At 70.2% G+C, this 114,305-nt stretch carries 106 protein-coding genes, 1 tRNA gene and 1 pseudogene (1 of these 108 running past the window's edge); 62 read left to right on the plus strand and 46 right to left on the minus strand.

Annotation, left to right across the window (positions count from 1 at the left end):
• Positions 1-126: 126 nt before the first annotated feature.
• Complete coding sequence (locus B9S64_RS30225) at positions 127-792, minus strand: nitroreductase (RefSeq protein WP_103492213.1); 666 nt, start codon at positions 790-792, stop codon at positions 127-129.
• Positions 793-1,050: 258 nt separating this feature from the next.
• On the opposite strand from B9S64_RS30225, the gene B9S64_RS30230 reads away from it, so the two are divergent.
• Positions 1,051-1,320 (plus strand): hypothetical protein, encoded by a 270-nt coding sequence (locus B9S64_RS30230; protein WP_103492212.1) that lies wholly within the window; start codon positions 1,051-1,053, stop codon positions 1,318-1,320.
• Between the two features lie 27 nt (positions 1,321-1,347).
• Here the strand turns inward: B9S64_RS30230 and arsM are convergent, their stop codons facing one another.
• On the minus strand, positions 1,348-2,166 hold the full coding sequence (arsM, locus tag B9S64_RS30235) for an arsenite methyltransferase (RefSeq protein ID WP_103492211.1): 819 nt from the start codon (positions 2,164-2,166) through the stop codon (positions 1,348-1,350).
• Between the two features lie 97 nt (positions 2,167-2,263).
• On the opposite strand from arsM, the gene B9S64_RS30240 reads away from it, so the two are divergent.
• From B9S64_RS30240 to B9S64_RS34660, 4 genes and pseudogenes are all read left to right on the plus strand, one after another.
• A complete protein-coding gene (locus B9S64_RS30240; RefSeq protein ID WP_103492210.1) occupies positions 2,264-2,650 on the plus strand; it encodes a helix-turn-helix transcriptional regulator in 387 nt (128 codons plus the stop codon).
• Positions 2,647-3,756, plus strand: a complete 1,110-nt coding sequence (gene arsB / locus B9S64_RS30245) for an ACR3 family arsenite efflux transporter (protein WP_103492209.1) — start codon at positions 2,647-2,649, stop codon at positions 3,754-3,756. Before B9S64_RS30240 ends, arsB begins: the two co-directional genes overlap by 4 nt.
• A 54-nt stretch (positions 3,757-3,810) precedes the next feature.
• Positions 3,811-4,115 (plus strand): annotated as a pseudogene (locus tag B9S64_RS30250) (phosphotyrosine protein phosphatase); the annotation flags it as partial.
• An 825-nt stretch (positions 4,116-4,940) separates the two neighbouring features.
• The gene (locus B9S64_RS34660; RefSeq protein WP_374936087.1) at positions 4,941-5,477 is read left to right on the plus strand and encodes a putative immunity protein; all 537 of its coding nucleotides are present in this window, start codon (positions 4,941-4,943) and stop codon (positions 5,475-5,477) included.
• Between the two features lie 174 nt (positions 5,478-5,651).
• On the opposite strand, the gene B9S64_RS30260 is transcribed toward B9S64_RS34660, so the two are convergent.
• The 3 genes from B9S64_RS30260 to B9S64_RS30270 form a co-directional block, all read right to left on the minus strand.
• Complete coding sequence (locus tag B9S64_RS30260) at positions 5,652-6,233, minus strand: NADPH-dependent FMN reductase (RefSeq protein WP_103492208.1); 582 nt, start codon at positions 6,231-6,233, stop codon at positions 5,652-5,654.
• Positions 6,234-6,355: 122 nt separating this feature from the next.
• The gene (locus tag B9S64_RS30265) at positions 6,356-7,495 is read right to left on the minus strand and encodes an NAD(P)/FAD-dependent oxidoreductase (protein ID WP_103492207.1); all 1,140 of its coding nucleotides are present in this window, start codon (positions 7,493-7,495) and stop codon (positions 6,356-6,358) included.
• Positions 7,496-8,063: 568 nt separating this feature from the next.
• Positions 8,064-8,759, minus strand: a complete 696-nt coding sequence (locus B9S64_RS30270; protein ID WP_103492206.1) for a TetR/AcrR family transcriptional regulator — start codon at positions 8,757-8,759, stop codon at positions 8,064-8,066.
• Positions 8,760-9,081: 322 nt separating this feature from the next.
• Here B9S64_RS30270 and B9S64_RS34665 point away from each other — a divergent pair, with 322 nt between their 5' ends.
• From B9S64_RS34665 to B9S64_RS30290, 3 genes are all read left to right on the plus strand, one after another.
• Positions 9,082-9,228 (plus strand): hypothetical protein, encoded by a 147-nt coding sequence (locus tag B9S64_RS34665; RefSeq protein WP_164345290.1) that lies wholly within the window; start codon positions 9,082-9,084, stop codon positions 9,226-9,228.
• A gap of 263 nt (positions 9,229-9,491) precedes the next feature.
• Complete coding sequence (locus tag B9S64_RS30280; RefSeq protein ID WP_146060141.1) at positions 9,492-10,028, plus strand: hypothetical protein; 537 nt, start codon at positions 9,492-9,494, stop codon at positions 10,026-10,028.
• Positions 10,029-11,277: 1,249 nt separating this feature from the next.
• Complete coding sequence (locus tag B9S64_RS30290; protein ID WP_103492203.1) at positions 11,278-12,615, plus strand: chloride channel protein; 1,338 nt, start codon at positions 11,278-11,280, stop codon at positions 12,613-12,615.
• A gap of 15 nt (positions 12,616-12,630) precedes the next feature.
• On the opposite strand, the gene B9S64_RS34670 is transcribed toward B9S64_RS30290, so the two are convergent.
• Together B9S64_RS34670 and B9S64_RS34675 are read right to left on the minus strand one after the other, a co-directional pair.
• Entirely contained in the window at positions 12,631-12,975 is a 345-nt protein-coding gene (locus tag B9S64_RS34670; RefSeq protein WP_164345296.1) for a hypothetical protein, read from the minus strand.
• A 399-nt stretch (positions 12,976-13,374) separates the two neighbouring features.
• Positions 13,375-14,667, minus strand: coding sequence for a hypothetical protein (locus B9S64_RS34675; RefSeq protein ID WP_146060140.1), 1,293 nt, complete (start codon positions 14,665-14,667; stop codon positions 13,375-13,377).
• Positions 14,668-15,345: 678 nt separating this feature from the next.
• Between B9S64_RS34675 and B9S64_RS30310 the strand changes: the two genes are divergently transcribed.
• From B9S64_RS30310 to alaS, 5 genes are all read left to right on the plus strand, one after another.
• Complete coding sequence (locus tag B9S64_RS30310; protein ID WP_103492201.1) at positions 15,346-16,491, plus strand: glutathione-independent formaldehyde dehydrogenase; 1,146 nt, start codon at positions 15,346-15,348, stop codon at positions 16,489-16,491.
• Between the two features lie 473 nt (positions 16,492-16,964).
• Positions 16,965-19,775: a LuxR family transcriptional regulator gene (locus B9S64_RS30315; RefSeq protein ID WP_103492222.1), complete on the plus strand. Its 2,811-nt coding sequence runs from the start codon at positions 16,965-16,967 to the stop codon at positions 19,773-19,775.
• 163 nt (positions 19,776-19,938) lie between these two features.
• Complete coding sequence (locus B9S64_RS30320; RefSeq protein WP_103492200.1) at positions 19,939-20,580, plus strand: nucleotidyltransferase domain-containing protein; 642 nt, start codon at positions 19,939-19,941, stop codon at positions 20,578-20,580.
• Between the two features lie 1,437 nt (positions 20,581-22,017).
• A complete protein-coding gene (locus tag B9S64_RS30325; protein ID WP_103492199.1) occupies positions 22,018-23,217 on the plus strand; it encodes a S1 family peptidase in 1,200 nt (399 codons plus the stop codon).
• 328 nt (positions 23,218-23,545) lie between these two features.
• Positions 23,546-26,191 carry an alanine--tRNA ligase gene (gene alaS, locus B9S64_RS30330; protein WP_103492198.1) on the plus strand — a complete coding sequence of 882 codons (2,646 nt, stop codon included), beginning with the start codon at positions 23,546-23,548 and terminating at the stop codon, positions 26,189-26,191.
• Positions 26,192-26,295: 104 nt separating this feature from the next.
• On the opposite strand, the gene B9S64_RS30335 is transcribed toward alaS, so the two are convergent.
• The 5 genes from B9S64_RS30335 to B9S64_RS30355 form a co-directional block, all read right to left on the minus strand.
• Positions 26,296-26,979, minus strand: a complete 684-nt coding sequence (locus B9S64_RS30335; RefSeq protein ID WP_258037929.1) for a hypothetical protein — start codon at positions 26,977-26,979, stop codon at positions 26,296-26,298.
• The gene (locus B9S64_RS30340; protein ID WP_258037928.1) at positions 26,976-27,656 is read right to left on the minus strand and encodes a hypothetical protein; all 681 of its coding nucleotides are present in this window, start codon (positions 27,654-27,656) and stop codon (positions 26,976-26,978) included. The genes B9S64_RS30335 and B9S64_RS30340 overlap by 4 nt, the downstream gene beginning before the upstream one ends.
• Positions 27,656-28,435 carry an ABC transporter ATP-binding protein gene (locus tag B9S64_RS30345; RefSeq protein WP_103492197.1) on the minus strand — a complete coding sequence of 260 codons (780 nt, stop codon included), beginning with the start codon at positions 28,433-28,435 and terminating at the stop codon, positions 27,656-27,658. The genes B9S64_RS30340 and B9S64_RS30345 overlap by 1 nt, the downstream gene beginning before the upstream one ends.
• The gene (locus B9S64_RS30350; RefSeq protein WP_103492196.1) at positions 28,432-29,421 is read right to left on the minus strand and encodes an iron ABC transporter permease; all 990 of its coding nucleotides are present in this window, start codon (positions 29,419-29,421) and stop codon (positions 28,432-28,434) included. Before B9S64_RS30350 ends, B9S64_RS30345 begins: the two co-directional genes overlap by 4 nt.
• A 238-nt stretch (positions 29,422-29,659) precedes the next feature.
• Entirely contained in the window at positions 29,660-30,823 is a 1,164-nt protein-coding gene (locus B9S64_RS30355; protein WP_103492195.1) for an ABC transporter substrate-binding protein, read from the minus strand.
• A gap of 150 nt (positions 30,824-30,973) precedes the next feature.
• On the opposite strand from B9S64_RS30355, the gene B9S64_RS30360 reads away from it, so the two are divergent.
• Positions 30,974-31,645 carry a DUF5701 family protein gene (locus tag B9S64_RS30360; protein ID WP_103492194.1) on the plus strand — a complete coding sequence of 224 codons (672 nt, stop codon included), beginning with the start codon at positions 30,974-30,976 and terminating at the stop codon, positions 31,643-31,645.
• Between the two features lie 71 nt (positions 31,646-31,716).
• Here B9S64_RS30360 and B9S64_RS30365 read toward each other — a convergent pair whose 3' ends face one another.
• Together B9S64_RS30365 and B9S64_RS30370 are read right to left on the minus strand one after the other, a co-directional pair.
• Positions 31,717-33,246 carry a polysaccharide lyase family 1 protein gene (locus tag B9S64_RS30365; protein WP_103492193.1) on the minus strand — a complete coding sequence of 510 codons (1,530 nt, stop codon included), beginning with the start codon at positions 33,244-33,246 and terminating at the stop codon, positions 31,717-31,719.
• A 632-nt stretch (positions 33,247-33,878) separates the two neighbouring features.
• Entirely contained in the window at positions 33,879-34,283 is a 405-nt protein-coding gene (locus tag B9S64_RS30370) for a MerR family transcriptional regulator (RefSeq protein ID WP_103492192.1), read from the minus strand.
• 468 nt (positions 34,284-34,751) lie between these two features.
• Between B9S64_RS30370 and B9S64_RS30375 the strand changes: the two genes are divergently transcribed.
• Positions 34,752-36,257 (plus strand): SulP family inorganic anion transporter, encoded by a 1,506-nt coding sequence (locus tag B9S64_RS30375; protein ID WP_103492181.1) that lies wholly within the window; start codon positions 34,752-34,754, stop codon positions 36,255-36,257.
• Between the two features lie 134 nt (positions 36,258-36,391).
• On the opposite strand, the gene B9S64_RS30380 is transcribed toward B9S64_RS30375, so the two are convergent.
• Positions 36,392-37,606, minus strand: coding sequence for a glycosyltransferase (locus B9S64_RS30380; protein ID WP_103492107.1), 1,215 nt, complete (start codon positions 37,604-37,606; stop codon positions 36,392-36,394).
• A complete protein-coding gene (locus B9S64_RS30385) occupies positions 37,603-38,400 on the minus strand; it encodes a MerR family transcriptional regulator (protein WP_103492108.1) in 798 nt (265 codons plus the stop codon). Before B9S64_RS30385 ends, B9S64_RS30380 begins: the two co-directional genes overlap by 4 nt.
• A gap of 215 nt (positions 38,401-38,615) precedes the next feature.
• Between B9S64_RS30385 and B9S64_RS30390 the strand changes: the two genes are divergently transcribed.
• Entirely contained in the window at positions 38,616-40,061 is a 1,446-nt protein-coding gene (locus B9S64_RS30390; RefSeq protein WP_103492109.1) for a glyceraldehyde-3-phosphate dehydrogenase, read from the plus strand.
• A 172-nt stretch (positions 40,062-40,233) separates the two neighbouring features.
• On the opposite strand, the gene B9S64_RS30395 is transcribed toward B9S64_RS30390, so the two are convergent.
• The 3 genes from B9S64_RS30395 to B9S64_RS30405 form a co-directional block, all read right to left on the minus strand.
• Complete coding sequence (locus B9S64_RS30395; protein WP_103492110.1) at positions 40,234-41,136, minus strand: DUF2510 domain-containing protein; 903 nt, start codon at positions 41,134-41,136, stop codon at positions 40,234-40,236.
• A gap of 145 nt (positions 41,137-41,281) precedes the next feature.
• Positions 41,282-41,959, minus strand: coding sequence for a response regulator transcription factor (locus B9S64_RS30400; protein WP_030624511.1), 678 nt, complete (start codon positions 41,957-41,959; stop codon positions 41,282-41,284).
• Between the two features lie 2 nt (positions 41,960-41,961).
• A complete protein-coding gene (locus B9S64_RS30405) occupies positions 41,962-42,963 on the minus strand; it encodes a HAMP domain-containing sensor histidine kinase (protein WP_103492111.1) in 1,002 nt (333 codons plus the stop codon).
• Positions 42,964-43,192: 229 nt separating this feature from the next.
• On the opposite strand from B9S64_RS30405, the gene B9S64_RS30410 reads away from it, so the two are divergent.
• The 5 genes from B9S64_RS30410 (at position 43,193) to B9S64_RS30430 (ending at position 47,753) form a co-directional block, all read left to right on the plus strand.
• A complete protein-coding gene (locus tag B9S64_RS30410) occupies positions 43,193-43,498 on the plus strand; it encodes a hypothetical protein (protein WP_103492112.1) in 306 nt (101 codons plus the stop codon).
• 295 nt (positions 43,499-43,793) lie between these two features.
• The gene (locus tag B9S64_RS30415) at positions 43,794-44,573 is read left to right on the plus strand and encodes a FadR/GntR family transcriptional regulator (RefSeq protein ID WP_103492113.1); all 780 of its coding nucleotides are present in this window, start codon (positions 43,794-43,796) and stop codon (positions 44,571-44,573) included.
• 173 nt (positions 44,574-44,746) lie between these two features.
• A complete protein-coding gene (locus B9S64_RS30420) occupies positions 44,747-45,514 on the plus strand; it encodes a (Fe-S)-binding protein (RefSeq protein ID WP_103492114.1) in 768 nt (255 codons plus the stop codon).
• On the plus strand, positions 45,511-47,121 hold the full coding sequence (locus B9S64_RS30425; RefSeq protein WP_103492115.1) for a lactate utilization protein B: 1,611 nt from the start codon (positions 45,511-45,513) through the stop codon (positions 47,119-47,121). Before B9S64_RS30420 ends, B9S64_RS30425 begins: the two co-directional genes overlap by 4 nt.
• Positions 47,118-47,753, plus strand: coding sequence for an LUD domain-containing protein (locus B9S64_RS30430; protein WP_103492116.1), 636 nt, complete (start codon positions 47,118-47,120; stop codon positions 47,751-47,753). Before B9S64_RS30425 ends, B9S64_RS30430 begins: the two co-directional genes overlap by 4 nt.
• Before the next feature lie 109 nt (positions 47,754-47,862).
• Here B9S64_RS30430 and B9S64_RS30435 read toward each other — a convergent pair whose 3' ends face one another.
• Entirely contained in the window at positions 47,863-48,891 is a 1,029-nt protein-coding gene (locus B9S64_RS30435) for a hydroxyacid dehydrogenase (protein ID WP_103492117.1), read from the minus strand.
• Between the two features lie 214 nt (positions 48,892-49,105).
• On the opposite strand from B9S64_RS30435, the gene B9S64_RS30440 reads away from it, so the two are divergent.
• Positions 49,106-49,963, plus strand: coding sequence for a sulfite exporter TauE/SafE family protein (locus B9S64_RS30440; RefSeq protein WP_103492118.1), 858 nt, complete (start codon positions 49,106-49,108; stop codon positions 49,961-49,963).
• A gap of 25 nt (positions 49,964-49,988) precedes the next feature.
• Here the strand turns inward: B9S64_RS30440 and B9S64_RS30445 are convergent, their stop codons facing one another.
• Together B9S64_RS30445 and B9S64_RS30450 are read right to left on the minus strand one after the other, a co-directional pair.
• Positions 49,989-50,480: a hypothetical protein gene (locus tag B9S64_RS30445; RefSeq protein WP_374936086.1), complete on the minus strand. Its 492-nt coding sequence runs from the start codon at positions 50,478-50,480 to the stop codon at positions 49,989-49,991.
• 242 nt (positions 50,481-50,722) lie between these two features.
• Positions 50,723-51,250, minus strand: coding sequence for a DUF309 domain-containing protein (locus B9S64_RS30450; protein ID WP_103492119.1), 528 nt, complete (start codon positions 51,248-51,250; stop codon positions 50,723-50,725).
• 107 nt (positions 51,251-51,357) lie between these two features.
• Between B9S64_RS30450 and B9S64_RS30455 the strand changes: the two genes are divergently transcribed.
• The 4 genes from B9S64_RS30455 to B9S64_RS30470 all read left to right on the plus strand — a co-directional run bounded on the left by B9S64_RS30455 (position 51,358) and on the right by B9S64_RS30470 (position 57,551).
• Positions 51,358-54,021, plus strand: a complete 2,664-nt coding sequence (locus B9S64_RS30455) for an AAA family ATPase (RefSeq protein WP_103492120.1) — start codon at positions 51,358-51,360, stop codon at positions 54,019-54,021.
• A 50-nt stretch (positions 54,022-54,071) separates the two neighbouring features.
• Positions 54,072-54,145 (plus strand) — tRNA-Pro (locus tag B9S64_RS30460).
• A gap of 145 nt (positions 54,146-54,290) precedes the next feature.
• Entirely contained in the window at positions 54,291-55,322 is a 1,032-nt protein-coding gene (locus B9S64_RS30465) for a zinc-dependent alcohol dehydrogenase family protein (RefSeq protein ID WP_103492121.1), read from the plus strand.
• A gap of 576 nt (positions 55,323-55,898) precedes the next feature.
• Positions 55,899-57,551: a hypothetical protein gene (locus tag B9S64_RS30470; protein ID WP_146060133.1), complete on the plus strand. Its 1,653-nt coding sequence runs from the start codon at positions 55,899-55,901 to the stop codon at positions 57,549-57,551.
• Positions 57,552-57,980: 429 nt separating this feature from the next.
• On the opposite strand, the gene B9S64_RS30475 is transcribed toward B9S64_RS30470, so the two are convergent.
• A complete protein-coding gene (locus B9S64_RS30475; protein WP_103492123.1) occupies positions 57,981-58,475 on the minus strand; it encodes an HIT family protein in 495 nt (164 codons plus the stop codon).
• 206 nt (positions 58,476-58,681) lie between these two features.
• Positions 58,682-58,906 (minus strand): hypothetical protein, encoded by a 225-nt coding sequence (locus B9S64_RS30480; protein WP_103492124.1) that lies wholly within the window; start codon positions 58,904-58,906, stop codon positions 58,682-58,684.
• Between the two features lie 300 nt (positions 58,907-59,206).
• Here B9S64_RS30480 and B9S64_RS30490 point away from each other — a divergent pair, with 300 nt between their 5' ends.
• From B9S64_RS30490 to B9S64_RS30535, 10 genes are all read left to right on the plus strand, one after another.
• Positions 59,207-60,679 carry a tyrosine-type recombinase/integrase gene (locus tag B9S64_RS30490; protein WP_103492126.1) on the plus strand — a complete coding sequence of 491 codons (1,473 nt, stop codon included), beginning with the start codon at positions 59,207-59,209 and terminating at the stop codon, positions 60,677-60,679.
• On the plus strand, positions 60,676-62,496 hold the full coding sequence (locus B9S64_RS30495; protein ID WP_146060134.1) for a hypothetical protein: 1,821 nt from the start codon (positions 60,676-60,678) through the stop codon (positions 62,494-62,496). The genes B9S64_RS30490 and B9S64_RS30495 overlap by 4 nt, the downstream gene beginning before the upstream one ends.
• Complete coding sequence (locus B9S64_RS30500) at positions 62,493-64,637, plus strand: hypothetical protein (RefSeq protein ID WP_103492128.1); 2,145 nt, start codon at positions 62,493-62,495, stop codon at positions 64,635-64,637. The genes B9S64_RS30495 and B9S64_RS30500 overlap by 4 nt, the downstream gene beginning before the upstream one ends.
• Positions 64,637-65,125 (plus strand): hypothetical protein, encoded by a 489-nt coding sequence (locus tag B9S64_RS30505; protein ID WP_103492129.1) that lies wholly within the window; start codon positions 64,637-64,639, stop codon positions 65,123-65,125. The genes B9S64_RS30500 and B9S64_RS30505 overlap by 1 nt, the downstream gene beginning before the upstream one ends.
• 660 nt (positions 65,126-65,785) lie before the next feature.
• A complete protein-coding gene (locus B9S64_RS30510) occupies positions 65,786-66,127 on the plus strand; it encodes a metalloregulator ArsR/SmtB family transcription factor (protein ID WP_103492130.1) in 342 nt (113 codons plus the stop codon).
• Positions 66,128-66,132: 5 nt separating this feature from the next.
• Positions 66,133-67,851: a SulP family inorganic anion transporter gene (locus B9S64_RS30515; protein ID WP_374936085.1), complete on the plus strand. Its 1,719-nt coding sequence runs from the start codon at positions 66,133-66,135 to the stop codon at positions 67,849-67,851.
• A gap of 23 nt (positions 67,852-67,874) precedes the next feature.
• Positions 67,875-68,264, plus strand: a complete 390-nt coding sequence (locus B9S64_RS30520; RefSeq protein ID WP_103492132.1) for a pyridoxamine 5'-phosphate oxidase family protein — start codon at positions 67,875-67,877, stop codon at positions 68,262-68,264.
• Entirely contained in the window at positions 68,261-68,713 is a 453-nt protein-coding gene (locus B9S64_RS30525) for an ATP-binding protein (protein WP_103492133.1), read from the plus strand. Before B9S64_RS30520 ends, B9S64_RS30525 begins: the two co-directional genes overlap by 4 nt.
• Positions 68,710-68,919 carry a hypothetical protein gene (locus B9S64_RS35450; protein ID WP_308460762.1) on the plus strand — a complete coding sequence of 70 codons (210 nt, stop codon included), beginning with the start codon at positions 68,710-68,712 and terminating at the stop codon, positions 68,917-68,919. Before B9S64_RS30525 ends, B9S64_RS35450 begins: the two co-directional genes overlap by 4 nt.
• Before the next feature lie 229 nt (positions 68,920-69,148).
• Entirely contained in the window at positions 69,149-69,370 is a 222-nt protein-coding gene (locus B9S64_RS30535) for an alkylphosphonate utilization protein (RefSeq protein WP_103492134.1), read from the plus strand.
• Between the two features lie 73 nt (positions 69,371-69,443).
• Here B9S64_RS30535 and B9S64_RS30540 read toward each other — a convergent pair whose 3' ends face one another.
• The 5 genes from B9S64_RS30540 to B9S64_RS30560 form a co-directional block, all read right to left on the minus strand.
• Positions 69,444-69,803, minus strand: coding sequence for an STAS domain-containing protein (locus B9S64_RS30540; RefSeq protein ID WP_181012344.1), 360 nt, complete (start codon positions 69,801-69,803; stop codon positions 69,444-69,446).
• Positions 69,804-70,221: 418 nt separating this feature from the next.
• Positions 70,222-71,436, minus strand: coding sequence for a pyridoxal phosphate-dependent aminotransferase (locus B9S64_RS30545; protein WP_103492136.1), 1,215 nt, complete (start codon positions 71,434-71,436; stop codon positions 70,222-70,224).
• 254 nt (positions 71,437-71,690) lie between these two features.
• On the minus strand, positions 71,691-72,926 hold the full coding sequence (locus B9S64_RS30550) for a malic enzyme-like protein (RefSeq protein ID WP_146060135.1): 1,236 nt from the start codon (positions 72,924-72,926) through the stop codon (positions 71,691-71,693).
• Between the two features lie 49 nt (positions 72,927-72,975).
• Positions 72,976-73,428, minus strand: coding sequence for a pyridoxamine 5'-phosphate oxidase family protein (locus B9S64_RS30555; RefSeq protein ID WP_146060136.1), 453 nt, complete (start codon positions 73,426-73,428; stop codon positions 72,976-72,978).
• Positions 73,425-73,613, minus strand: a complete 189-nt coding sequence (locus tag B9S64_RS30560) for a hypothetical protein (protein ID WP_103492139.1) — start codon at positions 73,611-73,613, stop codon at positions 73,425-73,427. Before B9S64_RS30560 ends, B9S64_RS30555 begins: the two co-directional genes overlap by 4 nt.
• Positions 73,614-74,005: 392 nt before the next feature.
• On the opposite strand from B9S64_RS30560, the gene B9S64_RS30570 reads away from it, so the two are divergent.
• The 11 genes from B9S64_RS30570 (at position 74,006) to B9S64_RS30620 (ending at position 83,773) form a co-directional block, all read left to right on the plus strand.
• Positions 74,006-74,383 (plus strand): STAS domain-containing protein, encoded by a 378-nt coding sequence (locus B9S64_RS30570; RefSeq protein ID WP_258037918.1) that lies wholly within the window; start codon positions 74,006-74,008, stop codon positions 74,381-74,383.
• Positions 74,384-74,529: 146 nt separating this feature from the next.
• A complete protein-coding gene (locus B9S64_RS30575; protein ID WP_103492142.1) occupies positions 74,530-74,895 on the plus strand; it encodes a metalloregulator ArsR/SmtB family transcription factor in 366 nt (121 codons plus the stop codon).
• 67 nt (positions 74,896-74,962) lie between these two features.
• Positions 74,963-75,340, plus strand: coding sequence for a CBS domain-containing protein (locus tag B9S64_RS30580; protein ID WP_103492143.1), 378 nt, complete (start codon positions 74,963-74,965; stop codon positions 75,338-75,340).
• Positions 75,341-75,685: 345 nt separating this feature from the next.
• Positions 75,686-76,045, plus strand: coding sequence for a metalloregulator ArsR/SmtB family transcription factor (locus B9S64_RS30585; protein ID WP_103492144.1), 360 nt, complete (start codon positions 75,686-75,688; stop codon positions 76,043-76,045).
• Between the two features lie 58 nt (positions 76,046-76,103).
• The gene (locus tag B9S64_RS30590) at positions 76,104-76,592 is read left to right on the plus strand and encodes an NADH-quinone oxidoreductase subunit B family protein (RefSeq protein WP_258037919.1); all 489 of its coding nucleotides are present in this window, start codon (positions 76,104-76,106) and stop codon (positions 76,590-76,592) included.
• A gap of 50 nt (positions 76,593-76,642) precedes the next feature.
• On the plus strand, positions 76,643-78,613 hold the full coding sequence (locus B9S64_RS30595; protein WP_258037920.1) for a proton-conducting transporter membrane subunit: 1,971 nt from the start codon (positions 76,643-76,645) through the stop codon (positions 78,611-78,613).
• Entirely contained in the window at positions 78,610-79,563 is a 954-nt protein-coding gene (locus tag B9S64_RS30600) for a respiratory chain complex I subunit 1 family protein (RefSeq protein ID WP_181012346.1), read from the plus strand. Before B9S64_RS30595 ends, B9S64_RS30600 begins: the two co-directional genes overlap by 4 nt.
• 8 nt (positions 79,564-79,571) lie before the next feature.
• Positions 79,572-80,231, plus strand: a complete 660-nt coding sequence (locus B9S64_RS30605; RefSeq protein WP_103492146.1) for a hypothetical protein — start codon at positions 79,572-79,574, stop codon at positions 80,229-80,231.
• A complete protein-coding gene (locus B9S64_RS30610) occupies positions 80,231-81,727 on the plus strand; it encodes a proton-conducting transporter membrane subunit (protein WP_103492147.1) in 1,497 nt (498 codons plus the stop codon). The genes B9S64_RS30605 and B9S64_RS30610 overlap by 1 nt, the downstream gene beginning before the upstream one ends.
• A gap of 4 nt (positions 81,728-81,731) precedes the next feature.
• On the plus strand, positions 81,732-83,249 hold the full coding sequence (locus tag B9S64_RS30615) for an NADH-quinone oxidoreductase subunit C (RefSeq protein ID WP_103492148.1): 1,518 nt from the start codon (positions 81,732-81,734) through the stop codon (positions 83,247-83,249).
• A 122-nt stretch (positions 83,250-83,371) separates the two neighbouring features.
• On the plus strand, positions 83,372-83,773 hold the full coding sequence (locus B9S64_RS30620) for a universal stress protein (RefSeq protein ID WP_258037921.1): 402 nt from the start codon (positions 83,372-83,374) through the stop codon (positions 83,771-83,773).
• A 339-nt stretch (positions 83,774-84,112) separates the two neighbouring features.
• On the opposite strand, the gene B9S64_RS30625 is transcribed toward B9S64_RS30620, so the two are convergent.
• The 5 genes from B9S64_RS30625 to B9S64_RS30645 form a co-directional block, all read right to left on the minus strand.
• On the minus strand, positions 84,113-84,748 hold the full coding sequence (locus B9S64_RS30625) for a carbonic anhydrase (protein ID WP_103492185.1): 636 nt from the start codon (positions 84,746-84,748) through the stop codon (positions 84,113-84,115).
• A gap of 371 nt (positions 84,749-85,119) precedes the next feature.
• Positions 85,120-85,290, minus strand: coding sequence for a DUF6126 family protein (locus B9S64_RS34680; RefSeq protein WP_181012347.1), 171 nt, complete (start codon positions 85,288-85,290; stop codon positions 85,120-85,122).
• 233 nt (positions 85,291-85,523) lie between these two features.
• Positions 85,524-85,982, minus strand: coding sequence for an ATP-binding protein (locus B9S64_RS30630; protein WP_308460763.1), 459 nt, complete (start codon positions 85,980-85,982; stop codon positions 85,524-85,526).
• The gene (locus B9S64_RS30635) at positions 85,979-86,335 is read right to left on the minus strand and encodes a metalloregulator ArsR/SmtB family transcription factor (protein WP_308460764.1); all 357 of its coding nucleotides are present in this window, start codon (positions 86,333-86,335) and stop codon (positions 85,979-85,981) included. Before B9S64_RS30635 ends, B9S64_RS30630 begins: the two co-directional genes overlap by 4 nt.
• A 471-nt stretch (positions 86,336-86,806) precedes the next feature.
• The gene (locus B9S64_RS30645; protein ID WP_103492151.1) at positions 86,807-88,024 is read right to left on the minus strand and encodes an NADP-dependent isocitrate dehydrogenase; all 1,218 of its coding nucleotides are present in this window, start codon (positions 88,022-88,024) and stop codon (positions 86,807-86,809) included.
• A gap of 909 nt (positions 88,025-88,933) precedes the next feature.
• Between B9S64_RS30645 and B9S64_RS30655 the strand changes: the two genes are divergently transcribed.
• Positions 88,934-89,497: a DinB family protein gene (locus tag B9S64_RS30655; RefSeq protein WP_103492153.1), complete on the plus strand. Its 564-nt coding sequence runs from the start codon at positions 88,934-88,936 to the stop codon at positions 89,495-89,497.
• Positions 89,498-89,508: 11 nt separating this feature from the next.
• On the opposite strand, the gene B9S64_RS30660 is transcribed toward B9S64_RS30655, so the two are convergent.
• The 3 genes from B9S64_RS30660 to B9S64_RS30670 all read right to left on the minus strand — a co-directional run bounded on the left by B9S64_RS30660 (position 89,509) and on the right by B9S64_RS30670 (position 91,859).
• Complete coding sequence (locus B9S64_RS30660; RefSeq protein ID WP_258037922.1) at positions 89,509-90,090, minus strand: transposase family protein; 582 nt, start codon at positions 90,088-90,090, stop codon at positions 89,509-89,511.
• A 297-nt stretch (positions 90,091-90,387) separates the two neighbouring features.
• Positions 90,388-90,837 carry a hypothetical protein gene (locus tag B9S64_RS34685; RefSeq protein WP_181012348.1) on the minus strand — a complete coding sequence of 150 codons (450 nt, stop codon included), beginning with the start codon at positions 90,835-90,837 and terminating at the stop codon, positions 90,388-90,390.
• The gene (locus tag B9S64_RS30670; protein WP_258037926.1) at positions 90,834-91,859 is read right to left on the minus strand and encodes an NUDIX hydrolase; all 1,026 of its coding nucleotides are present in this window, start codon (positions 91,857-91,859) and stop codon (positions 90,834-90,836) included. Before B9S64_RS30670 ends, B9S64_RS34685 begins: the two co-directional genes overlap by 4 nt.
• Before the next feature lie 84 nt (positions 91,860-91,943).
• Between B9S64_RS30670 and B9S64_RS34250 the strand changes: the two genes are divergently transcribed.
• The gene (locus tag B9S64_RS34250; protein WP_146060138.1) at positions 91,944-92,387 is read left to right on the plus strand and encodes a hypothetical protein; all 444 of its coding nucleotides are present in this window, start codon (positions 91,944-91,946) and stop codon (positions 92,385-92,387) included.
• 48 nt (positions 92,388-92,435) lie between these two features.
• Here B9S64_RS34250 and B9S64_RS30680 read toward each other — a convergent pair whose 3' ends face one another.
• Together B9S64_RS30680 and B9S64_RS30685 are read right to left on the minus strand one after the other, a co-directional pair.
• Positions 92,436-93,167 (minus strand): restriction endonuclease, encoded by a 732-nt coding sequence (locus B9S64_RS30680; protein ID WP_181012349.1) that lies wholly within the window; start codon positions 93,165-93,167, stop codon positions 92,436-92,438.
• A gap of 17 nt (positions 93,168-93,184) precedes the next feature.
• Positions 93,185-93,394, minus strand: coding sequence for a hypothetical protein (locus tag B9S64_RS30685; protein WP_037881202.1), 210 nt, complete (start codon positions 93,392-93,394; stop codon positions 93,185-93,187).
• A 342-nt stretch (positions 93,395-93,736) separates the two neighbouring features.
• On the opposite strand from B9S64_RS30685, the gene B9S64_RS30690 reads away from it, so the two are divergent.
• The gene (locus B9S64_RS30690) at positions 93,737-94,450 is read left to right on the plus strand and encodes a transposase family protein (protein ID WP_103492156.1); all 714 of its coding nucleotides are present in this window, start codon (positions 93,737-93,739) and stop codon (positions 94,448-94,450) included.
• Between the two features lie 13 nt (positions 94,451-94,463).
• On the opposite strand, the gene B9S64_RS30695 is transcribed toward B9S64_RS30690, so the two are convergent.
• Together B9S64_RS30695 and B9S64_RS30700 are read right to left on the minus strand one after the other, a co-directional pair.
• On the minus strand, positions 94,464-95,015 hold the full coding sequence (locus B9S64_RS30695) for a hypothetical protein (RefSeq protein WP_258037923.1): 552 nt from the start codon (positions 95,013-95,015) through the stop codon (positions 94,464-94,466).
• Positions 95,016-95,775: 760 nt separating this feature from the next.
• Positions 95,776-96,612, minus strand: a complete 837-nt coding sequence (locus tag B9S64_RS30700) for a LysR family transcriptional regulator (protein WP_103492157.1) — start codon at positions 96,610-96,612, stop codon at positions 95,776-95,778.
• A gap of 71 nt (positions 96,613-96,683) precedes the next feature.
• Here B9S64_RS30700 and B9S64_RS30705 point away from each other — a divergent pair, with 71 nt between their 5' ends.
• Entirely contained in the window at positions 96,684-97,001 is a 318-nt protein-coding gene (locus B9S64_RS30705; protein WP_103492158.1) for a hypothetical protein, read from the plus strand.
• Positions 96,998-97,750: an SDR family NAD(P)-dependent oxidoreductase gene (locus B9S64_RS30710; protein WP_103492159.1), complete on the plus strand. Its 753-nt coding sequence runs from the start codon at positions 96,998-97,000 to the stop codon at positions 97,748-97,750. Before B9S64_RS30705 ends, B9S64_RS30710 begins: the two co-directional genes overlap by 4 nt.
• Positions 97,751-98,076: 326 nt before the next feature.
• On the opposite strand, the gene B9S64_RS30720 is transcribed toward B9S64_RS30710, so the two are convergent.
• Entirely contained in the window at positions 98,077-100,050 is a 1,974-nt protein-coding gene (locus B9S64_RS30720; protein ID WP_308460765.1) for a TetM/TetW/TetO/TetS family tetracycline resistance ribosomal protection protein, read from the minus strand.
• Between the two features lie 621 nt (positions 100,051-100,671).
• Entirely contained in the window at positions 100,672-101,181 is a 510-nt protein-coding gene (locus B9S64_RS30725) for a flavodoxin family protein (RefSeq protein ID WP_103492162.1), read from the minus strand.
• A gap of 123 nt (positions 101,182-101,304) precedes the next feature.
• Between B9S64_RS30725 and B9S64_RS30730 the strand changes: the two genes are divergently transcribed.
• Complete coding sequence (locus B9S64_RS30730) at positions 101,305-101,961, plus strand: TetR/AcrR family transcriptional regulator (protein WP_103492163.1); 657 nt, start codon at positions 101,305-101,307, stop codon at positions 101,959-101,961.
• Between the two features lie 241 nt (positions 101,962-102,202).
• Entirely contained in the window at positions 102,203-103,099 is an 897-nt protein-coding gene (locus B9S64_RS30735; protein WP_103492164.1) for an IclR family transcriptional regulator, read from the plus strand.
• Between the two features lie 213 nt (positions 103,100-103,312).
• Here B9S64_RS30735 and B9S64_RS30740 read toward each other — a convergent pair whose 3' ends face one another.
• Positions 103,313-103,882 (minus strand): flavin reductase family protein, encoded by a 570-nt coding sequence (locus B9S64_RS30740; protein ID WP_103492165.1) that lies wholly within the window; start codon positions 103,880-103,882, stop codon positions 103,313-103,315.
• Positions 103,883-104,190: 308 nt separating this feature from the next.
• Here B9S64_RS30740 and B9S64_RS30745 point away from each other — a divergent pair, with 308 nt between their 5' ends.
• From B9S64_RS30745 to B9S64_RS30775, 7 genes are all read left to right on the plus strand, one after another.
• Positions 104,191-105,057, plus strand: coding sequence for an alpha/beta fold hydrolase (locus tag B9S64_RS30745; RefSeq protein ID WP_258037924.1), 867 nt, complete (start codon positions 104,191-104,193; stop codon positions 105,055-105,057).
• Positions 105,054-106,730 carry an FAD-binding protein gene (locus B9S64_RS30750; RefSeq protein WP_103492167.1) on the plus strand — a complete coding sequence of 559 codons (1,677 nt, stop codon included), beginning with the start codon at positions 105,054-105,056 and terminating at the stop codon, positions 106,728-106,730. Before B9S64_RS30745 ends, B9S64_RS30750 begins: the two co-directional genes overlap by 4 nt.
• Entirely contained in the window at positions 106,727-107,767 is a 1,041-nt protein-coding gene (locus B9S64_RS30755) for a ferredoxin--NADP reductase (RefSeq protein WP_103492168.1), read from the plus strand. Before B9S64_RS30750 ends, B9S64_RS30755 begins: the two co-directional genes overlap by 4 nt.
• Before the next feature lie 192 nt (positions 107,768-107,959).
• Entirely contained in the window at positions 107,960-108,868 is a 909-nt protein-coding gene (locus B9S64_RS30760) for an acetaldehyde dehydrogenase (acetylating) (RefSeq protein WP_103492169.1), read from the plus strand.
• 26 nt (positions 108,869-108,894) lie between these two features.
• Positions 108,895-109,956 (plus strand): 4-hydroxy-2-oxovalerate aldolase, encoded by a 1,062-nt coding sequence (gene dmpG, locus B9S64_RS30765; protein ID WP_103492170.1) that lies wholly within the window; start codon positions 108,895-108,897, stop codon positions 109,954-109,956.
• 8 nt (positions 109,957-109,964) lie between these two features.
• Entirely contained in the window at positions 109,965-111,149 is a 1,185-nt protein-coding gene (locus B9S64_RS30770) for an acyl-CoA dehydrogenase family protein (RefSeq protein WP_103492171.1), read from the plus strand.
• A 79-nt stretch (positions 111,150-111,228) separates the two neighbouring features.
• Positions 111,229-112,158, plus strand: coding sequence for a VOC family protein (locus tag B9S64_RS30775; protein ID WP_103492172.1), 930 nt, complete (start codon positions 111,229-111,231; stop codon positions 112,156-112,158).
• A 155-nt stretch (positions 112,159-112,313) separates the two neighbouring features.
• Here the strand turns inward: B9S64_RS30775 and B9S64_RS30780 are convergent, their stop codons facing one another.
• Both B9S64_RS30780 and B9S64_RS30785 read right to left on the minus strand, forming a co-directional pair.
• Positions 112,314-112,583 carry a ferredoxin gene (locus B9S64_RS30780; RefSeq protein WP_258037925.1) on the minus strand — a complete coding sequence of 90 codons (270 nt, stop codon included), beginning with the start codon at positions 112,581-112,583 and terminating at the stop codon, positions 112,314-112,316.
• Complete coding sequence (locus tag B9S64_RS30785; protein ID WP_103492173.1) at positions 112,583-113,743, minus strand: Rieske 2Fe-2S domain-containing protein; 1,161 nt, start codon at positions 113,741-113,743, stop codon at positions 112,583-112,585. The genes B9S64_RS30780 and B9S64_RS30785 overlap by 1 nt, the downstream gene beginning before the upstream one ends.
• 503 nt (positions 113,744-114,246) lie before the next feature.
• Here B9S64_RS30785 and B9S64_RS30790 point away from each other — a divergent pair.
• Positions 114,247-114,305, plus strand: partial view of a steroid 3-ketoacyl-CoA thiolase gene (locus tag B9S64_RS30790; protein WP_103492174.1) — the beginning only. Its footprint extends 1,102 nt past the window's final position; 59 of the gene's 1,161 nt are visible here — the first part of the coding sequence; its start codon is at positions 114,247-114,249; its stop codon lies off the right edge, out of view.

A 114,305-nucleotide genomic window follows, 5' to 3' on the forward strand; every position in this document is an offset into this window, starting at 1 on the left:
GGCGTCCGGACGGGGGCGGCGGACAGGATGCGCCGGGCGACGAGGGGGCGGATCTGCCCGACGAGGGGAACCTCGCGGGCCCGCCTGCCCTGAGGGCCTGTCCTCTCGATCTCGGCCGACCGGCGGTCACACTCCGATGAATCTCACCGTTTCTGTCATGTCCGCCCGCCCGGTGCGCAGTTGCGGGACGCCTTCCTTCTCGAATCCCACTGAGACGCCGCAGAACAGCACGAGTCCGTCATCGGCTCCGACCGCTCGGCTGACAGTCTCCCGGTACATGGTCCACATCACCTGGGGGCAGCTGTGCAGCCCTTCAGCTCGCAACAACAGCATGACCGTCTGTAGGTACATCCCGGCGTCAGCCCACTGCCCCGGCCCCATCGTCCGGTCGAGGTAGCAGAACAGAACTGCCGGTGCCCCGAACGCCTCCGAGTTCAAGGTGGCGATCTTCCTGGGCCGGTCTGGGTCGTCGCGCTCGATCCCCAGCGCTTCGTACCGCTGGGCGGCGGCGGCAGCAAAACGGTCCAGATACGGTGAGGCCAACCCGTCCGGGTACACCGGGTACTCACGCTCGTCGCCGGGGTCCCCCGCCAGTGCCCTCGCTGTCGCGGTCCGCTTGAGTTCCGCCAAGGGCTCACCGGTCACGACGTACAGGTGCCACGGCTGGAGGTTGCCGCTGGAGGGAGCCCGCGTCGCCGCGGTCAGCACTCGTTCGAGTATCTCCTTGGGCACGGGCTCGTCGTCGAACGCCCGCACGGCCCGGCGACTGTTCACGGCCTCATACACATCCACGTCTTCGCGTCCTCTCGTTCAACCGGGCCCCTCCAGCGTATTCAGCCGTCCGTACCGAGCATCGCCGGTGGGTTGGAAGACGCCCCGACGATCAGTCCAGTCGTTGACAAGGCCCTGCGGGACAAGGGGGACTTGACGGGCACTCAGGGGATCCGCTGGAGCCGCTTCCACCCGTCAGCCTTGGGCGCTGTGGCAGGTGGCGGGATCATCGCCAGGTCGTGAACGGGGGGTGCTGTACCGGATCCGTACGGGCGTGCAGTGGCGCTTCTACGACAGATCCAGGCCGACGCGGACGCGGCTCGGCATCCGACGCCGTCCCACCGCAACGCCTCGCTCATGGACCTCGCCGCCGAACTTCCCGCGTTCGCCTTCAGCCTCCTGCTCGGCTTCAGCGAGCAGACCGCCGCGAACTGGATGGCCGGGAGCGGCGGCGAGGACGCCTCCTACGGCGCCCACCGGGCCCGCACCGCAGGCAGCGCCCGCCCGGCGAGCCAGGGCGATCCGGTCACGGCCCCGCGCGTGCCGTGACCGCATACGCCGGTCTCGGACTACGTTTCAGCCGCAGCAGCCGGAGCTGTCCTGTGCCAGCGGCAGTGCCACACCGGATTCGACGCCGAAGGGCGCGGTGGTGGGCTTGACCGCCCGGACGATGGCGGAGTGCATGCCGTCGGCGACCGCATGGGTCGGGTCGAGTTCGATGTCCGTGAACCCAGCCGCCGCCAGGCCCTCGCGGTATTCGGCGAAGGACAGCGCGCCGGCGATGCAGCCGACGTAGTCCCCGCGCTCCGCGCGCTGGGCCGGGGCGAGTCCGTCGTCGGCGACGACGTCCGAGACGCCGATCCGGCCGCCTGGCGCCAGGACGCGGAACATCTCCGCGAACACGGAGGGCTTGTCGGTGGACAGGTTGATGACGCAGTTGGAGATCACGACGTCGATGGTGTTCGACGGGAGCGGGATCGCCTCGATGGTGCCCTTGAGGAACTCGACGTTGGTGGCGCCGGCCTTCTTCTGGTTCGCCAGCGCCAGTGCGAGCATTTCCTCGGTCATGTCCAAGCCGTACGCCTTGCCGCTCGCGCCGACACGGCGGGCGGAGAGCAGGACGTCGATGCCGCCGCCGGAGCCGAGGTCGAGGACGCGCTCGCCTTCGTGGAGGTCGGCCACCGCGGTGGGGTTGCCGCAGCCGAGGGAGGCCGCGACGGCCTCGGCGGGCAGGGACTCGCGCTCGTCCGCCGCGTAGAGGGTGGAGCCGAAGTTGTCGTCGATCTCGATGGCCTGCGGACCGCAACAGGCCGTGCCGCCCTCGGTGACCTGGACGGCTGCGGCGGCGTACCGGTCACGGACGGTTTCGCGCAGGCCAGTGGTGTGACTACTCATCGCAATGCCCCCAGGGTCGGCGTGGTCCACAACGGCTTGATTCGATGGCTCTCGATGCAAGCTTGCGTGTTGGATCGAAGTTCGTCAACATAGACACATGTCGAAACAAGGACTCATGGTGCTCGGCCAGGACGACGCCGACGAGTGCTGCCCGGGGCTGCTGACCACGCCGTTGGGCGAGGAACAGGCGGTCGAGCTGGCCAAGGTGTTCAAGGCGCTCGGCGACCCGGTCCGCCTGCGGCTACTGTCGATGATCGCCTCGCGTGAGGGCGGCGAGATCTGCGTCTGCGATCTCACCCCCGCCTTCGACCTCTCCCAGCCGACGATCTCCCACCACCTCAAACTGCTGCGGCAGGCCCGGCTCATCGACTGCGAGCGGCGCGGGACCTGGGTCTACTACTGGCTGCTGCCGGAGATGACCGACAAACTCGCCGGCGTTCTCACCCGCCCCGGCCGGCCCGCCACCGCGGAGGCGTCCTTGTGAGCGACCCGACCACCGCGCCGGTCGCCGGGCGACTGTCTTTCGTGGACCGCTACCTCGCCGTGTGGATCCTGGCCGCCCTGGCCGCCGGCCTGGGCCTTGGCCGTCTCGTGCCCGGCCTGGGTGACGCGCTGGCGAAGGTCACCGTCACCGGCGTCTCGCTGCCGATCGCCCTCGGCCTGCTGGTGATGATGTACTCGGTGCTGGTCAAGGTGCGTTACGACCGGCTCGATACCGTCACCCGCGACCGCCGGCTGCTCATCCCGTCGCTGCTGCTGAACTGGGTGCTCGGCCCGGCGCTGATGTTCGCCCTTGCCTGGATCCTCCTGCCGGACCTGCCCGAGTACCGCACGGGCTTGATCATCGTCGGCCTGGCCCGCTGCATCGCCATGGTCGTCATCTGGAACGACCTCGCCTGCGGCGACCGCGAGGCAGCCGCCGTCCTGGTTGCCCTCAACTCCGTTTTCCAGGTCGTGGCGTTCGGTCTGCTCGGCTGGTTCTACCTGTCCGTCCTGCCGGGATGGCTCGGGCTGGAGCAGACTACGCTGGACGTGTCGGTGTGGGAGATCGCCCGCAGCGTCCTGATCTTCCTCGGCATTCCACTGGTCGCCGGGTTCCTGACCCGTCGCCTGGGCGAGAAGGCCAAGGGCCACGCCTGGTACGAGATCGAGCTGATCCCGCGCATCGGACCGTTCGCCCTGTACGGCCTGCTGTTCACCATCGTCGTGCTGTTCGCGCTCCAGGGCGACGCCGTCACCTCCAAGCCGCTCGACGTCGCCCGGATCGCGTTGCCGCTGCTCGTGTACTTCGCGCTGATGTGGGCTGGGGCCATGGCCCTGGGCCGGGCCGTCGGGCTCGACTACCCGAAGGCGACGACGCTTGCGTTCACCGCCGCGGGCAACAACTTCGAGCTGGCCATCGCGGTCGCCATCGCCACCTTCGGTGCCACCAGCGGCCAGGCTCTCGCCGGCGTCGTCGGCCCGCTCATTGAGGTACCGGTCCTGATCGGCCTCGTGTACGTGGCACTCGCCGCCCGCCGCTACTTCCCCAACCCGCCGGCACCGGCGGCCACACCGGCCGCCGAACCGGAGGGCTCCGCCCGTGTCTGACGCGTCAAGCCCTCGGTCCTGTTCGTCTGCGTCCACAACGCCGGACGCTCCCAGATGGCCGTCGGCTTCCTTACCCGCCTCGCCGGTGATCACATCGAGGTCCGCTCAGCGGTTCCCTGCCCGCCGACCAGGTCAACCCGGCCGATGTCGAGGCCATGGTCGAAGTCGGCATCGACCTCACCGCCGCGACACCCAAGGTACTGGCCAACGAAACGGTCCAGGCTTCCGACTACGTCATCACCTTGGGCTGCGGCGACGCCTGCCCGATCTTCCACGGCACGACCTACCTCGACCGCAACCGCGAGGCACACTGGAACGATGTCGTGCGCCCGGTGCGCGGCGCCTTCGACCGCGTCCGCCGGGTGGACCCGGCAGAGGCCGGTCTGGGAGCTCGGCGACCTCGGCCTCGGTCGCTCCGGCCGCGTAAGGTCATCCCCTGGTGCGTCGTCACCCGGTTCGACGCCCACGTCCATCTGATCGGCGTCGGCTACCCCCTACGGCGACATGCCGCCGAGGCCGTGCAGGTCATGCTGCGCACCGCCTACGTCCTGGTGCGTGACACGGGTTGCCGCGCCTGGGAGGCCCGCTGGCTGCGCATGGACTGCCTCGAAGCGCGGGACGGCGAGTGTATCCCGATCGGGGACAACCACACGGTCCGCCGCAACCGGCGCCGCCAGGAACGCAGAGCGACCAACGACGCCCGCGCGGCGGGGCCAGAGAGCCGGCCGGGCGGAGGGTGGAAGAGCAGCTACTCCAGGAGGACAACCGGCTGCCGCGGCAGGAGCCCGAGCATCTCAAGGGCGCCGTGCGCCGCAACCTGTGTCAACAGCTTGATCAGATCGGCGCCGCCGGCCTCCGAGCAACTCACCGAGGTGCAGGCCGACTTGGCCAGTGCACGCCTCAGCCCGCGCCGGATGATCCGCAGTGAGCTCCCGCCGACTTGAAATCGCAGGCCGAAGGGCTGGTGTGACTGGTTCTCGGGGTGCTCACGCTGGTCGAGGGCGACGGTCTGCGGAGTAGATCATCTGGCGGAGCGGTCGGCTGGCCGGTTCCTGCCTGCTGTGGCCGGGTGGCCTTCCACGATCCGGTCTGCTCGGAGCCGGTCGGCATGGGGCCGACCCGGAGCCGGCCCAGCCGCCTGGCTGTCCCGCGTAATGGTCGAGGATGGAGTCATGCCAGGGGAAGTGAGCGAGATCGCTCTGAGTAAGCAAGATCTTCGTGAGGTCACCGCGTTCGCTGCGGCGTGCGCGGAAATGGTGCTGGAGGTATTCGAAGACGATCAGCCGGACGACTTGCGGCCCCGAGAGGCTGTCGGTGCCGCGTGGGAGTTCGCTCAAGGCGGTGAGCGTGGGCAGGTTCTACGCGACAGGGCTTGGGCAGCACTCAAGGCAGCCAAGAGCGCGGACACCATGGCTGCGCGCGAGGCGGCTCGGGCAGCGATGTCCGCGGCGGGCGCTGCCTACCTGCATCCGCTGGCCAAGGGCACCCAGGTCAAGCACATTCTCGGAGCTGGCGCTTACGCGGCCAGAGCGGCCGAACTCGTCGCCGACGACGATCGGAGCGTTGGTGACGAACACCTTGAGCAGGCGGTGCGTCGTGCGACACCGGCCGTCGTTGACGTGCTCAAACGATTCCCCACGGCGCCGAGTGGCGGCGGACGAGTTGCTGAGTTGGTCCGCATGCTGGACGCTGACCTTCGTTCACTCGCCCCCGCCGAGTGACTTCGGACGTTCAGACGGTGCGGCCCCGCGCCTCCGCCAGCGGTTGACTTCGAGGTTCGTCAAGACAGGCGGGGCGCGCAGGAGCTGGGTGGCGCGGGCGGGGCCGGTGCGGAGCTTGGTAAGGGTCCGAGAGCCGCCCCATGGAGCGGCTCCGTAAGCCAGGAGACGGGCAGGTCAGGCAGGAGCGGCGGCCTTCGCGTCGCGGGCCTGGGCGAGCGCTTCGGTCCAGGGGAGCAGCTGGTCGAGCATCGTCGTCAGGGCGGGGCCCTGGTGCTCTCCAGGGGTGAACGTCTTGCCGAAGTCCGCGAAGTCGGTGCGCAGGTTGAGAGCGACGGTGGCGGACACGTCCGCGAGTTGCAGCGCGCCGAGGACCGGGCGCAGGGCCTCCACGGCGCGCACCCCGCCGTCGATGCCGTAGGAGACGAGGCCGACGGCCTTGTTGTTCCACTCGGCGTAGACGCGGTCCAGGGCGTTCTTGAGTACGCCGGGGAAGGAGTGGTTGTACTCGGGGGTCACGATCACAAAGCCGTCAAAGGAGGCGACCGTGGCGGCCCACTGCTGGGTGTAAGGGTGGGTGTAGCGGCCCATGGCGGGCGGGAACGGCTCGTCGATCTGCGGCAGGTTGACCTCGGCGAGGTCGATGAGTTCGTACTCGGCGTCGCCGCGCCGGGTGGCCTGTCGCAGAACCCACTGAGCGACGTTCGCTCCGGCACGGCCGGTGCGGGTACTGCTGAGAATGATCGCGATCTTCGGCAACGTGGCTCCTATGGACGAAAAATGATCAGCCGTGAAAGTGGCGAGAGAGGCCGCCTGCACAGGCCTCCGGGTACGGCTGAGCGGTATGCGGCGGCCCGCAGAGGGTTCTCGCCGACCAGCGGTTATCGGCCTGCCGGGCTGTTGGTGAAGAACGACACCATCTGCTCCAGGCCCTGCGGGCCGAACATGGTGTCCAGGCTCTGGGCGGAGTCGGCGGCGGAGGTCTCGCTGCGCGGGAAGAGAGCTTCCTCGTAGGCGGCCAGGGCGGCCTCGGTGTCGCCGGGGTGGGCGGCGACGGCGGAGGCGAGCTCGGAGCCGTCGAACATGGCCAGGTTGGCGCCCTCGCCGGCGAACGGCGACATCACGTGCGCCGCGTCGCCCAGCAAGGTCACGCCCGGCACCTGCTCCCAGCGGTGCCCCACCGGCAGGGCGTGGATGCGGCGCGGGGTCATCGTGTCCGCGTCGGCGACCAGGCCGCGCAGGCGCTCGTCCCAGCCCTCGAAGTGCGCGAGGACGGCGTCCTTGGCCGCCGGCAGGTCGGTGAAGTCGATGGTGTCCAGCCAGCCCTCGTCCGTCTTGAGGGCGGTGTAGACGTGAAGGCTGCCGTCGGTCTCCCGGTGCGCGAGGAAGCCGCGTTCGTCGCCGAGGCAGATGAAGAAGCCGCCGCCGATGACTTCGGCGCTGCGCGGGTGGCGGGCATCCGCGTCGAGCAGGTCGGTCTCGACGAAGGAGATGCCGGTGTAGGCGGGCTTGGCGTTCGAGACGAGCGGGCGCACCCGGGACCAGGCGCCGTCGGCGCCGATCAGCAGCTCGGTGGTGATGGTGGTGCCGTCGGCGAAGGTGACCTCGTGGCGGCCGCCGTCCAGGACGCGGGCCCCGGTCATCTTCTTGCCCCAGTGGATCGTGCTGTCGGGCAGCGCGTCGGTGAGCAGGTCGCGCAGATCGCCGCGGTCCACCTCGGGACGGCCACCGTCGCCGCTGTCCTCCTCGCAGACGTGGACGGTGCCGTCCTTGCCGAGGAGGCGCATGGCCTCGCCGCCCTCGTGGATGATCTTGCGGAAGCCGTCGTAGAGGTCGGCGGCGCGCAGGGCCTTCTGGCCGTTCTCCTCATGAATGTCGAGCATGCCGCCCTGGGTGCGGGCCTCGGGGGTGGCTTCGAGTTCGAAGATGGCCGACTCGATGCCGTTGACGTGCAGGACGCGGGCGGCGGTGAGGCCGCCGAGGCCGCCGCCGATGATCGCGATGGGGTGGTGCGTGCTCATCCGGGAACTCCAAGCAGGGATAGGGGAGTGTGACGCCGCGGGCGCACCGGGTACCGGCGCTCACGCATCCACGGTAACGAACACGTTCGCCACGAACAAGTTCGTCGCGACCGTGTCGCCCCTTCAAGGCTGGACGGAGCCCTCCCCAGCCGCCACGGGCGCGGCACGGCCTCGACCCGAGCGGCCGACGTGGAGGCCGGGAGCCCAACGAAGCGCGGACCAGGTCTCTCGCTCGTCGTCCGTGACGTCGGCCGCCCCTCCGGAGCGCGGCTGGGCCGTTCCCTCTCCGTTGAGGAGGTTGGGCGGCGGTGATGAAGTCCGCGCCCCGCTCCCGGCTCCATCCGCAGAGGGAAACGCCGTGCCGCCGCACCCCGGCATCCAGCCGGCGGCTGGCCGCTCGACAGGTCGGCGTCCCCTACGGCAGCGCCACGCCGACGTCGGGACAAGCGGCCGGTGTCAGCCGATGTGAACGGTCGGACACCGGTCGAACGGCGGACCGTGTTCGGACGTGACCTGGTCGATGCGCACCAGCACGCCAGGGCGCATGCGGCCGGTTCCGGGCCGGTGATCAGCCCTCGGCGCCCGGTACGTGCGTGTGAATGATGCCGTTGATCACGACATCGAAGCCCCAGGCCAATCTGCTGGCCTCGGTTCCGGCCAGCAGGACCGGAAGGTGGGCCTTGGTCATCGGGTGGGTGGCCTCATCGACCCCGTACGCGGCCCGAGCGAGGGCGTCCCAGTCGTCTTGGCTCGTCGGGTCGCGATCCTGCGTGCCGTGCTCGGCCGCGGTGGCCGTCGCGTACTGCAGCAGGTTGTCGACACCCCAGGCGACCTGTGCCCGGGGAGCCCCGCTGTGGGAGAGCAGGAGCAGAAGTCGCTCGACCAGATTGAGGTAATTCTCACCGCTCGGGCGGGCCACCAGCGCGGACCGGGCCAGCTGCGGGTGCTCGAAGAGCAAGTGTGCGTACGAGGTCAGGACCGCGATGAGCTGGTCGCGCCAGTTACCGCCGGGCTCGTCGGCGGGCATCGCCACCTCGCCCAGAAGGGCGTCCAGGACGGCGGCGTGCAGTTCGGCGGTGTTGGCCAGGTAGACGTAGAGCGAGGCCGGGCCGGTGTCCAGCTCCTGGGCCAGGCGCCGCATGGTGACCTTCTCCAGCCCCTCGGAGCGCATCACCAGCACGGCCACGTCGATGATTCCGTGTCGGGTCAGAGCGGGCTTGGCAGGTCGCTCACGCCGGCTGATCGGTTCTCGCTTCGTAGTCATACTCCGATCGTAACGAACATGTTCGTCTTCGGGTGGGCGCGGGATTGCCGCAAGGCCCCTACCCCTCTTGTGTCCGCGCTACGACCCGGTTGTCTGCCGCCACGCCGGCAGCGAGCCCCGCCGCCCACCACCAGAGCCGAGCCTCCCCGTGAGCCCACGACGACACCACCCACGGGGTGGGGCCGGCTCCCAGCTCAATGATCGGCAGATCCGCGACCACCTGCCCGCGCCCGCTCCACACCCGGGACGCGACAGAGCGCACCGCGATGGAGGCGACAGCGAACGCCCGCGCCTTCGCGTCGGACATGTGCACCCCCGGGTCATGCTTCGCCGGACCCCTGCTGACCTGCTCTCCGATGGAGCCCGACGGCGTCACCGGCGCGCCCCTGTCCAGGCCCTGCGGGCCAGGGACATCGGCATCGCCTGCGTGGTCATCGAGGACGCGGGCGAGGCCGGCGCGTGCTGCTAGCCTCTGGGTGACGCGCATGAACCGGCGGGGGCAATGGGGGTGCTCGGCACGGTGGCTGACGATCGATCTGATGCACACACGCCTGGCCGGGGCGGCAACCGTGCGGACGGTGCGCAACCGCCCGCATCGCCACCCCCACCACCGGACCCGCCAACGCCTGACGGCGGGGATGGCGGTGGGGGGGCGGAGGCTGGTTCAGCAGACACCAGCAGGCAGCTTGGATCGCGGCCGGGGCGACGGTCCTCGCCGCCCTGATCACGGCCGTGGTGCCTGTTCTCGGCTCGCCCGGTGACGACAAGGCCGACGGCACCCCGACCGTGGTGCCTTCATCACCTTCCGTCTCGGCGCCCGAATCCTCACCCGCCTCCAGTGCGCCGTCGAAGCAGACCGACACGCACGAACCCGACGACAGTCCTTCGCCCGCAGGAAGCGAACTCTGGCGAGGCTCATTGCTGCTCGACCACGAGCCCAAGGATCTGGACACCGGACAGCCCGTCGCTGTCGGCTTTGCCGACGAAGGCGATGTGTACACGTTGCCCGGGAACGAGATCGAGGGGTGGAACGGCACCATGATCTCTCTCTGGTCAGGACGTACGACCAGACTGCCGAGCTACGAGGAATGCACGAACATGGTTGATGCGGAAGGAACCCGAAAGCAGCAACTCACCAAGAACGGGGTGCTATGCGTACGCACCAGCGCCGGGAACATTGCCCGGCTCAAGCTCACTGCGCTCGGCTCCGACGGCATCGGTAGCGATAACCGCAACATGTTCGATGCTGTCATATGGGACGCGAGCTGAGCCGGCTGCATGGCGCCGGATCTCTACTACTGGGTCAAGGTCGAAACGTACAAGGGTCGCAGCCAGAACACCGCCGCCCGCACCGGGATGCGGCGGGTCGCCGACGACCGGCCGGTCCAGACCATGGCTGACGCCGGACGTAACTGCACTGGCCCGAGCGGCCCGAGCGGCCCGATGGTGTCGAGAAGATCGCCGGCTACCCGAACTCGGCTGCGCAGAGGCGCGATGGCGTGGCAAGGTGCGCTTCCGCTCCGAGAAGGCCCTGTTCTCCCGAAGTTACGGCGAAGTGACACGTAGCCCTCTGTGATCAGAGCGACGCTCGGTCAGGGAGAGCGATCCGGAGTCCGGGGACTTCGCGACCTTGAGGTCGGCGAAGTCGGTGTGGGCTGGGTGGCGGCTTCGGGGCATGTCTCGCGCTTGGTGGGCTCGGTGAGCGCCCGGTAGATGCTCGGCCTCCGAGGGGCTCTGTTCCGTGCGCTTGCCGGTGGGATGATCAGGTGGGGCTGGATCTGCTCGACGGGCTCGCCGCCCGTGCGGCCACGCAGCATGGTGTGGGGCATGTCGGTGATGACCCAAGGCCGGTCGCCGTGCTTGCCCTTTGCGGGCCGCGGTGTCGAGCCCCTTCAGCGTCGATTCCCGGATTTTCTCCCGCTCGGTCTCCGCCATCGCGGCGAAAAACGTGAACGGCGGCTTCCCCGGCCCGGTCGGGTCGTAGATCCCGGGCAGGGGCCCGGGACCCGGCGAGCCTCTCCAGGGCCAGGCCATGGGCGGTGAGGTGGTCGGCGAGCGCGATGTGTTCGGCGGCGTCGCGGCCGGGCTGCTTCGTCTCGTACACGGTGACGATGAGCCGGCGGTGCGGGGCGTGCGCCTTGGCCTTCCGCGCGGTCCGCAGCGCCTCCTCGCACGTCGGCCGTACGCGGACCGGGGGTGCTGATCTTCTCGCCGAAGATCTTGTCTGTCGGCATACCGTGCTTGCTGAGCGTGTCGAGCTGGGAGTCGAGTTCCTGATCTTGCTCGCGCAGAGGAACGTCTGTGAGAGCGGATGTTCCTTCCGTCGCGTCACGTACGCAGGAACGTGTACGGCGTCGCGTTCCGTTCGAATGGCGTACGGACTCCCTGGCCAGAGTGCTGGCGGCCGGTATGCGTGCCCGGCGCGACACGCGCGCCGGGCACTCCTTCGGCCGGGCGGGACGGGAGACGATGCCCGGTGAGGGTCCAGCAGCGGCTGGCTTCCGGGGAAAGACGGGCGATGGACGGCAAACGGGGCAGCACCCAGGGACAGGACAAGTCCGGCAGCGTGGGCATGGCGGGGCAGCCGAACCTCATCGCGCCGTCGGATGTTCCCGCGCTGTCCGCGCGGTTCTGGGTTCTGGTGGTGGCCACGGGGGTGCTCGCGGGCTTTGCGGGTGCCGCGCTGATGGTGGTGCTGCATACGGCGGCCCACCTCACCTATTCCTACCGGTCGGGGAGTTTCCTGACCGCGGTCGAGCAGGCCGGCGCGGGCCGCCGTGTGGTGGCCCTGGCCGCCGCGGGGGCAGTGGCCGGGATCGGCTGGTGGCTCCTGCGGTGGTGGACGGGCCCTGGCAGCTCGGAGGTGAGTACGGCGCTGTGGCGCCACGAAGGGCATCTGCCGCTGCGGCGGAGTCTGGGCACCGCGGTCCTGTCCGTGGTGATCGTCGGCATGGGCGCTTCACTGGGGCGCGAGGGAGCACCGCGGCTGGCCGGTGCGGCGCTGGCTTCCCGGCTCTCCGACTGGGCCCGTCTGGACACCACACACCGCCGGCTGCTCGCCGCCTGCGGCGCAGGGGCGGGTATGGCGTGCGTGTACAACGTCCCGCTGGGCGGGGCGCTGCTGACACTGGAGGTGATGCTCGGCGTCCTGTCGCTACGCCTGGCCCTGCCGGCTCTGGCCACCTGCTGTATCGCCACCGCGGTCTCCTGGACGATCTTGCCCGACGGGCCCACCTACCAGCTGCCCGAAGCGGGACTGTCCACGTCCCTGACCGTGTTCGCCGTGCTGATCGGGCCCCTCGCGGGACTGATCGCGGTCGGCTGGGTGCGGATGATCCGGATCGCGCACGGACACCGGCCCACGGGGTGGGGGCCGCTGGTCGCACCGCTCCTGGTGTTCACCCTGGTCGGTGTGCTGGCCATTCCCTATCCCGAACTGCTCGGAAACGGCAAGGACATTGTTCAGCTCACACTCACCGCGCAGGTCGCCACGCCCCTCCTGGTGGCTCTGCTCTTCCTCAAACCGATCGCCACCGCCGCCAGCCTGGGCAGCGGCGCCAGCGGCGGTCTGTTCACCCCCACCATCGCCACCGGTGCCCTGCTCGGCTCCCTTGCCGGACAAGGCTGGTCACAAGCATGGTCCGCCCCGGCCGCCGGTTTCGCGGTCATCGGAGCGGCTGCGTTCCTCGCCGCCGCCATGCAGGCTCCGATCGCCGCCGTCGTCCTGATGCTGGAACTCACCCGCACAGTCGATGCCCTGATGGTCCCCCTGCTCTTCGCCGTCACCGGCGCCATGCTCGTCTCCCGTCGGCTCGACACCCCCTCCATCTACTCCGTACGCCTCCCCGCCCAATGACACCCGCCGGTGCGCTCACTCGCCGGTGAAGCCGGTGGCGAACTCGGCCTCCTTGAGAATGCCGATCAGGCCGATGGTGCCGCCCCAGCGACGTTCGGTGCGGGGCGCGAACTGGTGGCAGAACCCGGAGAACGATCTACCCGGGTCCTGCGGCCGGAGGATCGCGTCGTCCGCCGCCAGTGGTTTGGAGTACGACGAGCGCAGCACCGTACGCCCCCGGGCCCGGTAACGCGCCTCGTTCGCCGCTGTCTTCGCCGCCAGCGCCTTCAGCATGGACTCCCCGGCCACCGGATAGATCACCTTGCGGACCGCACCGCCCGGCTCCGCGACAAAAGGGTTGACCCCCACTCCTGGGGTCAAGGTGCCGCAGGTTCGAATCCTGTCGTCCCGACTGGAGACAGTCGCAGGTCAGGGCCGGTTTCGGAGCAATCCGAAACCGGCCCTGACCGTTTTTGGGGACCAGTCGGGGATCAGCGTCCTTGACAGGGGCGGCGGGTTGTGCTGATCGGGCTCGGCGGCCGGCGTGGTGCGCGGAGAGGGCTGTGCCAGCTGCCGTGATCGTGTGGACGTCCGGGTGCGGGTGGCGCTACGTGGTGGTCAGTGAAGCGAGGCCGGCGATCCCCGGTCTGTCAGGACTTGGGCAGGGCGGCTGTCGAGTCCGGCGCCGCTGGTGGCCGTGTGGCCGTTCATGCGGTCGCTTTCCTGTCGGTGGGGAGGGTGGCCGACGTGCGACCACCCTCCGTCGCACCCGTGAGGCGGTCAGGAGTCGGAGACGTCACCGGTGTGAGGGGTGCGGTCGTCCAGGGTGATGGTGACGAGTGGGCCGTCGTCGGGGGAGAGGGTGGCGAGGCTGTTGGCGATGCGCTGGTAGACGGCCTCGGCGAGTTCCCGGTCGCCGTCGCCTTCGGTGGCGGTGTGCCGCAGGTGGGACAGGCTGATGAGGACGGCGATGAGTGACCGGCCCGAGATGTCCGCCGCGATGCGGTTCTCGCCCTGGTCGGCGATCTGCGGAGGCATACGGAAGTGAGGGTGCCCGCCGGCCCAGCCGGACAGGAGCTCCCACAGGTCGCGGTGGCACACCAGCACGGCGGAAGAGATCCCCGCTGCCTGTGTCAGTACCCTGCTGTGCTCCGGATCGGCGACGGGCCGCTCCTGCCCTTCCGTGTCCTCGTCCCGCGGTTCGGCCGGGAGGCGCTCGGCGAGGCCGGCGACCTTCGCGTGCAGGGCGGCGATCTGCCCGCTCAGCTCCGCGGCAGTGGAAGACGCGTCGTCAGCCTCGGGACCGGGGAGCGCGGCAACCAGTGGTGCAAGCGCCTCGGCCACCACCTCCCGTACCACCTCGGCCACCTGATTGCGCGTCAGAAGCGGGTCCGTTCCCTCTGTCGGCGCCTCGCGCACCTGTTCCCGCGTCGGCGGGACCTCCGTCTCCAGCCCGGCTCGCGGTCCGCCCTCGTCGCCAGGTCCGCCTTCGACCGCGGCCCCGGTTTCGACAGCATGTGTACCGGTCGCATCCGCGCCGTCCGCCGGGGCGAGGCCTTCTCCGGCCGATGGGGTGCCGGTGGTGACGCTGTCCGCCCGCTGCTCCGGCACTCCTTCCAGCAGAGACCTTCCTGCGTGCGCGGTCTCGGCCGCCGTGGCGTATCCGTTGACCTCGCCGGCCGTGACCCTCGCCGGAACCGGCACGGACGCCAGGGACGCGATGCCCTGGGCGACACCCTCAAGGGTTGTCCGCATGCCGGTCACGAGCGTGTGCAGTTGGTGCAGTTGATCGGCGGTAGCGCTGTCCTTGTCCGAGCCCTGGGTCGAGTAGGGCAACGGCAGAAGCTTCTGCGTGTCCTGGAGCGCCCTGGTCATGCGGGCGAGCTCCTTGGTCACGGCGGTATGGGCTTCCGTGTTGGCGCTCTTCACATCGGTGAGCCCCCGGTCGAGGGTCTCACTCAGCGTGGTGCTGGTGTGCAGCATCGCCTGATGCAGCATGGTCAGCCCGCTGGAAGCCTCGTCGCGGTCCCCGTTGCCGTCCGCGTCGTCCCCGCCGTTCTTGCCGAAGAACACGTCACCCTCACTTTGAGTATGCGTACAGTTACACGGGCAGTCTTCCGTGCGACTGCCACCCGTACAGCCGATTCCGGCGGGTCTGGGGGCGAATGGCCGGATCCCGCGTAACGGCTGATACACATACGGTTCACCTCCTGCCGGGTCCAAGCGCGACCCGTACGGCCTTCCCGGCCGGTACCGCCTGGAGGATCTCAGGCGGTGGCGAACTGCCCGGCCACGCTGGTCAGGCCACCGGACAGGACGACCGCAGAGATGTGTGGCACGGTTGGACAGAAGGTCTTGGAGGCCCGCCCAACTGGATGACGGGAATTGGTCGTAGGAGCGTGGGGCCACCAGGGCCGCGACAGATGCCGTGGGAGCCCGTGACCCCGTCCTGGCTGGTGGGTGCCGCGCATCGAGCTTTTCCCGGCGCGCCGCCCATTCCCGCCTCCCGGTACGAGGCAACCGCCTCGGCGCAAGGTGACGGACAGCCTCGTCGCAGGAAGGGAGCACCCGCGTCAGGGGGCCAGACGTCTGGCCCACGTCAGCCGAGCTCTCCAGGAACACATCAACACCGCCAGGGAAGCCGCTCACGGCGGCCACCGGGCTGGTAGTGCCCGGCCCTCGGCCGGAACGCGACTGAGCCGAAGGACGGCGTACGTCGCATCAGTGCTGTCTCGGTGGAAGGAGCACAGGGTGAAGGCCGTAGTGTACAAAGAACCGTTCAAGGTCGCCGTCGAACAGGTCGAAGACCCCCGCATCCAGGACCCCACCGATGTCCTGGTCCGCGTCACCTCGACCGCGATCTGCGGTTCCGACCTCCATATGTACGAGGGCCGTACCGCCGCCGAAGCGGGGATCGTTTTCGGACACGAGAACATGGGGATCGTCGAAGAGGTCGGTCAAGGGGTTGCCAGCGTCAAGCCGGGCGACCGGGTCAGCATGCCGTTCAACGTCGCCTGCGGTTTCTGCAGGAACTGTCTGGCGGGCCGCACCGCCTTCTGCCTGACTGTCAACCCCGGCTTCGCGGGGGGCGCCTACGGCTATGTGTCCATGGGCCCGTACGGCGGTGGACAGGCAGAGTACCTGCGAGTGCCGTTCGCCGACTTCAACTGCCTGCAGTTGCCGCCCGGGACGGACCACGAGGACGACTTCGCCATGCTCGCCGACATCTTCCCCACCGGATACCACGCCGCCGAGCTGGCCCAGGTCAGCCCGGGCGAGACGGTAGTGGTGTCCGGCGCCGGACCGGTTGGACTGATGGCTGCCTACTCGTCACTGCTGCGCGGCGCGTCGAAGGTGTTCGTCATCGACAAGGTGCCGAGCCGCCTGGCGCTCGCCGAGCAGATCGGTGCCATTCCCGTCGATTACAGCAAGGTCGACGCGGTCGAGCAGATCATCGAGCAGACACGCGGCGCCGGAGTGGACAAGGGCATCGATGCCGTCGGCTACCAGGCCACCGTGCAGGAAGGCGAGGAACAGCCGGCGATCGTCCTCAACAGCCTCGTGAAGGCCGTCCGGGCCACCGGCATGCTCGGTGTCGTCGGCCTGTACGTGCCCTCCGATCCCGGAGCCCCGAACGAGGACGCCGCACACGGCCGACTGCTGTTCAACCTCGGGGAGTTCTGGGAGAAGGGGCTGCGGATGGCCACCGGCCAGGCCAACGTCAAGGCGTACAACCAGCAACTGCGCGACCTCATCATCGCCGGCCGCGCCAAGCCGAGCTTCGTCGTCTCCAAGCGGCTGCCCCTGGAGGACGCCCCGGACGCGTACCAGCGGTTCGACAAGAGGGAGGACGGATACTCGAAGGTGGTGCTCAAGCCCGGCCGACAGGCTGCTTGACCGATGTGGGCCGGGCCGGTGCGCGACGACGCACCGGCCCGACCACCGGGTGCCTGCGGAACGGCGCCGGAGCTCCGGGCCGCGCCGTGCGTGCACCGCGTTCGACCGAGTACGGTCCGCTCCAGGCGTGGCGTAGGCGCCCGGAGCGTCGGCGTTTCCTGCGTTCCGGGGCGGCCGTTCAGCGGCGGTCGTCCGTTCCGTCCGCACCGTCTTCGGGCCGGTGGCCGTGCGAGGAGTCGCGGTCGAGGCTTCGCTCCCGTCCCTGTCCGGCTGTCTCACCGGCTTGGTACGGTGCCGGAACCGGGGCCGGCACGGACCGGTGAGCCGGACCCGGGCACCGGGTTCGTTCCGAGGACGTGCCGTGAAGAGAGGGTTCCGTGTCCGGCACCCTGGCGGCGCGCTGACGGACCCCCGGTGAGGTGTCGGACGCGGTGTGCCTGGCTGTCCGGAAGAAGGAGAGCGAGGATGACGGCGTGATCGCGACGTGCGGGTCCGCTGGGTCGCCCCTGGCGCACGCCCTTGTCCAGAGACGTGCCGAACCGCTGCTGCTGTTCGTCGAAGGCGCCGCCGGAGGGGGGAAGAGCCACCTGCTCCAGGAAGTGGCCGACCTGGCCGAGGACGCGGAGACGGTCTGTCTGTGGTGGCGGTGCGGAACCGGCGGCGGCCCCTCGCCGGAGGACGAGCACCGCCGCACCCCGGCCCTGTGGCTGGTGGAAGACGTCCACCGGGCGGACGAGGAGGAACTCCGTCGGCTGCGCCACGTGCTGGAGGTGCTGGAGCCGGGCTCGGCGGCCGCGGTGACCTACCGTCCTGAGGAACTCCCCGTGCCCGGACTGCCGTTGGGCGGCCCGCCGATGGCCTACCCGTCCCGGATGACGGTGCTGCGGTACCGGCTGGCCCCCTGGAACGAGGAACGCGTCCGCCAGGCCGCCGTCGAGGCGCTCGGCGAGGACTGGACGCCCGAGGCGGTGCGCAGGCTGTACGAGCGTACCGGCGGAGTCCCCCGGGTGGTCGTCGACCTCCTCGACGCACTGCGGGAGCGGCGGCCGGCGTTCACCGGCACCGCCGCCGAGGTGGAAGCGGCCGGTACTCCGGCCCGGCTGGCGGAGCTGGTGCTGAGCCGTACGTACGCGTTGTCCCCCGCGGACCGGCCGGTGGTCTGGGCGGCCGCCGTCCTCGGCAGACCCGCCGGCCGCGACGAGCTGACCGCCGTGTCAGGGCTCGGAGCCGCGAAAGGGAACACCGCGCTGCTGCGGGCCCTGGAGGGCGCGGCACTCGTGGAGTTGGGCGAAGACCGCTACGGCTTCGCCGTGCCGCTGGAGGTACCGGCCGTGCGCGCTTCCATACCCGGACCGGTCCGACAGGACCTGCACGGGCGGGCGGCGGGCGTGCTGAGCCGCGGACAGCCCGTCGCGTGGGACGCCGTGGCCGGCCACCGCAGGGCGGCCGGCGACAGCCGCAGATGGCTCCAGGCGGTGGAGAAGGCCGCCGAGTCGGCGGCAGCGGCCAGTCGGCACCAGCACGCCGTCACCCTGCTGGAACAGACGCTGGCCACCCCCGGCCTGCCGCCCCAGGCCCGCGCACGGCTGGCACCGCTGCTGGCCCGCAGCGCGGTGACCGGGCTCCGCTCGGACCAGACCGTGGAGGTCCTCACGCAGATCGTGCGGGACTCCTCCCTCCCCTCGTCCGTACGCGGAGAGCTGCGGCTCGACCTGGGACTGATGCTGGGCAACCAGACCGGACAGTACGCCGAGGGGTGGCAGGCTCTGGAGACCGCGGCCGCCGAACTGCGCGAGGTCCGCCCGGACCTGGCCGCACGCGCCATGGCGGCACTGTCCAGCCCCTACTGGCCGGGCGACTGTGTCGACGTCCACCGACGGTGGTTGCGCAACGCCATGGCCGCCGCGGACGCGAGCGGAGACGACGCGACGTGTACGGCGGTGCTGGCCAACCGGGTCACTCTCGCGACGCATTGCGCCGAACCGGACGCGTGGGAGCTGGTGAAGAGGCTGCCGAGGGAGACCACCGACCCCGCGTGCGCCCGGCAGGCGGCACGCGGCCTGTGCAACGCCGCGGACGCCGCCGTCTGGCTCGGCCTGCACGAACGGGCGGAGGACCTGCTCGCGGAAGGACGCGACCTGTCCGCACGGAGCGGCGCGCCCTACATCGAGCACAACGCCCTGGGAGCACAACTGCTCCAGGCCTGGTGGACCGGGCAATGGTCGGGCCTGGCCAAGCGGTGCGAGGACTTCGTCGCCGCCACCGCCGACATGCCGCGCATCGCCTCCGACGCGTACATCGTGCGCGGTCTGCTCGCCCTGGCCCAGGGTGACTGGGAAGAGGCGGCCTCCTGGCTGTCCCAACGTGGGACCAGCGGCACGAACAGCCTTCCCGTGCCGCTGGCGGCGACCGCGGCCGGCGCCTTGATACGCCTCGCCCTGGCCCGCCAGGAGCGGGAAGCCGCGGCGGAACAGGCGCGTGCGGCATGGGCGGTGGTGGCCGGGAAGGGGGTGTGGTCATGGGCCGCCGAACTCGCGCCGTGGGCCGTGGAAGCGCTGACGCGCGCGGGGGACAGCGCCACGGCGCACGCCATGGTCCGTGACTTCGCGCGGGGCCTCGACCGGGGCGACGCGCCGGCCGCCAGGGCCGCACTGCTCTGGAGCCGTGCCGTGCTCGCCGAAACGGGAGCGCCGGCCCGGGAGGAGCGGGACGGACTGCTGCGGGCCGTGGAGCTGTACCAGGAGGCCGCGGCGGCCTACGCCTCACTGCCCCGCCCCTACGCCCAGGCACTGGCGGCGGAGGGAGCCGCGCGCTGTGTGCTCGCGGCGCACAGCGAAGCCGGCCCCGGCCCGGTCGCGGAGGGAGCGGACAGCTCCGCGCCGACGGGCACGGCGTGCTCCCGCACCTCTGTCCTGTCAGCGGTCACGGAGCTGGAGTCCTGCGCGCAGCGCTTCACCGATCTGGGCGCGGTCTGGGACGCGGCTCGGACCAGGGCCCTGCTGCGCACCCGGCAGCCGGCCAGGAAGGGGCGCCCTCCCGGACGGCCCTCGCACGCTGATGAGTTGTCGCCCCGTGAGGCGGAGGTCGCCCAGCTCGCGGCCTCCGGTCTGACCAATCGGGAGATCGCCGTGACGCTGCATCTCTCGCCCCGCACGGTGGAGCAGCACATCGCCCGCGCCATGCGCAAGACCGGCGCGCTCTCCCGCCGTGGCCTCGCCTCCCGTCCGGGAGGCGGTTCTTCGGACGGTGAGGGCCCCCTCGTCCGTCAGGAACAGCCGGGTTGATACCGGTGGGGGGTGGCATCTCGGATGCGGCCCTGGCGAGTTGGCCGAGGGGCCCGACCGGCCGGCTGTTTCGTGTGATCGCCGGCGGCGTACGCCTCAAGGCCTCGTTGGTCCCCTTCATCGACCGTGGTCGGGGCTTCGGGCTCGCTGATAGATTCCTGCGGTGAGCGAGCAACTACCCGGCGGCGGCGTCGAGCTGTCACCCGACGAGATCGAAGCCCTCTCCACCAGGTGGTCATCCTGCTGGACCCCGGGTGAGGTCGCGCAGCGGCTGGCCGGAATCACCACGCCCTGGTACGTGGCTGCGGGCTGGGCACTGGACCTGTTCCGTGGCGGGCAGACGCGCGCTCATGGAGACATCGAGATCGCGATTCCGGCCGCGAGCTTTCCCGAGGTCCGCCACCGCTTCCCCGGATACGTCTTCGACGCGGCAGGCAGTGGCCGGATCTGGGAGGCCGCCACACCGGAGGCGCTGGCCGCCGTACACCAGACATGGCTCCGCGATCCGGTTACCGGAAACTACCTCCTCGACGTGTTCCGCGAGCCGCACGGCGGCGACACCTGGATCTGCCGACGGGATGAGACGATCCGGTTCCCCTACAGCGACATCGTCCATCACACCCCGGAAGGCATCCCCTACCTGGCGCCCGAACTGGTCCTGCTGTTCAAGGCCAAGCACGCCCGCCGGAAGGATCAGACGGACTTCGAGGCGACCGTCCCGCACATGACCTCGGCTCAGCGCGAGAAGCTGGCCGGGCTGCTCGCGCGCGTACACCCGGGACACCCCTGGATCGCCGACCTGTAGCCGACGTTCTGCTGGTGAGCACGTGGGTGCGACTGTCGCCGGCTGCCCCAGGGACCTGGCCCGCTCATGACTTTGGGGGCGGGACACATTCTCGTCACGGACGTCGAAACCTCTCCACGCGGCTGAAACACCGCGGAGTCCATGCACCGGTTGCCCGGCCGCGCGGAATTTCTCATGGGGACGCGGAGCAGGAAAGGGGCCTTGGTCATGGCACCGCGTCCTTGGATTCTCTCTCTTCCTGATCTGCCGACGTCCGGACGGTGGATTCACCGCGCAGTGGTGGAACCCTTTTCGCGGATGCTCGATTTCGGGCCGGTCCGACGTGGTGTCCGCTCGGTCGCCGATTGATTACGCATCAGCGTACGGAATCGCCCGAGCCTCGAATATCCGGGACCGGTCAACACCTATACCTACTTCGCGTCATCCTTGTGTGTACCCGGACTTCTCGGTCTCGCAGCCGCCCTCTGCCGTTCCGCGCAACCTGTTCGGCTCGCCCCCAGGACGGGATCCGGTGCCCTGTCCGGAGCGATGCGGGGTGACGGGGGGACCTGTCTCCGGCCACCGGAATCCGCGGTGCCCGGTGTTTGCCGGGTTTTCTGCGTATCCGTGAATCCGTCCTCCTGATGCGAACGGCGGACGTGGTGCCTCTATGGTTCCGGCCAGAAGTCTTGGCATGGTCCGCTCAGCCTTCTCGCTGGGCGGACCCTCTTCGCTCGGGAGCGCGCATGGGCCGTACAGCCCCCCACACCCCCTTCGGAGCCACAGCGGCTGCCGCCCTGGTCCCTCCGTGTGTAGCAGGGCGCGCTCGCCTTCGTGCGCCGGTGGGCCGGGTCCTCTCCGGTGGCGAAGACATGGTGAACGCCCCTCCGCCACCACGAACGGCCTGACGGCAGGACACCACGACCGCGCTCTGCCCGCCGGCGGATCCGGAGGAACGGGACGGCCGCGAAGGCTGTCAGGCGCGCCGAAAAAGGGTGGTGGTGAATGCGGGCGTTTCTGTCAGGTGTGGAGCGGATTGCCGCTCGTTCTCAGAATGCCGACGGCTGTGTCCGTGGTGCGTTCTGAGGCGCTCGCATCGATACCTGCCCTACCTTTCGGGCCGGGCTGCCCTCCACAGTGAAACGTCGCACCGTCACGATCGGTCCGCTTCGTCGATTTATTCCGTGCCTCCGGGCGGTGCCGCCGGAGGTGCGATCGTATGTCCCGCCACGCACAGGGTGAGTTCCCCTTCTGATGCAACAGAGGCGCCACGAAGTCTCTTGAAAAATTCCCGCTGTACGCGTCTTGAAATCCGTTCGACCGCTAGGCAATAGTTCGGGTCGCGGCGAGTCGCTGACTCACCGTCAGGCAGGAATCACCCTTCGTCGGGGCCCTGTTGGCGTACCCCGGCGGCATACCCCCCATTGGGTTTCTGGCTGTCATTCGGAAGGAGTCAACGTGCGTAACTCTCGTAAGTACCGCCTGGCCGCGGTGGCCATCGGACTCTCGGCCTCCGTGGTCCTGGGGACCCAGACCGTGGCGCAGGCACAGGACACCCGGTCCGCGTCCCGCTACCAGCCCGAGATGGTCCGGGCCCTGGCCGCTTCGCTCGGGGTGAGCGAGAAGGCCGCGATCGAGCGTCTTGACCGGCAGGACGCCCAGCAGGCCAAGCTCGCCGAGTTGAGGAAGGGCGGGATAGCCGACGACGGAGCCTTCTTCGACGCCTCCGGCAAGCTGACCGTGAACGCCGACGACGCCGGTGAGACGGCCAGAATCGAGAAGGCCGGCCTCGTCGCCCGGGTACCCGCCCGCGGTGAGGCCGTGCTCGACGAGGTCAAGGCCGAACTGGACGCCCTCGCCGCGAAGAAGGTTCCCTCCGGAGTGGTCGCCTGGTCCGTCGATCTGGCCTCCGACAAGGTGACCGTCAAGGTCAACAACGACCGGACGGCCGCCGCCAAGGCGTTTCTGGCCCAGGCCGCCAAGCACGGTGCCGCCGTCGACATCGTGCGTGGCCAGGAGGAGCTTGAGCCCAAGGCCGCGATCTACCCCGGCAGCAAGATGACCTTCAACAACACCAGCCAGTGGTGTTCGGTCGGCTACGGTGCCCGTGACAGCTCCGGCCGGCAGTACCTGGTGAGCGCCGGGCACTGCATCGTGAACACCCTCCGCTACGACGGGACGGCCTTCGCCCAGGGCTACAAGACCCGCTACGCGCTCGGCACCCGCAGCGTCGACATGGGCATCGCGACCGTCAACTCCGGCCACTCCATCACCACCAGTGTCGGCACCTGGGGCAACACCAGCCCGATCGCCGTCCAGGGGAGCAGCCGCGCCTCCTCCGGTGCCGCGATCTGCAAGTCCGGCGCCACCACCGGCTGGACCTGCGGCACCGTCAGTTCCTACAACAACACCGTCACCTACACCGACCGCAACGGTGGTCCTGACACGGTCGTATCGGGCCTGGCGGCCTCCAGTGTCTGTGTCGAGGGCGGTGACAGCGGCGGCGCCTACATCTCCGGCACCCAGGCCCAGGGCATGACCTCCGGTGGCCCGACCGACCAGCGGTGCTCGGGCGGAGTCAACTCCCGTGGCTCTTCCTACTTCCAGCCGCTCGACGACGCCCTGCGCTACTACGGGCTGACGCTCAACACCAACTGAGCACACCTGCGGCAGGACGGGCCGGGGGCCGCTCGCGCGACACGGCGAGCGGCCCCCGGCTGCTTTCCGCCCGGTCGGCCGGTCAGCCCCGTTCTGCTCCCTGTGCGGCGGTCGCGGGGTGTGCGTGTTATTGCCTATAGAATGCAATAACAAATTCCATGCGATAGGCGGGACCGTGGGGGTCCGCAGGCCGGATGCCTTCGCGCCCGGACCGGATCCCGGTCGCTCGGCCCGCCCCCGAGGGGACCGGCACCGTCCGTGGTCCTCGGCCCGGCTCCCGGCGCGCACTGCCGTCGTCCGCCCGCTCCGACCGACCGAAGGGCCACTTGTGCGTACCGCCGACATCCGCCAGCGATTCCTGGAGCACTTCGCCGAACGGGGCCACACCGTCGTCCCCAGCGCCCCGCTGCCCACCCCGGACCCGACGCTGCTGTTCGTCAACGCGGGCATGGTCCCCTTCAAGCCGTACCTGACCGGCGAGGTGCCGGCCCCCTGGGAGCGGGCCGCCAGTGTGCAGAAGTGCGTACGGACCCTGGACATCGAGGAGGTCGGCCGTACCACCCGGCACGGTTCGTTCTTCCAGATGAACGGCAACTTCTCCTTCGGGGACTACTTCAAGGAAGAGGCCGTCACCTACGCCTGGGATCTCGCCACCAGGCCGCAGACCGACGGCGGGTACGGGCTGGACCCGGACAGGATCTGGGTGACCGTCCACCACTCCGACACCGAATCGCGCGGAATCTGGCGACGGGTCGCGGGCCTGCCCGACGAGCGGATCGTGGCCCGTGGCGACGAGGACAACTTCTGGTCCATGGGCGTCCCCGGCCCGTGCGGTCCCTGCTCCGAGCTGTACTACGACCGCGGTCCGGCGTTCGGCCCGGAAGGCGGTCCGGCGGTCGACGAGGACCGGTACATGGAGTTCTGGAACCTGGTCTTCATGCAGTACGAGCGCGGTGAGGGCGCGGGCAAGAGCGGCTACCCGATCCTCGGTGAGCTGCCCCGGCGCAACATCGACACCGGCATGGGCCTGGAGCGTATGGCGACGCTCCTCCAGGGCGTGGACAACCTCTACGAGACCGACGAGACCCGCCCCGTCCTCCAGCGCGCCGCCGACCTGGCCCAGGTCCGTTACGGTGCGGACCCGGAGGCCGACGTACGGCTGCGGGTCGTCGCGGACCATGTGCGCACCGCCCTGATGCTTCTCGCCGACGGCACCGCCCCGGGCAACGAGGGCCGCGGTTACGTGCTGCGCCGGATCCTGCGCCGCGCCGTCCGCTCCATGAGGCTGCTGGGATACGAGGACCCGGTGCTGGCCGAACTGCTGCCGGTGGCGCGCGACCGCATGGCGCCGAGCTATCCGGAGGTCGCGGAAGCGTTCACGCGGATCGCCGGTCAGGCCGGAGCCGAGGAGGACGCCTTCCGTTCCACCCTCCGACAGGGCACCACCGTCCTGGACACCGCGGTGGCCCGGATCAGGGCCGACGGGGGCCGGTCGCTGCCCGGCGCGCAGGCGTTCCTGCTGCACGACACCTACGGCTTCCCCATCGACCTCACCCTGGAGATGGCCGCCGAGCACGGCGTCGAGGTGGACCGTGAAGGCTTCACCGCCCTGATGAACGAACAGCGGGAGCGGGCCCGTGCCGATGCCCGCGCCCGTAAGGCCGGCGGCGCGGTGGACACCACCGCCCTGCGCGCCGTCCTCGACGCGCACGGGCCCACCGACTGGCGGGCGTGGGACACCCTGGAGACCACATCCCGCGTCCTCGCGCTGCTCGGCCCGGCCGGACCGGTGCCGGTGGCCGGTACCGGTGATGTCGTCACCGTCGTCCTGGACCGCACGCCGTTCTACGCGGAGTCCGGCGGTCAGGACAGCGACGCGGGGCTCCTGTCCGGCAGCTCGGTCGAGGCCGAGGTGCTCGACGTCCAGCGCCCGCTGCCCGGCCTCGTCGCCCACCAGGTCCGTGTCACCGCGGGCGAACTCGCGCCCGACGACACCGTGCACGCCGCCGTCGACGCCGAGTGGCGGCTCGGTGCACGACAGGCCCACTCCGGCACCCACGTGCTGCACGCCGCTCTGCGCCAGGTCCTCGGCCCCACCGCCCTCCAGGCCGGCTCCTACAACCGGCCCGGCTACCTACGCCTCGACTTCCCCTGGCGCGGCGCCCTGTCCGCGACCGTCCGCAGCGAGATCGAGGAGGCCGCCAACCGTGCCCTGCGCCGCGACCTGCCGGTCGGCGTGCGGTGGATGACCCTGCCCGAGGCGAAGGAACTCGGTGCGCTCGCCCTCTTCGACGAGACGTACGGGGAGAAGGTGCGCGTCGTGGAGATCGGCGGAGCCTGGTCCCGGGAACTGTGCGGCGGCACCCACGTGGAACACTCCGCGCAGGTCGGAACGGTCGCGCTCACCTCCGAGGGCTCGGTCGGCGCGGGCATGCGCCGCCTCGAAGCGGCCGTGGGTATCGAGGGCTTCGGCTACCTGGCCCGCGAACGGGACCTGGTGTCCCGGATCGCCGGGCAACTGGGTGCCCCGCGTGCCGAACTGCCCGACCGTGTCGCCGGTCTCCTGGACCGGCTGAAGGCCGCCGACCGGGAGAACGCACGCCTCAAGCAGCGGGCCACCACCGCACGCGCCGTCGAGCTCGCCGAAAGGGCGGGCGACGCGAACGGAGTCCGGATCGTCACCACCACGGTGGACGGCGGCGTCCCGGAGGCTCGCGCACTGGCCCTCGCCGTCCGCGACCGACTGCCCGGCGGCGTCCCCGGCACGGTCGCGGTGGGCACGGAAGACGGCGCTCTCGTCCTCGCCCTCAACGACGCGGCACGAGAAGCGGGGCTGCACGCTTCCCAGGTGGTGAAGCGGCTCCTCGGCGGCCGCGGCGGCGGCTCGGCGGACGTCGCCCAGGGCGGCGGACTCGGACCCGGCAAAATCGCCGCAGCCCTCGCGGCACTGCCGGCCGTGGTCACCGCCCGCTGACGACCACCACCCCCACACCGTCGTCCGTGCCCCGTCCGGAGCCCCGGTGACCGTGTGAGGACGGAGCGCGACGAACGCCGCCGCGCCGGGACAGGCCGCCGTGCTCACCGCGCCGGTCCGTGCTCCGAGCCTGACGGTGCGGGCCCGCGTCCCGGGACGCGGCCGACCGCCGTACCGGTCCACCGCAGCAGCCCGTACAGCAGTTCGGTGGCGCCGGGCATGAAGCGTGAGCCGTGGTGGTAGACCGGATCCATCGTGGTCACGATCAGCCTGCCCGCGGTCGAGACCCGGTCCTCGTAGAGAAGCACCTGCGCGCGCTCCGGGTCGCCCTCGCGCTCCCTGACCGTGTGGACGAGGGCCGTCGCGCCCTCCGGGGGCTCCAGGAGCCCGTGGTAGTGCCAGCGTACCGACCGGGTGGAGAGGAACTCCCACGCCTCGTGGTCCTCGTGGTTCCGGCGTACACCGCTGTCCTCACCGGTGCGCCACCACCAGAAGTTCGTCTCGGCGGGCAGCGAACCGCGCAGGCCGGGCAGCCAGCCGGTGAGTGTGTTCTCGCCGAGGACCACGACCGTGCCGCCCGCGTGCGCGACGCGCAGCAGCGCGGGGGCCGCCCGCGTGAGCAGGACCGGATGGAGCCGGTCGGACACCACCAGGGTGTCCAGGCCGTCGAAATCGGCCTCCCGCGCCTCGGGGAGGTAGATCTCCCGGGGACGCCAGGCCCGGACCGCCGGGTCGCGGAGGGCGGCGAGCTGATGGAAGGAGCCGCCGTGCAGGAATCCGAGGTTCATGAGGCCGAGCCCTCCAGCCAGTCGAGGAGACGGGGACCGAGACTCCGCGTGGAGCGCTCCGGGTCGCTGAAGCCGAGCAGGTCGTTGCCCGCGTGGGCGAGTACCGCCCCCTCGCCCAGCGGGAAGACGATGTCCAGGGGGAGCAGGTGCGGGCCGATCCCGTTGAGGACGGTGCCCCCTTCGGGGACGTGCGCGTGATAGCCGCGCCCGTAGAAGCCGGCGACACCGACCCGGGCGAGTTCGTCGCCGACGGGCGTGCCGGGGACGCCCGTACGGAAGAGCAGTTCGTGGAAGTCCGCCCCCTCCCAGATGCGATGCGCCGTCACCGGAGTGACACGCAGGTCCTCGGGACCGTGGTGGTCGATGGCACGCCAGGGGGCGAGACCGGGCAGGAAGGGCAGGTGCACATGGCCGTTGACGAGGACCCGGCCCCCGCAGCGTACGAAGTCCTCCAGGGCCGCCCGTCGCCGCTCCAGGTGCACCTGGTCGCAGTTGAGGGAGAACATCAGCCCCCTGACGCCTTCGTCGAGCGCCCGGTCCAGGTCGTACAGATCGACCGTGGGCACCGGGCGCCCCGGGACGGTGTCCACCGTGGGGGAGGGGCCCATGGTCACGTAACGGACCGGGCCCGCGGCCAGGGCGTCGGCCGCACGGCCATCGGCGGGGAAGTCGGACATCAGGCGGCCTCCTCGGCCGGTCGCGGGGCGTCCCGGGTGGGCCCCAGGTCGGGGACGACGACCGTGCGCGGCCCGCGCGGCCCCCGTACGGAGCAGGTGGTGACCGGCAGGCCGTACAGCTCGCCGAGCGCGTCGGCGTCGAGCAGTTCGGCCGCGGGCCCGGTACGGACGTCCTCGGGCCCCAGGACGAGAAGGGCGTCGTCGGCCAGGTGCAGGGCGTGGTCCGGGTGATGGGTCGTCAGCGCGATGCCCATGCCGGACGCGGTCAGCTCCTGGAGCAGGGTCAGCACCCTGGCCTGGTTGCGCAGGTCCAGGGCCGACACCGGCTCGTCGAGCACCATGACCCGGCACTGCGACGCCAGCGCGCGGGCGATGAGCACCATCTGCTGCTCGCCGCCGGAGAGTTCGGCGTACGAGCGCCTGGCCATGTGCGTGATCCCGACCCGGTCGAGGGCCTGGGCGGTCAGTTCGTGGTCGCGGCGGCCGGGGGTGGCGTACGCCTTCAGATGCCGGGAGCGGCCCATGAGGACCATGTCGGCCACCGAGTAACCGAAGGACGCGCTGTGCGACTGCGGGACGTACGCGACCGGCGTGGTCGTGGTGACGGTGCCCTCGGAGGGTGCCAGCAGGCCGGCGAGACACCGCAGCAGGGTCGTCTTGCCGCGCCCGTTGGGGCCGAGCACGGCGAGGACCCTGCCCTCGCGGGCGGTCACGTCCACGTCCCGGAAGACCCAGGTGTCCCGGGTGTAGCGGTGGCCGAGGGAACGGGCCTGGATCACTGGGACCACATCCTGTTACGGGACCTGGCGAGCAGGAAGACGAAGAAGGGCGCGCCGATCACCGCGGTCAGGATGCCCAGGGGCATCTCGGCGGCCGTGACGGTCCGCGAGAGCGTGTCGATGACGGTGAGGTACGCGCCCCCGATGAGGAAGGCGGCGGGCAGTTGCACCCGGTGGTCGCTGCCGGTCCACAGGCGTGCCAGGTGCGGGACCACGAGACCGACCCAGCCGACGAGCCCCGCCACCGCCACCGCGCCCGCGGTCATCAGGGCGACGGCGGTCAGGAGCAGGACCCGGGTGGAACGGGGCGGGACCCCGAGCGCGGTCGCGTCCTCGTCGCCGAGCGAGAGCACGTTGAGCCGCCAGCGCAGGGCGAGGACGACGGTCGCGCCCACCAGGACCGGCACGGCGGCGGTGAGCGCCTTGGCGTAGGTGGCCGTGGCCAGGGAGCCCAGCAGCCAGAAGACGATGGACGGGAGTTGCGACTCGGGGTCGGCGAGGTACTTCACGAAGGAGACGAGGGCGGTGAAGAACGCCCCGGTCACGGTGCCCCCGAGCACGATCATGAGGATCGGGCTGCCACTGTTCAGCCGGCCGATCAGCAGGACGGTGACCAGCGCGGCCAGGCCGAAGGCGAAGGCCCCGCCGACCACCGCGGCGGAGCCGAGGCCCAGCAGCAGCCCCAGCACCCCGCCGAAGGAGGCGCCCGAGGAGACCCCGATGACGTCTGGGCTGACCAGCGGGTTACGGAAGACGCCCTGCAACGCCGCGCCACCGAGCGCGAGTCCGCCGCCGACCAGGAGGGACAGCAGCACTCGCGGGAGACGTACGTCCAGGACGACGCTCTCCTCGGCGGGTGTCCAGGTGCGGTCGAGCGGGAGCACCTGGCCGACGAGCAGCCGCAGCACCTCGTTGGGCGGCACGACGTACCTGCCCAGGGCCAGGGCGGCGAGGGCGGTGACGACGGTGATCAGGAGCAGTACCACGAGCCGGGGGACGCGGTGCGGGGAGGGGGACGCGTCCGGCGGGCCGGGCGGTGTGGATGTCCTGGGGGCGTTCTCCGTACCGGGCGGTGTGTGCGTCCTGGGGGAGCCATGCGTCCTGGGTGGTGTTCCCGTTCCGGGTGCGCTCTCCGTGCTGTGCCGTGCGTCCGTCGCGGGCGCGCCCGCCGGGCCGGATGGCGCGTCCGTCGCGGGTGCGGAGTCCGGTCCCGCCGGGCCCGCCTCAGGCGCGGAAGCCGTCATAGCCCGCGCTCTTCGAGTTGAGGTCGAGACGCAGCACCTCGTCGGTCTGCGCCGCCGAGATGCCGTAGCCGTAGAGCAGGTCGAAGGTGTCCTTGATCTGTGCGCGCAGTCCGTTGCGCGAGGCGATCTCCGGGTGGAGGATCTGGGCCGTCCAGCGCCACATCAGCGGGGACTCGCAGCAGGGCGGGTCCCAGCGGTAGCCGCCGAGCGGCACCTTGTAGACACGGCGGTCGCGTACGGCGCGTACGGGGGAGAGCGCCTTGTCCCCGAAGAGGTCGGCGGGTGCCTTGTCGTCGAAGGCGGACAGCAGGATCACGTCCGGGTCCCAGGAGAGGATCTGCTCGGTGGAGACCTGCGGGGAGTCGGCCGCTATGTCATGGGCGACGTTGACGCCACCGGCGAGTTCGGTCCAGTGGGTCATGTAGTCGGAGCCGGTCGCGGTCGTGTATCCGTCGGAGGCCGCCTTGAGGTACAGGACCTTCGGCGCGGCGGCCTTGCGGTACGGATCGACGAGCGCGCGCACCTTCGTGTCCTCGTCGTGCATCCGGTCCAGCAGTGCGGTGGCGCGCTCACTCTTGCCGAGGAGGGTTCCGAAGATCGTGATCCAGGTCTCCATCATCTCCTGGGTGCCGTAGGTGAGTCCGATGACCTTCAGGCCCGCGCTCTCCAGTGGGGCGATCACCTCGTCCCCCATGTCGCCCCACTGCAGGACCACATCGGGGGCCAGCTTCATGATCGTCTCGACGTTGGGGACGAAGTCCGCGCCCGCGATGGTCGTGGTCGTCTTCGAGGCGGGGAAGAGGGTGCCGAAGACGCCCTGGCGGTTGGCGGTGAGCGTGGACTCGTTGATGCCGACGATGCGGTCGTAGCCGCCGTCGACGGCGGCGAGCATCGAGGGGGACGGGATGATCGCGGTCGCGATGCGTGTGACCGGTCCGTCGAAGGAGATCTTCTTGCCGCGCTGGTCGGTGATGGTGAACCCGGCCTCCGGGGACTTCGCCCCGGTGTCCTGGGCGTCCCGGGACGAGCAGGCGCCCAGCAGGCCGGCCCCGCCGAGGGCGAGGGAGCCGGCACCGAGGCCGCGCAGTACGGTCCGTCGGCTGGGCGGGGACGCCGGGTGCGGGGGAAGGACGGCAGGGGGCATGGCCACCTCCGGGTGAGGGCTGGTTAGGTATGCCTACCCTAAGTCCATCCTGAGGTGGTTTTTACCGGGGGTACCGCTATGGGTGGGGAACCATGCGGCGGGCGGGCTCGTTCACCCGGGGTCCGTCTCCGTAGCTGCCCTGGGAGCGTCGTGACCACAACCCAGCCCGTCACCCCCACCGTTCTTCCGTCGGCCCCGCCCCTGGGCGCGCAGGCCGAGCGTCTGATCGAGCGGGGCGTGCACCGGATCGCGGGGCTCGCCGCCGCTGAACTGCGTGCCTTCGCCGAGGCCGCCGAGAGCGCCGGAGGCGCCGAGGGTGCCCTGCTCGCCGTCCACCCGGACCGAGCCCCGGCCTCCGCCCTCGCACCGCTGCTCCTCCGTGACGGCAGGCCGGGCTTCGTCGTCACCGACATGCACGACGTCGATCTCTTCGCCCCGCTCGACACGCTCGCGATGCCCGACGCGCCCCTCTACCTCCTCACCGGCCTGGAGCGCGGCGACCGGATGGCGAACTGGAGTCCCGACGAGGCGCTGCCCGCCCTCACCGCGCGGGCCCGCACCCCGCTGCTGCTCACCGAGGGCATGCACTGGGTCCTCCAGCAGCCCGCCGTTCTGGATCGCAACCACTGCTTCATGACCATCGGTTCGCGGCTGCGCAAGTCCAACGGCGCCCTGGACGCCCGTACTCCGGCGGTCTGGATCAGCAACGGCACCGGGCGGGACGGCCGCGAGCGCCGCGACGCCCCCAAGGTCGGGTGGTGTTGGGCGGGCAACCGGCACACCTGGCTGGGCTTCGCCTCTGCCGAGGGGCGCCGGGTCTGACGCGGACCGCCCGCCCCGTGAACGGCTTCCACGGGTGCGGTCCCGCCGGGGGTGCCGGCGGGACCGTGTGGTCAGCCGGCGTAGGTCTCGTACTCGGCCACCTTCGGGGTGCCCGTCGAGCTGGTGATCTCGAACGTGATCTTCCGCAGTGAGGTCTTGGGGAAGGTGATGACGCCCGCCCCGCTGCCGGAGGTCAGGACCGCGCCGGTGTCGGCGTTGCTGACCTTCCAGGAGCCGATCGCGCCCACGGAGCCGGCGGCCTCCCTGATGTTGATCTTGGAGACGCTGGTGGCGGCGCTCCACTTGACGGAGATGGAACCGGTCGAGCCGGACGGCGACCAGTACGTGCTCATGTCACCGTCGCGTACGTCCCCGTAGCTCGTCCCGGAGGCCTTGCTGGAACCGTCCGAGCCCGCGCCGATGCTGAGGTTGGTCCCGCCCGGCGGGTTGGGGTCGGTCGGGTCCGGTGTCGGGTCGGTCGGGTCCGGCGTCTGCGGCGAGCAGCTGCCGTCCGACACCTTCAGGCCCTTGCCGGCGCCTGCCGTCGAACGCACCACGGAGGGAACGCAGTTGGCCCCGTCCAGGGTGTACGAGTAGGGCACGCTGACCGAGGTGTTGGACTGCGGGTTCGGCCCGGCCGGCTTGTTGTCGGTGCCCGGACTGGACCAGGTCACGTTGTCGAAGACGTTGCCGCTGACCTGCCAGTAGCCGGCCGCGTCGGTGTAGAAGGTGCCCAGGACGTCCTTGGAGTCCTCGAAGTAGTTGTTGTCCACCTTGGCGCGGGCCCCGGCACGGGAGTTGATCCCCGACTTGCTGAGCCCCACGTAGTGGTTGTTGTAGATGTGGGCGACGCCGCCGCGCAGCAGGGGCGCGCGGGAGTCGATGTTCTCGTACAGGTTGTGGTGGTAGGTGATGAAGGTGTTCGACAGATCGCTCTCGCTGGATCCGACCAGGCCGCCGCGGCCGGAGTTGCGCAGGACGCTGTAGGACAGGGTCACGTACTGGGTGTTGTTCTTCAGGTCGAAGAGGCCGTCGAAGCCCTCCGACTCGCCGCCCGAGGCCTCCAGGGTGGTGTGGTCCACCCAGACGTTGCGGACGTCCTTCTCCATGCCGATGGCGTCACCGCCGTTGGAGGTGGGCGAGCCGGACTTCTTGACGTTCTTGACGGTGACGTTCTGGATGATGATGTTGCTGGACTCGCGGACGTGGATGCCCACTTGGTCGAAGACGGCGCCGCCGCCCACGCCGACGATGGTGACGTTGCTGATCTGCTTCAGCTCGATGACTCCGGCGGCGGTGTTGCAACTGCCGCCCGACACCTTCTCGGTGTTGCCGTGGTTGATCGTCCCCTCCACCTGGATGGTGATCGGGGTGCTGCTGCTGGCTCGTCCGCACAGGGCCTGGTGGATCGCGGTCCCCGTGGTGGCCCGTACGGTCTGCCCGCCGGCGCCTCCGGTGGTTCCGCCGTTCTGGGTCGCGTAGCCGGTGGCGCCGCTCGTGGCCGCCGACGCCTCGGGCATGGCCACCAGTACGCCGGTGGCGGCGGCGAGGGCCATCGTGGCCCCGGCCGCGCTGAGTCGCAGTGCGACTGGTCTCCTCATGTTCGTCTCCTTGTCCGTCGTCGCGCACGGGACCGCCGTACGTGTGGGGGGCGTGCGGGACCGACGTAGTCATGGGCATGACATTGAGAGGCGCGGGCCGCCGACGTGGTGCCGGGCGGCTTCCGGCCTGTGCTGGTGTGTGCTCCTCGGTGCGGTCGGGTCGGGCGTACGGCTACGGCTCGACCCCTGCGGGCTCGCCGGCGCCCGGCCGCGGTTGCCGCCGTGGCCGTGTTCCGTCCGTCCCGTCCGGCCGTCGCCCTGCCGGGCGGTGGCCGCGAGGGACGGCATGACGCCCCGTCACCATGGCGTTCGCGCTCGGCTCCATGGCGTGTCGGCGTCCTGGGTGCTGCCCCGTGCCGGATCGGTGGCGGCTCGTGCGCGAAGTCGCGGGGGGTGGTGTGACTTCGCCTTCACCGGTGCGGGGTGGTGCGTTCAGAAAGCGCTTTCTTAAGCTGAGGATAGGGTGGTCCGTATGGGGCTGGCAAGGCTCTCGACGCGGGTGGAACGGCCGCGGCGCACGGCGTGCCGGTGCTCGAACCGGCCCCGGCTGGGGGTCAGTTGACCACCGGTCCGGACAAAGGGGTGCGGGGTGGAGGTGTCCGGCGGCGGTTCCGGTCGTGTCGCGTGAGTGCTCAGGGGGCGGGGTCGCGCGTGAGGCGTGCGCGGAGCGCGGCGGTGAACTCCTCGGCCCGTGCCAGTTGGACGCGGAGCTTCTCCATCTGGTCGGCGGCGGCCCGTTCGTACGCGTGGACGCGTTCCAGCAGTGCTTCGTGCTCGTCCCCGGACAGTTCCTCGCCGGAGTCGAGGCGGTCGGTGACCTCCAGCAGGTCGCGCATCTCGTCCAGGCTGAAACCCAGCGGCTTCATGCGGCGGATCACCATCAGCCGGGCCACGTCGGACTCGGTGTAGAGCCGGAAGCCTCCCTGGGAGCGCGCGGAGGGGATGACGAGGCCGGTCTCCTCGTAGTGCCGGATGGTGCGCAGCGACAGCTCGGTCCGTGTCGCGACCTCGCCGATCCGCATGTGTTCGCCGCTCACGGGGTGCCTGCCTCTCCGCCGCAGGGCCGTGATCGGCCGCCACCATCCCTACCCTAACGTCAGGGTAGAGTATGGAGTTGTCGTGGCCCGTGCGCGCCCCGCCCCTCACCGGCGTGGTACGGACCCGTCACTGCGACCACCGGCGTGCCGGGGCCGACGACGCCCCCGGCGGGACGGCGGCCGCCGGCAGGACCCGTGCGCCTGGCCAGGACGTCCGCGCCCCGGCCTGCCCGCCCTCGACCCCTGTCCCCTGAGGCGGGCCGCGTCCGGCGCGGACGGCCCCAGGGCCCTGCCCGCGCCTCGTGCGGTACGCGGGTCACCGGGCGCCGTCGTCACGGACGACGCCCGGGACAGGACCGCGCCCGTGCGGCACGCGGGCTCCGCGGACGGCCGTCCCGGCCTTCCGTCGCCTTTCCGTACGCCCCGGGTGATGCCGGGCGCGTGCCCGAACACGACGGGTACTTCTCCTTGTCCACGTCCTCACCGACCCCGGCCGCGCTGCTGCGGGGCCTGCGCCCCGACTGGCTGTCCGACCCCACGGTCTGGCGTACCGAGGTGCTGGCCGGCCTGGTGGTCGCGCTGGCGCTCATCCCTGAGGCGATCTCCTTCTCGGTGATCGCCGGGGTGGATCCCGCGATCGGCCTGTTCGCCTCCGTCACCATGGCGGTGACCCTGTCGGTCGTCGGCGGCCGCCGCGCGATGATCTCCGCCGCGACCGGCGCCGTCGCCCTGGTCATCGGCCCCCTCAACCGCGAACACGGCCTGGGTTACCTGATCTCCGCCGTGATCCTGGCAGGCGTCTTCCAGATCGTCCTGGGCGCGCTGGGCGTCGCGAAACTCATGCGGTTCGTCCCGCGCGGTGTGATGGTCGGCTTCGTCAATGCCCTCGCCGTGCTGATCTTCATGGCTCAGGTCCCCGAGATGCGCGACGTGCCGTGGCCGGTCTACCCGCTGATCGCCGCGGGCCTCGCCCTCATGGTGTTCTTCCCGAAGGTGACGACGGTGGTACCCGCCCCACTCGTGTCCATCGTCGTCCTCACCGTGATCACGGTCGCCGCCGGGATCGCCGTGCCGACCGTGGGCGACAAGGGCGAGCTGCCGTCCTCCCTGCCCGTGCCGGGACTGCCGGACGTGCCCTTCACCGTGGACACACTGAAGATCGTGGCCCCCTACGCGCTCGCCATGGCGCTGGTCGGCCTGATGGAGTCGCTGATGACGGCGAAACTGGTCGACGAGATCACCGACACGCGCTCCTCGAAGACCCGCGAGTCGATCGGGCAGGGCATCGCCAACATCGTCACCGGCTTCTTCGGCGGGATGGGCGGCTGCGCCATGATCGGCCAGACGATGATCAACGTGAAGGTCTCCGGCGCCCGTACCCGGCTGTCCACCTTCCTGGCGGGCGCGTTCCTGATGGTGCTGTGCATCGTCTTCGGGCCGGTCGTCTCCGACATCCCGATGGCCGCGCTGGTCGCCGTGATGGTGATGGTGTCCTTCGCGACCTTCGACTGGCACTCCGTCGCCCCGAAGACCCTCAGGCGGATGCCGGTGGGGGAGACCGCGGTCATGCTCGTCACCGTCGCCTGCGTGGTGGCCACCGACAACCTCGCGATCGGTGTCGTCGTCGGCTCCGTCACGGCCATGGTCGTCTTCGCCAGGCGCGTCGCCCACCTCGCCGACGTCACCGCCGTCATCGATCCGGACGGCGTGCAGGTCGTCTACTCCGTCACGGGTGAGCTGTTCTTCGCGTCGTCCAACGACCTCGTCGGCCGGTTCGCGTACGCCACCGACCCCGACACGGTCGTCATCGACCTGAGCGCCGCCCACCTCTGGGACGCCTCCTCCGTCGCCGCCCTCGACGCGGTCGCGGCCAAGTACGCCCAGCGCGGCAAGTCCGTCGAGATCACCGGGCTGAACGGGCCGAGCGCCCGCATCCACGACCGGCTCAGCGGCGAACTGACCGGAAGCCACTGACCGGAAGCCGCTGACCGGCACCGGACCGGTCGCCACGGACCGCGCCGGCCGGCCAGCCGCCGCCGTACGGATGGCCCGCGTCGCCGGTCGCGTCCTGCGGGGGCCCCGCCTGACCCCTCCGTCCCGGCCCGGCGTCAGGCCCCCGTCAGCCGCCGGACGGCCTCGACGGTCCGGGCCGCTCCGTCCTCCGTCGCCAGGTGCCGCGCCGCTTCGGCCGCCGCCCGCGCGTAGGACGGTTCGGTCACCACCCGCCGGAGCGCGTCCGCGAGATTCCCGGCCGTGAGCGATCCGAACGGAACCGGTGCGGTCGCCGCCCCCACACGAGCCAGGCGGCTCGCCCAGAACGGCTGGTCGGCGGTCACCGGCACGGGGACCGAGGGCACCGAGGCGCGCAGGGTGGCGGCCGTGGTGCCCGCCCCCGCGTGGTGGACCACGGCGGCCACCCGGGGGAACAGCAGCGCGTGCGGTACGTCCCCGACGGTGAGGACGTCGTCCCCGGCGGCAGTGAGCCCGGCGCTCCCGGACTGGAGGATGCCGCGCAGACCGGCCAGCCGCAGCGCCCGTACGGCGAGGTCGCCCAGGCGTTCGCCGTCTCCGGCCGCCATGCTGCCGAAGCCGATGAGGACGGGGCGAGGGCCCGCGCCCAGGAAGTCCTCCAGCCGGGCCGGCAGCGGCAGGGCGGCGTCGTGGTGCGGCCACCACGGGCCCACGACCTCCAGTCCGGGGCGCCAGTCGGAGGGACGCGGGGCGAGGGCGGTGCTGAAGCCGTGCAGGACGGGCCAGCCCGCCCGTTCCCGCCGTGCGCGCATCGCGGAAGCGCGCAGCGGGGGCAGCGAGAGCCGTGCGCGCAGCCGGGTGACCGCGTCCTCGTAGACCCGGTCGGCCATGCGCAGCGCGAGGCGTCCGGCCGTACGGTTGCCGAGCCTGCCCAGTGACCGGGTGCCGGTGACCACCGGCGGGAAGTGGCCGGTCGGCGCCGTGGGCTGGAGGTACACCCCGAGGGAGGGCGTGCCGGTGGCCTCGCAGACGTGCCAGCCGAGCGGGGCGGTGGTGGCGGACAGCAGCAGCAGATCGGTGCCCACCGCCGCCGCGTCGGCGAACCCCTGGCCCAGTTCGGTGGTGAAGGCGCCCGCCGCCCGCAGCATCTCGCGGTTGCTCCGGACGCCGGAGTGGCTCCGGGTGTCCGCGGGGAGCCTTCGGAACTCCAGCCCGGCGCGGCGGACCAGGGGCTCGAACGTGTCCGTCGCGGCCAGGGCCACGTCGTACCCGGCGCCGCGCAGGGCCACTCCGAGCCCGGTGTAGGGCGCGACGTCACCACGCGAACCGGCGGTGGCGATCATGATCCTCATCGTTCGTCCTTCTCGGTGGAGGCGCGGTCCGTGCGGGCCGCGTTGGCATGGACGGCGTCCCGCAGATAGGCGGCGAGCCCGGGGCTCTGCTCGGACGCCGGTACGACGAGGGCGAAGGCACGCGGATCCGCGGCGAAGTCGTCGGCGACGCGCCGGTGCACCTCGGGCGGGCACGGGGTGAACCAGCGGGCGAGATGGGCGCGGTGGGCCTCGGCGAGGTCCATGGCGCGTTCACCGTCGGCGGGCTCCCCGGCGCCGAAGGCCGCGAGCAGGTCCGCGCGCCAGTCGGCGGCCTCGGCCATGAGGCGGCGCCAGTCCTCCTTCGTGTGGCGGGACGCGCGGGCCATGGCCTCGCCGTGCGTCGCGGAGTGCCCCCACTTCAGCTGGGCCTCGGTGGCGTAACTGAGGTCGAAGGTGATCTCCCCGAAGACCTCGGAGCGTTCCTCGGCCGTCATGGGCACACCGGTCCGCTGGAGCGCGAGGGCCCGTTCCGCCACGTCGGCCAGGTGCCGGAGCCTGGCGATCTCCTCGTGCAGCGCGCGCTGCCGTGCCCGCAGACGCTCCAGGGCCTCCCGCCGCGGACCGTCGAGCACCGCCGCGATCTCGTCGAGGGGGAAGCCCAGTTCGCGGTAGAAGAGGATCTGCTGGAGCCGGGCCAGGTCCGCGTCGCCGTAGAGGCGGTAGCCGCTGTCACTGCGGCCGCCGGGGGAGAGCAGCCCCGCCTTGTCGTAGTGGTGCAGCGTGCGCACGCTCACCCCGGCGAAAGCCGCCACCTGACCCACCGAGTAGTCCATGTCCCGCCCGCCCCTCCGTTTCCTTGCCGTGGAGTCAGGGTCGCGCCTGACGTGGGGTGAGGGTCAAACCGCCTCCGGAGTACGGGCGCCCGCGCCGGTCCTGGTGCGCCCGGATCGCCGTGGCGGGCGGCTTGTGGCCCCCATGGCGCCCCTCTGAACGATCAAATTTTCGGCGGGTTAGCATATGAGCGCTGCCTAGCTCGAAAGAGATTCCTGTGACTGTCAATGACGACTCGTTCACCGACTGGAAGAACCGCGAAGAGATCGCGGAGTCGATGATTCCCCTCATCGGGAACCTCCACCGCGAGCGGGATGTGACGATCCTGCTGCACAGCCGCTCCCTGGTGAACAAGTCGGTGGTGAGCATCCTCAAGACCCACCGGTTCGCCCGGCAGATAGCCGGGGAAGAGCTCTCGGTGACCGAGACGCTGCCGTTCCTGAAGGCGCTGACCGCCCTGGATCTCGGCCCCTCCCAGATCGACATCGGCATGCTCGCCGCGACCTACCGCTGCGACGGACACGGCCTGACGGTCGAGGAGTTCACCGCCGAAGCCGTCGCGGGCGCCACCGGGGACAACAAGATCGAGCGCCGTGAGGCCCGCGACGTGGTGCTGTACGGTTTCGGCCGCATCGGCCGCCTCCTGGCGCGCCTGCTCATCGAGAAGGCCGGCTCCGGGAACGGGCTGCGGCTCCGCGCCATCGTCGTCCGCAAGGGCGGGGCCCAGGACATCGTCAAGCGCGCCTCGCTGCTGCGCCGCGACTCCATCCACGGCCAGTTCCAGGGCACGATCACCGTCGACGACGAGCGCGGCATGATCGTCGCCAACGGCAACGAGATCAAGATGATCTACGCCGACGACCCCTCGGACATCGACTACACGGCGTACGGCATCAAGGACGCCATCCTCATCGACAACACGGGCCGCTGGCGCGACCGCGCCGGGCTCTCCCAGCACCTGCGCCCCGGTATCGACAAGGTCGTCCTGACCGCGCCCGGCAAGGGGGACGTCCTCAACGTCGTCCACGGGGTCAACCACGAGACGATCAAGCCGGACGAGCAGATCCTCTCCTGTGCGTCCTGCACCACCAACGCGATCGTCCCGCCGCTGAAGGCGATGGCGGACGAGTACGGCGTGCTGCGCGGCCACGTGGAGACCGTCCACTCGTTCACCAACGACCAGAACCTGCTGGACAACTACCACAAGTCCGACCGCCGGGGCCGCTCCGCGCCGCTCAACATGGTCATCACCGAGACCGGTGCCGCCTCCGCCGTCGCCAAGGCGCTGCCCGACCTCGACGCGCGGATCACCGGCAGCTCGATCCGGGTGCCGGTGCCGGACGTCTCGATCGCGATCCTGAGCCTGCGGCTCGCGCGCGAGACCACCCGCGAAGAGGTCCTGGAGTACCTGCGGAACGTGTCGCTGACCTCGCCGCTCAAGCGGCAGATCGACTTCACCAACGCCCCCGACGCGGTCTCCAGCGACTTCATCGGCTCGCGCCACGCCTCGATCGTCGACGCGGGCGCCACCAAGGTGGAGGGCGACGACGCGATCCTCTACCTCTGGTACGACAACGAGTTCGGCTACTCCTGCCAGGTCATCCGGGTCGTCCAGCACGTCTCGGGCGTGGAGTACCCGACCTTCCCGGTACCGGTGGCCTGATCCTTTCGAGTCGGGCCCGGCCCGGCTCGCTCCACCGCCGGCCGGGCTTCCGGCCGGCGGGTCGGCGACGCACCGGTGGACCGCTGGATCTGCGGCGCACGCACCGTCGGCCGTACCGGACTTTCCCGGTACGGCCGCCACGGTGTCCGTGTTCCGGCCCGGACGCCTCGGCTCAGGCGCCCCGGCCCGAGCCCGATCCCGATCCCAGGCCCGTCGCCTTCTTGACACCCTTGGTGATGTCGTCCAGTACGGAGAGCTTCGGCGCCTTGTCGTTGATGTCGAACCCGGAGCGGATCACGATCAGCGAGTCCGGGGAGTTGGGGGAGGGGAAGGCGAGCGACTCGACGTACCCGTCGTCGCCCTTCTTCGTCACCACCTTCCAGCGCACCCGGTAGCCGTCCTGGCCGGCCACGGTGACCGCCTCGGACTTCAGTTGCTCGTGCGAGGTGATCCCGCCGTAGATCTTCTCGCCGTACGACTGCTCGGCGTTGGTCTTGATGTCCTCCTGGGCCGCGGCCTTGGACGTGGTCGCGGTGACCTCAAGGGCCTGGGCCGGTGCGGAGAATACCCCGCCCAGGACACAACTCTGGCTCTCGTCACCGGGGCAGGCGTACTCGCCGGTCGTCACCCCGGCGCCGATCGCGCCCGACTGCCCGGTCCAGCCGTCGGGTACCGGGATGCTGATGCCGCTGGCGAGGTCGGTGGCGTACCCGTCCTCGCTCCCCGGCATTTCCCGGCTCCGCCCGTCGCCGTCCTGGCCACCCCCGCCCCGGCCGCCGTCCGGCGCGTCCGGGCCGCCCGGCGTGTCGGAGGGAGCCGATTCCGCGGTCGAAGTGCTGTGTCCGTCACCGGAGTTGCCGACTCCCAGCAGATACGCGCCGCCGCCGACGGCGGCGAGCAGGACGACACCGGCGGTGATGCCGGCGCCGACGCGTATCCGGCGGCGCCGGACGGTCGCGGGCGGTATGCGGAGCTGGTCCGTCCACCGGCTCCCGTCCCACCAGCGTTCCTGGACGGGGCCGATTCCTGAGTGCCCGGGGTCTGGATGCCATCCGGGCGGGGTCGTCTGGGTCACGGGAGAACCGTAAGCGCACTCGGTGAGAATCGTATGAAACGCACAGCCTGTTCATGACGCGGACGGCCCCGCCCGCGTCCTTCACGGCCCCACCCGCGCCCGTCACGGCCTGGTCCCGCGCCCTTCACGGCCCCGCTCGTGCCCGTCACGGCTCGATCAGCCCGGCCCGGATCGCGTACCGGGTCAGCTCCAGGCGGTCCCTGAGTCCGAGCTTCTGGAGCAGGTTGGCCCGGTGCCGCTCCACCGTCTTGACGCTGATCACGAGCATGCCCGCGATCTCCTTGGACGAGTGGCCCTCGGCGACCAGCTTGAGGATCTCCTCCTCACGTTCGGTGATGGCCCGCGCGGGGACGTCGCCGCCGTCCCTGACCCGGTCCAGATAGTTCCGGATGAGGGCGGTGACCGCGCCCGGGTAGAGGAACGGCTCGTCGCGCATCGCCGCCCGGCACGCCTCCACGAGGTCCCGGTCGGCCACCGACTTCAGGACGAACCCCGAGGCGCCCACCTTCAGCGCCTCGAAGAAGTACTGCTCGTTGTCGTACATGGTCAGCATCAGTATGCGCAGCTCAGGCATCGTCCGGGACAGCTCCCGGGCGGCCTGGAGGCCTGTCAGGCGCGGCATGGCGATGTCGAGTACCGCCAGGTCGGGCCGGGTGGAGCGGGCCTTCTCGATGGCCTCGGCCCCGTCACCCGCCTCGGCGACGACCTGTAGATCCGGTTCGCCGTCGAGGATGAGCCGCACGCCCCGGCGGACCAGGGCGTGGTCGTCGGCGAGCAGGATGCGGGTCTTCCCGGCGGGTTCGGTGGTCGGGGTGTGAGGCATGATCAGGCGCTTCCGTTCTGTACGTCCACGTCGTGGTCCGGTGCCGCTGCGGCTGTGTCGAGGTCCGGTACGGGCACGTCGAGGCGTACGTCCGTGCCGCCCCCGGGAGGGGTACCGAAGGTGAGCCCTGCCCCGATGAGCAGGGCGCGTTCACGCATGCCGCGCAGGCCCGCGCCCTCGGGGGCGTCCCCGAGACCGCGGCCGTTGTCACGGATGCGCAGCTCCACGCCGCAGGGGCTACGGCGCAGGGAGAGTTCGAGCAGCGTCGCCCCGGCGTGCCGCACGGTGTTGGTGAGGCATTCCTGGGCGATGCGGTAGACGACCAGCTCGGCCTCCTGGCCGAGTTCGGGAAGGTCCTTCTCCATGTGCCGCCTGACCGTGAGCCTGTTGGGGGTCGGCGTCTCGGTCGTCAGGGCCGTCAGGGCGCTGACCAGCCCCAGTTCCTCCAGCACCCCGGGACGCAGCCGGCGGGCGATCCGGCGGATCTCGTCCAGGCTGCCCCGGGTGATCTCCTGCACATGGGCCAGTTCCTCCCGCAGCGGCTCCGGGGCATGTCCGGTCACGCGCTTGAGTTCGAGGAGCACCGCCGTCAGCGTCTGGCCGACCTCGTCGTGCAGTTCCTGCGCGACCCGGCGGCGTTCGGCCTCCTGCGCCCACAACGCGCGGGCGCTGCTGGCCGCGCGCTCCGCCTCCAGCCGGTCGAGCATGCTGTTGAACGTCTCGATCAGATCCGCGATCTCCCCGTGCCCGGCGACCTCGGGGCGCGGGCGGGGGCTCAGGAGGTCGGTGGTCGTCATCGCCCGGGTGACCCGCTGGAGCGGTGCGAGCCCGAGCCTCAGCAGCATGGCGTTGGCACCCAGCATCGCGGTGATGCCACCCGCCAGGATCAGGGCCTCGGTCAGAACCACCGGGGCCGACACGGTGATCGGGCCGAGCAGGAGCAGGGCACCCGCCGCGACCAGGACCGCGGCGTTGAGCAGGAAGATTCGCCAGAACAGGGACAAGGCCGCGGTGTCTCCTTCATGGTTGTGCGGTTCATGGTTGTGCGGGCAGACGGCTGCCTCCACTATGGCCGGTGCGAGCGTCTCCGCCCCGCCGGGTCCACCGGTGCGCCCGTCTGCATGGTCGGCACCCCGGTATATGGGTGCTGGCACCGATGGTCGGGGACGGGGCCTTCGGAGGAGCATGGACAGTCCGGTGGCCCCGGCGGTTCCCAGAGGGAGGGAGAGGCACATGACCTACCAGGACGAGAGGCTGCGCGCTCACGAGGACCTGCCCGACCGGGAGAGCCCGGCCGGCCCCGGAGCCACGGCCCCCGAGACCCCCCGCGCCCCGCGCCGGCGCCGCAACGGCCACCTCTGGCTCTGGCTCGTCGTCGGACTCGGCGCGCTCGGGGTCGGTATCGCCATCGGTGACGGACTGCTGATCGCCGCGGGCCTCGTGGTGGCCGGAGCGGCCGCCCAGCTGTTCGACCCGGACCGGCGCCGTCGCGGCCCCCGCCGTCGTGGCGGTGGCGCCCGGCAGTTGCCCGCACCCTGAGCGCGCCCCTCGCGCGGATCCCCCGTCCGCCGCGCGGCGCGCGTCCCCACGGCCCGGAGCCGCTCCCTCACGGGAGCGGCTCCGGGCTGTCCCCTGTTCGCAGCCTTCGACTCCCCGGCAGCGGCTCGGTCTACGGCAGTGGCCTGTGGCCTGCTGTCCGGTATCCGGCCGTGCCCTTCGGCCCCCTGTCCTGGATCCGGCGACAGGTGCGGGGCCCGTCCCTTGTGTGGTCCGACCACATCTCCTGTGTGACATAGTCGGCCCCATGCGTATCGGCCGGACCAGGGAGTAGTGGATGCCCGTCGAGTGGCAGCCCGTGCGGCAGTCGCGAACCCATGAGCTGGTGCTCCAGAGCATCGAAGAGCAGGTGTTCGCCGGAAAGCTCAGGGCGGGTGACCGGCTGCCGCCCGAGCGGGAGCTGGCCCCCGTCTTCGGGGTGAGCCGTTCCGCGCTGCGGGAGGCGCTGCGGGTGCTGGAGACGATCGGTGTGCTGGTCGCCCAGCCCGGCCGGGGCCCGGACGCCGGGGCGCGGATCGTGCGTAACCCGGACGACGCCCTGAGCCGCCTGCTGCGCCTGCATTTCGCGCTCGGCAGTTACAGCCTGCACGACGTGCTGGAGGCGCGGGTCGCACTGGAGCGCTCCAGCTTCGCCGCCGCGGCCCGGCAGGCCGCACCGGCCGAGCTGGACGAGGCGGCGGAACTGCTCGCCCGTATGACGCGTCCGGGAGTCCCGCCGGAGGAGTTCAACGAGCTGGACACCAGGTTCCACGTCCAGATCGCGCACAGTTCGGGCAACGCCCTCACCTCCACGCTGACCGCCGCGGTGCGCGAGTCCGTACGGCCCCTGATCCTGCGGGCGCTCGAAGCGGCGGACGACTGGGCGGCCACCGCCGCCGAACTCAACGCCCAGCACACGGAGTTGCTCGCCCTGGTCCGCGCCGGACGCGGCGAGGAGGCGGCCGACCTGGCGGAGGTCCACATCCGCGGTTTCCACGGCACCCTGGTCGACGAGAGCCGGCCCCCGGACACCGCCGACACCGCAGCCGCCGACGACGGGCGGGCCGGGGGTCGGTGACACCTCGCGCGAAGGGGGCCGGTGCGACCAGCGCCGGCCCCCTTCGCGTGTGCGGGTGGGCGTGTGTGTCACCCGGACCGGACCGGGTGGAGGAAGGCCGACATGCCGTACACACGCTTCCCGAAATGGACGGAGGATAGTATGGTCCGACCACAAACGATCGGGGAGGCCCCATGCGCATCGGACTCTTCGCCACCTGTCTGGGAGACACGCTCTTCCCCGAGGCGGTGAAATCCACCGCCGTCCTGCTCGCCCGCCTGGGCCACGACGTGGTGTTCCCACCCGGCCAGACCTGCTGCGGCCAGATGCACGTCAACACCGGCTACCAGCGCGAGCCCGTCCCGCTGGTGCGCAACTACGCGGAGCAGTTCGGTGACACGTCGATCGACGCCGTCGTCATGCCCTCCGGCTCGTGCGCCGGTTCGGTCCGCCACCAGCACGAGATCGTCGCCGAGCGCTACGGTGACGCCGCCCTGCGGGCCGGAGTCGCCACCGTCAAGGCCAAGACGTACGAACTCTCCGAACTCCTGGTCGACGTCCTCGGCGTCACCGATGTCGGCGCCTACTTCCCGCACCGCGTCACCTACCACCCCACCTGCCACTCCCTGCGGATGCTCCGGGTCGGTGACAAGCCGCTGCGGCTGCTGCGCGCCGTCGAGGCGATCGACCTCGTCGAGCTGCCCGAGGCGGACGCCTGCTGCGGATTCGGCGGCACCTTCGCCGTGAAGAACGCCGAGACGTCCACCGCGATGCTCCAGGACAAGATGCGCAACGTCCTGTCCACCGGAGCCGAGGTGTGCACCGCCGGCGACTCCTCCTGCCTGATGCACATCGGCGGCGGACTCTCCCGCATCAGGTCCGGTACGCGCACCCCGCACCTCGCCCAGATCCTCGGATCCACCCGCACCGCGCCGTACGTCCTGACGGAGGCCGCCCGATGAGCACGTTCCTCGGCATGCCCGCCACCCCGCCCCGTTCCCCGTACGGAACGGGCAACCTGCGCGGTGAGCGGACGTTCCCCCAGGCCGCCCGCGACGAGCTGCGCAACGAACAGCTGCGCCGCAACCTCGGACGCGCCACCCACACCATCCGCGCCAAGCGCATCGCCGTCACCGGCGAACTCCCCGACTGGGAGGAGCTACGGGACGCCGGGGCGGCGATCAAGACCGACACCATGAACCGGCTGCCCGAACTCCTGGAGGAACTGGAGCGGAAGGTCACCGAACGCGGCGGCACCGTCCACTGGGCCCGCGACGGTGTGGAGGCCAACGAGATCGTCACCCGGCTCGTCCGGGCCACCGGCAGCAGCGACGTCATCAAGGTCAAGTCGATGGCCACCCAGGAGACCGGCCTCAACGAACACCTCGAATCGGCCGGCATCACACCGTACGAGACCGATCTCGCCGAACTGATCGTGCAGCTCGCCCACGACAGGCCCTCGCACATCCTGGTCCCCGCGATCCACCGCAACCGCGACGAGATCCGGCAGATCTTCCTCGACCGGATCCCCGGCGTCGATCCGGGCCTCGACAACGTGCCCGCGCACCTGGCCGCCGCCGCCCGTGCCTATCTGCGCGAGAAGTTCATGACGACCAGGGTGGCCGTCTCCGGTGCCAACTTCGGTATCGCGGAGACCGGAACCCTGTCCGTCGTCGAGTCGGAGGGCAACGGCCGGATGTGCCTCACCCTGCCCGACACCCTCATCACCGTGATGGGCATCGAGAAGGTCCTGCCCCGCTACCAGGACCTGGAGGTCTTCCTCCAACTGCTGCCGCGCTCCTCGACCGGCGAACGGATGAACCCCTACACCTCGATGTGGACCGGGGTGACGCCCGGTGACGGGCCCCAGGACTTCCACCTCGTCCTCCTCGACAACGGCCGGACCGCCGCGCTCGCCGACCGGATCGGCCGGGAAGCCCTCAACTGCATCCGCTGTTCCGCCTGTCTCAACGTCTGCCCGGTGTACGAACGGGCCGGCGGCCACGCCTACGGATCGACCTACCCGGGCCCCATCGGCGCGGTCCTCACCCCGCAGCTCGCCGGGATGCACGCGGCGAAGGACGACCCCAACAGCTCGCTGCCGTACGCCTCCAGCCTGTGCGGCGCCTGCTTCGACGCCTGCCCCGTCAAGATCGACATCCCGTCGCTGCTCGTGGAACTGCGCCACCAGAACACCGAACAGGCCGGTACCACCGCGGAGAAGCTGGCCATGAAGGCCGCCGCCGCAGTGATGAGGAACCCGAAGCTGTACACGGCCGTACAGAAAGCCGCCTCCCTCAGCAGGCCGGTCGGCGTCGGCGGACGTGACCGGACCCTCTCCCGTCTGCCCGCCCCGCTGAACGGCTGGAGCGACAGCCGCGACACCGCCGCCCCGCCCACGCGGTCCTTCCGCTCCTGGCTGGCCTCGGCCGAGGGCGCGGCCACCATGCGGGCCGCCGCCGAGGAAGGCGCCCGCCGGACGGACGGCGAACGGACCGGCGGTGACCGGGCCGCTGACGACCGGACCGCTGACGACCGCACCGAGGGCGACCACCAGGAGGAGCAGTGACCACGACCGCCCGTGACACGGTGCTTGGCAGGATCCGGGACGCGCTGGCCCTCGCGCCCGCGCCCGCAGCCACCGTCCCCCGCGCCTACCGCACCGGACGCACCCTGCCCGACGCCGAACGCCTGGCACTCCTGACCGACCGGCTCACCGACTACAAGGCACAGGTCCACCCCTGCACCCGCGACCGCACCGCCGAGGTCATCGCCGGGGTGCTGCGCGAGCGCGGTGCCCACCGCGTCGGGGTGCCCGCCCAACTGGACGAGCGATGGCTCGGCGCCTACGACGGTGAGGTCGTGTCCGACTCCAGCGACATCCCGGCGCCGGCCCTGGGCGAGCTGGACGGTGTGGTGACCGCCTCGGCGGTCAGCTGCGCGGAGACCGGCACGATCTTTCTGGACGGTTCGCCGGACCAGGGCCGCCGGGCCCTGTCCCTCGTGCCCGATCTGCACGTGTGCGTGGTGGACCTGTCCTCGGTCGTCGTCGGCGTCCCGGAGGCGGTGGCCCGTCTGGTGCCGGAGCGGCCGACGACCCTGATCAGCGGGCCCTCGGCCACCTCCGACATCGAACTGGAGCGTGTGGAGGGCGTCCATGGCCCCCGGACCCTCGCGGTGGTGATCCGCACCGACGCCTGACGGCTCGGCGGCTGTGACCGGCCTCCGGCGGAGCGAAGCCGACACGGGTCGTCGCACCGTCGCACCGTCGGCCGCGCGAACGGGTACGGGGACCGAGCGGGCGGCAACCTCATGCGAGGAACGCCAGCCTCTCACGTCGTACGGGATGGGCGAAACCGTCGCCGGCGGCCCAGCGGGCGACCTCCTCGACGGCCAGATCGGCCAGCCGCCGCAGTTCGTTGCCCTGCGACCCGGCCAGATGCGGGGTGATGAGGACGTTGTCGCAGTCCCACAGCGGATGGGCGGGCGGCAACGGATCGGGGTCGGTGACATCGAGGACCGCCCTGATACGCCCCCGGCGCAGGGCGCCGACCAGCGCCTCCTGATCGACGACCGCGCCCCGGGCGGTGTTGACGAGGACGGCGTCCGGCCGCATACGGGCGAGGAGTTCACCGCTGACCAGGCCCGTCGTCGTGGGCAGCAGCGGGGTGTGGACGCTGACCACGTCGCTCTCGGCGAACAGGGCGTCCAGGGTGACCGGCCGGACGCCGAGCGCGGCGGCCTCGGCGTCGGAGACGTACGGGTCGTGGAGCAGCACCCGCAGGTCGTACGGGCGCAGCAGCTCGATCACCCGCCGCCCGATCAGCGAGGCGGACAGAATGCCCACCGTACGGCCGTAGTTGCCCACGTCCGGCGGGGTGGCGAGCCAGTCGTCGGGCGCCCGCGCGGCCCGCAGGTCGCGGGCACGCTCCAGCACCCGCTTGCCGGAGAGCAGGATCATCGCGACCGTGTACTCCGCCACGGGCAGCGCGTTGGCCGCCGCCGCCGAGGAGACCTCGATGCCCCGTTCCCAGCAGGCGTCGGTGACATGGCCGCGGATGCTGCCCGCCGTGTGCACGACGGCCCGCAGCGCGGGCGCCGCGGCCAGGACGCCCGCGTCGAGCGGCGGGCACCCCCAGCCGGTCACCAGCATTTCGGCGTCGGCGAGCGCGGCACGGGCCGCCGAGGTGGCGAAGTCGTCGACGACGGGGTGCGGGCCCAGCGCGCACACCGCGTCCAGGGCGTCCAGGGCGCCGGGGGAGAGCACCGCGGCAGCGGCCTCCGGGCTCATCGCGAGCGCGGCGCGCGGCCGGCGGCGTACGGGGCGGGTGCCGGGCATGGTCCTCCTGTTGCGGTGATCGGTCCTCCGGGCGGGGGCCGGGGGCGCACCTGCCCGGCAGGCGTACGCGGAGAGCTGGGCGATGCCGTCCGTGCGAAGAGCGCACGCCCGCCGCCCATGGCGAGGAGCGCACACCGCCGCTCCCCGGGGAGGAGTGCGCTGTTACCGTCCCATCATCGGCCCGGACGGCGGTCTGTCTACCATCTGATCCGGAATGGACACCATCACACTCTGGCCACTGGCCGCGCTCGCGGCGGCATCGACCCTCGTCGGCTTCTCCAAGACAGCCGTCAGCGGTGCCAACACGATCAGCCTCGCGGTGTTCGCGGCCGTACTTCCGGCCCGCGAATCGACCGGGGTGCTGCTCCCGATCCTGATCGCCGGGGACGTCCTCGCCGTACTCGTCTACCGGCGCCACGCCCACTGGCCGACCCTGCTCCGGCTCTTCCCCGCCGTCGCCGCGGGGGTGGTCGGGGGAACGGTCTTCATGCTGTGGGCCGACGACGACGCCGTGGGCACCTCCATCGGCGCGATCCTGCTGTTCATGTCGGGGATCACCCTCTGGCGCCGACGCGCCACGGCCCGGGCCGTGGACGCGGCGGAGCGCGTCCGTGAACCGACGGCGGGAGCGGGGGCGTCCCGGAGCGGCGCCCCGCCCGGCGGCGAACCGCGTACGGAGGCGGGGCCGCCGGGTGCGGAGCAGGAACCGCCGCGTACCGGGCGGCTCAAGGCCCGCGCCTACGGGGCGCTCGGCGGGTTCACCACCATGGTCGCCAACGCGGGCGGCCCCGTGCTGTCGCTCTATCTGCTCTCCGCCGGCTTCCGCAAACTCGGCTTCCTGGGCACGTCGGCGTGGTTCTTCCTGATCGTCAACACCTCGAAGGTGCCGTTCAGCGTGGGCCTCGGGCTGATCGACGCCCGGTCGCTCCTGCTGGACGCGGTCCTGGTGCTGTTCGTCCTCCCGGGCGCCTACCTGGGGCGCGCCTGCGCCGGCCGCATCAACCAGACGGTGTTCGACCGGATCGTGATCGGTGCCACGGTGCTGGGCGGCCTCCAACTGCTGCTGAACTGACGGGCCGTCTGCCGGTGGCCCGGGATCAGGGAATCAGCAGCTGGTCCGCGGCCACGGCCGCCACCAGGCCGATGCCGAGCAGCCAACTGCCCAGACGGGTGCGCCCGTTCCTGCTGAGCTCGATCACCACACCGCAGAGGATGAGCGCGAGGCCGTACACCCCGACGACCAGGACGGAGGAGCGGCTGGCGATGCGCAGCGCCAGGACGACGCCCATCACGACCATGCCCACCGAGGACAGGGCGATGCGCAACCGCCGGGCCTGACGGGGCGTCAATCGCCGTTCTTCTCTGACGATTTCGGCGCTCTCGGCGCTCTCGGTGTCTTCGGCCGTCTCGGTGACGCCGTCGAGTGCGGCTCTGTCCTCGGGCCCGGATATCTTTCCGGGCTCTTCGGTCTTCTCGTCCGGTGTGGTGTCCGGCGTGAGCTCCGGGCGGGGAGCGGTCGTGCGAGGTGGGGCGGGAGCAGCGGCCTCACGGGTACGGGTACCGGCGTCGGTACCGGCCTCGGTGTCGATATCGGCATCGGCATCGGTCGCGGAGGCCGGGCCGGGGTTCCCCTTGTGGTCCAGGTCCGGTTCCCCGTCCCGGCCGCGTCCCTCGGGCGGGCCCTGGTCGGGGCCGTCGGTGGCATCGTCGGTGGCGCCGTCGACGACGCGGCCTCGGGCGTGGTCAGAGTTGGTCATGGTGCGGGATCGTAATCGCTGGGCACCGGGATGTTCGCCGCACCGGGTGATCGCCGCGTACCGCCGGACACGACCTAGCCCTGACGCCCTGCTCCGCGCAGACGCGGTGCCTCCGCCGCCGCGTCCACCGTACCTCCGACGCCCGGACCACCCGCCGTGGCGTCCGCCGGCGCCTCCACCCGGCCGGCCAGGTCACGGGCCCAGACGGTCAGCCGCGCCACCTCGATGCCGTGCGGCTCCGTCCCCGCGAACGCCTCCACCGCCCCCGCGCCCCGGCGCAACAGCCGTGCCCCGCCTGCCGTGTTGCCCCGGGCCGCGTGCGTCAGTCCCACCGCCATCTGCGCGAGACCCCGCCACAACTCCCGCTCCGCGTCCGGCCCCGACTTCCACGCGTCCTCGAACACCTCGTGCGCGTGGAAGGGCATCCCCGCGTCCAGCAGCCGCTGGGCCTCGCGCACCGTCTCCTCCGGGGAGCGCACGACCCCCTCCGGTTGCCGCTCCACCCCCGGAGTGCCGTACGGCAGGGGGCGCCCCAGCCCGTCCCGCGGGCGCGCGTTGCGCGCCCGCCCTTCCTCGTCACGGTCCCTGCGTGCTTCGTCCACCCCTCGATTGTGCCCCGTACCTGCGGATTACCCCGTGAACCCTGTCCGTGGGCACCCGCGCACGACTAGGCTCGGACCCCTCCGCAACCACCCTGGGAAGGGGAGGCATGAAGCCGTCCCGGCCGTTGTACGAGCGCGAACCGGAACTCGCCGCCGCAGCAGAGGCGGTGGACGCCCTCTGTGGCGGACAGGCAGCCGGCGGGCTCCTGGTCTTCACCGGCGAGGCGGGGATCGGCAAGACCGCCCTGCTCGACGAGATCCGCACGCTGGCCGCCGACCGCTGCACCGTGTGGTCGGCACGCGGCGGCGAGACCGTGACGTCCGTACCGTTCCACGTCGTACGCCAACTGCTGCAACCCGCGCTGGACCAGTTCCCCGTGGACGAGACCCGGGCCCTGTTCGGCGACTGGTTCGAGATCACCGCGCCCGCCCTCGGCCTCGCCGTCCCCAGCGGCCCACAGCCCGACCCCCAGGGTGTCAGGGACGGCCTGGACTTCCTCGTGTCCCGGCTCGCCTCCCGGCTCAGCCATCGGCCGTTACTGCTCATAGTGGACGACGCGCACTGGGCGGACGGCGAATCCCTCGCCTGGCTGGCCGGGTTCACGGCACGCCTGTCGGAACTGCCGGTCCTCGTCGTCCAGGCCCACCGTCCCCAGGAGTTCGCCGACCGCAACGCCGAATGGGCCCAGGCCCGTGAAGAGGAGAGCGGCGGCAGCGGCGGCGGCCGGACGGCACTGACCAGGGTGGCCCTGCGTCCGCTCACCCCGGACGCCACGGCCGAACTCGTGCGCGCGGCCCTGGGCGAGCACGCCGACGACCCGTTCTGCCGCGAGGTGTGGGCCGTCACCGGCGGCAACCCGTACGAGGCGGTCGAGCTCGTCGCCAAGGCGCAGGACGGCGAAATGGCACCCGTGGAGGACTCGGCGGGACTGCTGCGCGAACTCGGCGCCTCCGCACGGGGCAGCGGCCTGATCACCCGCCTCGAACGCCTGGGAACCAACGCCAACCGCTTCGCTTGGGCGGCGGCCGTGCTCGGCACCGACATCTCCCAGGAACTCGCCGCGAGGCTGGCGGGGATGAGCCCGGCGGAGGCGGCCGACTGCACGGCACGGCTGCGCGAGGCCCGTATCGTGAGCGGATTCGACCCGCTGGAGTTCGTCCACCCGCTCATCGCCAGCGCCGTCTACCGCTCCATCCCGCCCGCCACCCGCACCGCCATGCACGGACGCGCCGCGTGGGCCATCTCCGACGCGGGACTGGGCCCCGCGGCCGCCTCCCGGCACCTCCTCGAAGTCCACCCGGACGACGACCAGGAAGTGGTCGCCCAGCTCCGCGCGGCGGCGGGCCAGCACCTCGCCGTCGGCGCCCCGGAAGCCGCCCGGCGCTGCCTGGAACGCGCCCTGGCGGAACCGCCCCGGCCGCACGACCGGGCGGGCATCCTCTACGAACTCGGCTGCGCCACCCTGCTCAGCTCACCCTCCACCACGGTGCAGCACCTCCGCGCCGCACTGGACACACCGGGCCTGGACGAGCCGCTGCGGATCGACGCCACCTTCCGGCTGGCGGCCGCGCTGTCCCACAACAACCAGCTGAAGGACGCGGCCCTGTCGCTGGCCGCCGAGGCCTCCCGTACGGCTCCGGGCCCCGGCCTGATGCGCCTCCAGGCGGCCCACTTCCTCTGGGAGGGCATGCAGGCCACCGAGGAGGACGGACCGGAGCGCTCGGCACGGCTCGCACGCAACGCCGACCACCTCAAGGGCCGGGACAACGCGGAGCGCGCCATGCTCACCCTGCGGGCGTTCGACGCGATGCTGCGCGGGGAGAACGCCGAACTCGTCGTCGACTTCCTCGAACGTGCCCTGGTGGACGGCCGTCCCGCCCGCGGCCTCGGCTGGACCGACACGGAGTGGGGCTTCGAGCTCCCCGCCATGGTCGGCATCACCTACGCGTTCACCGACCGTCTCGACCGGGCCGAGGAGCTCTTCGGCGAGGCGGTGCGGGCGTTCGAGATCTCCGGCTGGAGCGGTGCGCACCTGGCGTTCGCCCACACCCTGCTGGGTCTCGTCCACCGCCGGCGCGGACGCCTCGCCGAGGCCGAGGGCTTCCTGCGCGAGGGACTGCGGCTGGCCGACCGCGCGGGCAGCGGCCTGCCGGTCCACTGGGACGCGACCTGCCTGCTGGTGGACACCCTGCTGGCCCGCGGCCGCACGGCCGAGGCGCGGAAGGTCGCCGACCGGTACGACTTCGGCCCGCCCTACCCGGGCGGCGCCATGGTGCTGCCCGATGCCCCGTGCGTCCACGGACGACTTCTGCTGGCCGAAGGGCGTACCGAGGAGGCCGTGGCGGAGCTTGAGGCGGCGGGAGCGGCGCTGAAACCACGCGGCAGGTTCAACGGGGTCTGGGCACCCTGGGCGGGAGACCTCGCCCGCGCCCTGGCCGACACCGACCCCGTCAGGGCGGCCCACATCGCGGCCGACGCCCGGATCCACGCCGAACGCTTCGGCACGGACACCGCCATCGGTGAAGCCCTGCGCTGCCTCGCCCTGTTCGCGCCACCCGAGGAGGCGGCCCACCTGCTGGCCGAGTCGGTACGCCACCTGGAGTCCTCGTCCTCCGCATACGAGCACGCCCTCGCCCGCTTCGAGTACGGCAGGGCGATCCGCTCCCCGAAGGAACTCACCCGGGCACAGAAACTCGCCACGGCCTGCGGCGCCGAGACACTGGCGACCCGCGCCCGGCAGGTACGGGCGTCGATCCGGCCCTCGGAGTGAGGTAATGTTTGTCCTGCGCGGCCGCCCGGGAACACCGGGAGGAATCGCATCGGGACGTGGCGCAGCTTGGTAGCGCACTTGACTGGGGGTCAAGGGGTCGCAGGTTCAAATCCTGTCGTCCCGACTGGATACAGTCGCAGGTCAGGGCCGGTTTCGGAGCAATCCGAAACTGGCCCTTGATCATTTTTTGGGGACCAGCCGGGGCGAGTGTCCGCCTTGCCGCCGCCCGCCCGATTGCCCCGTTCGTACATCCGGCTCAGGCTGGAGCCATGACTACTTCTCCGTCTGCCGCTGCCACGTACCGGGGCTGGGCCGTGAGAACACCGGGGCCTGTCGCTACCAGACCGTTGGAGCAGGTCCAGCGGGAGACGGCGGCACCTGGCCCGGGGGAGCTACTGCTGCGTGTGGAGGCGTGCGGCGTGTGCCGTACGGATCTGCACCTGGCCGAGGGGGACCTTGTACCGCACCGCCCGTCCACGATTCCCGGCCATGAGATCGTCGGCCGGGTCGAGGCTGTTGGTGAAGGGGTGAGCCTGTTTCGCGCCGGTGACAGGGCAGGCGGGGCGTGGCTGCGCGGGACGTGCGGGAGCTGTCGGTACTGCCGGGCCGGCCGGGAGAATCTCTGCGCTAGGTCCACCTATACGGGGTGGGACGCGGACGGCGGCTTCTCGGAAAAGGCACTGGTTCCGGAAGCGTTCGCCTACCGGTTGCCGGACGACCGGGATCCGGCGCTGCTCGCGCCTCTCCTCTGCGCCGGAATCATCGGCTACCGGTCGCTTCGGCGCAGCATGCTGCCTCCGGGCGGGCGGCTGGGCATCTACGGTTTCGGCGCCTCGGCCCATCTGGCCGCTCAGGCAGCACTCGCGGAGGGTGCCACCGTCCATGTGCTCACACGGTCGGCCCGTGCGCGTGAACTTGCCCTGGAACTTGGCGTGGCGTCGGCCGGCGGGGCCTACGACAGCCCGCCCGAACCGCTGGACTCGGCGATCCTCTTCGCCCCGGTGGGGGATCTGGTGCCGGTGGCGCTGGAGTCCCTGGACCGGTCGGGTACGCTCGCCGTCGCCGGCATACACCTCTCCGACATTCCGGTCCTGAACTACCAGCGCCACCTGTTTCAGGAACGGAATCTGCGCAGTGTCACCTCCAACACCCGTCAGGACGGAAGGGACTTCCTGGCATTGGCCGAACGCGTCGGCATCCGTGTCGTGGCGAGCCGCTATCCGATGGATCACGCCGACCGGGCGCTCGCCGACCTGGCCGCCGACAAGGTGAACGGGGCCGCCGTGCTCGTACCCGGGTGATGTCCGCCCGCGCCGCGAACCCGGAAGCGGTAGGGGACCTGATGACGGAGGACATCGGGTCCCGCCTCTTCGGCCCTCTTCACCGAGGTCGTCGCGCCGCCTGCTGAGCACCGAATCAGCGGCCCGTGTGATCACCTTGGCCCTTGGCTTTTGGCCCTTGACCCTTGGTCTTGGCCCTTGTGCCGGGCCGCACCCGGTGTCTGCGCAGCCGCGTGCTCGTCGGCCAGGGCGGCAGCCCGACCGAGATCCTGGACGACCACGCCGCCCGTCTCGCCCCGCTCACTGCCGACGACGTGGACGACGTGGACGACCTGATCCGCGCACCGCACCGCACCGCGCTGCGCGCGCCTGCTGCCCGGCGGTGCGGGCGGCGCTCCCGTCGGTCTCGGCGCACTGGAGCAGGGGCTGGAGCACTGTGGGGTATGAACGGTTCAACTGGCCGGTTCGCAACCGGTAAACGGCGCGTTTCAGAGCCCTGGGGACGGGTTCCTGAGGGAATCCTCCATTCCGGGTTCCGCCCCTCTACGCTCACCGAGAGCGACAGGAGATCCACAAAAGGCTACACAGAAGGTATTCATGAGAAGACACATAAGAAGGGCCGCGAAACTGCTCACCGCGCCGGCTGTTGTGCTGGCCCTGCTCGTGCCCGCCCTCGCCTCCACCCCCGCCGCCGCCGCGACGGACCCCTACACGTTCACCAACACCGACGGCACGCTGAACGCGACCGGCAACAACGACGGAAACCAGATCTCAGTCACCCCCGACGGCAGCAACTACACCGAATTCCGTCTGATCAAACTGAGCGACCCGGGCCAGTTCGAGATCGCCAACACGTCCTCCGGAAAGTGTATTTACGCCACCTCGTTCGCCACACAGAAGTCGTGCGGCCAGGACGGCGCGCAGTGGCACTTCCGTCCGATCGACGGGAAGCCCAACAGCTTCGGCATCGTGCGCCGCGACGCCGACACCGGTGCCGCGCACTGCCTGGACAACGCCGGTGGTCTGCATCTGTGGGGGATCCTCGCCAACCCCAATCCCTGCGACGGCAGCCCGAGCCAGGAATGGACCATCCCGGCGGCGAAGGCGGCCGAGGCCAGGAGTCTGGCACTCGACTACTACGCCGACCTGTGCTCCAGGCAGACGTCGACCTGTTCATGGACACAAACCTCCGAAGGCCAGCCCGAAGCGCTGCCCCGCGTGAAGGCGTCCTCGCTCTGGTACAACGACACCTCCGACAAGGTCACCCAGGTCTTCACCACCGTCTACCACTCCGGGTGGTCGCAGTCGTTGTCGTCCGGCCTGTCCACGTCGGTCGGCGTCTCGGTTCCCGTGCAGGCGATGATCTCCGCCCAGTTGACGGCGACGACCACCTACCAGTCGGACTCCAGCACCATCAACGGTGTCGTCGTCACCGTCCCCACCAAGAACTACGGTTGGGTCGACTTCGCGGCTGTCGGCAAGAAGGTCACCGGCACGTGGACGTTCGACACCGACCACCAGCCGTGGACCACGGACGCCACGGTAACCGTTCCGGTGGTCGACTCCCCGGCGGGCTCCACGATGTACGTCGCACACACCAGCCCGGACATGCCCACGAGCGGCACCAGCCCGGCACAGAAGCCCGCCGTGCAGACCTTCGCCGCCACCTCCACCAGCGCGAAGCTCGACCTTCCGCCCGGAACCCACCTCGCTCCTACCGCGAACGGCGCTGAAATCGCCGACGCCCAGGGCACACCCATCATGCGGATGCAGCCGGGCAGCGTGACCGACACGAAGGGCGTCAAGCATGCCTTCAAGCTGACGGTCGACGGGAACACCCTCACCCAGACCCTCGAAGCCGCCACCGGAACGACGATCGAGGGAATCGAAAACCCGTCCTCGGTCACGTTCGGCCCGGGTACCTTCCCCGGAAGCGCGCCGCTGAAAGCTTCCGCCGCCAAGACGAAGAGCCTGAAGGCACAGCCCCTGCGAATGTCGCCCATGGACGACGTTGGTGACGCCTGCGCCAGGTACCACGGCCACACCTGCTCGGACGCGGAGAAGAAGGCGTACGAGGACAAGCTCAAGAAGGACGGTGACTGGGACAAGTGCGTGGCCCAGTGGGCCGTCGGAACCGCGATCACCGGAGCCTTCGCGGGCGCCTTCGCCGGTGGAGTCGGAGCGCTCCCGGGCGGCCTCATCGGATGGGCCGGCGGAGCCACCGCCGGCATGGTCGTGTGCAGCTTCTGACCCACGCCACCGATAACGCGCACAACGCTTCAGCCGCCCTCAACGAGGCGTGGAGGCTCCTCTGCCACCGCGACGACGGCGAGATCCCTCCCTGCACCGGCTGCATCAGCTCCATGGAGATCAGTAAGTGGGCCGGCCACACCTTCGTCCGCCTCGCCACAAAACGCCCCCAGTACACCAGCGACGGAATTGAAGCCCTGGAAGAAGACCGAGCCGACTGGCCAAGAGGGGCACGCTGCGGATCCGCCGGGGTCATCACCGCCAGTGCCCGCATCTACCTCGCCAACGGTGACCTCGACCAGGCGGCCCGTCACGCCGCCGACACCGTCCGCATCGCGACCGACACCGGTTCCGCCCGCAACCTCACCCTCGCAGCCCAGAGCGCCACCACCACCCGCCGACAGGGCCTCCGAACCGGAGCATCGAAAGTCAGGCGAGGCGCCGCCGCAACTCCGCCGCGATCCTTGCGGTCTCGGCCGGCGCCACATCGGCGACCCCGTGCTCCGCCATGAGCGCACGGAACTGCTGCTGCTCGTAAGGGGTCCCGGGCGGCAGGGCAGCGACGTGCCAGTGCACATGCGGGTTTCCCTGCCGGGACCCCAACGACAGCAGATACACCCGCTCCGGCTCCAGCACCTCCTCGACCGCGCGCGCCACCCTGCGTACGGCTTGCATCATTCGCATGTAACCGTCTTCCGAGAACCCGCTGACCACATCCTCCACATGCGCCTTGGGTGCGACGAGAACCTTGCCCGGCAGCGTGGGCCACCGATCCAGGAACGCCACATGGTCAGCGTCCTCATAGACCAGATCGTGCGCGTAGTCGGGTTCTCCCTTCAAGAACGCGCAGACGAAGCACGGCCCGAGGCGGGCCCTGGCCTCGTAGGCTTCCAGATCGAATTGCTTGCGGCCCATGGACGACATGGCACTCCTCCACCAGAGCGGGGATCTCCCCGTAGCTCAACGGCCGGCCGCAGGGACCGCTCCCTGTAGTGGACACCGTGTGCCCGGCCGCTGTCGGAAGAGACGCGCGTCGGGAACCCTTCGCTTCGGCGCGGGCCGACAAGGCTGGCTCCAGGTGAGCGCTCGCGCCGAGGCCACCGTCGCAGCCGAGGCGGTCGTCGAACGGCTCAGGCGGAGTCCTCGTCAGTAACGGGGGTGATGGGCTGACGGGGAGCGTGAGGCAGCGCGAGCCGGGCCCGTTCCCGGTGGACGGCGTTGAGCTGGTCGGCAGCGCCGGAGCCCCAGTTGAACAGTTCTACGACCTGTTCGGGGGTGGCCAGGGCCCGCACGTAGGTCTGACCCGTGGCGGGGTCGGGCCGGGAGGGGCCGACGTACGTGAGGGCAGCTGCCATACGGACACGACTGCGTGGCCCGGCGCTGTGTTCCTGGTCCGGCAGGTGGCCGAGGAGCACCGGGGCGCTGATGTGAGCGGAGGCTTCTTCAACGGCCTCACGGATGAGGGTCGCTGCGGGGTCCTGGTCGTCTTCGGGCTCAGGTGTGCCGCCGGGGAGGCAGGCGGCACCGTTCGCAGGGTCGAGAAGCACCAGGACGCGGCCGTCCGTTATCGCGGCAGTATGAGGTGTCTCAAAGATCGCTGGGTTATCTGACCGCTCGGTGTGTCTCATGCTGTCGGGCGGCGAGGAGTGGGTTTGATGCGTACAGAAGAGGGCGGCGCTGCGGAGGCGGTGGTCGCGAGCCATCGCACGGTGGTCGAGCTGGGTGAGATAGCGGGTCTGGAGGACGCGGCCGGTGTTCTGCGGCGGGCGGGTGTCGAGGAGGGACAGCGGTTCATCCTGGGGCCTGACGGCTCGTACGACCTGGCACTGAATCGGATGCTGTGTGATCTGCCGAGCTGGGGTGTCCCCTCGCGTAACGGCCAGGAGGCGTACTGCTCGGAACTGATGCTGACCTGCCGCTTTCTGCACGAGGCCAGGGGCGGGAAGACGATCTGGGAAATGGGCGGCGCGGACCTGCGCGCCTTCAAGCAGACCCGCCTGTTCGCGGAGGATCCGGACGAGCGGATCGAATACGGCTCATGGCAGCGGTACATCGCGGCCTTGGACAAGTGGGTGGCGTGGTCTCTGGATGCCGAAATCCTGGCCGTCGAACCGTTCCGGTACGTCGACAAGGTGGTGATGACACCAAACGGCCCCAAGCAGGTGAGGGTGAACTCGGAGTCGGAACCCGGTAAGAGTGGTCAGCCGGTCCGTTTTCTGCACTACGAGGACTACTTGCTGTGGCGGGACGTGGGCCTGCGCGGCTTCCTTCCTGACGGCGGACGGGACCCGAAGTGGCGGGGCCGTAACGGCGAGCGGAACGCGCTGTTCGCGGACCTTCTGGTGTGCACCGGGATGCGGCTGACCGAGGCGTCGTGTTTGTTGCTTCCGGAGGTTCCGCCGCTGGCGCACGGCAGAGGTGGCTTCCGGCTGTCCAAGGCCACGACGAAGCGGAACAAGACGAGGACGGTGTACGCGCGGCGGCGCGTACTGCGTGACCTCCACCACTACATCGCGATCGAGCGCGACGAGTTGGTGCAGCGCAAGCGCACGGCCGGCGCCTACGGGTGGGAGGACGGCCACCGAGTCGTGCGCTCGAGCCGGCAGGCGCTGGTCGTCGAGGGGCGTTCCCGCGCCTGGACCGCCGCGAGTCTGACTTACGAGGACAGGCTCCGCCTGCTCTCGGTGGATGCCTGCGGGGCTGAGCTGGGGCCGCTGTGGCTGTGGCTGGGGGAGAGCGGCCTTCCGCTGAGAAGCTCGACATGGCAGTCGGCCTTCCGCCGCGCGAACGAACGATGCGCAGCCCTCGGCCTCGACTTCGACGTCCATCCGCACACGCTAAGGCACACATTCGCCGTCCACATGCTGGGGTTGCTGCTCCGCCAGACCGTCCGTGCGCTGGGGATGAGGGAGGACCGCCGGTTCACTCTCGCCCAGATCAAGCGGCTGCTGATCGGCAATCCGATGCGTAAGCTGCAGCTTCTTCTCGGTCATGCGCACGAGCACACGGTTCACCAGTACCTCGATGTGTTGGATGAGGCTCAGGAGATCGTGCTGGCCGCTTTGGCGGAGTGGGACGAGCATTCCGCCGTGCTGGAAGGTCTGCAGGCTGACGAGGTGAGCGGGTGAGCCCGCGCCATGTCAGGTTCAGCCCTGCGGAAGCCGCAGAGACACCCGCGGCGGCCGTGCCGGATCTGGGGCTCATCGCGGTCACCGTGCCGATGCCGTCCGGGCCAAGTGAGGAGGTGGACCTCTCCGACATCGGGGTGCCTCGGCTCGTGCGGCCTTTCGCGAAGGCAGTCGTGGACGGGGTCGAGCAGATCGAGACGCACCGCAGGCGGGAGGTCCTGCGCCGGTACGTCAAGACACTGCGGGACTTCGTGCTGTTCACCCGCATGATGTGCCCGGAGTTCGGTGAGGAGATCGACCTGGGTGACCTGGAGCCGGACCTCTTGGATGCCTACGAGGCCAGGCTCCCTGTGAGGCGCCGGGCCAACAGCAGCTCGCGGCGGAAGCGGATGCGGGAACTGTGCCGCCTGCTGCAACGCACCGAGCAGTTCAGCCCGGCTTCGTTCGACCACGCTTTCCGGCAGCGCCTCGACCTACCGGTCAGTGTGGAGCAAGGCTCCGAGCGGCCGCTGGACGCCTACCCCTTCCCTGTGTTCGACGCCTTGGAGGCCGCGGCACTGAGCGAGGTGGGCAGGATCCGGGACCGGATCCTGGAGGGTGAACGGCTGGCCGCTGCCGGCCGAGACCCCGACCTGCACGGCTGGGACGCGTTGGAGAACATCTGCTGGTACATCGCCCACCGCGGGCCGCTGGTGCCCGGGCAGCAAAAGATTCCCGGGGTCCTGGAGCATGGGCGGATGCGCCGCCTCAACGCGAGGCTATACCTGAGCGTGAGCGATGTGATCAGGTTCCAGATCCTACTGGGCTGCCAGACGGGCATGGAACCCGAATGCATCGGCACCCTGAAGGCCGGCTGCCTGATCAGCCCCACGAAGGGGTACGTCAGCGTCCAGTACCTCAAACGGCGGGCGCGGGGAGCCTGGGACAAGTCGATGCGCGTGCGCGACGGTGGCAACCTCCGCAGGCCCGGAGGCGTGATCCGGCTCGCCATGCGGCTCGGACAGCGGGCCCGGGACCTGGCGGGCGTCGATGACCTGTTCGTCCCCGTGAATCAGATGACCGGCCAGATAGCCCCCGTCTACGGACACAAGCCAACGTCGACGACGCATCACCGGCAGCTGTTCCTGGCCGAGTGCGGGCTTGAGACGCTGACCGACCGGGACGGGGCGCCACTTCGGTCGGTGGACTTGCGGCGGCTGCGCAAGACCTACAAGTCGAAGCTGTACCTGAGTACCGGGGGAGTACTGCCGGACTTCACCAGCGGACATACGCAGCAGGTCGCGGGCCGCCACTACGCGGACATCCCCGCCCACGACGAGATCCACGACGCCGCCGTTGAGGCCGGGCTTACCCAGGCCCTCGCTATCACCCTGCCCGCCCCTGTTGTCCTGGACGACGAGGGCAATCGCCTGGACGACGGCGAAGGGGAACTCGCGCCCGAAGCGGTCACTGATGCGTTGTCCGGAGCGGCGGACGTGTGGGTGTCATCCTGCACCGACTTCTTCGCCTCCCCCTGGGCGAGCAGGCCGGGTACCCCGTGCCCGGTGCCGCCGTGGGTGTGCCTGGAATGCACGAACGCGGTGTTCACCAGCCGCCACCTGCCCGCCGTTCTCTCCATCCTGGACACGATCGAGCAGCAACGCGAGGAGTTCCCTACCGCTGAGTGGACCATCCGCTTCGGCTTGGCCCACGAGCGGATCACCACCGGCGTGCTCAACCGGTTCACCGCCCGCCAGATCGCCACCGCCAAGGCGATCGCCGAGGCAGACGGCGCACGTCTGGCTCTGCCGACGGCCTTCCTGGAGACGATTCGATGACCGCGGCCCCAGCGCGGAAGAAGTCCGCCACCCACCGCTACCCCCGCGACACCGACTTCGTCCTGCCCGCAGCCCTGACCCAGGGACACCGCGATCGTGGCCCGAGACTCGGCGAAGATGTCTGGGACCTGAGGGACTTCATCCCACGCACCAGCCGGCAAAGGTTCGTCAACCTCACCGGTGCCACCGGTGACCTTGAACGCCGCACCATGAAGGAATACCTGTACGCACGTTTGCGCGTTCCGGTCGGCCGGCTGGCCAAGCCCATCAAGGTGACCTGGCTCGCAGAGGACGGACGCAACTTCCTGCGGATTATGAAGACGCTCGCTGCGATCGGCGCGCCCCGACTGCAGGATCTCCGCAAGGAACACCTCGAATTCTTCCTCACCCACGTGCGTCCCTTCGGGCCGAACACCGTCGAGAACCAGATCACCACGCTCAAGTCCATCGCCGCGCTCGGCGACCACTTCAGTGGCGACCGACTCGCGTTCGTGCCCTGGCCCTACCGCTCGGCCCGACAGATCTCAGGGCTGCAGCAGGGGGAGGAGAACGCCACCGCACGCATACCCGAGGAGATCATGCGGCCCTTCCTGACCGGCGTGGTCTTCTACGTGGAGACCGCCGCTCAGGACCTGATTACAGCCCGCGAGGAACTGGCCCGAATCGACGCGACTGCAGTTCCCAGGAGCGGCCAGGGTGGGGCCCGCCGGAAGTTCGAGCAGTTCATCGCCGAGCGCAGAACCCAGGGCCGGGGCATCCCCGCCCTACCGCTCGAACATCAGGCTCGCAGGCCGGACGCTTCCGTCATCGACGGTGTCGTGCAGGGGCCGAACCTGACGATGGTCGAACTGCTCACTCAGGTCCGCAGTGCCTACCACCTGCTCCCTCTGCTCGAGGACGCGGGAAGGGAGCTCGGCTACGAGGAGGGGGGCCTGCCCTTCTCCCGCGCAGGCTGGCCGCCGACTGGCCGCCCATGGCGGCCCGAGTTCAGTCGGAGCACGCTGGAGGCAGAGACCTCTTACGTGCGCACGGCCTGCTGGGCGGCGATCGCCTATCTTTCCGGCATGCGGGACGTCGAGGTACGGGATCTCCGGCGTGACTGCGCGCGGGTGGAAACCGCCGCGGACGGCCGCCTGCGGTACAAGATCCACGGGCGGGTCTACAAGGACCGCAAGGTCACCGGCGAGGAAGCCGAGTGGGTGGTGCTTGATCTCGTGCACCGGGCCGTAGAGGTTCTGCTGGAACTCAACGACGACCCCACGCACCTCTTCGGCTATACCGCTTCCCACGGCACGCTGGGACTGATCAGACAGGTGCCTCAGCGGCTGAACGACTTCCGGGACCACCTCAATGAGCTCTTCAGCGACGAGGCGGGGCCTTTTGTTCCCGCGCCTACCGTCACCGGTACGGACGACCCTGATCCGCAGGACGAAGAAGCGCAGGCGGTCAACAACACCGGGCCGGTGCCGGCCGAGCCGATGGCCTGGCGGTTCGACACACTGCAGTTCCGCCGCACCCTGGCCTGGCACATCGCGAACCAGCCCTTCGGGATGGTGGCTGGGACCCGGCAGTACAAACACGCCAGCTTCGCAATTTTCGAAGGATACGCGGGGACCTCGGCGTCAGGCTTCGCCGACGAGGTCGAAGCCGACAAAGCCACAGCCAAGCTCGACTATGTCGAGGACCTCTACCACGACTGGAACGAAGGAGGACAGTCCGCAGGCGGCGCCACCCCACGCATCGAGGCCGAGTTCGACCGCATTCGGGCAGAACTCGGCGACCTGCCCGGAACGGCCGCGAGCCCCGAGCGTCTGCGCACGATGCTGCGGCACATGACCCGCACCCTGCACCCCGGCGTCCTCAACGACTGCTTTCATCAACCAGCAACAGCCGTGTGCGAGAAGCGATCCAAAGGGCTGGGCCGTCCGCTACCCATGCTGAATATGTGCCTCACCTGCCCGAACTCGCGCCGCTCGTCGGTCCACCTGCCCAGGCTCCACCAGGCGCGCGACAGCGCGGTCAACGAACTCGGGGACGCGAGAGAACTGCCGACCCACCAGCAGAGCGCCCTGGGTCACTTCATCACCACGCTCGACTCGCTGATCGACGAACTCCGACAGACCAAAAGGGACACTCCCTGATGGCCAGCTTGCAGAACACACGCACCGTCTTCGCCCAGCTCAGCCGTGAGAACCGCCTGACCGACACAGACCGGGCCATCATGCGAGCGTTCGAGCAGCTGATGGACGGCCGCCCGGAAATCTCCGACGGCTCAGTCACCGTGGTGAACATCGCCGCCGAGGCCGGCATCTCCCGAGCCTCGTACTACCGATCGCCCGTCGCAGCAGCCATCAAAGGGATCCTGGCCGCCCCCGCCACCGAACGGCCAGAGGTCGACGAACTCAAGAGCGAGGCAGCCAGATTGCGCAAGGAACTACGCAAGCTACGCCGTCAGAAGGCCGAGGAGATCGGCGAACTCGGGCAGACGGTCGCCGTCTACGCGAACCACATCCAGGTTCTGACCTTGAGGAACAAGGAACTGGAAGGTGAAACCGCAGTTCTGCGTGGTCAGATCAAGGAAGCGACCGGGGGCGCAGTCCGGCCCATCCGCCCGCGTCATGAGCCCTGACGCCGGTCCACCAGCACGCACACACCAGATGTGTAGCCCACAGCTGCACTGGCCAGCATGCCGAGATGATGGCGGCCGTCCTCGTGACAAGAGGCCACCGGCGAGATGGGGCACAGTGCCTGTCCGAACCCCCGGGGCGGTGTGCCGAACCCGACGAGGCGCTACTCGCCACTGCGGTGACCAACCTCGTCCCTCCCGATCTTGGCTGCGGTGCTTCTAGAAGCGCGCGGGTTCGCTGAATCCTGGACGTGGTCTGTCGGGAACCTGCTCGTCGAGCGGCAGGCAAGCGCCGTTTATGTGCGAGTTCGATGCCGCATAGAAGACCGGTGAGCGCAGGACAGGGCCGTTTGTCGTTGCCCCTGCCTAACGTGACGCAACAGCGCGGTCGGTACTGCGGCTGCGCTCGCGGGTGCCTGCGGCTCAGCTCGATCACTGTAGACGGCCCGGTGCGTGCTTCTTGGCAGAACCTCTGGGCTTGAATCGCACGGTTGCCACGCCGCCCGGGCTCAACCGCGGACGGCCACCCCTAGCGCATCACGCAATACATGAATTGCAAAAGTCTGCAATTAGTTACATGATGTGGCTGCTGTACCTGCCTAGTAGCCGTAGGCGCAGCACTAGCCGTGCCCGTTCACCGGGCGATGAGAGAGAGACCGCGTCGTGTTGGTTCCGCTGTATCAAGCCAAAGCCGACTTCTTCCGCATGCTGGGGCATCCGGTACGGATCCGAGTGCTGGAGTTGTTGCAGGGCGGGCCAATGCCGGTCCGGGATCTGCTTGCGGCGATTGAGGTGGAACCGTCGGCACTGTCCCAGCAGCTGGCAGTTCTGCGCCGGTCGGGGATCGTGACGGCGACTCGTGAGGGTTCGACCGTCGTGTATGAGCTGGCGGGTGGGGACGTGGCTGATCTGTTGCGGGCCGCGCGGCGGATTCTGGCGCAGGTGCTGACTGGTCAGAACGAGCTCCTGGCGGAGCTGAGGGAAGCTGAGGTCTCCTCACGATGAGTACGGTGCCTGCTTTGGTCTGGAACCGGGTGCGTTCCCTGCTGCCTGCCCGTGCTGACTACGTGCTCATGGCACGCAATCCGCGTCGGGATCTGCTTGCGGGGCTGACAGTGGCGATCGTTGCGCTGCCACTCGCGCTGGGATTCGGGGTGTCCTCCGGGCTTGGCGCTGAGGCCGGACTGGCGACCGCCGTGGTCGCGGGCGCGCTGGCCGCCTTGTTCGGTGGCTCGAACCTTCAGGTATCCGGGCCGACCGGTGCGATGACGGTGGTGCTGGTGCCGATCGTGGCTCAGCACGGGCCCGGCGGTGTGCTGACAGTCGGTCTGATGGCCGGAATTCTCCTCATCGGGCTCGCTCTGCTCCGTGCCGGCCGGTACATGCGCTACATCCCAGCTCCGGTGGTGGAAGGTTTCACCCTCGGTATCGCGTGCGTGATCGGTCTGCAGCAGATCCCCAATGCCCTCGGGGTGGCCAAGCCCGAGGGCGAGAAGATCCTTGTGGTTTCTTGGCGGGCCGTTGAGGAGTTCCTGCGGTCGCCGAACTGGACCGCCGCCTCGCTTGCCGTCGGTGTTGCCGCGGTGATGCTGCTGGGTGCGCGGTGGCGGCCCGCCATTCCGTTCTCGATCGTGGCGGTGATCGCTGCGACGCTGGTCGCCCAGTTGTTCCATCTGGATGCGGCGGCCCCGATCGGGGACCTGCCGTCGGGTCTGTCCGCTCCCTCACTGGCCTTCATTGATCTCTCGTCGCTGGGTGGTCTGCTGGGCCCTGCGGTGGCGATTGCCGCCCTCGCGGCGCTGGAATCGTTGCTGTCGGCCACTGTCGCGGACGGCATGACGGTCGGGCAGAAGCACGACCCGGACAAGGAACTGTTCGGGCAGGGCATTGCGAACCTGGCCGCACCGCTGTTCGGGGGTGTTCCGGCAACCGCCGCGATTGCGCGCACCGCTGTCAACGTACGCAACGGTGCGGGATCGAGGCTGGCCGCACTGGTCCACGCCGCGGTCCTCGCGGTGATCGTGTTCGCGGCTGCCCCTGTAGTGGCGAAGATTCCCCTCGCCGCTCTCGCTGGTGTCCTGCTGGCGACGGCGATCCGCATGGTCGAGGTCGGCGCGCTGCGCGCGATGGTCAAGGCGACCCGTTCCGACGCGGTCGTGCTCGTGATGACCGCGCTCGCCACTCTCGCTCTCGACCTCGTCTACGCGGTGATCATCGGCCTGGTGGTGGCGGGCGTTCTGGCACTGCGGGCAGTGGCGAAGCAGGCCCGGATGGATCAGGTCTCCTTCCGCCCGGATCTGCCCGGGGAGCACAGCGATGAGGAGCACGCGCTGCTGGCGGAGCACATCGTCGCGTACCGGATCGACGGGCCGGTGTTCTTCGCCGGCGCGCACCGCTTCCTGCTGGAGCTGAGCGAGGTTGCCGATGTGCGGGTCGTCATCCTGCGGATGTCCCGTATTTCGACCATGGACGCGACCGGTGCGCTGGTTCTCAAGGACGCGGTGCAGAAGCTGAACCGGCGCGGCGTCGCGGTGATGACGTCGGGGATACGGCCCGGGCAGCGCCAGGTCCTTGAGTCCGTGGGGGCTCTGGATCTGCTGCGGCTGGAGGGGCGCGAGTATGCCACCACGCCCGAGGCCATCGCGGGTGCGCGTGAGCACCTGCAGTGTGCCGGGGTACTGCCAGTCATCCCCCTTCAGAAATCCGCCGTTGAGGAGACGTCTCGGTGACCGCGCATCACCACACTCGGCGCATGGTCGAGGTTCCGGGCCCCGAGGCGCTGTGGCTGCTCGAAGGAATCACGCAGGGCCGTCTGGTGTATCTCCAGCGCAACGGCGCCGTCATCCGCCCGGCCACCCACGTCCTGGAGTACGGCCGGCTGATCGTCCGCGCTCCGGCCCAGGCCGAGGCACTGGCGGGCCGGGCCACACTCACCTACCACGCGGATGAGATCCGCACAGCGACCGGCACCGGCTGGACGGTGAGCGCCAGCGGACCAGCCGAGATCATCACCGACCCGCACGAGGCCGCGCACTACCGCCGCACACTCCTGGGCTGGGCCCACGGCCCGCATGACACCCTGGTACGCATCCACCCTCAGACCGTGGCCGGCTTCCGCCTTGCCCACGCGGAGACCCCGTGAACACGCAGCTTGAAAGCCTCCCGCTCCGCCATGTGCTGACCGTGCCTGCCATGGGGTCCGCCGTCCGGATGGCGCGCGAGACCACCGAGCAGGTCCTGACCGAGTGGGGCGTCAGCCTGCGCCATCCCGTCGTGGATCCGGCGCTGCTGATCGTGAGCGAACTGGTCACCAACAGTGTCCGGCACGCCGCTGTGCTCTCACCGAACGTCACGGTCATCTACGCGGCCGGCCCGGACGTGTTCGCGTTCGCGGTCCACGACCGTCACCCCCACCAGCCCGCCCTGTACGACTCCGTCACCGGCCCGGCCGGCGGAGGGCTCGCCATGGTCGTTGAACTCACCCTCGGCCTTAGCGGTACCGCAGTCGTGCGCCGGGACGCGGACGGCCGAGGCAAGAGCATCTGGATCACCCTCCCCCTGACTTCCAGCAGGAATGAGTCCAGCCGATGACGATCGAGTGGTGCTACCGCACTCGCGACCGCGTCGGCGTCCTTTCCCTGTCCGGTCACCTCGGCGCAGACACCGTGGCCCGTTTCCAGGGCGCGGTCTGCTGGGTGCTCGCCCGCGGCGCAGGACCGGTCGTGCTTGACCTGACCGACTTGCACAGCTGGTCGGTGGTCGGGCAGGTCGCTGTCGCCCAAGCGGCTCGCCGATGAGGGGCGGCAGCTGGAACTCGCCGCGATTCCCGCAGACGGCTCCCTCGTCCCCGACGCCGACCACCCTGCCATCCCCGTCCACTGTGACCTGCCCGCCGCACTCGCGGCACATCAGGGCGGTTCGCAGGGACAGCGGGAGTGGCGCACCGCCGCCTGGCCCGGCGTGCGGACCGCGGCGGCACACGGCCTGATGTAGGCAATACCCCAAAAGAGAGGCTGATAGGACACCATGAGCGACGTCATCGTGAAGGACAGCAACGGGACTGCGTTGGAGGACGGTGATTCCGTCACTCTGACCAAGGACTTGAAGGTGAAAGGCACTTCGGAGACCCTCAAGCGCGGCACTCTCGTGAAAGGAATTCGTCTCACCGGCAAGAGCGACGAGGTCGAGTGCAACACCAAAAAGGTCAAGGGCCTCGTACTGAAGACCCAGTTCCTGAAAAAAGCGTAACGATTTTGGGCCGAGGCGGGTCCCGACGCCCGGGGCACGAGGTCCGGATTACGCGGGCGGGCCCCGTTCCTCTTCAGTCTGCGCGAACGACGTACGTGAAGAACCGGTCGAGCCCCAGAGTACTCAAGGCCGAACGCACCAGAGGGCTGGCGTCGCGGATCAAGAGGCGCACTCCTGCGGGAAGAGCGGCGCCGATGAGAGAGACAAAGGCGTGACCGCCCGCAGCGTTCAGGTACGTGACACCGGACATGTCGATGTCGATGACATCCGGACCATTGGTCAAGGGAGCGCGCAACTGGGCAGCGGCACTGTCCGCGGTGCTGCTGTCGATCTCACCGACGAGCCGCACGGTAGCCACGCGCTCGATCGGGCCATTCGCTGCAAGTGGTGGATCATGTTCCGGAAGCGGGCCCTGCGGATCGGCATGGGGCACGGGGGCTGCTCCTTTCAGCGATGTACATCGCGTTTCTGCTCACTGGTCAAAGGTAACTTTCCGGCGGCGGAATGACCTGCACGGTGGTTGCACTGTGTCTGGGTCAGCTGCTTTTGCGACGCATAAAGCGGCTATGCACACTCCGCACCCACCCGGCGCAGCCCAGTGTGCCGGTTCGGGGTCCGTCCTCCTTTACGTCATCGACCGTGATGGGCAGGCGCGATACACCTACTGTGCTGCGGTCTCCGGGGGCCCCGGCGCATGCCGACTGTGGTTCCGGGTCTTCTGCCCTCGTGTGTGCGACGGATTAGGTGTCATGCCCGCCCGCACAGCGCGGGCATGACCACAACATCATGTAGCGAATTGCACAATTAAGCAATTGCCGATCTCCGGTGTCGGCCGCGGGCGGGCCCACGGGTCAGTGCTGGCTGTATCCGTCGAGGAAGGTCCCGATACGGGTGATCGCGTCGGTGAGTTCTTCGGTGCGGGGGAGGGTGACGAGGCGGAAGTGATCGGGTTCGGGCCAGTTGAATCCGGTGCCTTGGACGATGAGGATGTGCTGGGCTCTGAGCAGGTCGAGCACCATCTGCGCGTCGTCGTTGATCTTGTAGACCTTCGGGTCGAGTCGCGGAAACGCGTACAGCGCGCCTTGGGGCTTGACGCATGAGACACCGGGGATGTCGTTGAGCAGCTTCCAGGCGGTGTCGCGCTGTTCGGTCAGCCGCCCGCCGGGCAGGAGCAGATCGTTGATCGACTGCGGGCCGCTGAGGGCGGCGGCGATGGCGTATTGCGCGGGCATGCTGGCGCACAGGCGCATGTTGGCGAGGATGTTGAGGCCCTCGATGTAGCTGGTGGCGTGGGCTTTCGGGCCGGAGACGGCCATCCAGCCGGATCGGTATCCGGCTACCCGGTATGCCTTGGACAGGCCGTTGAACGTCAGACACAGCAGGTCGGGGGCGAGGGACGCGGTGCAGGTGTGGACCAAGTCGTCGTACAGAATTTTGTCGTAGATCTCGTCCGAGCAGACGATCAGCTGGTGGCGGCGTGCGATCTCCATGAGGCCGTGCAGCAGTTCGGCGGAGTAGACGGCGCCGGTGGGGTTGTTCGGGTTGATCAGGACGAGGGCCCGGGTACGAGGGGTGATCTTGGCTTCGATGTCGGCGAGGTCCGGGAACCAGTCGGCCTGCTCGTCGCAGCGGTAGTGCACGGCCGTGCCGCCGGCCAGCGAGACCGATGCTGTCCACAGGGGGTAGTCGGGTGCGGGGATCAGCACTTCGTCGCCGCTGTCGAGCAGCGCCTGCATGGACATCTGGATCAGCTCGGAGGCTCCGTTGCCCAGGTAGATGTCTTCGGCTGTCAGGCCGGTCACACCGCGCTGCAGGTAATAGTCCGTGATGGCTTGACGGGCTGGGAGCAGTCCCTTGGCGTCACCGTAGCCGTGCGCGCCGGCCAGGTTGCCGGTGATCTCCCGCAGGATCTCCGCCGGTGCCTCGAAGTCGAATGCGGCCGGGTTGCCGGTGTGGAGCTTCAGGATGCTGTGGCCTTCGTTTTCCAGGCGTGTCGCCTCGTCGAGTACCGGTCCGCGGATGTCGTAGCAGACTCCTGCGAGCTTACTGGACTGGTTTACCTGCATGTGCGTCACCTCAAGGCTGCGAAATTGCGGAGGGCCGGACCTTTGGGCTCCGGCGGGCGGGCGGTCGGCGCGGCACCGTTGCATTGGCGTGCTCTGGCCTGCCGCGTTCCGCACCGGCCGTGGGCTGGGCGTGCTCGGACAGTGCCGGCGACGGTGGCCGTCCTCACCCGGAGGCCCTGACATACGCGGGTGTCCGCGTCTCGTAGCACGCAGAGGGGCTTCGGACGTGGCGGTGGCGTCCCGCGGGTCAGGATTCAGGCATCGGTGGGGTGTGCGGAGTCGCGGGTGAGGGCGGTCGCCAGGGCCTGGGTGAGCCCGGGTTCGTCGACGGCGGGCAGCAGCTGGCCCGGCCCGGCCAGCTCAGCCAGTGCGAAGGCAGCTCTCAGGAGACTGTGCGGGGTGAGCCGCCGGGTGCGTGCCGCGGTGGACAGCAGAGCCGGCAGAGCATGGAGGGGGTGAGCGCGACGGGTCGTTGCACGCAGCGGGGGCAGGTCCTGAGGACAGGCGCGCAGCACGGGTGTTCCGTCCCGGGGGGCGGGGACGCCGGTCAGGTCGATCAGGAGGTCGGCGGGGCCGGCCGGGTCCACCAGAGGCGCCCCGGTTTGATGCGGGGTCAGGGTCCTGATGCCGGCAGCCAGGAGCAGACCGGCCAGGTCCCCGCCGCGATGGGCGCCGGTGAGGATCACACGCGCCTCGTAGGCGGGGATCGCCTTGTGGTCCAGAGCGTTGAGTGCAGCAGCGGTAACGGCGACCGCGTGGGCGTGGCCGGTGGCGTCCACGACCGGGGTGCCGGTGGGCTCCAAGGCGGCGCGGACCGCGCCGACGTAGGCGGGGTGCGTGTGCGACAGACACAATGCCGCGAAGCCGGGAGCCAGCGCGGCGGCCGTGGCAGCAAAGTCCTCGGGTGTGTCGGCCGTGATCGGCAGGGGATAGATGTCCAGGCCAGTGGTCCTGCGCAGGTGGACAGCGGCGGACTCCAGGGCCGGCAGGACCACAGCGGCGGGCAGGGGACCGAGGTCGGCGACGGCGGAAGCGTTGGAGAGCAGTGCGATGCGGCGGCGCCGGCCGGTGTAGGAGTCGACGCTGCCGGGATTGAGGAGCAGATGCTGGATGACGCGGTGGTCGGCTTCGGTGTCCAGAAGCGCCCTCTCGCGAGGGGTGCCGACGGGCACGCACAGCCGTTGGGTGATTTTGCCCGTTGCGGCAGCGTCCAGGGTGGGATCGCCCAGGTGGATCAGGGCAGTGCCGAGACGATTCCGCAACAGGGTGCGCAGCCGCAGCAGAGTCACAGGCCCGTCGGTGTCGGCGCTGATCCGGTCGAGGCCGACACCGGGGTCGTGGTCCGTCTCGGTCATGGCGGCCCCGGCGACGGAGGCGATGAGCGCCGCCACCGCGGTAGCCGCGGCAGGCTGCACATGAGCGGTGAGGCTGAAGGCCGGGCAGGGTCTGCCCGGCGAGGGAATATGAGGATTGCTGCTGCTGTGCGGCATACGGGCCTGGCTCCTTATCCGGGTTATTCGGGCTGGTGGGCTGCGCTGCTCATGCCGGGGCGCGGGTGAGGCGGTATCCGGTGACGTTGTCCGGGCGGATCCGCAGGAGGTGTTCATATGAGTTCTGCGGCCCGGCGTGCAGCATCAGGCGATAGCGGGCCTGCTGGTAGCCGTTGGTGATGCGCTGTGCCGGGCCGCTGACCGTCACCGTCCAGCCCGTGTGGTCCTGCGGATCCACCCATTCGGTCTGATACGTGAGGCGGCCGGGGCACCGGAACACCGCGGGCGGGACAGGGAGCTGGACGCGTACGACGAGGTACCCGAAATCGCGGCAGTGGCGCAGGACACGCACCGCGGGCAGTCCCGCCTCATGGTGGATCAGGCGCCCCGCGGTCAGGATGTCGAGCAGGGGCAGCCCTTCGTCGGGTCCGAGCGCGACAGGGTGGAGCAAAGGCCGGGTCACCGGGATCGGGTCCGCGTCCGAATGGGATCGGCTCGTCACCCGTGCACCCCCGCACTCGGGTCCGCCTCGTCGGTCAGATCGATACCCCGCTCGCGTCCCAGGCGTTCGACGTCCTCCAGAGCCACGGTATGCAGGGCCACCGCCCACGCGTCCCCCTGCTCGTCAGCCACCACGCGGCCCCGGCGCAACTGCGCCGCCCGACGGCGCAGCTCCGGCTCGCCCATCAATCGCCTCCCGTGCCCTGCTCGCGCACCCACGCTCTTCGGGTGCAACACGTATGCAAAATGCGCCACTTCGTGACACCGCCCTGGGGCGCAATGCGGTTGCCCCGGCGCCGTCCTCCGGGGCAACCACTAGCTGCATACGTTATCAGTTGCTAAGATTGGCAATTAATGGATTCACTAGGAGGAGCAATGCGCATCACACCGATTCGCGGGGAGAGGGCCCCGGTCCTGCTCTGCCCGGCGTGCGGGCTGCTGTGCCGCCCCTCCGCACTTGACGGCCAAGGGCGCTGCTCACGATGCGGGGGCACCCGCCTTGTACGGTCCGGCCCCCGCCGCAAGCTGCACCGGGCCGGGCCGGTGCGGGCCTGGCACCGGCTGGGACGGTGGTGAGCATGCACTGGGATTCGACGGAGCGCGACGGCGTAGGGGTGCTGCAGCTGTTCGGTTACCTGGGCCGTCAGGATGCACACCGCTTCGAGGGGGCGGTGGACTGGGTGCGCTCCCGTTGCAAGGGCCCGCTCGTGCTCGACATGTCCGGCCTGCTCGGCTGGAGCGGGGAGGGCGAGGCCGCCGTGATGCGAGCGGCCGGGAATTCGCTGGCCGTGTGCGGTCTGCGTGAGCGCCCCGCTCCACTCCTCGCTGCGAACAAGGCGTTGATCCGGATCTACCCGGACGTTGCCTCCGCGGTGGCCCACCTGGCCTCCGCGGTGCAAGGTCCGGCGGAAGCTTCCCGCCCGGAGGAAGGGAGCGGGGTGAGGGGAGCGATGTGAATTGATAAAGTCGGAAACCGATCATCTCTTGTCCGCGGCAGGCGGAAGGTGCACCTGACCGGGTGAGCGTCCCTGCCGGATACCCCGTACCAGCCGGGTGCCACGTACCGTCGGCACCGGTCCCCAAGCCCGTGGAGGCGGCGGCCATGAGTACACCTCTGTACCAGCTCAAGGCCGACTTCTTCAAAACCCTGGGCCACCCGGTGCGCATCCGCGTGCTCGAGCTGCTCAGCCAGCGGGAGCATGCCGTCGCCGAGTTGCTTCCCGAGGTGGGTATCGAGGCCGCGCACCTCTCCCAGCAGCTGGCCATCCTGCGCCGCGCGAATCTGGTCGCCAACCGCAAGGAAGGCTCGGCGGTCTTCTACCGCCTCACCACACCCGAGGTCGCCGAGTTGTTGACGGTGGCCCGCAGCATCCTCAGCGGTGTCCTGGCCGGCCAGGCCGAACTCCTCGAAGACCTTCGGGCCGCAGCGCCCTCCGCCGGCGCACCCTCCCGTGCGCGCTCGGCTTGACGCCGCGTGCCCCCAGCCCCTGGAGCCGACGATCACTCCTCCGACGAGCCCTACCGCCGCCGACGCCATGATCGCGCCGGACCTGCAAGTCAGTGACCACACCAGCATCGACAGGGCGCTCGACGTTCTGCGCGGATCCCATAACCAGTACGTCCTGATCCGTGACGACACCGGCAGGTGCGCCGGCATCGTCACCCGCGACCAGCTCGCCGCTCACGGGGAAAAACCCTGGTATGCCGAGAACACCCGCGTCCGTGACATCGCGCACGACCACAGCCCGTTCGCCCGCCCCGGCATGCCCGCCTCTCAGGCCGCCGCCGCCATGCGCGAACGGTCTCTGACGGTCCTGCCCGTCGTCGATGAGGACGGCTTCGCCGTAGGCATCCTCACCGCCGCACGGCTGCAGACACTCCTCGACACGGCATCACAGGCCACGCAAGAGTGACCCTGCCCTGAGGGCTCCGATCCGGTTTTTGCCCGTGCGCCCGGAGACCCCAGGCCCCAGCCGGGACCGGTACCGGCTGCCACCGACGCTGCACGGACTCCCGCTGGGCGACTCCAGCTCGGCTGCAGGTGGGCTTCCGCACCGCCTGCAGCCCCGGCGGGAACAGGGGTTCGCCCCAACTGGCACACGCAATTTCCTCTCCCCGCACCCTCATAGTTGCTAATGTTTGCAATTACTGAGTTCGTTGTATTGCGGGAAGTTGGCGTGCGGCGCGGGCATGCGGAGGCCCGCTGCGGCAAGTCAGTTGATCGCGCTAGCGGCTCAAGGCGCCGACGGGAGGCAAGCGTGAGTGTGACGCTCTACCAGTTGAAGGCCGAGCTCTTCAGGACCATGGGCCACCCGGTCCGGGTCCGGGTGCTGGAGCTGCTGAGTGATCGCGAATACGCCGTCGCCGAGATGCTGCCGCACGTGGGCGTGGAGCCGGCGCACCTGTCCCAGCAGCTCGCGGTACTGCGACGGGCGAATCTGGCCGTAACCCGCAAGGAGGGTGCGACCGTTTACTACGCACTGGCCAGCCCTGAGGTGGCGCAGTTGATGTCGGTGGCCCGGACGATCCTGTCCCGGATATTGGCGGAGCAGGCCGAGCTGCTGGCTGACCTTCAGGCCACCTCGCCGGACAGCGGCACGGACACCGACGCGTCGTAGCCCGCACCCGCCAGTGCCCACGCCAGGGCCGTGCGGGATAACGCTAAACAGGAAGGGCATGCCGATGAACCTGTTGCGCAAGATCCGCGGAACCGGCCGCGTGGCGGAGCCCGCCCCGCCCCGCCCGGCCGAGGAGCCGCTCCCGGCGGCACGGGCGCTGGGCGGCTCGGTGCAGGTGCGCCATGTGGACGCGGGCTCCTGCAACGGGTGCGAGATCGAGATCGGAGCGGCGTTCGGACCGGTCTATGACGCAGAGCGGTACGGGGCGCGTCTGGTGGCCTCGCCCCGGCATGCGGACCTCGCTCTGGTCACCGGGCCGGTGACACGCAACATGGCCGAGCCGCTGCGACGCACCGTCGCGGCGATGCCCCAGCCTGGACTGGTGGTGGCGGTGGGCGACTGTGCGATGAACTGCGGGGAATTCGCCGGGGGTTACGGCATTGAGGGCGCGGTCAGCGACGTGGTGCCCGTGGATGTGTCGGTGCCCGGATGTCCGCCGGGGCCGGAGAAGATCGTGGCGGCGCTGCGCACCGTGACCGGCAGGTGAGCATGGTCGGGCCCGCGCTGGCCGTCGCATCGGGTGCCGCAGGTGTTGCGGTGGCCGCCGGGACGTGGGTGCCGCAACGGGCCCGGCCTGCTGTGGTGGGCGGGTGCACGGCCGGGCTCGGCGCGGCGGGGCTGGTGGCGGGAGCGGCCGCGCTTAAGGGTGAGCGGTGGTCGGCGGATCTGCCTGATCTGCTGCCGCTGGCCGGTGTGCACCTGGCGGTGGACGCCCTGTCGGGGCTGTTCATGGCGGTGGCGGGTGCGGTCGTGCTAGCGGTCGCCGTCTACGGCATCGGTTACGCCACCGGGCACGCTCTGTCCTCGCGCGCTGTGCAGGCGGTGCTGCCCGTCTTCGCCCTGACCCTCATCCTGGTGCCGGCGGCGGGCTCGTTGTCCACGTTCCTGGTGCTGTGGGAGCTGATGGCGCTGACCTCGCTGGTGCTGGTGGTGGCCGAGCACCGGCAGCGGTCCTCCGTACGCGAAGCCGGGCTCTGGTATGCGGTGATGACCCATATGGGCCTGGTACTGCTGCTGGTGGGTCTGATGTGGTTCGCCGCCGGCGCCGGAGGGGAGACCTTCGCCGCGCTGCGCGCCGGTGCGGGCGCGATGTCACCGGCCGCCCGGGACGGCGTGTTCGTCCTGGCCGGGCTTGCTTTCGCCTCGAAGGCGGGCATGGTGCCGCTGCACGCCTGGCTGCCGCGGGCCCACCCGGAAGCGCCCAGCCACGTCTCGGCCCTCATGAGTGCGGCGATGGTGAACCTGGGTGTGTACGGAATCGTCCGGATCGGGCTCGACCTGCTGGGCGGTGGTCCTCGCTGGTGGTGGTGGCTGGTTCTGGCCACCGGAGCTGTCTCGGCGGTCTACGGGATCTTGCAGGCGGCAATGGCGTCAGATCTCAAGCGGCTGCTGGCGTATTCGACGTCGGAGAATCTGGGCCTGGTGCTGATCGGCGTGGGGGCGGCGGGCATGTTTCACGCGGCCGGAAACCAGGCGCTGGCCGGACTCGCGCTGGCTGCCGCCCTGCTGCATGTGGTCAACCACTCCGCGTTCAAGGCGCTGCTGTTCTGCGTGGCCGGATCCGTGTTGCACGCTACGGGGCTACGCGACCTGGACAGGCTGGGCGGCCTGCGGGCCCGTATGCCGGTGACAGCGGGCTTCTTCGCGGTAGCGGCTCTGGGGGCGGTGGCACTGCCGCCCGGCAACGGATTCATCAGCGAGTGGATGCTGCTGCAGTCCCTGATCCACGGGTTGAGCGTGCCGGGCGTGTCCACCGCGATCCTGCTGCCGCTGGCAGTCGCGGTGATCGCCCTGTCCGCGGGGCTGGCCGCCGCCGTCTTCGTCAAGGCCCTCGGCGTCGGATTCTTCGCCCGCCCACGCAGCCCGCAGGCGGCCAGGGCACAGGAGAGCCCGCCGAGCATGCTGGCCGGCATGGGCCTGCTGGGTGCCGCTTGCGCAGCCCTGGCCCTGGTCCCCGGAGCGCTGGCTCCCGGCCTGTCACGGGCGACGTCCGCCGCCGGAATCGACGGCGCCCAGCCCGTGTCCGGCGGGGGACTGCAGGTCCGGATCTCTCAGGCTTCCGCGGCGCTGTGGCCACTGTGGATCGCGGCCGCCCTGGTCCTTGCTCTGATGGCGGCAGCGGGGCTGATCCGCCTGGCCGCGCACCGCAAGCGCCGTACCAACGCCAAATTGTGGGACTGCGGCGGCGGCGCGCCGACCCCGCGCATGGCCTACACCGCGACCTCCTTCGCCGAACCCCTGCAGCGTGTCTTCGACGACGTACTGGCCCCCGAACAGGACGTGAACGTGACGCACGTGCGTGAATCCGCCTACCTGGTGGAACGGGTGCGCTTCCAGCGCCAGGTTCCCGACCGGATCGAGCACCGGCTCTACCGTCCTGTACTCGCTACCCTGACCGCCGTGGGCGCATCCGCCCGCCGGCTGGCCGGCGGCAGCGTCCACCTGTATCTCGGCTACGGGTTCTTCGCACTGGTGGCGGTGCTGGTGGTCTTGGCGGTGATGCAGTGACCGGCACTGGTGTGGTGACCGTGATCGCCCAGGTCGGTTTGGTGGCGGTGGGGGCTCCGCTGCTGGCGGGGCTGATGCGGCAGGTGCGTGCCCGGTTGGAGGGCCGGGCCGGCAGCGGGGTGGGACAGCCGTGGCGGGACCTGCGCAAGCTCCTGCGCAAGGAACCCATCACCCCGCTCGGTACCGGCCCGGCCTTCCGCATCGCGCCGCTGCTCCTGGTCGCGACCACGGCCGTGGTGGCCGCCCTAGTGCCGCTGGCTTCCACCGACACCCCGCTCAGCGACCGCGCCGACCTGATCGTCGTGGTCGCCCTGCTCGCGCTGGGCACCGTGTCACTGGCGCTGGCCGGCCTGGACACCGGCACCGCGTTCGGAGGGATGGGGGCATCGCGGGAGATGACAGTCGCCGCCCTGGTCGAGCCGACGATCCTGCTCTCCGTCTTCGCCCTGTCGATACCGGCCGGGTCCACCAACCTGCCCGCCATCGTCTCCGGCGCCATCCACGAACCGGGACGCCTGGCCTCCCCGGTCGGTCTGCTGGCCACCGCGGCACTGGCCGTGGCCATCCTGGCGGAGACCGGACGGCTGCCGGTCGACAATCCGTCCACGCACCTGGAACTGACGATGATTCACGAGGCGATGGTGCTGGAATACGCAGGGCCCGACCTCGCGCTCGTCGAACTCGGTGCCCAGATGCGGCTGACGGTGCTGCTGGGGCTGCTGGCCTCACTGTTCGCCCCCTGGGGCATCGCCACCACAACCACGTGGGCGGCGGTGGCACTGGCCCTGGCGCTGTTCGCCGTCAAGGTCGCCGTGCTGGGAGCTGTCCTCGCCGCAGCCGAGGTGTTCTGGGCCAAGCTGCGGCTGTTCAGGGTGCCCGAACTACTGGCGGGGTCCTTCCTGCTCGCGCTGCTCGCGGTGGCCGCCTCGTTCTTCCTGAGCGGCGAGTGAGGACAACAGTGAGCGACAGCCTCTACACCCAATTGCTGGACCTGGCCTGCGGAGCGTTCCTCCTGGCGGCGGTCGTGGTGCTCTGGCGCCGCGACCTCGCCTCGATCGTGCGGGTCTTCGCGCTCCAGGGCGTGGCCCTCCTGGCCATCGCCACCCTGCTGGGCGTGCACGAACAACGGTGGGACCTGCTGGCCGTCGCGGCCGGCATCGGTGTCCTGCGCGCCGGGGTCTTGCCCTACCTGATGCGTCGGGCACTGGCAGCCAGCGGCGAGATCCGCGAGACCCAGCCCCTGGTCAATGTCGCGGCCTCCATGCTGACCGCGGCGGCCCTGACCCTGCTCGCCTATGCGGTCTCCCGCCCCCTGGTCGCCCTCGACCCGTCCCCCGCGACCCAGGCGCTGCCGGTGGGACTGGCCGTGGTCCTCATCGGCTTCTTCATCCTGGTCACCCGGCGCCGTGCCCTGTCCCAGGTCGTCGGCTTCCTGCTGCTGGACAACGGCATCACCGCCGTGGCCTTCCTGGCCGCCTCCGGGGTGCCCTTGATCGTCGAACTCGGCGTTTCCTTCGACGTCCTGCTCGCCGTGCTGGTCCTGCACATCCTCACCACCCGGATGCGGGCGGCCTTCGGCCGCACCGACATCGACGACCTGCGGGAGCTGCGCGACTGATGACCCCCGCCACCACCACCGCCCTGCTGACCGCCCCGATCGCCGTACCGCTGGCCACTGCGTGCCTCTACGCGGGCGCCCGCCGGCGCAGCCTTACCGCATGGGCCGGACTCCTCTCTCCAGCCACGATCCTGGCCTGCGGAAGCGTGCTGGCCACCAGCATCCCGGGCGATGGACCGCTCACCATCCCCGGCTCCCTGCTGCGCGCCGACGCGGTGACAGCGTGGATGCTGCTGGTCGTCGGCGCGGTTGCCGCCCTCGCCTGCGCGTCCAGCCCCGCCTACCTCGCACACGAGCATGCCTCCGGGCACGGCGATCCAGGCGCCGCCCGGCAGTACAACGCCCTGGTCCACGGCTTCCTGGCCGCCATGTGCGCAGCCGTCCTGGCCGCAAACCTCGGGGTGCTGTGGGTCGCCATCGAGGCCACCACGATCGTCACCGCGTTCCTGGTAGGACACCGCCGCACCCGCGCCTCGGTCGAGGCGGCCTGGAAGTATGTCGTGATCTGCTCGGCAGGAATCGCCCTGGCGTTCCTGGGCACCGTACTGATCTACTACGCCGCCCGGCAGGCCGGCATCCCAGAGGCATGGGCGCTGGACTGGCCCACCCTGGTGTCCCGGGCGGACCGCCTCGACCCGGACGTCACCCGGCTCGGCATCGCCCTGATCATCCTCGGCTTCGGCGCCAAAGCCGGACTCGTCCCCCTGCACGCCTGGCTGCCCGACGCCCACAGCCAGGCCCCCGCCCCCGTCTCCGCCCTGATGTCCGGGGTCCTCCTGGCGGTCTCCTTCACCGCCATCCTGCGCTACAAGGTGATCGCCGACGCGGCGCTGGGCCCAGCTTTCACCCGCACCCTGCTGACCGGTACCGCCCTCCTCACCCTGGCCCTGGCCGCCGCCCTACTGCTCGGCCAACGCGACTACAAACGCATGCTCGCCTACTCCAGCATGGAACACATGGCCCTGATCGCCCTCGGCGGCGCCATCGGCAGCCCCCTGGCCATCGCCGCGGTCCTGCTGCACATCGCCGGCCACGGACTGGCCAAAACCGTGGCCTTCACCTCCTCCGGCCACATCCTGCACCTGCAGCGCACCACCCGCATCGGCCGCGTACGTGGCCTGCTCGCCCGTGCCCCCGGCCTCGGCGCCCTCTTCGCCCTGGCGACCCTGGCCCTGCTCGCCCTGCCCCCCTTCAGCCTCTTCGCCTCCGAACTGGGCATCGCCCGCGCCGGATTCGCCGCCGGAATGGGCTGGCCCACCGCCATCGCCCTGGTCCTGGTCCTGGCCGCGTTCGCCGCCCTGTCCGCCCGCACCGCCCGCATGCTCCTGGGCCCCGCCCCCGCCGCACCCGGCACCCCCGCCGTCCCGGTCCGGCTCGGCGCCGCCGCCGGCATCCCGCTGGCCATCGGCCTGCTCGCGTGCGCGGCCCTGGGCATCACCACCGGCCCGCTCACCCGACTCCTGGCCGACGCCGCCGCGATCCTCGGAGGGCACTGACCCCATGCACCCCCAGCCACCCCACCGCACCCAGACCGTGATCAGCGCCGCCGACCTGCCCGACCGCGCCAAGGAACTCCTCGACGACGGCCAGCGGCTCGCACTGGTCGCCGCCCACCACGACGACGCCGGCACGCCGGGCGGTCGGGCCGTCCGCGTGGTCTACCTCTTCGCATCCGGGCCACCCGACACCCGCACCGAACTCCACGTCCGCCTCGATCCGGACACCCCCCAGCTGCCCACCATCGCTCATCTGTCCTTCCCCGGCGGCCGGTTCGAACGCGAAATGGCAGACCTGCACGGCATCACCCCCCTCGACCACCCCATGCCCCGCCGCCTGGTCCGCCACTTCCACTGGCCCCGCAACTGGTACCCGATGCGCCCCGACGCCGGACCCCCACCGCCCTTCACCGAACCAGAAGGCCCCTACCCCTTCCTGGAAGTGCAGGGCGCAGGCGTCTACGAGATCCCGGTCGGACCGGTCCACGCCGGAATGATCGAACCCGGACACTTCCGCTTCTCCGTCGTCGGCGAAACCATCATCAAACTCAAAGCCCGCCTCTGGTTCGTCCACAAGGGCATCGAGAAGCTCTTCCAAGGCCGCACCGTCGAGCGCGGCCTGCCGCTCGCGGAACGCATCAGCGGCGACACCGCGGTCGGACACGCCCTCGCCTACTGCCTCGCCGTCGAAGAAGCCACCGGCATCCACGTCCCGGCCCCCGCACGGCGCGCCCGGGCCCTGCTGCTGGAACTCGAACGCCTCCACAACCACATCACCGACATCGGCGCCCTGTGCAACGACGTCGGCCACTCCATCCTCAACACCCACGCCCTGCGCATCCGCGAACAGCTGCTGCGCCTCAACCACGAGACCACCGGACACCGACTGCTGCGCGACGGCGTCGTCATCGGCGGCGCCCAACTGCGCTCGGTACCGGACCCGGCACGAATGAAAGCCATCGGCGAAGACATCCGCGAGATCACCGCTCTCGCCCTGGGCCACAGCACCGTCCACGACCGATTCACCGGCACCGCACAGCTCAGCACCCAGGCCGCCCAAGATTTGGGATGTCTCGGGTACGTGGCCCGCGCCAGCGGCCTGCCCGCCGACGCCCGCGTCACCCACCCACTCCTCGACTACGGTCCAGCGCTCACCATCCCCGTCCACACCAGCGGCGACGTCCTGGCCCGGTTTCTCCTGCGAACCGAGGAGATCGACGCCTCCCTTTGCCTCATCGCCCACTTCGCCGATGGCCTGGCCCCCTTGAGCACCACCGCAGGCACGCCCCCACCCAACCCCACCACCACAGGGTCCGGTGTCGGCATCGTCGAGGGCTGGCGCGGCACCATCACCACGCGCATCGAACTCGCACCCGACGGCACTCTGCGCCGCGTCAAGCCCGTCGACCCGTCCTTCTTCAACTGGCCGGCCCTGCCCGTCGCGCTGGGCGACACGATCGTCCCCGACTTCCCGCTGGCCAACAAGAGCTTCAATCTCTCCTACGCCGGAAACGACCTATGAACCAGTGGCCCCCGCATATACACCCCAGCGGCGAACACCCCCCGCACCAGCCCGGTGCGACACCAGCCCCCGGCACGGCGCGGCCTGACGGGCACGACCCGTGCTTCCGGCACGGCGTCGTCGTGGGATACACCGGATCCCCCACCAGCGAACGCGCCCTCGCGTACGCCTGCGGCATGGCCGGGCGAACGGGGGCGGGCCTGATAATCGTCCACGTCTCCCACACGTGGCCGCTCGCTGACTGGTGGCACGGTGGTGAAGCACTGATGGCCCCAGATATGCCCGACATCGGAAACGACGTCCTCACTGCCGCGCTGACCCACAGTGGAGAAATGTCGCAGAGCCCGCGGGCCACCATTCATGCGAGCGGCGACGTCTGCCTCGAACTCGACGAGATCGGCAGACACTACGCAGCAGACGCCATCGTCGTCGGCGCCAGCCGCGGCATCGCCGCAAGGCTCTTCGGCTGTGTCGGCAGCCGCCTGACCGTACACCCGCGCCGGCCCGTCATCGTCGTCCCCTGACCCACGGTGAAACGATCCGGCCACGCACGAGGACAGTTCGCGGTTAAGAGCCTCGCAGGTGGCGAATGGCGAATGGCCTGGCGAGCGACCCAGTCGATGCTGTCGGTCAGAGCTGGATCCGGCGCGGGCAGCGGCGCATCCGCAGAGATGGTGGCCAGCAGCTGGGCCACGGCTGCCAGGACGTCGATGCCCACCCGCAGGCTCTGGGTGGCCACAGCAGCCGTGAGAATCCCGGGCAGCGCGGTGAGCGAATCGGTCACAGTCGGCGCGTAGATGACGGATCATGACTGTGTCACCGCCCAGTCGGTCATAAGCGTTCTATGTGTGGGCTCTAAACGGTTACCGGCCGAGGCTTGGGTCCAGGAGCCCGTGGCTGGCGACGAGGTTGGCGGTTCCCTCGGCCAGTCGGTATGAGAGACCCACGACCGCGCACCGGCCCGCGGCCACCTCGGTAGCCAGCAGCACCGAGCGTTGCACCAGCCCGTCGACGGTGCGCTGGATGTGTGCGTCCACGAACTGATCGATTTCGGTGGAGCCAGCCGCCCGTGCCGCGAGCACGCTGGGCATCACGCGCTCGACCACGTCGCCCAGGTAACCTGCCGGAGCGATACCGTCGCGCTCGGCTTCCGAGGCCGCGGTGACGGCGCCACAGGAGTCATGTCCAAGGACCACTACCAGCGGTGCGCCGAGAACGTGGACGCCGTACTCGATACTGCCCAGTACCTCGGCCCCCGCGACGTGGCCGGCGGTGCGCACCACGAACAGGTCGCCCAGGCCGCGATCGAAAATGATCTCGGCGGCCAGCCTGGAATCCGAGCAACCGAAGAGCACCGCGAACGGACGCTGCCGCGCGTACTCCGAACGGCGATCGGCATCCTGGTTGGGGTGAAGGCGCTCACAGTGAACGAAGCGGGCGTTCCCCTCCAACAGAGCGGCGAAGGCTTCAGCGGGTGATGAGGGAGCGACGTCGGGCATGCCCGTAAATCTACCGGACTCGCGGCGAGGGGCCTCGGCCATCCCTGTCCGGGGCGGTGACCGGATCACCGAGTGCCCGCACCTGCCGGAGCACCATGAACCGGGTGCTGATGATGCGCCTGCTTGCGGGCGCCGCGCTGCCGCGAGGCTGTGGTCCCTCTCACCATCATCGCCGTGCCGGATACCCCGGTGTCCCAGGTGTCGGGCTCGCCGACGTGTCACGTGATCACGGATGTAGCCCGGTGGGGGTCGCCCCAGTTGAGTCCTACGTAGCGCACGTCTGCAAGCACGTCATCGAAACTGTGCGAAAGGCCGACGAATTCCTTGTGGGTGCTGAGCCGCAGCCCGTCCCGCGTCAGGGGCCGTTCAGTTCACTTGTGTGCATGCTCACCCAGGTAGAACAGGAGCCAGATGAAGCCGGCGAAGACGTGCGTTCCGCCGATGTAGAAGAGGGCACGCAGCGCGACCCCCTTCTCCTTCCACTCCTCGCTTCCGCCGCCGCCTTCTTCGCTCGGCGGGGTCCCCTGGGACTCGTTACTCACGGTACTTCTCCTTTCACTCGTCTGGCTGTGGCGCGGTACTGGTATCGGGCCGGTCTCGTGATCGGCGGCGGCCACGCTGTTGCAGGGACGGACGCGCACTTTCACTCCGTGCCGGCCGGCCCACTCGACTAGCCTTCGCACCTCGACCGCGTCCGCGGTGTGGGTGACATGACCGTCGTCCGCGTTCAGGTAGGTGATCTCAAAACGCGCCGCGGTATCCCTCATCTCGCCGCTCACCCTGCGCCAGGGAGCTGGAAGCGGACCAGAACCGTCTTGCCCCGCCCTTTCGCAGCGGGCCCGACGCTGACGTCACCGGCGTACTCGGACGCCAGCTCAGCCACCGTCTGCAGCCCCCCGCCACGCGGGCCGCCCTCCAGATCGATCATGTGCGGATCCTGATCGCCCACCCCGATCACCAGCTGCCCAGCCGCCACCGTCACGGTGACCTCAGCCTCCGTGCAGCCTTCGGCTGCGTGGCGCACGGCGTTGAAGACGAGTTCGCTCACCACCAGCAACGCGGCGTCCACAAGCGCGGACCCGGGGTTCACTCCGAACGAGGCGATAGCCTCCGCGGTGCTGATACGCACCGCGCGCACGGATCCCGGAACCAGGGGCACCGATATCGCATGGCGTTGCACGTTCGGAAGGGCACGCACTCCTGCCCGCCCCTGTTCGGGACCACCCCAGCTCACGACGCACCTTCCTTGGCACCGCTGGCGTGCAGCTGCGCCAACAGGTCCTGCTGACCGGCGAGCAGCACCGTCAAAATCCGCCGCGCGGCCCCCATCAACTCCGTGACATCCCCGCCGGCCAGCTCGTAGACCACGGTCGAGCCACCGCGGGTCGCGGTCACGATGCCCGAACGACGCAGCACCGCGAGCTGCTGGGAAAGGCTCGACGGCTCGATCTCGATCGCAGCCAGCAGATCCCGCACCGGCATCGGGCCCTCCTGCAACAGTTCCAGCACACGGATCCGCACCGGGTGCCCCAGCATCCGGAAGAACTCGGCCTTCGCCTGGTACAGCGGAACCTGCGCCCCGCTCACCGCGGCCCCCCGCTACTCACTTCACAGCGCAGCCCCACCCCGTGCTCGCGCGCGACCCTCTGCACGTCCTCCAGCACGTCGCATGCCACAGCCACCTCGAAAGCGTCCTCGCTGCGGTGCGCAGTCTCAACATCAGCCCGCGCCGCCCGCAGCCGCTCCCGTACCGCCCCTGCGAACTCGCCCACCCCGACCTCCGCAGCCTGCGCCACTTGGGCACATATGAAACTAACCAATTGAAGAATTCTTCAATTGTAGCGTGCCCGAGTGGCCGCGAGCCTAGATCCTTCCGGGCTTAGCGTCCTCCCGTCGGATGCTCGGCGCGCACAGCGGCAAGCTGGCCGTGGTGTCACGGCGGCTCAGCCGGTCCGCGAAAGCGATGACGCAGTGCTCGTCACGGGCCCAGGGGCGGCCGGTGGGGCACAAGCGGCCCGCATCCCCACGGGGGAAACGGGCCGCCATCGTACGTGGGACTCAGGCCGCGGTCTTCTTCTGCAGATTGCTGTCGAGCGCGTCCAGGAACTGCTCCGTGGTCAGCCACGGGGCGTCCTTGGAGATGAGCAGCGCCAGGTCCTTCGTCATCATGCCGCTCTCGACGGTCTCGATGCAGACCCGCTCCAGGGTCTCGGCGAACCGGGTCACCCCGGGGGTGCCGTCCAGCTTGCCGCGGTGCGCCAGGCCACGGGTCCAGGCGAAGATCGACGCGATCGGGTTGGTCGAGGTCGCCTTGCCCTGCTGGTGCTGGCGGTAGTGGCGGGTGACCGTGCCGTGAGCAGCCTCGGCCTCGATGGTTTTGCCGTCAGGCGACATGAGGACGGAGGTCATCAGGCCCAGCGAGCCGAAACCCTGCGCCACGATGTCGGACTGCACGTCGCCGTCATAGTTCTTGCAGGCCCAGACGTACCCGCCCTCCCACTTGAGAGCCGAGGCGACCATGTCGTCGATCAGGCGGTGCTCGTAGGTGAGGCCCCTGGCATCGAAGGCGTCCTTGAACTCGGCGTCGAAGACCTCCTGAAAGATGTCCTTGAAGCGGCCGTCGTACTTCTTGAGAATCGTGTTCTTCGTCGACAGGTACACGGGGTACTCGCGGGCCAGGCCGTAGCGGAACGAGGCACGGGCGAAGTCCCGGATCGAGTCGTCGTGGTTGTACATCGACATCGCCACGCCGGCATCCGGGAACTCGTGGACCTCAAGTTCGATCGGCTCGGAGCCATCCCTCGGGGTGAAGGTCATGGTCAGCGTGCCCGGACCCGGGACCTTCAGATCGGTGGCGCGGTACTGGTCGCCGAAGGCGTGGCGGCCTATGACGATCGGCTTGGTCCAGCCCGGTACCAGGCGCGGCACGTTGTCCATGATGATCGGTTCACGGAAGATCACACCCCCCAGGATGTTACGGAGCGTTCCGTTCGGTGAGCGGTACATCGCCTTGAGGCCGAACTCCTCAACCCGCGCCTCGTCCGGAGTGATCGTCGCGCACTTCACGCCGACGCCGTACTCCTTGATGGCGTTCGCCGCGTCGACCGTCACCTGGTCGTCGGTAGCGTCACGGTGCTCGATGCTCAGGTCGAAGTACTTCAGCTCGACATCAAGGTACGGAAGGATCAGCTTGTCCCTGATGAACGACCAGATGATGCGGGTCATCTCGTCACCGTCAAGCTCAACAACCGGCCCAGTCACCTTGATTTTCGCCATGTACGGAACATCCCTCTCGAACTTCGGTCGTCGAGTCCGATTCAGGACCCCACATCAAGTATCTCGGTATCAAGATACTTGATGCCGAGATACTGATGTGATTTCCAGGCGCTGAAGCCTCAGCAGATGCCAGGCAGGGCGCGGTCATCCCCGGCGGACATCGGGGCTGCACCCTCTGAGCGCAGCGCCGAACATCTCGACCCCGGACGGGAAGCCACCTCGCCAGCCCGACGGCCCGGACAGTTTCACCGTCCGTCGGACAGCCAAGATGCATCAGCCTGCCGCGCCACGGAGCCAGGCATCAGGGCATCCACTCATGCGTGGGACGTGCGCACCGACCCGACGCGCACTGCGCGTCCATCTCCCGTGGCCGCCCGCCATACCCTGTTTCCCACTCTGGCGCCACGCAGTCGCTTTGATCGCTGGATGGGGACTCGTCTGTACTCGCAGGGGTGCGCAGGATGAGGACGGACATGTCATCGTGGCCGTCGCTGGGATGGTGCTCGGCCAGGGCGCTGCACAGTTGATCAACTGGAGCACCCGCATGCCGGTAGGCGGTCACAGCAAGCGAGTCCAGCTGTCTATGGAGCGATGGGCGCCTCATGCGCGGGGCACCAGGACCTGCCCGGGGGCGGCTGGGGCAGGTGGTCGTCTATTGAGTCTTCGCCGTCCTCGAACATGCAGGTCGGAAGCTCTGGAGTGGCGCTCCATGCTGATCTCGGGCGGGAGTCCGCGGACTTGATAATCCGTCATGTCATCGGTCGAGGCTGAGCCGCTCGCGGCGGCGCGGCCCGAAGGGCACATCAGGCCCCAGCATCATCTCCCGGTGCGGTACGTCTCGCTGCCCACGGCCGGCGACGGCGTCCGCGAGGGGCGCAGCCAGGTCTCCGTTGTATGTAATGTGCGGAAATGAAAAGAAGCGTGCGACTCGCTGACCAGTTGGACTGGTACTGGAGCAAGAACCTGCGGCCACGGTTGGAGGGTCTTACCGACGAGGAGTACTTCTGGGAGCCGGTGCGCGGCTGCTGGAGCATCCGCCCACGTGGCACGTCGGCCGCACCGATGTCGGAAGGTTCGGGGGGATGGACGATGGACTTCGCGTCCCCTGCCCCGGTGCCTGCGCCGGTGACCACGATTGCCTGGCGGCTGGCGCACATCATCGTCTCCTGCCTGGGCTATCGGGTCGGATGGCACTTCGGCGGCAAGGACCTCGAGTCCCAGGCATTCGCCTACGCGGGGACCGCTGACGAGGCGCTAAAACAGCTCGATGAGATGTATGGGAGATGGAACGCGGGGGTCCGCGAGCTCTCGGACGCTGACCTGGACAATCCGCCCACGGTGGGTCCCGAGCGGTTTCCCATGGAGAACCGGGTCCTGCACGTCAACAGGGAGCTGATCCATCACGGCGCCGAGATTTCCCTGCTGCGCGACCTCTACCGCTGGCAGGACGGAGCCGTGCCGCGCCGAATATGACTGATCATCTGTCAGCGTGAGAGCTCGAGGTTCGAGAGCACCAGGAGAGCGCGCAGAAGGTCGGTGGCGCGAGCGGGATCGGTGCGGAGTTTGGTGAGGATGCGCCAGGTCTTCAGGTGCGCGAAGCCGTGTTCGACGGGAGCGCGTGCGGCGGCCAGGACCCGGTTGGCCTGCTTCTCGCCGGGGGTGAGCTTGCGGGCGCGGGTGGCCTTGTAGCCGGTGACGATCACAGGGTCGTCGCCGTCGTCGGTGAGGCCAAGGAAGCCGAGGTCGGCCAGGGCGCCGAGGCCGGCCGCGCGCAGGTGGGTGAGGATGTGCTCGCGGCGGGCGGCGGTGATGTCGTGGGTGCGGCCGGGGCGGGCCGCGGAGATCCAGATCAGGTGGCCGTTTTCGTCCGTGAGGGCAAGGAAGTGCAGGCCGTGACGGCGGTGTTTGCCGGAGTAGTTGGGCCGGTTCGCGGCGCCGGTGGGGATCAGGGTGCCGTCGATGAGGACGACCTCGCCACCCCGTTTCGCGATCTTCTTGCATGCGCGGTCCAGGCGGGGTGCGCGGGCGGCGAGCAAGGATATCAGCTCGTCGCGCCAGCGGCGCACGGTGGTGTCGCCGACGGCGTTGCCGCGGCCATGTCGGCGATGCGCTGGTCGTGGCGGAGCACGGCGAGCACGATGATCACGCACCGTCCGGGCGGCAGGGCTCGCCAGCGGGATCCGATCTACTTCAGGTAGCGGCTCAGCAGATCGGTCCAGTATGCGTTGGTTCTTCGGGACACCGGCAGGCGGCACTGGTAGACAGGGAAGCCGGTGTCCCCGGCGGGCTCGCTGATCCTCTTCATGCACACGTCGAGCCAACGGCCGCCGGGGGCATGCCGGTTACGGGCGCGGCCCTCGTCCCTACGGTGCGATCTGGAAGCGTCCGTCAGGCAGTTTGCGCAGCCAGACCCGCCCGGCGAGCTCGCTCAACTTGCCGCGCAGCGGCTCCATTCGGCCCTTCGCCTCGACCTCGAGGCCAAGCTCGACGCCGACGTCCTTGACCCGGATGGGGCCACCGGCATTCCGCACGATCATCATGAGCCGCTGGTAGTCCGGCGACAGGACCTCCTCGCCCGCGCCCGCCTCCCGGTGTGGGACCAGCAGCACGCCGCGCCCGCCCACCTGCACCGTCGCTGCCTGTCTCTCGGCGTCCAGCTGGGCGTGCATCCGTTCCCACACGCGCATCGCCACCACGAGTTCCTCGCGCTCAGCACGGACCGCATCGAGCCGCTCGGCCAGGAGCTTCTCCTCCTCATCGAGCTCCGCCCGGCGGGCCGCAACGCGTTCGGCGACCTTGTTGATCTCCGTCATCCCGCGAGCCTACGAACCCGTACGACCCCGCGACCTGGAAACGAACAGACCGGCCTTGAACGCCGCTTTACGATCAAGAGCACAGACTGCCGCCCACGACCAGCTCGAGCATGCTCACAGACGATCACGCCACCCCGATGACCAGCGACTTCAAGATGGCGGGGCTTCATTGGGGCGCCGCCCCGGCCAGGACGTCTGAGGAGAAGGACTTCGGATGCCCTTGAGGCCACCGACAGGGAGTTGCGGGTGGGGTCGCGGAAGACGATGTGCTCCTGACTTAGGGCTTCGAAGGGCTTGGCCCGTGTGATGGTGATCTTCCTGTACACGATGCCGGTCACGGTCTCGGCTTGAGACACGAGAGGAATGGACACGCATTCTGCTTGCATAACGTCTGGGGCGAACAGCCACCCCCAGCTCTGGTGGACGGGGAGCCTTGCCGGAGCGGGCCCGTCCTGCCAGGGCCAGTGGTGGACGGCACGACGACGGGTGAAGGCGTTCACACGGTCGAGCAGGGTGGGGGCGAGTGGGCGGCCGTCCTCAAGGATCGCGGGGCCGGCGCCGTTGACGCGGGCGCGCAGAGCGGACAGCGCGCGGCGGGCATCGTCCGGAGACATGAGCGCGGGCAGCTCAGCAGGTTCGACGAAGTCGACGCCCTCGATCTCGCCCGGCGCCGGGCGGATGGACGCGATCCGGTCCTCGTCCCAGACGCCGCCGTCGAAGACGTGCAGCAGTTCACCGGGGAACCGTGCCTCGGGAGAAGTCCTGCGGCCTGCCGGGGACACCCAGTCGACGGCCAGCCCGCGGGTGAGGGGCACCGCGAGGCCCAGCTCCTCCTCGAGCTCACGGGCGGCACCCTGGGCCGGGGATTCGCCGGGATCCAGCGCGCCGCCGGGCAGCAGACGGGTGGGCCGGTAGCCGACGCGCTGGACCAGGATCCGGCCGTGCTGGTCGGTGATCAGTACCGACGTGCCGGCCCACAGGGCGTGGGAAGCGCGCAGCGCACCGTACGCTTCATCGGTCATCGCCACGCCGGGACGTTCGCCGGGTGCGGAAGTCGTGGACATCTCTCTCCGATCGGTGGGGTCCTGCCCGCGGCGGCAGGTCAGGTGGCCAGCTGGGCCGGGGCTGCGGCGGGTGAAATGTTCGGTCTGGATGATCCGGAGTCGCTCGGCTCCGGATGGACGGGCCAGGATGCCGGGCAGGGGCCGCTCACGCGCGATTTCTCCCGCTGCGAGCAGCCGGGACAGCCGTTCGACGGCCGCCCCGCGCTTCTCCGCCGACGCCCTCCCCCGCGAACCGAAGTGTCAGTGGTCGTAGAACCGTCGTGCCCGGACACGCACCGGCCGATCACGCTCAGCCCCAGCGGCAAGCTCGGTGGGGACGTGGACCGGCTGCATGTGTTCTACCGGCGCCTGGGTTCCTTCGAAACCACCAGGCGCGGCGAGTTCAGCGCCGGCAGGGAGAGCATGGTCCGTGTACCACTCGCCTTCGGCGCACCTGCTGAACGGCTGCCAGGCTCCGGCAGCTGCCGCGAGAAGAGCGTGAGCTGAAGCGGCCGGCCTGATCGGCCGGTAGCCCGCCTGACGCCGTCTCGCGGGCTACCGGCCCTTGCGGGGCGGCGGGATCCTCGGCAGGAGCTCCCACAAGGGGCGCCCGCCGCTGGCCCAGGTGGCGAGGGTGCGCCGGTCGGCGAGGTGCATGCGCAGCTGCGTGGCGAGGGGCTGGCAGCGGGTGGAGAAGCGGCCGTTGGTGACGACCAGGACGATGTCGGCGCCGTAGAGCTGGCGGGCGGTGCCGTTGACGCGTTGGAGGTCGGGGGTGCCGACGGCCGAGCCGCGGTCGCCGTCGCGGCGGTGTTTGCACTGGATGACCCAGGCGCGGCCGAGGGGGTCGGTGGCCAGGACGTCGGCGCCGTTGTCGCCGGCCCCGCCGATCTGGCGGGCGTCGGTGCACCCGTCGCGGAGCATCAGATCGCGGATCGCGTACTCGAAGTCGCGGTGGTGCAGGGAATCCAGCTGCGGGAGCCCGTAGCGCAGGGTCTGCTGCCGGACTCGGTCCCATGTCCGCTGCTGGCGATACCGGTGGACCCAGACCGTCCCGCCCACGGTAGCGAGTGCTCCGAGGACGATCAGCGCCCACCAGTTCACCAGCAGCCAGGAGATCACCGCCCACACCAGCGCGAGGCCCGCGAGGGCACCGAATCCGAGCAGGAGCAGCTGGGTGTCGCGCTGCTGCTGCCGGCGCGAGCGGCGACGGCGCGCCGGTGCGCCGCGGCGTGCGGGACGACGTGCTGCGGTCCTGCGGCGGGGTGGTGGGCGGCGGTTGGCCATCGGGCGCGCTCCGGGATTCAGCGGGAGGAGTCGGTGACGCCGGAGGCGAGCTGGCCCAGGAAGTCACCGATGCCCTGGCCCAGTGGGGTCGGGGCGATGACGATGCCGAGCGCGAGCACGATGATCACGGTCAGCTTCTCGTCGTTCCGGCTCCGGGCCTCGGTGCGCCGGCGCAGCCGCAGCAGCACGATGACGGCGAGCAGCACTCCCACGTTGATCGTCAGCACGTTCCTCCGCCCCCGGTCACCCTCGGCCTCGTTCCGACTCCTCTGTGTACCCGTCTCCCTCGTTCCGTGCCTTGCAGTCACTGGATGATGACGTAAAGGGATCGCTTGGCTGAATCGGCACAGCAAAGCGCAGGCAGTGCGTGGGACGGTTACGAAGAGACGATGTACGACCGCGGCCGACTCCATCCGGCCTTGGCCTCAGGTGGCGGGCCGGCCGTCCTGCCGGGTGACCCATCCCTGCGCGCTCCATGGCGATGCCGGCGATCTCGGCGTCGATCACGCCTTGGCAGCGGGGGCCGTGCGCTTGGTCGACCTCCGTCAGCGAACACCCCGCGGGTCACTTTGAGGCATCTCTCCGCCCTTCTCGCAGGTCAACGCCGCCGGATCGGCTCCCGGTGGCGGCGCCTGACCTGTGGTCGGCAGGCCCTGCTCGTCCTGGGCCATCCGCGCTGCGGCGACACCTACGCCCGTCTCGCCGCGGGCTTCCGCATCGGGATCGCCACGGCCTACCGCTATATACGCGAGGCCGTCGATCGCCTGGCCGCTCTCGCGCCGACGCTGGAACAGGCCATGACGACCGTCCGCAAGAAGGCGTACGTGATCCTTGACGGCACCGTGCTGCCGATCGACCGCATCGCCGCCGACACCCCCTACTACTCCGGGAAACACAAATGCCACGGCATGAACGTCCAGGTTCTCACCGATCCGTTCGGACGACTGCTCTGGGCCTCGTCGGCTCTGCCCGGCTCGACCCACGACCTGACCGCCGCGCGACACCACGGGATCATCGCAGCCCTTACTGAAGCAGGACTCCGGTGCTGGGCGGACAAGGCGTATCAAGGCGCCGGCGGACCCGTCCGCGTACCGTTCAGGGGGCGGCACCTCAAGCGGTGGAAGCATCGCCACAGCGCCACCCACGCCAAGATCCGCTGTCTCGGCGAGCAAGCCATGGCCACCCTCAAGAACTGGCGCCTCCTACGCAAGCTCCGCTGCAGCACCAACCGAATCACCGACGTCGTGAAGGCCGTACTCGTCCTCCACCACGCGTCAACATGAGGTTGGACATCGCTCAATACGTCAGCCACTCCGTGTCGGGGATCAAGTCCTCGATCCATTCCTGGCCTCGCATAGCCCACTGAGGAGCAAGGAACACTGGGCGACAGCGGGCGTGGTCACCGTTCTGCTGGCAACGCAGGACCAATCCCAAACTGAGGAGATACGGCTCCCCGCGGGGCCCGAAGCGCAGACCGTCCACATACTCGGGCAGGGTCGGATCCTCAAGTGTCGACGCAGTCTCCTCAAGCCAGGGTTCGAGCTCCGAGGGCAGTCGGCCAACCAGAGGAGTGCCGCCGATGCTTACCTGCGGCCCCCGGCAGGCGTCGACAGCTACTGCGGCCAGCGTCCCAGTCTCCGGGTCGTAATAGGTGTCGATGCCAACCCCGCAGAAGGGGTACCAACGCGCGTACTTCTCGACATCCCATGCATCAATCGGCTCGCCCAGAGCGGCTGAGACTTCCTCCCTGCTCTGACCGAACCGCATGGGCCCCACGGACTTCAACGGATCCCATGTCCATTCAGGACGCTCCCCGTCCCAGAGGAACCTCTCCGCGAACCAGACCAACGAACCCACCCCCGTAGAAGCATGCGTGCAGGAAGCATCCTTGCAAGGCCTGTTGCTGGCGGCACCATGCGCCTGACTGCGTGACCACGAACCCCGGGCGACTGTGGTGGCCTCGCCCGGCCAAGGGGCGCGAGATGTCCGGCAACAGCCCGGTCGCGCTCACTCCTGGTGGCCTCGCATCACGACCATGGTCCGGGCAGCCCTCCTCCACCACGCCTCAGCGTGAGGTTGGAAAAGGCTCACTCTCACAGTACGCGACGAGGCCGGACGGGATCACTCAGCCAGACCGCATGACGACGAAGCTATGCGTACGGAACTGCCGTTGGTGATCTGGGGGCCCGCCCGATTCGGCCCTGGGGTCGACGAGGTTGCCGCGCCCGGCCGCCGGAGCGTTATCCGGAGTCTGGAGCGCGGCAACTTCGTGCACAGGCAGATGGATAACTCCGAGCCACCGAGCTGGTTCCAAGACACGGGAGACTGGGTGGACGGCACTGGGAGGCGAAACTGCACCGGAGCCGTATCGCTGAATCACCGCTCCCCGGGGTCGAAGGCCCGGCCCCGAACCAGCACAAGCAGCTCATCCGGAGTCGATACGCCGCTGGAGATCACACACAGACACCAGTGGGCTGGGTTCCTCGGGGAACTGGCGACAGTTGTATACGCGAGCCCACCAGTACCGAGGCCGGAATCGGACGAAGTCCGGACCTCACCCTTTCGCCAGGCTCACGAGAGGCTTGCCCAAGACCGGTGCTGCAACTGGTCATTTCTGTCGCAGTGATGCAGCGGCGGTGATGAGCGCGGTGACGTGGTCGCGGTGGTCGTTGTCCCGGCGGGCGATGAGGATCCGGCTCGGTCCCGCGTCGGGGACAGGGACGCACACGATGCCCGAGGGCACGGGCGTGATGAGCGAGCGGGGCAGGACGGCGACGACGCGGCCGATCCGGACCAGAGCGGTGAGTTCACTGACATCGGCGATCTCGGGACCGCTCCCGCCGCCGGGGACGCCCGGCCACCGCGGGAAGACCTCGTCGCTGAGGTCGCCCAGGGCGACACGGTCGCGTCGGGCGAGCCGGTGTTCTCCGGGGAGGACGGCCACCCGGTCCTCGACGTGGAGGGTCTCGGTGGCCAGCCCGCCAAGGTCATCGAACGGCGCGTAGAGCAGGCCCGCGTCGGCGCGCCCGTCGCGCAGATGATCGGTGCGGTCAGTGGCGCCGCTGAAGAGGATGTCGACCCGTCGTGCGCCGGGCTGTTCCGCGTAGGCGGCGAGGATTCCGGAGAGCAGGTTCGCGTCCCCTCCGGGTTTGATCACGAACCTGAGCGGTGCGTCGTCGGCGGCGCGCTGAGCGTTCTGCACGGCGACCGTCATCGCGTTCAGCGCATGCCGTCCATGCTCCAGCAGGGCCGCGCCCGCGGGTGTCAGCACGACGCTGCGGCTGGTGCGGTCAAAGAGAGTGACGCGCAGCCGGGACTCGACGCGCTTAATGGTTTTGGACAGGGCGGGCTGCGCGACGGCGAGCCTGTCGGCGGCGCGGCCGAAGTGCAGTTCCTCGGCGACGGTGACGAAGTACCGCAGCTCCCTGACCTCCAAAAGATCCATTCCTTCAGGTTATCGAATACCTGCGGAAGAGGTCTTGGACACGGCCCGGTATCCGGTGTTCATATGGAGTCATGATCCACCACACCATGTTCGTCCAGTTTACCGAACCGATTCCTGACGCCGACCTGAACCGGTACTTCGCGGACCTCGAAAAAGCCACGAAGGGTACCGGCGTGCTCCAGACGTTCGCCGCGAAGCGCCACATCCCGGTCCCCGGCGAGGAGCAGATTCCGGCGTTCATCGCCACCGCCGTCGTCCAGCTCGGCGCCGCCGACATGGAGGCGCTGGGGACCCTGTTCGCCGCGTCGGAGGTCGGCGAGGTCTTCGACACGTGGCGCACCCGCTACCCGTTCAAGGCGGCGTGGGCGAATCACGAGACGCTGACGTGAGCGACTTCACCGGCAAGGCCGGCCTGGTCACCGGGGCCGGCAGCGGGATCGGACGCGCCATCGCGTCCGGTCTCGCCCGCCGCGGCGCGGCGGTGGCAGTCCTCGACCTGGACGAGGCCGCGGCGCACGAGACCGCCGAAGAGATCACCGGGGCAGGGGGGCGTGCGATCGTCATCCGGGTCGACATCGCCGACGAGGACTCCGTCCGGTCGGCGATCGGCCGGACCGTCGCCGAGTTCGGGCGGCTGGACCTGGCGGTCAACAACGCCGGCGTCCCGTCGAGCGGCCGGCAGCTGACCGGGATGCCGGCACAGGAGTGGGAACGCGTGCTGCGGATCAACCTGACCGGCACGTTCTTCTGCCTCAAGCACGGGATTCCCGAACTGCGCCGGGCAGGAGGCGGGGCGATCGTCAACATCGCCTCCGGCGGCGGCCTGCACGCCATCCCGCTGTCTCCCGCGTACGTGGCCGGCAAGCACGGCGTCGTCGGACTGACGAAGGCTGCCGCCGTCGACTACGCCGCCGACGGCATCCGGGTCAACGCGGTCGCCCCCGGGATGACCCGCACCGCGCACCTGGACCGGGCCGCCGAGGGCACCGGGTTGATCGCCCAGCACAAGGCACTCACCCCGCTCGGCCGTCTCGCCGCCCCGGACGAGATCGCCGACGCCGCCGTCTGGCTGTGCTCGGACGAATCCTCCTACATCACCGGAACCACGCTGTCGGTCGACGGCGGACGCCGCACCTGACCGGCAGGAACAGGCAGATCGGACGTGCGGCGGATCATCGCCGGCGAGGAGCGCATCGCCACCGATGCGCTCCTGGACACCGCCCACCGCCTTGACGTCGTCCCCGGCGGGCGCACCGAGATCGGACTCATGCGCATCGTCGAGCGACCGCGACCGCGACCGGTCCGGTCCGGGCAGCGCGGCGGGCGCGGGAGGCGGACGTCGGCGGTGGTGCACATTGATTGATCCGCGCCGGCCGGACCGGCAGATCGACCGCACCGCGACGTCAACCGTGACGCCGTCGGCCCGACGACCCCGGGGGAGTGCTCAGGGCCCAGGCGTGCGTGTCAGGCGCGGCCGAACACCCGGAGCATGTACTCCGCGCGGTCCACCGGGTTGAGGTCGCTCCGCCGACGGCTCGGCACCGGTCCGACGACCGGCTGAAAGCCGTGGAACCGGGTGACCATCACTCCCTCGCCCTGGCTCAATCCAGGCAGCCGCTGCTCCAACTTCTGCACAGTACGCGCCGGAATCGTCCCCTCCACCAGGCAGTTGCGGCCCTGTCCCCGGGTCGTCTCCGGTACGGCACCGCACTCCACCAGATTCAGCAGCACGGCACCGGCGTTCTCGGCCGGTACCTCCAGTTCGAAGCGGCTGACCGGTTCGTAGACCTGGGTACCCGCCTGCTTGAGCGCGTTCATCAGCACGAGCGGGGTGAGTTTGCGGAAGTCACCCGCCGCGCTCACCGGGCTGGCGAACCCCGAGTGGGTGAGGGTCACCAGGACGTCCAGCACTTCCCATCCCGCCAGTCCCTGCTTCAGAGTGGCCCGGACGGCTTCCTCCACGGCCGTGTGGAAAGCACGTGGCAGCGAACCGAGCTCCACCGAGCGCCGGAAGACGACGCCCGAGCCCGGCGCCCCGGGCTCCACCCGAAGACCGACTGTGGCCCAGAAGACGGTCTTGCTCCGACCGTCGATCTCCTCCACCGACTCGCCGGTCCCCACCGGGCGCTCCACACAGACGACCCGGGTGTCCTCGAACACCACGTCCAGCTTGAAGTCGTCGGCCAGCGTCGCCGCGATGACCTCCTTCTGCACTTCGCCGTAGAGCGAGACCGAAATCGTCCCCTCCTGGTCGTCCTTGTGGACGTTGATGAACGGGTCCTCGTCGGCCAACCGCATGAGCGCGTCGTGGAGTTCGGGCATCTTGCCGCGCCGGGTCGGCCGGATGACGGTCTCCAGGGCCGGCGGCGCGAACCGGTGTTCCCGGCCCAGCGCATCGGCGGACCCGAGCCGGTCGCCGATCCGGACGTCCTTGAGTCCCCATACCTTGGCGATGTCCCCCGAACGGGCCCGCGCCTCCACCACGGTGGAGCCACGGTCGAACACCTCGACCACGCTGGTCCGGCCGGGCAGTTCCACGACGGCACCGTGCTGGTCGCGCCGGAACACCGACACCTTCGACCGCGACCCGAGCGACCCCCGGCGCAGCCTGACGAAAGCGACTTTCTCGCCCGCCCAGCCGCGCTCGATCTTGAACACCGTGCCCTGGAGAGTGCCCTCGTCACCCGCCCGATCGACCGGGAACAGCCGGGTGATTCCTTCCAGCAAGGCGTCGACACCGGCGCCGGCCTTCGCCGATCCGAAGAAGACCGGACAGAGGAGCGCCTGGCGTGTCTGACGGACGAGTTCCTCGGTGTAGTCGTGCGCGGCCAGGGTCGTCCCGTCGTCGAGGTAGCGGGCCAGGAACTCGTCGCCGTGGTCCGCCAGGACCTCGGCGAGTTCGGCGGCGAAATCCGGATCGTGCGGCCCGACGGTCCGGATGATGGCTTGCGCCCCGGGGCGGCCGATTCCCTCGACCGTGGTCAGGGGTACGAGAGCGTGGGCGAGCTCGGCGCGGATCTCGGCCAGCAGATCGTGGTGGCGGGCTCCCGTGCGGTCGATCTTGTTGACGAAAAGGATCACCGGCATGCGCATCTTCACCAGCGTGCGCATCAGCAATCGTGTCTGCGCCTGCACGCCCTCCACGGCGGAGAGGACGAGCACCACACCGTCGAGCACACCGAGGGCCCGTTCCACCTCGGAGATGAAGTCCGGGTGGCCGGGTGTGTCGATGAGGTTGACTTTGACACCGTCCACGGTGAAGGACACCACGGCGGACCGGATGGTGATGCCGCGTCGGCGTTCGAGTTCGTGCGAGTCGGTCTGGGTGTCCCCGCGATCGACGCTGCCGACATGGTCGATGACGCCGGAGGTGTGCAGCAGCCGCTCGGTCAGGCTGGTCTTACCGGCATCGACATGCGCCAGAATTCCGATGGTCACGCTTGTCAAGAGATGTGTCCCCTGGTTCTACGGTCTTCTTGAGGATTACCGAAGCAACACGGAACTTTCGGGGCACGTCCATCTCCTTGTGAGTCTGCTGTCCGTGGGAACCGATCCCTGACCGGGAGGCGCCTTATCGGGACTTGACGGCACATTGTCCTGCCGGTACTGGCCGATCGGCAAGGGCATTTCTCATGGAACGGTCTCCCGGACCAGGAAGGCCGGTAGGTCTCACCCGGGGAACGCGGGGCGGCCGCCTTGTACGGATCTCCCCTGGTGCCTGGCCGAGAGCCCTGATGTGTCCGGGGCCAAGGAGAGTCCGGGGGCGTATGAGGTTTCGCGGAGTTCAATGTGCTGGGTCCGTCGAGCCGTCCGCTCTCGCCCGGGTCGGGTGACGGCAGGGCCGTGACCGCGACGCACGAAGCTCCTTGTCCGTTGCGTCAATGTCAACATCCGCTACGGAGCAAGGAGCTTCGTGGCTACGTATCGTGCCACCCTCGCCCCACCTGTTGCCCTCTTTCCTCGGTGGAGGACCTCATGGAGACCCGAAGGTGTGAACGCGGCTGCCTCCGGCGGAAGCGCATCTCCTTCTGGTGGTGTCCGGCTCGCGCCGGTGCGGTGTCAGGGGTGGAGCGACGCCGCGAGCTGGGCGCCCCACTCCTCGGCGCGTGCCTCCTCGTCGGCGACCAGGGGGCCCGCCATGCCGCTCACGCGGAAGCTCTCCCCGCGCTCGGCCAGCCGGAAGCCGCGCTTCTTCAGGGCCTTGTACGCGGACTTGGAGGCGGATCCCAGGGTGAAGCGCATTTCGAGCGAGGTGTCGAACGTCACCGCGCGCAGATCCGCCCGAGGGGCGACCTGGGCGATCCACTCCTGGACGCCCCCGCCGCCCTGCTCGGTCGCGCCCTTGGCGGCGGCCTGTTCGCGGGTCCGCTCCTTGGGGAGCGCGTAGTCGTGTGTGGGCGCGCCGACCAGTAACAGGGTGATGTCCGGGTCGAGTTCGCGAGGTGCCTCGCCCGGCCGGGTCAGGGTGACGGCCTGTGGGCCCAGGGCCTTCGTGAGGCCGGACGCGATGCTCCGGGCGACGACGCGGGTGTTGCCGAAGTAGGACTCGGCGACGATCAGAACACTCATGGGCGAACCTCTTTCCTGCCGCTGTGTGGCGCCCCTGCCCAGGGCCCGAGTTTTACACCGTAAATCTCGGTGGACCGATGCTATGTTTACGCCGTAAAACCCGTCAACCCGGCAGGGGAGTCCATGGCCGTCAGCCGGGCCCGCGGGCAGCACGCAGGGCTCTCCCGGGACGCCATCCTGGAGGCCGCCGTGCGCCTGGTGGACCGGCAGGGGCTGGCGGCTCTGTCGATGCGGCAGTTGGGCGCCGAGCTCGGTGTGGAGGCGATGGCCCTCTACCACCACATCCCGAACAAGAGCGCGCTGCTGGACGGGATGGTCGAACGCGTCGTCGCCGAGGCGTCGCCGCCCGACTTCGACGGTTCCTCCTGGTCCGAAGGGCTCCGCGTCTACGCGCGCTCGCTCCTGAGGGCGCTCGAAGCCCACCCCGACCTCGTACCCCTGTTCATGTCCCGGCCCGCCATGACACCGCGCAACCTGCGGGCCATGGAAGCCATGCTGGGTGCGCTGTGCGCGGCCGGGTTCGAACCCCGGCGGGCGCTCGACGTGGTGTACTCCCTCACCGGCTTCGTCCTGGGGCACGTCGCCGTCCAGACGCGGATCGAGGAGGCCGGTCCCGGCGGCGGGGCCGACGGCGCGGCCCTGCTGTCCGGCGTCGCCGCCGACGTCCACCCGCTGCTCTCCCGGGCCGCCCGGGACGACCGGCCGTCCGGTGCGGCGTCGCGGTTCGACTTCGCCCTCGACGCGCTGCTCGCCGGGTTCGCCGCGACGCGGGGCGTCTGAACGGGTACCACGACCGCGTCGAGGGCCGCCCCCTCTGCCGCCCGCCCGTGAGTCCGCCTGCCCGCGCACGTACCGGTCCCGGATCTCCCCTGGTGCGGATGTGTGTGCGTGAGGCGGTGAGTGGGGCTGCCTCGTGGGCGGGCGGCGGAAGAGAGCCGGTGCACATGTCTTCTCCTGGTCCGTGGGGCGCTGTTACATTCCGGAAAACAAGAATTCATTTCAGTCTGTGACTGGAGGCCCCATGACGGTTGTCGATGGTGTTCCCGCCGTGCACGCGCCGGCCCGTCGAGAGTTGCCACCGTCGATGGTCGAGCGGGTGACGCTGATCATGGATGTGTTCGAGGGGCGGTCGTCCCGGCTCTCCCTGGAGGAGGTGTCCCGGTGTACGCGCCTGCCGCGCTCCACCGCGCACCGCATACTCGACCAGCTCGTACGGCTGGGCTGGCTCGAACACACCGCTCTCGGTTACGGACTCGGGCGCCGCGCCCTCGGGTTCGGCGGAGGGGACGGGGCGCACAGCAGAATCCGCGAGGCCGCCGCCGCCCGTCTGCACCAGTTGCAGATCAGGACCGGGATGGTCGTACACCTGGCCGTTCTGGACGGGGCGGAGGTCCACTACCTCGACAAGGCCGGTGGGCGCTTCGCCGCCACCGTGCCCTCGCGGGTCGGCGGCCGGGCACCGGCCCACTCGACGGCCCTGGGCAAGGCCATGCTGGCCTGGCTCGACCCGGAGGACGTGGAGACCCGGGCCGGCGGCTCCATCACCCGGCTGACCCCGCGCACCATCGCCGATCTCAGCACCTTGCACCAGGAGCTCAACCGCATCCGGCGCCGCCACGGCCTCGCCTTCGAACGCGGTGAGTGCTTTCCCGACATCGCGTGCGTCGCCACCGCGGTCCGTGGCCCCGAGGGGCCCGTCGCCGCGATCTCCCTGGTGGGTGACGCCTGGTCCCCGCTGGAGAAGGTCGCCCCGCTGGTGGTGGACGCGGCCCGGCAGGTCTCCCTCGAACTGTTCCCCGGACAGGAGGAGGGGCGGGCCCAGGCCTCGCGTCGGTCGGGCCCCGCCCCGGAGGAGACGTGGTCCGCGCAGACCATGGACCGGCTGCTCACCGTCGGCCAGTACGGGGACTGGCAGTAGACCGGGACCAGGACCGGGACTTGGCGCCCCCGTTCCGGGACCGACACCAGGCCACCCGTACGGAACCGGCACCCGGCCGCCCGTTCCGGGACCGGACCAGGCGCCACCCGTACGGGACCGGCGCCATGGCCCCCGTACGGGACCGGCATCAGGCACCGCCTCTACGAGGCGGCGGGCACGGGAAAGTGGCCCCTCGCCCCCCGCCGGCACAGCTCAGCCCCAGTGGTCGCCCCAGCCCCACGGGTCGGGGGCCGGGGCGGCCGGCGGGCGGTCCACACCGAAGCCGCCGCGGAAGAAGAGCATCGGCTCCCGGTCGCTCACCGTCTCCAGGGCGAGGACCCGGCCCAGCACCACGTCGTGGTCGCCCGCGCCGTGCACGTCGTACACGTCGGCGTGCACACGGGTCAGTACGCCCGGCAGCGACGGCGTGCCCCACCGGGACAACTCCCAGCGCAGGTCCTCGTACTTGCGGCCCTTGCCGGAGCCGAAGCGGGCGCAGAGATCCGTCTGCTCCGCGGCCAGCACGTTCACCGTGAACCGTCCCGACTCCCTGATCCTCGGCCACGCACGCCCCCGGTGATCGGCGCAGAACAGGACGAGCGCCGGGTCCAGGGAGACGGAGGCGAAGGACTGGCAGGCGAAGCCGACCGGATCGCCGTCCCGGCCGACCCCGGTCACCACGGTGACCCCGGACGCGAAGGTCCCCATGGCGCGCCGCATGTGCGGGGGCGTCGGCGCGGTCTCCTCAGCGGCCTCCGGCGCGGACAGCGACTCTGCGGTCATCGGTTTCACCTCGACGGGGACGGTGCGGTGGTCTGCCCGGGACCGGGCAGGGGCCGAAGGTAGGACACCGGCCGGCCGCCCGGGGCGCGCCGTTCCCGATGAGTGGAACGGTGCCGGGGCGCGGGGCGGCGGCCCGCAGCCGTACCCCCGCGACCGCGCCTGTCCCGGTGACCGAGACATCCGCCGCGGGGTCCGGACGGCCGTGGCTACCGTCCTGGAACCGAGCGAACGGGGCCCGGGGCCACCCCGCCGCCGGACCGCCGGACACCAGATCCACGGACCACCGAGTCCAATCGAGGGCAGGGATGATGACGGAGCTGACCCACGCCTCCACACGGCGCGAACTCCCGACCGAACAGGGCGTACTGCGCTACCACGAGGCCGGCGACGGACCTCCCCTGCTGCTGTTGCACGGATCCGGCCCCGGTGTCACGGGCTGGCGCAACTACCGTGACAACCTCGCCACGTTCGCCGCGCACTTCCGCTGTCTCGTCCTGGAGTTCCCGGGGTTCGGGGTCAGCGACCCCGCCGACGGCCACCCCATGGTCACGGCCGGCTCGGCAGTGACCCGCTTCCTGGACGGACTCGGGCTGCGCCAGGTGGACGTCATCGGCAACTCGATGGGCGGCATCGTCGGCACCCGGTTCGCGCTCGCCCACCCCGACCGGGTCCGCCGGCTGGTGACGATCGGCGGCATCGGCCGGAACCTGTTCAGCCCGGGCCCCGGCGAAGGCATCAACCTGCTCACCGAGTTCACCGACGCCCCCTCACGCGAAAAGCTGGTGCGCTGGCTGAACTCCATGGTCCACGACCGGTCCCTGGTGACCGAGGAACTGATCGAGGAGAGGTGGGAGCAGGCCACCGACCCGGACACCCTCGCCGCCGCCCGCCGGATGTACGGCAGCGAGGCCTTCGCCGCCCGTACCGCCGCCGCGGCCGCCTCCGACGAGGCACCGTACTGGGCGACGCTGCACCGCCTCCGGACGAAGACACTGCTCACCTGGGGGCGCGACGACCGGGTCAGTCCCCTCGACATGTCGATCCTGCCGATGCGGACCATCCCCGACGCGGAACTGCACGTCTTCCCCGACTGCGGGCACTGGGTGATGATCGAGCGGAAGGCCGCCTGGGAGAGCGCGGTCCTCGCCTTCCTCACCCGCCGGGACGCGGCGTGAGCGCCGGCGCCCAGGAGACCTGGGACGAGGAGTTCGACTTCGTCGTCGTCGGCAGCGGCGGTGGCGGGATGACCGCCGCGCTGACCGCGGCCGACAGCGGTCTGTCCGCCCTCGTGGTCGAGAAGGGGGCGAAGTACGGCGGCACCACCGCCATCTCCGGCGGCGGCATCTGGATCCCCAACAACCCCACCCTGCGGGCCGCGGGCCACGACGACAGCCCCGCCTCCGTCCGCCGCTACCTCGACCGGCTCACCGAGGGCCGGGTGCCGGACGCCCGGCTGGACGCGTACATCGCCCAGGGGCCGGCCGCGATGGAACTGCTCGGCCGGAGCCGGTGGATGCGGTTTTTCTGGGTCAAGGGCTACGCCGACTACCACCCCGAGTACGACGGCGGACGCCCGCTCGGCCGCTCGGTCGAGGCGCTGCCCTTCGACACCCGCAAGCTCGGCGAGGACGAGAAGTACCAGCGGCCCAACAGCCTCAAGGGCCCGCTCGGACTCTGGATCACCGCGAAGGACTACCGGGACCTCGCCATGGTCAAACGGACCTGGCGCGGACGCTGGGCCTCGGTCGTCGCCGCCTGGCGGGTCTCCTCCAACACGGTCCGCCGCCGTCACATGGCGACCGGCGGACGCGCCCTGGTGGCGCGGATGCGCATGGCGCTGAAGGACACCGGGACACCCCTGTGGCTGCGCAGCCCGATGACCGGACTCGTCGTCGGCGCCGACGGCACCGTGCGCGGCATCACCGTGGAGCGGGACGGCCGCACCGTCCGCGTCCGCGCCCGGCACGGGGTGCTCCTGGCGACCGGCGGCTTCGACCACAACCAGGAGATGCGCGAGAAGTACCTGCCGAAGGGCGGCCGGGGCAACCACAGCGCCGGGGCCGTCGAGAACGTCGGCGACGGCATCACCGCCGGTCAAGCGCTCGGCGCCGCCCTCGACTTCATGGACGACGCCTGGTGGATGCCGTCCGTGCGCCATCCCGCCGGACCGGTGATCCCGCTGGTCTCCGAGCGGTGCATCCCGCCCTCGGTGATCGTCTCCGGGGACGGCAGGCGCTTCACCAACGAGTCGTCGCCCTATGTCAACTTCGTCCATGACCAGCTCGACGGCGGCCACGTCCCGGCATGGTTCGTGATGGACGCCAAGGCCCGCGCCCGCTACCCGTTCGCGCAGGTCCTCCCCGGAATGCCGTTCCCCGAGGGCTTCTACGGGAACGGCACCGTGCACCGGGCGGACAGCATCGACGAACTCGCACGCGCCATCGGTGTCCCCGCCGACGCGCGCGGCGACACCGTACGCCGGTTCAACGGGTTCGCCCGGACCGGCACGGACACGGACTTCGGCCGCGGGGACAGCGCCTACGACCGCTACTACGGCGACCCGACCCTGAAGAACCCCAACCTCGACGTGATCGACAAGGCCCCCTACTACGCCGTACGCATCGAGGTCGGCGACCTCGGCACCAAGGGCGGCCTCGTCTGCGACGAGCACAGCCGGGTGCTGCGCGAGGACGGCTCGGTCATCGCCGGCCTGTACGCGACGGGCAACACCTCCGCCTCCGTGATGGCCGGAGAGTACGCGGGGCCGGGCGCCACCATCGGCCCCTCCATCGTCTTCGGCCACATCGCCGCCCGGCACGCCGCCGCGACCCGTACGGACCCGGCATGACGCCCCCGCTGACCGTACGAGTCGTCGAAGTGATCCGGGAGACGGACGACGCGCACTCGCTGGTCCTGGAGCCCGCCGGGGCGGACCGGGCCCGGTTCACCTACCGGCCGGGGCAGTTCCTCACCGTCCGGGTGCCCTCCGAACGCCCCGGCGGAGCCGCCCGCTGCTACTCGCTGTGCAGTTCCCCGGCGCGCGACGAGCATCTGAAGGTCACCGTCAAACGCGTCCGAGGGGGGTACGCCTCCCACTGGATCTGCGACCACGTGACCGAGGGCGACACCCTGGAAGTGCTGCGGCCCGCCGGCACGTTCACCCCCGCCTCACTGGACGGCGACTTCCTGCTCCTGGCCGCGGGCAGCGGCATCACCCCGGTGATGTCGATCCTCGTCTCCGCCCTGCACGCCGGGACCGGGGCGATCACCCTCCTCTACGCCAACCGGGACGAGCGGTCGGTGATCTTCCGCGACGAACTGGCCTCCCTGGCACAGGAGTACGCCGGACGGCTGAGCGTCGTGCACTGGCTGGAGTCGGTCCAGGACCGGCCCACCGGAGCCGGGCTGCGGGCCCTCCTGGCGCCGTACACCGAGCGGGACGCCTTCGTCTGCGGGCCCGGCCCCTTCATGGACCTCGCCACCGGCGCGCTCACCGCCCTGGGCATGCCTCCGGACCGGGTCACCGTGGAGCGCTTCACCTCGCTGACCGGCGACCCGTTCGCCGCGCGCGAGCCCGCACCGGAGCCGGGGCCCGGAACCACCGGGCCGGTCAGCACCGCCGAGGTGGAGCTGGACGGGGAGAGCCGCACCGTCGGCTGGCCACGGGACGCGCCGCTGCTCGACGCGCTGCTCGCCGCCGGGGTGGACGCCCCGTACTCCTGCCGGGAAGGCGCCTGCAGCGCCTGTGCCTGCGTGCTCACCGAGGGCGAGGTGGCCATGGAGCGCAACGAGGTGCTCGACGCCCAGGACCTCGCCGACGGCCTGATCCTCGCCTGCCAGGCGCGGCCGCTCAGCGAGCGACTGAAGGTCACCTACGACGGCTGACCGGCCCGGCCCAGCCCCTGGGAGCGGCCTGTGACGGCCGATCAGCCCCCGGGGGGTCACCCACGACGGCTACCGGCCACCTGAAGATCACCCGCGGCGGCCGGCCGGCCGCTTGAACGTCACTCACGGCGGCCGGCCCGCTCCTCTCGTACCCGTTTCCCGTACCCACTCGACCCGGATGAGGTTCGAACCGTGCCCAAGGCGACCGCCGCGATCGTCGGATCCGGCAACATCGGCACCGACCTGATGTACAAGCTCCTGCGCTCCCAGGCCATCGAGCCACGCTGGATGATCGGCATCGACGAGCAGAGCCCCGGCCTCAAGCGCGCCGCCGACCACGGCCTGCGTACGAGCGCCGACGGCGTCGAAGCCCTGCTGGCCGGCGACGAGCGGCCGGACCTGGTCTTCGAGGCCACCTCCGCCTCCGTCCACCGGGCCAACGCCCCCGCGTACGCCCGGCTCGGCATCCAGGCCATCGACCTGACGCCCGCCGCGATCGGCCCGGCCGTCGTGCCCGCCGTCAACCTCGGCGACCACCTCGACGCGCCGAACGTCTCCCTCATCACCTGCGGGGGACAGGCCACCATCCCGGTCGTGCACGCCGTCTCCCAGGTCACCGAGGTGCCCTACGCGGAGATCGTCGCCAGCGTCGCCTCACCGTCCGCGGGACCCGGAACCCGCGCCAACATCGACGAGTTCACCCGCACGACCGGCCGGGGCATCGAGACGATCGGCGGCGCCGCCAAGGGCAAGGCCATCATCATCCTCAACCCGGCCGAGCCGCCGATGCTGATGCGGGACACCGTCTTCTGCGCCGTCCCCGCCGACGTCGACCGCGACGCGGTCACGGCCTCCGTCCACGAGACCGTCGCCCGAGTGGCCGCGTACGTCCCCGGCTACCGGCTGCGCACCGAACCGCAGTTCGACGGGCCGACCGCGGTCAGCGGCGGGCTCGCCCGGGTCGCGGTGTTCATCGAGGTGGAGGGCGCCGGCGACTTCCTGCCGCCGTACTCCGGGAACCTCGACATCATGACCGCCGCCGCCACCGAGGTCGGCGAGGGCTTCGCCCGGCGGATCACCGCCCGTCGCGCGGCCGTCTGACCCCCTCACCGAGGAGTACACGAGTCATGCCCACGCCCTACAGCTCCGAGCTGGACATCCGCGTCACCGACTCGTCCCTGCGGGACGGATCGCACGCCAAGCAGCACCAGTTCACCGTCGACCACGTCACCTCCGTCGTCGCCGCCCTCGACGACGCCGGAGTCCCCGTCATCGAGGTCACCCACGGTGACGGCCTCGGCGGCTCCTCCTTCAACTACGGCTTCAGCCACACCCCGGAACAGGAACTCATCAAGGCCGCGGTGAAGACCGCGCGCCGGGCCAAGATCGCCTTCCTGATGCTGCCGGGTCTCGGCCTCCAGGACGACATCCGCGAGGCCGCCGACAACGGTGCCGCGGTCTGCCGTATCGCCACCCACTGCACCGAGGCCGACATCTCCGTCCAGCACTTCGGGCTCGCCCGCGAACTCGGCCTGGAGACCGTCGGGTTCCTCATGATGTCGCACAGCCGGCCGCCGGAGGAGCTGGCCCGGCAGGCCCGCGTCATGGCCGACGCCGGCTGCCAGTGCGTGTACGTGGTCGACTCCGCCGGTGCCCTCGTCATGGAGCAGACGAGCGACCGCGTCGCGGCACTGGTCGCCGAGCTCGGCGTCGACGCCCAGGTGGGCTTCCACGGCCACGAGAACCTGGGCCTGGGCGTCGCCAACTCCGTCCTCGCGGTCCGCGCGGGAGCCCGGCAGATCGACGGATCGACCCGGCGCTTCGGCGCGGGCGCCGGCAACACGCCCGTCGAGGGATTCGCCGCCGTCGCCGAGAAGCTCGGCCTCCGCACCGGCATCGACGTACTGAAGATCATCGACGCGGCCGAGGACGTCGTACGGCCCGTCATGGACGGCGAATGCCTCCTCGACCGGCTCTCCCTGACGATGGGGTACGCCGGTGTCTACTCCAGCTTCCTGAAGCACGCCGCCCGCCAGGCCGCCACCTACCAGGTGTCCGGCGCCGAGATCCTCATGGAGGCCGGCCGCCGCGAGCTCGTCGGCGGCCAGGAGGACCAGCTCATCGAGATCGCGGTCGCCCTCGCGGCGAGGGACCGGTCCGCCAGCACCCAGAACCCCGCCGGGAAGTGAGTGAAGCCATGTCCCATCCCGTACGCGAAGCGGTCGAAGCACACGCCGAGGAGATCCGCGCCCTCGGCCCTGCCAACGAGGCGCTCGGCCGTCTCGACGACCGGGCCGCCACGCTCCTGCGGGAGGCCGGAGCGATCCGCATGCTCCAGCCCACGACGTACGGCGGCCTCGAACTGCACCCGCGCGAGTTCGCCGAGACCGTCATGAGGATCGCCTCCCTGGACGGTGCCACCGGCTGGGTCGCCGGGGTCGTCGGTGTCCACCCCTGGGAGATGGCGATGGCCGACCCCCGGGTCCAGGAGGAGGTGTGGGGCGAGGACCACGACACCTGGATCGCCTCCCCGTACGCGCCGATGGGCCTGCTGAGGCCCGTCGACGGCGGATACGTCTTCGACGGCCGCTGGCAGTTCTCCTCCGGCACCGACCACTGCCGGTGGATCTTCCTCGGCGGATTCCTCACCGACGCCGACGGCGGCCGGCTCAGCCCCCCGCGGTCCGTCCACGTCATCCTGCCCCGCGCCGACTACGAGATCGTGGACGACTCCTGGGACGTCGTCGGGCTGCGCGGCACCGGCAGCAAGGACGTCGTCGTCAAGGACGCCTTCGTGCCCGCCCACCGGGTGATCGAGTACGCCAAGGTGGTCGACGGCTCCCTCGCCGCCGAGTCCGGGCTGACCAACCCCGCCTACCGGCTGCCGTTCTCCGCCGCCTTCCCGCTCGGCATCACCGCCGCCGTCATCGGCATGTGCGAGGGCGCCCTCGCACACCACCTCGCCTACCAGGCCGACCGCGTGCAGATCACCGGCCAGGCCGTGCGGGACGACCCGTACGTCCTCTACGCCGTCAGCGACGCCGCCGCCGAGATCGCCGCCTCCCGCTCGGCGCTCCTGGACAACGTCAGCCAGATGTACGACATGGTCGCCGCCGGCCGGGAGATCACCTTCGAACGGCGCGCCGTCGGCCGGCGCACCCAGGCCGCCGCCGCCTGGCGGGCGGTCCGCGCGGTCGACGAGGTCGTCGCCCGCTCCGGCGGGAACGCCATGCGCATGGACAACCCCATCCAGCGGTTCTGGCGCGACGCGCACACCGGCCTGACCCATGCCATCCATGTGCCAGGGTCCGTCTTCCACGCCTCCGCCCTGACGGAGATCGGCGTGGAGCCGCCGCAGGGCCCGATGCGCTCGATGATCTGAGCCCCGACGCACGGAACCCCGGATGCCCGGACGCCCCGACGTCCGGACGCAGCCGACCGGACCAGAGAGGAACACCGTCATGACACAGATCCGCGGACTCGGATATCTCCGGGTCCAGACCCGGGACGTCTCCCGCTGGCGCGAACTCACCGTGGACGCGCTCGGATTCGCCGAAGGGACGGGCCCCGACCCCGAGGGCCTCTACCTGCGCATGGACGAACGCCGGGCCCGCCTCGTCGTCCTGCCCGGTGACAGCGACACGGTGCTCTCGGTCGGCTGGGAGGTACGTGACCAGTTCGCGCTCGCCGCCGTGGGCCGCGCCGTCGAGGCGTCCGGCACAGTGGTGAAGGTGCTCGACCGGAAGGAGGCGGACGACCGGGGCGTCGAGGAGGCCCTCACCTTCCTCGACCCGGCCGGAGTGCCCGTCGAGGTCTTCTTCGCGCCGATCCTCGACCACAGCCCGGTCCTGACCGGGCTCGGCCAGCGGTTCGTCACCGGCGGCCAGGGCATGGGGCACGTCGTCCTGCCCACCACCGCGATGGACGACACGGTCGCCTTCTACACCGAGGTGCTCGGCTTCCTGCCGCGCGGCGGGATCAGGCTCGGTGGCCAGTCACCCGACGCCCCGCCCCGCAGGGTCCGCTTCATGGGCGTCAACGAACGCCACCACAGCCTCGCCGTCTGCCCCGCCCCGCACGCCGGCGAACCCGGACTGGTGCACCTGATGGTGGAGGTGGACACCCTGGACGCGGTCGGCCGGGCCCTCGACAACGTCGGCGAGCGGGGCTTCTCGCTCTCCTCCACGCTGGGGCGGCACACCAACGACAAGATGGTCTCCTTCTACGTGCGCGCGCCCGGCGGCTGGGACATCGAGTACGGCTGCCAGGGCATGCGGGTCGACGAACGGCACTACACCGCCGAGGAGATCACCGCCGACAGCTACTGGGGTCACGACTGGTCCGGGTCCGAACCGCTCGCCGCCTTCGCCCCGCCGGACAAGACCGGATGAGCCCCGCCCGGCCCTCGCCGGGTGACGGCACGTCCTTCCGGCGACGGGCCGGGACCGCCGCGGCGGGCGGCGGCTGAACGCGGACGGTCCTGGGCCCCGGGCGGACCCAGGACCCAGGACCCAGGAGGACCTGACGGTCCGGACGGGCTCCGTCGTCAGGAGGGCGGAGCCACGTCCCCCGCCCCGTCCACGAGCGGGAGCGTGCCGCGCAGCGCTGCCTCCCGGATGGTGTCGCGCAGCGCCCCGCACCCCTCGAAGGCCCCGCCGGACGGGCCGCGTTCGGCGCACGCCGCCGTGGCCCGTCCGTCCCACTGCACGCTCGTCTGCTGCCAGCTGCTCTTGCGCACCAGGACCCGCGCCGCGCACCGGTCGCAGGCCAGGGGACGCATCGCAGGGCCGTCGGCCAGCCGGTTGTCGAGCCGCATCAGACCGGCCGGCCCTCGGTGGCGGCCTTGCGGGCGAGGTTCGCCTCGACCTCCTTCTGCCACGCCTCGACGGGGCGCGTGGTGTCCAGCTCGAACTCGAAGCGGTCGGTCATCTCCGGTGTCACGTCGGCGGCGTCCACGTAGAACTGCTCGTACCAGCGGCGTAGTTGGTAGACCGGCCCGTCCTCCTCGCAGAGCAGCGGATTGTCGATGCGCGACTTGTTCTTCCAGATCTCGATGTCCTGCTCGAAGCCCAGCTTGATGAACTGGCCCATGCCCGCCGCGAGCTCGTCGGCGGCCTCACCGGACAGGGTGGGTGAGCGCTTGACGACGATGCCGTACTGGAGCACGAAGCGGTTGGCGTCCACGGGATAGTGACAGTTGATCAGGACCGACCGCACGTCGTCACCGGTGTCGTAGTGGTAGGTGAGGTCGTCGATCATGAAGGACGGCCCGTGGTAGGAGGCCACCGAGTTGCTGCCGGTGGTCCTGGGCTTGCCGTCCTGCTCCTGGGGGCGGGCGTCGGGGCGGCCGGTGCCGCGCATGTACTGCGTGGCGGTGTGGCCCTCGAAGACGTTCTTGAAGTAGGTCGGGAAGGAGTAGTGGACGTAGAAGAAGTGGGCCATGTCCACCACGTTGTCGACGACTTCGCGGCAGTTGGCGTCCACGACCGTCTCGTACCAGAGCCAGTCGGTCCACTCCTCGCTCGTGGCCCCCTCGATGCGGGGGATCGTCACGTCGGCGGGCGGGGGTTTGCCCTCCGGGTCGTTCCAGACGAAGAGCATCCCGTCCTGGTCCAGCGTCGGCCAGGACGCGGTGCGGGCCCGCAGCGGGACCCTCTTGGAGTACGGGATCCGCTCGCAGCGCCCGTCGCCGCCCCAGCGCCAGTCGTGGAACGGACACGCGACCTGGTCGCCCTTGACGGTGCCCTGGGAGAGGTCACCGCCCATGTGCCGGCAGTAGGCGTCCAGCACGTTGAGGGTGCCGTCGCCCGCCTGGAACACCACGAGCTTCTGACCGAAGGCCCGCACCGCGTGCGGTGCGCCGTCCTTGTACTTCTCCGCGAGGCCCAGGCAGTGCCAGCCGCGGGCGAACCGGGTGGGTGCCGCACCGGCCTCGATGGCCCTGACCTCGTCGGGTGCTGACTCGACTGCGCTCACGTTGCTCTCATCCCCTCGTCAGGACGCGTGGTCTCACGGTCCGTGGACGGTAGGCCCGCGCGCCACCGCTCGGCCGGGGGAGTCCCACTGACCGGAACCGGTACGCCGGGCGCCGTCGAGGAGCGGTCCCGGTCGGTGGGACGGAGCGCGTTCCGCCGCGCCCGTCCGGGATACGGTCCGCCGCCTTGCCGGAACAGATCCCCGGGGTGATCGCCTTCGCGGACTCGCGGTCTCGCGGACTTGCGGGACGCGGGGTACCTCACGGGCGCCGAGCTCCGGGCGGACGGCGGATCCCGCATCTGACGCGTCCGGCGGGCCCGGTGTCCGACGGCTCGGGCGGGCCCATGTCCGACGGTTCCGGCGGCCCCCGCCCGGTGCGCTCTCCCGGCGGGGGCGCGACCACTGAGCGGGACCGGCCCTTGCCCGTTTCCAGAACCAATTCTAGTTTTTCCGTCAGTGCCAACGCCGACCGCCCCACCAGGGGCCTCACCCTACGGAGAGCCATGACCGAGGCCGTCATCGTCGAAGCCGCGCGGACACCGGTCGGCCGGCGCCGGGGTGC

This window comes from Streptomyces sp. SM18 (assembly GCF_002910775.2).
Classification (GTDB): Bacteria; Actinomycetota; Actinomycetes; order Streptomycetales; family Streptomycetaceae; genus Streptomyces; species Streptomyces halstedii.

Excerpts from the sequence above, each read along its gene's own strand:
- B9S64_RS30560 (WP_103492139.1), bottom strand. The coding sequence starts at position 73,613 with ATGGGCGAGCCGGAGCTGCGCCGTCGGGCGGCGCAGTTGCGCCGGGGC.
- B9S64_RS30775 (WP_103492172.1), top strand. The coding sequence starts at position 111,229 with ATGACACAGATCCGCGGACTCGGATATCTCCGGGTCCAGACCCGGGAC.
- B9S64_RS35450 (WP_308460762.1), top strand. The coding sequence starts at position 68,710 with ATGACGATCGAGTGGTGCTACCGCACTCGCGACCGCGTCGGCGTCCTT.
- B9S64_RS30355 (WP_103492195.1), bottom strand. The coding sequence starts at position 30,823 with ATGCCCCCTGCCGTCCTTCCCCCGCACCCGGCGTCCCCGCCCAGCCGA.
- B9S64_RS30270 (WP_103492206.1), bottom strand. The coding sequence starts at position 8,759 with ATGACTACGAAGCGAGAACCGATCAGCCGGCGTGAGCGACCTGCCAAG.
- B9S64_RS30645 (WP_103492151.1), bottom strand. The coding sequence starts at position 88,024 with ATGGCGAAAATCAAGGTGACTGGGCCGGTTGTTGAGCTTGACGGTGAC.
- B9S64_RS30780 (WP_258037925.1), bottom strand. The coding sequence starts at position 112,583 with ATGCGGCTCGACAACCGGCTGGCCGACGGCCCTGCGATGCGTCCCCTG.
- B9S64_RS30265 (WP_103492207.1), bottom strand. The coding sequence starts at position 7,495 with ATGAGCACGCACCACCCCATCGCGATCATCGGCGGCGGCCTCGGCGGC.
- B9S64_RS30410 (WP_103492112.1), top strand. The coding sequence starts at position 43,193 with ATGACCTACCAGGACGAGAGGCTGCGCGCTCACGAGGACCTGCCCGAC.
- B9S64_RS30705 (WP_103492158.1), top strand. The coding sequence starts at position 96,684 with ATGATCCACCACACCATGTTCGTCCAGTTTACCGAACCGATTCCTGAC.
- B9S64_RS30590 (WP_258037919.1), top strand. The coding sequence starts at position 76,104 with ATGCCGATGAACCTGTTGCGCAAGATCCGCGGAACCGGCCGCGTGGCG.
- B9S64_RS30610 (WP_103492147.1), top strand. The coding sequence starts at position 80,231 with ATGACCCCCGCCACCACCACCGCCCTGCTGACCGCCCCGATCGCCGTA.
- B9S64_RS30425 (WP_103492115.1), top strand. The coding sequence starts at position 45,511 with ATGAGCACGTTCCTCGGCATGCCCGCCACCCCGCCCCGTTCCCCGTAC.
- B9S64_RS30475 (WP_103492123.1), bottom strand. The coding sequence starts at position 58,475 with ATGTCGTCCATGGGCCGCAAGCAATTCGATCTGGAAGCCTACGAGGCC.
- B9S64_RS30420 (WP_103492114.1), top strand. The coding sequence starts at position 44,747 with ATGCGCATCGGACTCTTCGCCACCTGTCTGGGAGACACGCTCTTCCCC.
- B9S64_RS30655 (WP_103492153.1), top strand. The coding sequence starts at position 88,934 with ATGAAAAGAAGCGTGCGACTCGCTGACCAGTTGGACTGGTACTGGAGC.
- B9S64_RS30520 (WP_103492132.1), top strand. The coding sequence starts at position 67,875 with ATGGTCGAGGTTCCGGGCCCCGAGGCGCTGTGGCTGCTCGAAGGAATC.
- B9S64_RS30490 (WP_103492126.1), top strand. The coding sequence starts at position 59,207 with ATGCGTACAGAAGAGGGCGGCGCTGCGGAGGCGGTGGTCGCGAGCCAT.
- B9S64_RS30340 (WP_258037928.1), bottom strand. The coding sequence starts at position 27,656 with ATGTCCGACTTCCCCGCCGATGGCCGTGCGGCCGACGCCCTGGCCGCG.
- arsM (WP_103492211.1), bottom strand. The coding sequence starts at position 2,166 with ATGAGTAGTCACACCACTGGCCTGCGCGAAACCGTCCGTGACCGGTAC.
- B9S64_RS30415 (WP_103492113.1), top strand. The coding sequence starts at position 43,794 with ATGCCCGTCGAGTGGCAGCCCGTGCGGCAGTCGCGAACCCATGAGCTG.
- B9S64_RS30380 (WP_103492107.1), bottom strand. The coding sequence starts at position 37,606 with ATGAGGATCATGATCGCCACCGCCGGTTCGCGTGGTGACGTCGCGCCC.
- B9S64_RS30570 (WP_258037918.1), top strand. The coding sequence starts at position 74,006 with ATGCACTGGGATTCGACGGAGCGCGACGGCGTAGGGGTGCTGCAGCTG.
- B9S64_RS30455 (WP_103492120.1), top strand. The coding sequence starts at position 51,358 with ATGAAGCCGTCCCGGCCGTTGTACGAGCGCGAACCGGAACTCGCCGCC.
- B9S64_RS30290 (WP_103492203.1), top strand. The coding sequence starts at position 11,278 with ATGGACGGCAAACGGGGCAGCACCCAGGGACAGGACAAGTCCGGCAGC.
- B9S64_RS30670 (WP_258037926.1), bottom strand. The coding sequence starts at position 91,859 with ATGACCGATGAAGCGTACGGTGCGCTGCGCGCTTCCCACGCCCTGTGG.
- B9S64_RS30240 (WP_103492210.1), top strand. The coding sequence starts at position 2,264 with ATGTCGAAACAAGGACTCATGGTGCTCGGCCAGGACGACGCCGACGAG.
- B9S64_RS30730 (WP_103492163.1), top strand. The coding sequence starts at position 101,305 with ATGGCCGTCAGCCGGGCCCGCGGGCAGCACGCAGGGCTCTCCCGGGAC.
- B9S64_RS30700 (WP_103492157.1), bottom strand. The coding sequence starts at position 96,612 with ATGGATCTTTTGGAGGTCAGGGAGCTGCGGTACTTCGTCACCGTCGCC.
- B9S64_RS30745 (WP_258037924.1), top strand. The coding sequence starts at position 104,191 with ATGACGGAGCTGACCCACGCCTCCACACGGCGCGAACTCCCGACCGAA.
- B9S64_RS30465 (WP_103492121.1), top strand. The coding sequence starts at position 54,291 with ATGACTACTTCTCCGTCTGCCGCTGCCACGTACCGGGGCTGGGCCGTG.
- B9S64_RS34685 (WP_181012348.1), bottom strand. The coding sequence starts at position 90,837 with ATGACGGAGATCAACAAGGTCGCCGAACGCGTTGCGGCCCGCCGGGCG.
- B9S64_RS30470 (WP_146060133.1), top strand. The coding sequence starts at position 55,899 with ATGAGAAGACACATAAGAAGGGCCGCGAAACTGCTCACCGCGCCGGCT.
- B9S64_RS30545 (WP_103492136.1), bottom strand. The coding sequence starts at position 71,436 with ATGCAGGTAAACCAGTCCAGTAAGCTCGCAGGAGTCTGCTACGACATC.
- B9S64_RS30480 (WP_103492124.1), bottom strand. The coding sequence starts at position 58,906 with ATGGCAGCTGCCCTCACGTACGTCGGCCCCTCCCGGCCCGACCCCGCC.
- B9S64_RS30535 (WP_103492134.1), top strand. The coding sequence starts at position 69,149 with ATGAGCGACGTCATCGTGAAGGACAGCAACGGGACTGCGTTGGAGGAC.
- B9S64_RS30615 (WP_103492148.1), top strand. The coding sequence starts at position 81,732 with ATGCACCCCCAGCCACCCCACCGCACCCAGACCGTGATCAGCGCCGCC.
- B9S64_RS30625 (WP_103492185.1), bottom strand. The coding sequence starts at position 84,748 with ATGCCCGACGTCGCTCCCTCATCACCCGCTGAAGCCTTCGCCGCTCTG.
- B9S64_RS30770 (WP_103492171.1), top strand. The coding sequence starts at position 109,965 with ATGTCCCATCCCGTACGCGAAGCGGTCGAAGCACACGCCGAGGAGATC.
- B9S64_RS30580 (WP_103492143.1), top strand. The coding sequence starts at position 74,963 with ATGATCGCGCCGGACCTGCAAGTCAGTGACCACACCAGCATCGACAGG.
- B9S64_RS30385 (WP_103492108.1), bottom strand. The coding sequence starts at position 38,400 with ATGGACTACTCGGTGGGTCAGGTGGCGGCTTTCGCCGGGGTGAGCGTG.
- dmpG (WP_103492170.1), top strand. The coding sequence starts at position 108,895 with ATGCCCACGCCCTACAGCTCCGAGCTGGACATCCGCGTCACCGACTCG.
- B9S64_RS30365 (WP_103492193.1), bottom strand. The coding sequence starts at position 33,246 with ATGAGGAGACCAGTCGCACTGCGACTCAGCGCGGCCGGGGCCACGATG.
- B9S64_RS30735 (WP_103492164.1), top strand. The coding sequence starts at position 102,203 with ATGACGGTTGTCGATGGTGTTCCCGCCGTGCACGCGCCGGCCCGTCGA.
- B9S64_RS30500 (WP_103492128.1), top strand. The coding sequence starts at position 62,493 with ATGACCGCGGCCCCAGCGCGGAAGAAGTCCGCCACCCACCGCTACCCC.
- B9S64_RS30755 (WP_103492168.1), top strand. The coding sequence starts at position 106,727 with ATGACGCCCCCGCTGACCGTACGAGTCGTCGAAGTGATCCGGGAGACG.
- B9S64_RS30550 (WP_146060135.1), bottom strand. The coding sequence starts at position 72,926 with ATGCCGCACAGCAGCAGCAATCCTCATATTCCCTCGCCGGGCAGACCC.
- B9S64_RS30575 (WP_103492142.1), top strand. The coding sequence starts at position 74,530 with ATGAGTACACCTCTGTACCAGCTCAAGGCCGACTTCTTCAAAACCCTG.
- B9S64_RS30725 (WP_103492162.1), bottom strand. The coding sequence starts at position 101,181 with ATGAGTGTTCTGATCGTCGCCGAGTCCTACTTCGGCAACACCCGCGTC.
- B9S64_RS30335 (WP_258037929.1), bottom strand. The coding sequence starts at position 26,979 with ATGAACCTCGGATTCCTGCACGGCGGCTCCTTCCATCAGCTCGCCGCC.
- B9S64_RS30505 (WP_103492129.1), top strand. The coding sequence starts at position 64,637 with ATGGCCAGCTTGCAGAACACACGCACCGTCTTCGCCCAGCTCAGCCGT.
- B9S64_RS30440 (WP_103492118.1), top strand. The coding sequence starts at position 49,106 with ATGGACACCATCACACTCTGGCCACTGGCCGCGCTCGCGGCGGCATCG.
- B9S64_RS34665 (WP_164345290.1), top strand. The coding sequence starts at position 9,082 with ATGCTTCGCCGGACCCCTGCTGACCTGCTCTCCGATGGAGCCCGACGG.
- B9S64_RS30400 (WP_030624511.1), bottom strand. The coding sequence starts at position 41,959 with ATGCCTCACACCCCGACCACCGAACCCGCCGGGAAGACCCGCATCCTG.
- B9S64_RS30680 (WP_181012349.1), bottom strand. The coding sequence starts at position 93,167 with ATGGCCAACCGCCGCCCACCACCCCGCCGCAGGACCGCAGCACGTCGT.
- B9S64_RS30435 (WP_103492117.1), bottom strand. The coding sequence starts at position 48,891 with ATGCCCGGCACCCGCCCCGTACGCCGCCGGCCGCGCGCCGCGCTCGCG.
- B9S64_RS30740 (WP_103492165.1), bottom strand. The coding sequence starts at position 103,882 with ATGACCGCAGAGTCGCTGTCCGCGCCGGAGGCCGCTGAGGAGACCGCG.